The organism is Rhizobium sp. P2_G2, assembly GCF_056403555.1.
The window spans coordinates 1-111,309 of record NZ_JBFUFF010000002.1 but is presented as its reverse complement, the minus strand read 5'-3'; the positions used below and the strand labels follow the sequence as shown (position 1 = coordinate 111,309).

General features: G+C 61.3%; 113 protein-coding genes, 2 tRNA genes and 1 pseudogene (1 of these 116 only partly in view). 54 read left to right on the top strand and 62 right to left on the bottom strand.

The window, feature by feature from the left end; all coding sequences use genetic code 11:
• Both AC1D06_RS02880 and AC1D06_RS02875 read left to right on the top strand, forming a co-directional pair.
• Window positions 1-450, top strand: the final stretch of a protein-coding gene (locus AC1D06_RS02880; RefSeq protein WP_477984879.1) for a LysR substrate-binding domain-containing protein. It extends 471 nt beyond the left edge of the window; only the last 450 of its 921 coding nucleotides appear in the window; the start codon falls outside the window, past its left edge; it ends in the stop codon at window positions 448-450.
• Window positions 451-570: 120 nt separating this feature from the next.
• Window positions 571-816, top strand: coding sequence for a DUF982 domain-containing protein (locus tag AC1D06_RS02875; RefSeq protein WP_477985060.1), 246 nt, complete (start codon window positions 571-573; stop codon window positions 814-816).
• Window positions 817-1,153: 337 nt separating this feature from the next.
• On the opposite strand, the gene AC1D06_RS02870 is transcribed toward AC1D06_RS02875, so the two are convergent.
• The 13 genes from AC1D06_RS02870 to AC1D06_RS02810 form a co-directional block, all read right to left on the bottom strand.
• Window positions 1,154-1,582 carry a GlcG/HbpS family heme-binding protein gene (locus tag AC1D06_RS02870; RefSeq protein ID WP_477984877.1) on the bottom strand — a complete coding sequence of 143 codons (429 nt, stop codon included), beginning with the start codon at window positions 1,580-1,582 and terminating at the stop codon, window positions 1,154-1,156.
• A 52-nt stretch (window positions 1,583-1,634) separates the two neighbouring features.
• Window positions 1,635-3,269: a GMC family oxidoreductase gene (locus AC1D06_RS02865; protein WP_477984875.1), complete on the bottom strand. Its 1,635-nt coding sequence runs from the start codon at window positions 3,267-3,269 to the stop codon at window positions 1,635-1,637.
• Window positions 3,266-4,897, bottom strand: coding sequence for a GMC family oxidoreductase (locus AC1D06_RS02860; protein ID WP_477984873.1), 1,632 nt, complete (start codon window positions 4,895-4,897; stop codon window positions 3,266-3,268). Before AC1D06_RS02860 ends, AC1D06_RS02865 begins: the two co-directional genes overlap by 4 nt.
• Before the next feature lie 21 nt (window positions 4,898-4,918).
• Complete coding sequence (locus AC1D06_RS02855; protein ID WP_477984871.1) at window positions 4,919-5,674, bottom strand: SDR family NAD(P)-dependent oxidoreductase; 756 nt, start codon at window positions 5,672-5,674, stop codon at window positions 4,919-4,921.
• 25 nt (window positions 5,675-5,699) lie between these two features.
• Window positions 5,700-6,686, bottom strand: coding sequence for a branched-chain amino acid ABC transporter permease (locus AC1D06_RS02850; RefSeq protein ID WP_477984869.1), 987 nt, complete (start codon window positions 6,684-6,686; stop codon window positions 5,700-5,702).
• On the bottom strand, window positions 6,683-7,561 hold the full coding sequence (locus AC1D06_RS02845; RefSeq protein ID WP_477984867.1) for a branched-chain amino acid ABC transporter permease: 879 nt from the start codon (window positions 7,559-7,561) through the stop codon (window positions 6,683-6,685). Before AC1D06_RS02845 ends, AC1D06_RS02850 begins: the two co-directional genes overlap by 4 nt.
• Window positions 7,558-8,268, bottom strand: a complete 711-nt coding sequence (locus tag AC1D06_RS02840; RefSeq protein WP_477984865.1) for an ABC transporter ATP-binding protein — start codon at window positions 8,266-8,268, stop codon at window positions 7,558-7,560. The genes AC1D06_RS02845 and AC1D06_RS02840 overlap by 4 nt, the downstream gene beginning before the upstream one ends.
• Window positions 8,249-8,986 (bottom strand): ABC transporter ATP-binding protein, encoded by a 738-nt coding sequence (locus AC1D06_RS02835; RefSeq protein WP_477984864.1) that lies wholly within the window; start codon window positions 8,984-8,986, stop codon window positions 8,249-8,251. The genes AC1D06_RS02840 and AC1D06_RS02835 overlap by 20 nt, the downstream gene beginning before the upstream one ends.
• 69 nt (window positions 8,987-9,055) lie before the next feature.
• Window positions 9,056-10,354, bottom strand: a complete 1,299-nt coding sequence (locus AC1D06_RS02830) for an ABC transporter substrate-binding protein (RefSeq protein ID WP_477984862.1) — start codon at window positions 10,352-10,354, stop codon at window positions 9,056-9,058.
• 80 nt (window positions 10,355-10,434) lie between these two features.
• Window positions 10,435-10,869, bottom strand: a complete 435-nt coding sequence (locus AC1D06_RS02825; protein ID WP_477984860.1) for a carboxymuconolactone decarboxylase family protein — start codon at window positions 10,867-10,869, stop codon at window positions 10,435-10,437.
• A 73-nt stretch (window positions 10,870-10,942) separates the two neighbouring features.
• Complete coding sequence (locus AC1D06_RS02820) at window positions 10,943-11,698, bottom strand: SDR family NAD(P)-dependent oxidoreductase (RefSeq protein WP_477984858.1); 756 nt, start codon at window positions 11,696-11,698, stop codon at window positions 10,943-10,945.
• Window positions 11,699-11,779: 81 nt separating this feature from the next.
• Window positions 11,780-12,568, bottom strand: a complete 789-nt coding sequence (locus AC1D06_RS02815; RefSeq protein WP_477984856.1) for an SDR family NAD(P)-dependent oxidoreductase — start codon at window positions 12,566-12,568, stop codon at window positions 11,780-11,782.
• Window positions 12,569-12,577: 9 nt separating this feature from the next.
• Window positions 12,578-13,762 (bottom strand): serine hydrolase domain-containing protein, encoded by a 1,185-nt coding sequence (locus AC1D06_RS02810; protein WP_477984854.1) that lies wholly within the window; start codon window positions 13,760-13,762, stop codon window positions 12,578-12,580.
• Window positions 13,763-14,069: 307 nt separating this feature from the next.
• Between AC1D06_RS02810 and AC1D06_RS02805 the strand changes: the two genes are divergently transcribed.
• Complete coding sequence (locus tag AC1D06_RS02805) at window positions 14,070-14,765, top strand: GntR family transcriptional regulator (RefSeq protein ID WP_477984852.1); 696 nt, start codon at window positions 14,070-14,072, stop codon at window positions 14,763-14,765.
• A 3-nt stretch (window positions 14,766-14,768) separates the two neighbouring features.
• On the opposite strand, the gene AC1D06_RS02800 is transcribed toward AC1D06_RS02805, so the two are convergent.
• A complete protein-coding gene (locus tag AC1D06_RS02800; protein WP_477984850.1) occupies window positions 14,769-15,575 on the bottom strand; it encodes an N-acyl homoserine lactonase family protein in 807 nt (268 codons plus the stop codon).
• A gap of 187 nt (window positions 15,576-15,762) precedes the next feature.
• Here AC1D06_RS02800 and AC1D06_RS02795 point away from each other — a divergent pair, with 187 nt between their 5' ends.
• Window positions 15,763-16,773, top strand: coding sequence for an NAD(P)-dependent oxidoreductase (locus AC1D06_RS02795; protein ID WP_477984848.1), 1,011 nt, complete (start codon window positions 15,763-15,765; stop codon window positions 16,771-16,773).
• Window positions 16,774-16,889: 116 nt separating this feature from the next.
• Here AC1D06_RS02795 and AC1D06_RS02790 read toward each other — a convergent pair.
• Together AC1D06_RS02790 and AC1D06_RS02785 are read right to left on the bottom strand one after the other, a co-directional pair.
• Window positions 16,890-16,966, bottom strand: a tRNA-Arg gene (locus AC1D06_RS02790).
• Between the two features lie 194 nt (window positions 16,967-17,160).
• A complete protein-coding gene (locus AC1D06_RS02785; RefSeq protein WP_477985058.1) occupies window positions 17,161-18,600 on the bottom strand; it encodes a sensor histidine kinase in 1,440 nt (479 codons plus the stop codon).
• A 246-nt stretch (window positions 18,601-18,846) separates the two neighbouring features.
• Here AC1D06_RS02785 and rpmH point away from each other — a divergent pair, with 246 nt between their 5' ends.
• The 4 genes from rpmH to AC1D06_RS02765 all read left to right on the top strand — a co-directional run bounded on the left by rpmH (window position 18,847) and on the right by AC1D06_RS02765 (window position 22,191).
• Window positions 18,847-18,987: a 50S ribosomal protein L34 gene (gene rpmH / locus AC1D06_RS02780; protein ID WP_477879282.1), complete on the top strand. Its 141-nt coding sequence runs from the start codon at window positions 18,847-18,849 to the stop codon at window positions 18,985-18,987.
• A 22-nt stretch (window positions 18,988-19,009) separates the two neighbouring features.
• On the top strand, window positions 19,010-19,408 hold the full coding sequence (gene rnpA, locus AC1D06_RS02775) for a ribonuclease P protein component (RefSeq protein WP_477879283.1): 399 nt from the start codon (window positions 19,010-19,012) through the stop codon (window positions 19,406-19,408).
• Complete coding sequence (yidC, locus tag AC1D06_RS02770) at window positions 19,392-21,170, top strand: membrane protein insertase YidC (RefSeq protein ID WP_477879284.1); 1,779 nt, start codon at window positions 19,392-19,394, stop codon at window positions 21,168-21,170. The genes rnpA and yidC overlap by 17 nt, the downstream gene beginning before the upstream one ends.
• A gap of 124 nt (window positions 21,171-21,294) precedes the next feature.
• Complete coding sequence (locus AC1D06_RS02765) at window positions 21,295-22,191, top strand: DMT family transporter (RefSeq protein ID WP_477984846.1); 897 nt, start codon at window positions 21,295-21,297, stop codon at window positions 22,189-22,191.
• Window positions 22,192-22,229: 38 nt separating this feature from the next.
• On the opposite strand, the gene AC1D06_RS02760 is transcribed toward AC1D06_RS02765, so the two are convergent.
• Complete coding sequence (locus AC1D06_RS02760) at window positions 22,230-22,826, bottom strand: 2'-5' RNA ligase family protein (protein ID WP_477984844.1); 597 nt, start codon at window positions 22,824-22,826, stop codon at window positions 22,230-22,232.
• 86 nt (window positions 22,827-22,912) lie between these two features.
• Window positions 22,913-23,488 carry a 2'-5' RNA ligase family protein gene (locus AC1D06_RS02755; protein WP_477984842.1) on the bottom strand — a complete coding sequence of 192 codons (576 nt, stop codon included), beginning with the start codon at window positions 23,486-23,488 and terminating at the stop codon, window positions 22,913-22,915.
• 211 nt (window positions 23,489-23,699) lie between these two features.
• Between AC1D06_RS02755 and yihA the strand changes: the two genes are divergently transcribed.
• Window positions 23,700-24,350, top strand: coding sequence for a ribosome biogenesis GTP-binding protein YihA/YsxC (gene yihA, locus AC1D06_RS02750; protein WP_477984840.1), 651 nt, complete (start codon window positions 23,700-23,702; stop codon window positions 24,348-24,350).
• A gap of 58 nt (window positions 24,351-24,408) precedes the next feature.
• On the opposite strand, the gene AC1D06_RS02745 is transcribed toward yihA, so the two are convergent.
• The 4 genes from AC1D06_RS02745 to AC1D06_RS02730 form a co-directional block, all read right to left on the bottom strand.
• Window positions 24,409-24,966, bottom strand: coding sequence for a fasciclin domain-containing protein (locus tag AC1D06_RS02745; protein ID WP_477984838.1), 558 nt, complete (start codon window positions 24,964-24,966; stop codon window positions 24,409-24,411).
• 146 nt (window positions 24,967-25,112) lie between these two features.
• On the bottom strand, window positions 25,113-25,346 hold the full coding sequence (locus AC1D06_RS02740) for a hypothetical protein (protein ID WP_477984836.1): 234 nt from the start codon (window positions 25,344-25,346) through the stop codon (window positions 25,113-25,115).
• 117 nt (window positions 25,347-25,463) lie between these two features.
• Window positions 25,464-26,183 carry an anti-sigma factor gene (locus AC1D06_RS02735; protein WP_477984834.1) on the bottom strand — a complete coding sequence of 240 codons (720 nt, stop codon included), beginning with the start codon at window positions 26,181-26,183 and terminating at the stop codon, window positions 25,464-25,466.
• Window positions 26,180-26,731 (bottom strand): sigma-70 family RNA polymerase sigma factor, encoded by a 552-nt coding sequence (locus AC1D06_RS02730; RefSeq protein WP_477879343.1) that lies wholly within the window; start codon window positions 26,729-26,731, stop codon window positions 26,180-26,182. Before AC1D06_RS02730 ends, AC1D06_RS02735 begins: the two co-directional genes overlap by 4 nt.
• A gap of 123 nt (window positions 26,732-26,854) precedes the next feature.
• Here AC1D06_RS02730 and argB point away from each other — a divergent pair, with 123 nt between their 5' ends.
• On the top strand, window positions 26,855-27,742 hold the full coding sequence (gene argB / locus AC1D06_RS02725; protein ID WP_477984832.1) for an acetylglutamate kinase: 888 nt from the start codon (window positions 26,855-26,857) through the stop codon (window positions 27,740-27,742).
• A gap of 75 nt (window positions 27,743-27,817) precedes the next feature.
• Complete coding sequence (locus AC1D06_RS02720; RefSeq protein ID WP_477984830.1) at window positions 27,818-28,546, top strand: glycoside hydrolase family 16 protein; 729 nt, start codon at window positions 27,818-27,820, stop codon at window positions 28,544-28,546.
• 66 nt (window positions 28,547-28,612) lie between these two features.
• Here the strand turns inward: AC1D06_RS02720 and AC1D06_RS02715 are convergent, their stop codons facing one another.
• Both AC1D06_RS02715 and mutS read right to left on the bottom strand, forming a co-directional pair.
• Window positions 28,613-29,713, bottom strand: a complete 1,101-nt coding sequence (locus tag AC1D06_RS02715) for a DMP19 family protein (protein ID WP_477984828.1) — start codon at window positions 29,711-29,713, stop codon at window positions 28,613-28,615.
• Between the two features lie 117 nt (window positions 29,714-29,830).
• Window positions 29,831-32,545 carry a DNA mismatch repair protein MutS gene (mutS, locus tag AC1D06_RS02710; RefSeq protein ID WP_477984826.1) on the bottom strand — a complete coding sequence of 905 codons (2,715 nt, stop codon included), beginning with the start codon at window positions 32,543-32,545 and terminating at the stop codon, window positions 29,831-29,833.
• A 125-nt stretch (window positions 32,546-32,670) separates the two neighbouring features.
• Between mutS and AC1D06_RS02705 the strand changes: the two genes are divergently transcribed.
• The 4 genes from AC1D06_RS02705 (at window position 32,671) to AC1D06_RS02690 (ending at window position 37,598) form a co-directional block, all read left to right on the top strand.
• The gene (locus AC1D06_RS02705) at window positions 32,671-34,953 is read left to right on the top strand and encodes an NADP-dependent malic enzyme (RefSeq protein ID WP_477984824.1); all 2,283 of its coding nucleotides are present in this window, start codon (window positions 32,671-32,673) and stop codon (window positions 34,951-34,953) included.
• A 252-nt stretch (window positions 34,954-35,205) separates the two neighbouring features.
• The gene (locus AC1D06_RS02700) at window positions 35,206-35,829 is read left to right on the top strand and encodes a hypothetical protein (protein ID WP_477984822.1); all 624 of its coding nucleotides are present in this window, start codon (window positions 35,206-35,208) and stop codon (window positions 35,827-35,829) included.
• 253 nt (window positions 35,830-36,082) lie between these two features.
• The gene (locus AC1D06_RS02695; protein ID WP_477984820.1) at window positions 36,083-37,246 is read left to right on the top strand and encodes a calcium-binding protein; all 1,164 of its coding nucleotides are present in this window, start codon (window positions 36,083-36,085) and stop codon (window positions 37,244-37,246) included.
• A gap of 76 nt (window positions 37,247-37,322) precedes the next feature.
• The gene (locus tag AC1D06_RS02690; RefSeq protein WP_477879299.1) at window positions 37,323-37,598 is read left to right on the top strand and encodes a hypothetical protein; all 276 of its coding nucleotides are present in this window, start codon (window positions 37,323-37,325) and stop codon (window positions 37,596-37,598) included.
• Here AC1D06_RS02690 and AC1D06_RS02685 read toward each other — a convergent pair whose 3' ends face one another.
• The 3 genes from AC1D06_RS02685 to AC1D06_RS02675 all read right to left on the bottom strand — a co-directional run bounded on the left by AC1D06_RS02685 (window position 37,599) and on the right by AC1D06_RS02675 (window position 39,307).
• Entirely contained in the window at window positions 37,599-37,838 is a 240-nt protein-coding gene (locus AC1D06_RS02685; RefSeq protein WP_477984818.1) for a hypothetical protein, read from the bottom strand.
• An 8-nt stretch (window positions 37,839-37,846) separates the two neighbouring features.
• Window positions 37,847-38,272 carry a hypothetical protein gene (locus AC1D06_RS02680; protein ID WP_477879301.1) on the bottom strand — a complete coding sequence of 142 codons (426 nt, stop codon included), beginning with the start codon at window positions 38,270-38,272 and terminating at the stop codon, window positions 37,847-37,849.
• A 471-nt stretch (window positions 38,273-38,743) separates the two neighbouring features.
• Entirely contained in the window at window positions 38,744-39,307 is a 564-nt protein-coding gene (locus AC1D06_RS02675; protein ID WP_477984816.1) for a TetR/AcrR family transcriptional regulator, read from the bottom strand.
• A 120-nt stretch (window positions 39,308-39,427) separates the two neighbouring features.
• Here AC1D06_RS02675 and AC1D06_RS02670 point away from each other — a divergent pair, with 120 nt between their 5' ends.
• Entirely contained in the window at window positions 39,428-40,639 is a 1,212-nt protein-coding gene (locus AC1D06_RS02670) for an MFS transporter (protein ID WP_477984814.1), read from the top strand.
• Window positions 40,640-40,711: 72 nt separating this feature from the next.
• On the opposite strand, the gene AC1D06_RS02665 is transcribed toward AC1D06_RS02670, so the two are convergent.
• The 3 genes from AC1D06_RS02665 to AC1D06_RS02655 all read right to left on the bottom strand — a co-directional run bounded on the left by AC1D06_RS02665 (window position 40,712) and on the right by AC1D06_RS02655 (window position 43,399).
• Window positions 40,712-41,143, bottom strand: a complete 432-nt coding sequence (locus tag AC1D06_RS02665) for a MarR family winged helix-turn-helix transcriptional regulator (protein WP_477879304.1) — start codon at window positions 41,141-41,143, stop codon at window positions 40,712-40,714.
• 589 nt (window positions 41,144-41,732) lie between these two features.
• Complete coding sequence (locus AC1D06_RS02660) at window positions 41,733-42,167, bottom strand: RbsD/FucU family protein (protein ID WP_477984812.1); 435 nt, start codon at window positions 42,165-42,167, stop codon at window positions 41,733-41,735.
• Entirely contained in the window at window positions 42,167-43,399 is a 1,233-nt protein-coding gene (locus AC1D06_RS02655; protein ID WP_477984810.1) for an ROK family transcriptional regulator, read from the bottom strand. The genes AC1D06_RS02660 and AC1D06_RS02655 overlap by 1 nt, the downstream gene beginning before the upstream one ends.
• 227 nt (window positions 43,400-43,626) lie before the next feature.
• Between AC1D06_RS02655 and AC1D06_RS02650 the strand changes: the two genes are divergently transcribed.
• The 4 genes from AC1D06_RS02650 (at window position 43,627) to pyrC (ending at window position 47,855) form a co-directional block, all read left to right on the top strand.
• Window positions 43,627-44,652, top strand: coding sequence for a substrate-binding domain-containing protein (locus AC1D06_RS02650; protein ID WP_477879307.1), 1,026 nt, complete (start codon window positions 43,627-43,629; stop codon window positions 44,650-44,652).
• A 101-nt stretch (window positions 44,653-44,753) separates the two neighbouring features.
• Complete coding sequence (locus AC1D06_RS02645) at window positions 44,754-45,812, top strand: ABC transporter permease (RefSeq protein WP_477879308.1); 1,059 nt, start codon at window positions 44,754-44,756, stop codon at window positions 45,810-45,812.
• The gene (locus AC1D06_RS02640) at window positions 45,788-46,597 is read left to right on the top strand and encodes an ATP-binding cassette domain-containing protein (protein ID WP_477879309.1); all 810 of its coding nucleotides are present in this window, start codon (window positions 45,788-45,790) and stop codon (window positions 46,595-46,597) included. The genes AC1D06_RS02645 and AC1D06_RS02640 overlap by 25 nt, the downstream gene beginning before the upstream one ends.
• A 220-nt stretch (window positions 46,598-46,817) precedes the next feature.
• Complete coding sequence (gene pyrC, locus AC1D06_RS02635) at window positions 46,818-47,855, top strand: dihydroorotase (protein ID WP_477984808.1); 1,038 nt, start codon at window positions 46,818-46,820, stop codon at window positions 47,853-47,855.
• 9 nt (window positions 47,856-47,864) lie between these two features.
• On the opposite strand, the gene AC1D06_RS02630 is transcribed toward pyrC, so the two are convergent.
• The 3 genes from AC1D06_RS02630 to AC1D06_RS02620 all read right to left on the bottom strand — a co-directional run bounded on the left by AC1D06_RS02630 (window position 47,865) and on the right by AC1D06_RS02620 (window position 48,837).
• Entirely contained in the window at window positions 47,865-48,260 is a 396-nt protein-coding gene (locus AC1D06_RS02630) for a type II toxin-antitoxin system VapC family toxin (RefSeq protein ID WP_477984806.1), read from the bottom strand.
• Between the two features lie 3 nt (window positions 48,261-48,263).
• A complete protein-coding gene (locus AC1D06_RS02625; RefSeq protein ID WP_477879312.1) occupies window positions 48,264-48,509 on the bottom strand; it encodes a type II toxin-antitoxin system VapB family antitoxin in 246 nt (81 codons plus the stop codon).
• 64 nt (window positions 48,510-48,573) lie between these two features.
• The gene (locus tag AC1D06_RS02620; RefSeq protein ID WP_477984804.1) at window positions 48,574-48,837 is read right to left on the bottom strand and encodes a BolA family protein; all 264 of its coding nucleotides are present in this window, start codon (window positions 48,835-48,837) and stop codon (window positions 48,574-48,576) included.
• Between the two features lie 82 nt (window positions 48,838-48,919).
• Between AC1D06_RS02620 and AC1D06_RS02615 the strand changes: the two genes are divergently transcribed.
• The 6 genes from AC1D06_RS02615 to sthA all read left to right on the top strand — a co-directional run bounded on the left by AC1D06_RS02615 (window position 48,920) and on the right by sthA (window position 56,594).
• Window positions 48,920-49,549: a J domain-containing protein gene (locus AC1D06_RS02615; protein ID WP_477879314.1), complete on the top strand. Its 630-nt coding sequence runs from the start codon at window positions 48,920-48,922 to the stop codon at window positions 49,547-49,549.
• A gap of 107 nt (window positions 49,550-49,656) precedes the next feature.
• Window positions 49,657-50,649, top strand: coding sequence for a cobaltochelatase subunit CobS (gene cobS / locus AC1D06_RS02610; RefSeq protein WP_477879315.1), 993 nt, complete (start codon window positions 49,657-49,659; stop codon window positions 50,647-50,649).
• A 17-nt stretch (window positions 50,650-50,666) separates the two neighbouring features.
• Window positions 50,667-52,571, top strand: a complete 1,905-nt coding sequence (cobT, locus tag AC1D06_RS02605; protein ID WP_477984802.1) for a cobaltochelatase subunit CobT — start codon at window positions 50,667-50,669, stop codon at window positions 52,569-52,571.
• Window positions 52,572-52,688: 117 nt separating this feature from the next.
• Window positions 52,689-53,939 (top strand): MFS transporter, encoded by a 1,251-nt coding sequence (locus AC1D06_RS02600; RefSeq protein WP_477984800.1) that lies wholly within the window; start codon window positions 52,689-52,691, stop codon window positions 53,937-53,939.
• Window positions 53,940-53,960: 21 nt separating this feature from the next.
• Window positions 53,961-54,986 carry an esterase-like activity of phytase family protein gene (locus AC1D06_RS02595; RefSeq protein ID WP_477984798.1) on the top strand — a complete coding sequence of 342 codons (1,026 nt, stop codon included), beginning with the start codon at window positions 53,961-53,963 and terminating at the stop codon, window positions 54,984-54,986.
• A gap of 159 nt (window positions 54,987-55,145) precedes the next feature.
• Entirely contained in the window at window positions 55,146-56,594 is a 1,449-nt protein-coding gene (gene sthA, locus AC1D06_RS02590; protein WP_477984796.1) for a Si-specific NAD(P)(+) transhydrogenase, read from the top strand.
• 81 nt (window positions 56,595-56,675) lie between these two features.
• On the opposite strand, the gene AC1D06_RS02585 is transcribed toward sthA, so the two are convergent.
• On the bottom strand, window positions 56,676-57,053 hold the full coding sequence (locus tag AC1D06_RS02585; RefSeq protein WP_477879320.1) for a hypothetical protein: 378 nt from the start codon (window positions 57,051-57,053) through the stop codon (window positions 56,676-56,678).
• Between the two features lie 329 nt (window positions 57,054-57,382).
• Here AC1D06_RS02585 and AC1D06_RS02580 point away from each other — a divergent pair, with 329 nt between their 5' ends.
• The 3 genes from AC1D06_RS02580 (at window position 57,383) to AC1D06_RS02570 (ending at window position 59,583) form a co-directional block, all read left to right on the top strand.
• A complete protein-coding gene (locus tag AC1D06_RS02580; protein WP_477879321.1) occupies window positions 57,383-57,766 on the top strand; it encodes a DUF805 domain-containing protein in 384 nt (127 codons plus the stop codon).
• A gap of 317 nt (window positions 57,767-58,083) precedes the next feature.
• Window positions 58,084-58,449, top strand: coding sequence for a DUF805 domain-containing protein (locus AC1D06_RS02575; protein WP_477984795.1), 366 nt, complete (start codon window positions 58,084-58,086; stop codon window positions 58,447-58,449).
• 246 nt (window positions 58,450-58,695) lie between these two features.
• Window positions 58,696-59,583, top strand: a complete 888-nt coding sequence (locus AC1D06_RS02570) for a LysR substrate-binding domain-containing protein (protein ID WP_477984793.1) — start codon at window positions 58,696-58,698, stop codon at window positions 59,581-59,583.
• Between the two features lie 14 nt (window positions 59,584-59,597).
• On the opposite strand, the gene AC1D06_RS02565 is transcribed toward AC1D06_RS02570, so the two are convergent.
• From AC1D06_RS02565 to AC1D06_RS02555, 3 genes are all read right to left on the bottom strand, one after another.
• Window positions 59,598-60,962: a M24 family metallopeptidase gene (locus tag AC1D06_RS02565; protein WP_477984791.1), complete on the bottom strand. Its 1,365-nt coding sequence runs from the start codon at window positions 60,960-60,962 to the stop codon at window positions 59,598-59,600.
• Between the two features lie 62 nt (window positions 60,963-61,024).
• Window positions 61,025-61,807, bottom strand: coding sequence for an SDR family oxidoreductase (locus tag AC1D06_RS02560; RefSeq protein WP_477984789.1), 783 nt, complete (start codon window positions 61,805-61,807; stop codon window positions 61,025-61,027).
• Entirely contained in the window at window positions 61,804-62,127 is a 324-nt protein-coding gene (locus tag AC1D06_RS02555; RefSeq protein ID WP_477984787.1) for a nuclear transport factor 2 family protein, read from the bottom strand. The genes AC1D06_RS02560 and AC1D06_RS02555 overlap by 4 nt, the downstream gene beginning before the upstream one ends.
• A 49-nt stretch (window positions 62,128-62,176) precedes the next feature.
• Between AC1D06_RS02555 and AC1D06_RS02550 the strand changes: the two genes are divergently transcribed.
• The 3 genes from AC1D06_RS02550 (at window position 62,177) to apaG (ending at window position 63,844) form a co-directional block, all read left to right on the top strand.
• The gene (locus tag AC1D06_RS02550) at window positions 62,177-62,569 is read left to right on the top strand and encodes a winged helix-turn-helix transcriptional regulator (protein WP_477984785.1); all 393 of its coding nucleotides are present in this window, start codon (window positions 62,177-62,179) and stop codon (window positions 62,567-62,569) included.
• Window positions 62,570-62,633: 64 nt separating this feature from the next.
• Window positions 62,634-63,332, top strand: coding sequence for an orotate phosphoribosyltransferase (locus AC1D06_RS02545; protein ID WP_477984783.1), 699 nt, complete (start codon window positions 62,634-62,636; stop codon window positions 63,330-63,332).
• Between the two features lie 119 nt (window positions 63,333-63,451).
• Entirely contained in the window at window positions 63,452-63,844 is a 393-nt protein-coding gene (gene apaG, locus AC1D06_RS02540; RefSeq protein WP_477879329.1) for a Co2+/Mg2+ efflux protein ApaG, read from the top strand.
• An 82-nt stretch (window positions 63,845-63,926) separates the two neighbouring features.
• On the opposite strand, the gene AC1D06_RS02535 is transcribed toward apaG, so the two are convergent.
• The 3 genes from AC1D06_RS02535 to AC1D06_RS02525 all read right to left on the bottom strand — a co-directional run bounded on the left by AC1D06_RS02535 (window position 63,927) and on the right by AC1D06_RS02525 (window position 67,180).
• Window positions 63,927-64,925, bottom strand: coding sequence for an Hsp33 family molecular chaperone (locus AC1D06_RS02535; RefSeq protein WP_477984781.1), 999 nt, complete (start codon window positions 64,923-64,925; stop codon window positions 63,927-63,929).
• Between the two features lie 87 nt (window positions 64,926-65,012).
• The gene (argF, locus tag AC1D06_RS02530; protein WP_477984779.1) at window positions 65,013-65,927 is read right to left on the bottom strand and encodes an ornithine carbamoyltransferase; all 915 of its coding nucleotides are present in this window, start codon (window positions 65,925-65,927) and stop codon (window positions 65,013-65,015) included.
• Window positions 65,928-65,989: 62 nt separating this feature from the next.
• Window positions 65,990-67,180 (bottom strand): acetylornithine transaminase, encoded by a 1,191-nt coding sequence (locus tag AC1D06_RS02525; protein WP_477984777.1) that lies wholly within the window; start codon window positions 67,178-67,180, stop codon window positions 65,990-65,992.
• 437 nt (window positions 67,181-67,617) lie between these two features.
• Here AC1D06_RS02525 and AC1D06_RS02520 point away from each other — a divergent pair, with 437 nt between their 5' ends.
• Complete coding sequence (locus AC1D06_RS02520; RefSeq protein WP_477985056.1) at window positions 67,618-68,148, top strand: GcrA family cell cycle regulator; 531 nt, start codon at window positions 67,618-67,620, stop codon at window positions 68,146-68,148.
• Window positions 68,149-68,204: 56 nt separating this feature from the next.
• Here AC1D06_RS02520 and ppk2 read toward each other — a convergent pair whose 3' ends face one another.
• On the bottom strand, window positions 68,205-69,083 hold the full coding sequence (gene ppk2 / locus AC1D06_RS02515; RefSeq protein WP_477879333.1) for a polyphosphate kinase 2: 879 nt from the start codon (window positions 69,081-69,083) through the stop codon (window positions 68,205-68,207).
• A gap of 195 nt (window positions 69,084-69,278) precedes the next feature.
• Between ppk2 and phoR the strand changes: the two genes are divergently transcribed.
• The 3 genes from phoR to phoB all read left to right on the top strand — a co-directional run bounded on the left by phoR (window position 69,279) and on the right by phoB (window position 72,280).
• On the top strand, window positions 69,279-70,502 hold the full coding sequence (gene phoR / locus AC1D06_RS02510) for a phosphate regulon sensor histidine kinase PhoR (protein WP_477984775.1): 1,224 nt from the start codon (window positions 69,279-69,281) through the stop codon (window positions 70,500-70,502).
• Between the two features lie 226 nt (window positions 70,503-70,728).
• Window positions 70,729-71,442 carry a phosphate signaling complex protein PhoU gene (gene phoU, locus AC1D06_RS02505; RefSeq protein WP_477879335.1) on the top strand — a complete coding sequence of 238 codons (714 nt, stop codon included), beginning with the start codon at window positions 70,729-70,731 and terminating at the stop codon, window positions 71,440-71,442.
• Between the two features lie 154 nt (window positions 71,443-71,596).
• Window positions 71,597-72,280: a phosphate regulon transcriptional regulator PhoB gene (gene phoB, locus AC1D06_RS02500; RefSeq protein ID WP_477879336.1), complete on the top strand. Its 684-nt coding sequence runs from the start codon at window positions 71,597-71,599 to the stop codon at window positions 72,278-72,280.
• A gap of 233 nt (window positions 72,281-72,513) precedes the next feature.
• Here the strand turns inward: phoB and AC1D06_RS02495 are convergent, their stop codons facing one another.
• Window positions 72,514-73,869, bottom strand: coding sequence for a hypothetical protein (locus tag AC1D06_RS02495; protein ID WP_477984773.1), 1,356 nt, complete (start codon window positions 73,867-73,869; stop codon window positions 72,514-72,516).
• Window positions 73,870-74,086: 217 nt separating this feature from the next.
• Here AC1D06_RS02495 and AC1D06_RS02490 point away from each other — a divergent pair, with 217 nt between their 5' ends.
• Both AC1D06_RS02490 and AC1D06_RS02485 read left to right on the top strand, forming a co-directional pair.
• A complete protein-coding gene (locus AC1D06_RS02490; RefSeq protein WP_477984771.1) occupies window positions 74,087-75,043 on the top strand; it encodes an NAD(P)H-dependent flavin oxidoreductase in 957 nt (318 codons plus the stop codon).
• A 159-nt stretch (window positions 75,044-75,202) separates the two neighbouring features.
• Window positions 75,203-75,278, top strand: a tRNA-Thr gene (locus AC1D06_RS02485).
• A gap of 300 nt (window positions 75,279-75,578) precedes the next feature.
• On the opposite strand, the gene AC1D06_RS02480 is transcribed toward AC1D06_RS02485, so the two are convergent.
• Window positions 75,579-76,181, bottom strand: coding sequence for a HEPN domain-containing protein (locus tag AC1D06_RS02480; RefSeq protein ID WP_477984769.1), 603 nt, complete (start codon window positions 76,179-76,181; stop codon window positions 75,579-75,581).
• Entirely contained in the window at window positions 76,165-77,247 is a 1,083-nt protein-coding gene (locus AC1D06_RS02475; protein ID WP_477984767.1) for a ParA family protein, read from the bottom strand. Before AC1D06_RS02475 ends, AC1D06_RS02480 begins: the two co-directional genes overlap by 17 nt.
• A 276-nt stretch (window positions 77,248-77,523) precedes the next feature.
• Here AC1D06_RS02475 and AC1D06_RS02470 point away from each other — a divergent pair, with 276 nt between their 5' ends.
• The 3 genes from AC1D06_RS02470 to recQ all read left to right on the top strand — a co-directional run bounded on the left by AC1D06_RS02470 (window position 77,524) and on the right by recQ (window position 80,718).
• Window positions 77,524-77,691, top strand: a complete 168-nt coding sequence (locus AC1D06_RS02470) for a hypothetical protein (RefSeq protein ID WP_477984765.1) — start codon at window positions 77,524-77,526, stop codon at window positions 77,689-77,691.
• Window positions 77,692-78,150: 459 nt separating this feature from the next.
• Entirely contained in the window at window positions 78,151-78,738 is a 588-nt protein-coding gene (locus AC1D06_RS02465; protein WP_477875878.1) for a sterol desaturase family protein, read from the top strand.
• Between the two features lie 120 nt (window positions 78,739-78,858).
• On the top strand, window positions 78,859-80,718 hold the full coding sequence (recQ, locus tag AC1D06_RS02460; protein ID WP_477984763.1) for a DNA helicase RecQ: 1,860 nt from the start codon (window positions 78,859-78,861) through the stop codon (window positions 80,716-80,718).
• Between the two features lie 24 nt (window positions 80,719-80,742).
• Here recQ and AC1D06_RS02455 read toward each other — a convergent pair whose 3' ends face one another.
• The 4 genes from AC1D06_RS02455 to AC1D06_RS02440 form a co-directional block, all read right to left on the bottom strand.
• Window positions 80,743-82,158, bottom strand: coding sequence for an FGGY family carbohydrate kinase (locus tag AC1D06_RS02455; protein ID WP_477984761.1), 1,416 nt, complete (start codon window positions 82,156-82,158; stop codon window positions 80,743-80,745).
• 8 nt (window positions 82,159-82,166) lie between these two features.
• Window positions 82,167-83,417, bottom strand: coding sequence for an FAD-dependent oxidoreductase (locus AC1D06_RS02450; protein WP_477984759.1), 1,251 nt, complete (start codon window positions 83,415-83,417; stop codon window positions 82,167-82,169).
• A gap of 229 nt (window positions 83,418-83,646) precedes the next feature.
• Complete coding sequence (locus AC1D06_RS02445) at window positions 83,647-85,089, bottom strand: FAD-dependent oxidoreductase (RefSeq protein ID WP_477984757.1); 1,443 nt, start codon at window positions 85,087-85,089, stop codon at window positions 83,647-83,649.
• Window positions 85,090-85,159: 70 nt separating this feature from the next.
• A complete protein-coding gene (locus tag AC1D06_RS02440; RefSeq protein ID WP_477984755.1) occupies window positions 85,160-86,584 on the bottom strand; it encodes an MFS transporter in 1,425 nt (474 codons plus the stop codon).
• Between the two features lie 212 nt (window positions 86,585-86,796).
• On the opposite strand from AC1D06_RS02440, the gene AC1D06_RS02435 reads away from it, so the two are divergent.
• Window positions 86,797-87,354 carry an NADPH-dependent FMN reductase gene (locus AC1D06_RS02435; protein ID WP_477984753.1) on the top strand — a complete coding sequence of 186 codons (558 nt, stop codon included), beginning with the start codon at window positions 86,797-86,799 and terminating at the stop codon, window positions 87,352-87,354.
• 66 nt (window positions 87,355-87,420) lie between these two features.
• Here AC1D06_RS02435 and AC1D06_RS02430 read toward each other — a convergent pair whose 3' ends face one another.
• The 5 genes from AC1D06_RS02430 to AC1D06_RS02410 form a co-directional block, all read right to left on the bottom strand.
• Window positions 87,421-88,551, bottom strand: coding sequence for an AGE family epimerase/isomerase (locus AC1D06_RS02430; protein WP_477984751.1), 1,131 nt, complete (start codon window positions 88,549-88,551; stop codon window positions 87,421-87,423).
• Between the two features lie 56 nt (window positions 88,552-88,607).
• Window positions 88,608-89,396 (bottom strand): 2-keto-4-pentenoate hydratase, encoded by a 789-nt coding sequence (locus tag AC1D06_RS02425; RefSeq protein ID WP_477984749.1) that lies wholly within the window; start codon window positions 89,394-89,396, stop codon window positions 88,608-88,610.
• Window positions 89,397-89,705: 309 nt separating this feature from the next.
• Complete coding sequence (locus tag AC1D06_RS02420) at window positions 89,706-90,482, bottom strand: SDR family oxidoreductase (RefSeq protein WP_477984747.1); 777 nt, start codon at window positions 90,480-90,482, stop codon at window positions 89,706-89,708.
• Between the two features lies 1 nt (window position 90,483).
• The gene (gene dgoD, locus AC1D06_RS02415) at window positions 90,484-91,632 is read right to left on the bottom strand and encodes a galactonate dehydratase (protein ID WP_477984745.1); all 1,149 of its coding nucleotides are present in this window, start codon (window positions 91,630-91,632) and stop codon (window positions 90,484-90,486) included.
• Window positions 91,633-91,651: 19 nt separating this feature from the next.
• Complete coding sequence (locus tag AC1D06_RS02410; RefSeq protein WP_477984743.1) at window positions 91,652-92,407, bottom strand: FadR/GntR family transcriptional regulator; 756 nt, start codon at window positions 92,405-92,407, stop codon at window positions 91,652-91,654.
• A 209-nt stretch (window positions 92,408-92,616) separates the two neighbouring features.
• On the opposite strand from AC1D06_RS02410, the gene AC1D06_RS02405 reads away from it, so the two are divergent.
• From AC1D06_RS02405 to AC1D06_RS02385, 5 genes are all read left to right on the top strand, one after another.
• A complete protein-coding gene (locus tag AC1D06_RS02405) occupies window positions 92,617-93,600 on the top strand; it encodes an arabinose ABC transporter substrate-binding protein (protein ID WP_477875866.1) in 984 nt (327 codons plus the stop codon).
• Window positions 93,601-93,701: 101 nt separating this feature from the next.
• Window positions 93,702-95,204, top strand: coding sequence for an L-arabinose ABC transporter ATP-binding protein AraG (gene araG / locus AC1D06_RS02400; RefSeq protein ID WP_477984741.1), 1,503 nt, complete (start codon window positions 93,702-93,704; stop codon window positions 95,202-95,204).
• Between the two features lie 14 nt (window positions 95,205-95,218).
• The gene (araH, locus tag AC1D06_RS02395; RefSeq protein WP_477984739.1) at window positions 95,219-96,169 is read left to right on the top strand and encodes an L-arabinose ABC transporter permease AraH; all 951 of its coding nucleotides are present in this window, start codon (window positions 95,219-95,221) and stop codon (window positions 96,167-96,169) included.
• Between the two features lie 248 nt (window positions 96,170-96,417).
• Window positions 96,418-97,782 (top strand): amidase, encoded by a 1,365-nt coding sequence (locus AC1D06_RS02390; protein ID WP_477984737.1) that lies wholly within the window; start codon window positions 96,418-96,420, stop codon window positions 97,780-97,782.
• Window positions 97,783-97,785: 3 nt separating this feature from the next.
• Window positions 97,786-98,229, top strand: coding sequence for an N-acetyltransferase family protein (locus AC1D06_RS02385; RefSeq protein WP_477984735.1), 444 nt, complete (start codon window positions 97,786-97,788; stop codon window positions 98,227-98,229).
• Between the two features lie 65 nt (window positions 98,230-98,294).
• On the opposite strand, the gene AC1D06_RS02380 is transcribed toward AC1D06_RS02385, so the two are convergent.
• From AC1D06_RS02380 to AC1D06_RS02370, 3 genes and pseudogenes are all read right to left on the bottom strand, one after another.
• A complete protein-coding gene (locus AC1D06_RS02380; RefSeq protein ID WP_477984733.1) occupies window positions 98,295-99,434 on the bottom strand; it encodes an extracellular solute-binding protein in 1,140 nt (379 codons plus the stop codon).
• Window positions 99,431-100,591, bottom strand: a complete 1,161-nt coding sequence (locus AC1D06_RS02375; RefSeq protein WP_477984731.1) for a CaiB/BaiF CoA transferase family protein — start codon at window positions 100,589-100,591, stop codon at window positions 99,431-99,433. Before AC1D06_RS02375 ends, AC1D06_RS02380 begins: the two co-directional genes overlap by 4 nt.
• A gap of 4 nt (window positions 100,592-100,595) precedes the next feature.
• Window positions 100,596-100,802, bottom strand: a pseudogene (locus AC1D06_RS02370) (hotdog family protein); the annotation flags it as partial.
• A gap of 172 nt (window positions 100,803-100,974) precedes the next feature.
• On the opposite strand from AC1D06_RS02370, the gene AC1D06_RS02365 reads away from it, so the two are divergent.
• Window positions 100,975-102,072 carry a lactonase family protein gene (locus tag AC1D06_RS02365; protein WP_477984729.1) on the top strand — a complete coding sequence of 366 codons (1,098 nt, stop codon included), beginning with the start codon at window positions 100,975-100,977 and terminating at the stop codon, window positions 102,070-102,072.
• A 127-nt stretch (window positions 102,073-102,199) separates the two neighbouring features.
• The gene (locus tag AC1D06_RS02360; protein ID WP_477984727.1) at window positions 102,200-102,907 is read left to right on the top strand and encodes an EF-hand domain-containing protein; all 708 of its coding nucleotides are present in this window, start codon (window positions 102,200-102,202) and stop codon (window positions 102,905-102,907) included.
• On the opposite strand, the gene AC1D06_RS02355 is transcribed toward AC1D06_RS02360, so the two are convergent.
• The 5 genes from AC1D06_RS02355 to AC1D06_RS02335 all read right to left on the bottom strand — a co-directional run bounded on the left by AC1D06_RS02355 (window position 102,908) and on the right by AC1D06_RS02335 (window position 106,189).
• Window positions 102,908-103,519 (bottom strand): hypothetical protein, encoded by a 612-nt coding sequence (locus tag AC1D06_RS02355; protein WP_477984725.1) that lies wholly within the window; start codon window positions 103,517-103,519, stop codon window positions 102,908-102,910.
• A 61-nt stretch (window positions 103,520-103,580) separates the two neighbouring features.
• Complete coding sequence (locus AC1D06_RS02350; RefSeq protein ID WP_477984723.1) at window positions 103,581-104,318, bottom strand: CbtA family protein; 738 nt, start codon at window positions 104,316-104,318, stop codon at window positions 103,581-103,583.
• A 12-nt stretch (window positions 104,319-104,330) separates the two neighbouring features.
• A complete protein-coding gene (locus AC1D06_RS02345) occupies window positions 104,331-104,543 on the bottom strand; it encodes a CbtB domain-containing protein (protein WP_477984721.1) in 213 nt (70 codons plus the stop codon).
• Window positions 104,544-104,765: 222 nt separating this feature from the next.
• Window positions 104,766-105,491, bottom strand: coding sequence for a Crp/Fnr family transcriptional regulator (locus AC1D06_RS02340; RefSeq protein ID WP_477984719.1), 726 nt, complete (start codon window positions 105,489-105,491; stop codon window positions 104,766-104,768).
• Window positions 105,492-105,691: 200 nt separating this feature from the next.
• Window positions 105,692-106,189: a hemerythrin domain-containing protein gene (locus AC1D06_RS02335; RefSeq protein WP_477984717.1), complete on the bottom strand. Its 498-nt coding sequence runs from the start codon at window positions 106,187-106,189 to the stop codon at window positions 105,692-105,694.
• Window positions 106,190-106,377: 188 nt separating this feature from the next.
• Between AC1D06_RS02335 and ccoN the strand changes: the two genes are divergently transcribed.
• The 4 genes from ccoN to ccoP are packed head-to-tail and all read left to right on the top strand — an operon-like array spanning window position 106,378 to window position 109,782.
• On the top strand, window positions 106,378-108,003 hold the full coding sequence (gene ccoN / locus AC1D06_RS02330; RefSeq protein WP_477984715.1) for a cytochrome-c oxidase, cbb3-type subunit I: 1,626 nt from the start codon (window positions 106,378-106,380) through the stop codon (window positions 108,001-108,003).
• Window positions 108,004-108,014: 11 nt separating this feature from the next.
• Complete coding sequence (gene ccoO / locus AC1D06_RS02325; RefSeq protein ID WP_477984713.1) at window positions 108,015-108,755, top strand: cytochrome-c oxidase, cbb3-type subunit II; 741 nt, start codon at window positions 108,015-108,017, stop codon at window positions 108,753-108,755.
• A 10-nt stretch (window positions 108,756-108,765) separates the two neighbouring features.
• The gene (locus AC1D06_RS02320; RefSeq protein WP_477984711.1) at window positions 108,766-108,918 is read left to right on the top strand and encodes a cbb3-type cytochrome c oxidase subunit 3; all 153 of its coding nucleotides are present in this window, start codon (window positions 108,766-108,768) and stop codon (window positions 108,916-108,918) included.
• Window positions 108,919-108,921: 3 nt separating this feature from the next.
• Window positions 108,922-109,782, top strand: a complete 861-nt coding sequence (gene ccoP, locus AC1D06_RS02315) for a cytochrome-c oxidase, cbb3-type subunit III (protein WP_477984709.1) — start codon at window positions 108,922-108,924, stop codon at window positions 109,780-109,782.
• Window positions 109,783-109,844: 62 nt separating this feature from the next.
• Here the strand turns inward: ccoP and AC1D06_RS02310 are convergent, their stop codons facing one another.
• The gene (locus AC1D06_RS02310) at window positions 109,845-110,258 is read right to left on the bottom strand and encodes an SRPBCC family protein (RefSeq protein WP_477984707.1); all 414 of its coding nucleotides are present in this window, start codon (window positions 110,256-110,258) and stop codon (window positions 109,845-109,847) included.
• 140 nt (window positions 110,259-110,398) lie between these two features.
• Between AC1D06_RS02310 and ccoG the strand changes: the two genes are divergently transcribed.
• On the top strand, window positions 110,399-111,309 hold a 911-nt coding region (gene ccoG / locus AC1D06_RS02305), incomplete at its 3' end, for a cytochrome c oxidase accessory protein CcoG (RefSeq protein WP_477984705.1).

Genomic DNA, 111,309 nt, shown 5'->3' with positions numbered 1-111,309 from the left:
GAACTCATCCTGGCCCAGCACGTCTTCCCCGTCGCGGCACCCTCATGGCTCGACCGGCTGAAGGTGCCGCGCGACGTGCTTACGGTCCCCGCCGTGATCGACGCTCCGGCGATGTTCGACTGGAATGTCTGGCTGAAGGAGGTCGGCCTCGACGGAGAACAGATCAACGCCCGCCATTTTTTCAGCGAGGCGTCACTCTGCATCGATGCTGTCATGAGCGGGCAGGGGGTGATGCTCGCCTGGCAAACATTGGCCGCCGACGCCATCTTCGAGGGCAAGCTCGCGGTTCCCTTCCCGATCCGCGCCCCGACGGGGTTCGGGCATTATTTCGTCACCGCCAAGGGGCAGCGCGAGAGCCATAAGGTCAAGATGTTCAAGGCGTGGCTCAGGAAGGAACTGGCGTCGAGCATGGAAATGCTGGACGCGCATTTCTCGGGAAAGAGTGGGTAGTCTGGCCAAGAGGGAACGGAGGTGGTGTCGGTCATGCGGTACCGTCATGCAGCTGAATATTTCCAGCCGAGCAAATCGTGCTAAGCAGGATCACGATATCGAGAAGAAAGGCTGTTGGCGATGGACAAACCCTGGAGCAAGCCGGTGACGCTCGCCCTCGAAGCTCCGGGCGTCTACACGACGATCTCGACGCCACAGCAGGCATCGTGGGCCATGATCGAGGATTGGCCGCTCGAGGATGGAACCGCTCTCGATCGGGCGCTTGAAGTCTGCGCCGAAGTCGCGGCAGGCAAGAAGTCTGCCGAAGATGCCCGTCGCGCCTTCCTGCTCGCTGCGGCGGAAGCTGGCATCCACGTTCGAGACTGAAGAAGCGGAATCACGTTTCTTGGCCGGCACAGATCAGATGCGGCTCGCACCTTGACGAACTTAGATCTGATGCCGGGGAATAGCAGCTTTGACGGCACGCCGAGACAATATTATCAACCAAAAAGCTGAGAGCTTGATAGGATTCGAACCGACGACCGCGTCTGTGCTTCCTCGTCTGAACTCCGGCGTCTTCACCCTGACAGTGCGACTGGACGATTCGCTGTTCTGCCTTCGCGAAAGGGGACCGGGACTACATTTCGTTTGACGATTTCCAATCGCCGCCAAGTTCCACCAGAGACGTTCCCGCTCGACCGGGGGTGGTTGTATGCAGCTTCCTTCATAGCAAACCACCGGCTTCGAGCGCGCGCGTGGCGCAGGCTATATCCTGCTCTTCGGACCCTCCCGACACGCCGACGCCGCCAACCACTTGTCCTTGGTGACGAGCAGGCAAACCGCCGCCCCAGACTAGAAGCCGTGAACGGCTCATCAAACCAAGTCGAAGCGAAGGACTTGAGTCAATATGCGTGAAGAACTCGTTCGTTGGGGTGCCGGTCACGCTAGCGGTATAGGCCTTGTCGATTGCAAACTCGGTGATCGGCGCGGGAACATCGTCCATCCGCAAAAGGCCGAGCAGCGCACCTTCCCGGTCAACCACGACGACGGCGATCTTCAGTCCATTCTCGACAGCAAAACTCAATGCAGACTCGATCATGAGTTTCGCCCCGCTCGAGGTCAGGGACGCTTTGTGCAAAATCAAATCGGTCATCAATTCCTCCACAAGAGATAGCCCCGGTATCGCCCGCGGCTGGCATGGAATATCAGTGGTTATGAAGCTCTCCGGCGGGTGGAAGCGGTTCACGCGAAAGGATGAGATCGGCGGCTTTTTCGGCGATCACGATGGCTGGGGCATTGGTGTTGCCGCTGGTAATCGACGGCATGATGGAAGCGTCGACCACGTAGAGGCCATCGACTCCCTGAACTTGCAGGCGGGGATTGACGACCGAATTTACATCATGCCCCATGCGACAGGTCCCGACGGGGTGATAGACCGTCTTTGTAAAGTTTCGGACGTAGTCTGCCAGCATGCTGTCGTCAGGCTCCGCAGCACCACCGAGAATGAGTTCCGCCTTGAGGAATGGGGCCAGAGCTGGCGCCTTGCCGATGCGCCTGGCAAGCTTGAGGCCACGCACAAGGGATGCCACATCGACCTCGTCGGACAATGCGTTTGCGATCAGCCGGATCGGGCTTCGCGGATCAGAACCACGAAGCAGGACCTCACCGCGGGATTTCGGACGAAGATCGCAGGGGCTGATGGTAAAGCCGTGACCCTCTGGTGGCGGGCGCTCGTGATCGGGCACCAGGACGGGGAAGGAATGGATCTGGATATCCGCGCGACCATCGCCGTCGAGGTCGGCGAAGGCGCAGGATTCTCCAATATTGGAAGTGAGAAGTCCGCTACGAAGGAGAAGCCATTCGAGCCCATGGCGTAGCGCCCTCAATCCTCGGTCCTGTCCCAGCAGGCTGAGTGGCCCTTTGGTGCGGTAGTAGTTGGGTGTCTGCAAGTGATCCTGAAAATTGCGGCCGACACCCGGCAGATCGTGGATCACTGGAATGCCCCAGTCAAGCAGGCGCTTGGCCGGACCAATACCCGATAGCATCAGGATTTTTGGGCTGCCCATCGTTCCGGCGGACAGGATTATGCCGCAAGTGGCGGCACTGTGCCGGATGACGTCGCCCCTTCGCCAGGTGACACCCGTCGCCCGACCATTTTCGATCTTGAGCTTTTCAACCTCGGCCTCTATTTCGAGGACAATATTGCCGCGATTGAGTGCTGGACGCAAATAGCTCCGAGCGGTGCTTGCCCGCTCTCCACCTTTCTGCGTGACTTGGAAGAAACCGACACCGAGCTGGCTCGCACCGTTGAAGTCAGTGTTGTAGGCAAGACCGGCTTGCTGGGCCGCACGGACAAAAGCGGCATTCAACGGATGACGGTAGGGTACGTCCATAACTGGCAGTGGTCCGTCGCTGCCGTGATAGACGTCAGCCAGACGGTCATTGGCTTCGGCGCGCCTGAAATAGGGAAGAACCTCGGCGTAGCTCCAGCCGTCGCAGCCGGAAGCTGCCCATTCGTCATAATCCTTCCTGTCTCCTCGGACGTAGATCATGCCGTTGATCGAACTTCCGCCACCCGGCATGCGTCCTTGCGGAACATGAATGCGCCGACCAGATAGACCCGGCTCCGGATCGGAGACGTAAGGGAATGTGCGGCTTGTGCCGAATAGCTTGACGAAACCGCCCGGCGCACGACTGGCGATCACGCGCTCGTCCGGCCCGGCCTCCAGCACCAGTATTCTCAGTCGCGGGTCTTCGGACAAGCGGTTAGCCAGCACCGAGCCAGCGGAGCCGGCGCCGATGACGATATAGTCGAAATCCGCTTGGGAATTGGCTGTCATACCGTTGGTTCCCCGCCGACCAGGGCTGCTGCCTTCTCGCCGATCATGATGCTTGGCGCATTGGTGTTGCCGCTCACAATCCGCGGCATGATCGAGGCGTCGGCGACGCGCAGGCCCCTGACACCTCTTACGCTCAGCGCCTCATCCACTACCGCATCCGGCCCAGTGCCCATCGCGCACGTGCCCACGGGATGGAAGGTGGTCCCGCCTGCGTCACTGAGCCAGGTCCGGAACTCCGCATCGCTCTCGACTTGCGGTCCAGGCCAGATTTCGCGGCCACGGTATTGGTCGAAAGCAGGTTGCCGGACCACTTGCCGCATTGCCCGCAGGCCAAGGATGGTCGTCTGCACATCGAATTCGGTTGCGAGGTAATTGGCATTGATGACGGGCGCTTCGCGCGGGTCGGCGGACCTCAAGTGAATGGTGCCACGGCTTTCCGGCCGCAATGGCGAAACACGCAGCGTGAAACCATGCTTGTCGTCTGGCCGATCCGAGCCAAATCCAAATCCGTGCAGGTGGGCTGTATCCTCTCGACCATGCATGAAATGAAACTGAATATCCGGATCCTCCGCGCCTGGCTGGACGCGAATGAAGGCTCCACCCTCGTAAGGGAATACGGTGGCAGGTCCCTTTCCGAACATTAGTCCGTTGACGAGCGCGGACGCCAGCCGGTCGGCTCTTAGCTGGCGATAGAGCGAAACCGGCATCGGGGATTCATAGACAAGGGAGCAATCGAAATGGTCCTGCAGGTTCTGCCCAACGCCTGGCAGATCCACCACCGGCGTGATGCCGTGGCCCCGAAGATCTTCGGCTCGCCCGATGCCCGACAGCATCAGGATCTGGGGCGAATTAACCGCCCCAGCAGACAGGACAATCTCCCGCCCGGCCTGGGCTCGCCAAAGCTTTTCGCCGCATTGATACTCCACACCCGTGGCCCGGCCGCTTTCGATCACGATCCGCGTTGTTAAGGCACGGGTGACGAGCTTGAGGTTCTTTCGACCGAGCGAGGGGYGGACAAAGGCCCGCGCGGTGCCACAGCGCCGACCGTTCCTGATGGTGAAATCGTAAAAGCCGAATCCTTCCTGTCGTGCGCCGTTGAAATCGTCATTGACGGGATAGCCTGCTTGCCCACCCGCTTCGACAAAGGCCCGTGTGAGAGGATTGCGGCCACGCGCCCGCCCCACATTAAGCGGGCCCGCGATACCATGGAAAGGGTCGCGCCGATCCTCGTGACCTTCCGATTTCTGAAAGAGCGGCAACACGTCGTCCCATGACCAACCGCGGAGACCTATCTGAGCCCAGCCGTCGTAGTCCGACGGCAACCCACGAATATAAACCATGCCATTGAGTGTGGAGGTGCCGCCAATGACGCGGCCTCGCGGCCATGGAATGCGCCGGTCATTCAAACCGGCTTCAGGCTCGGTCTGGTAGTTCCAGTTGTAGATACCAGACTTGATGAATGCGCCCATCAGCAACGGCAGGCGAAAGCCGGGATGGTTATCCATTCCCCCAGCCTCGAGCAGCAACACGCGGTTGTTGGTATTCTCGCTCAACCCGGCTGCCACCACGGCGCCGGCAGAACCGGCACCGATCACGATATAGTCAAACTGGCCGGCGTCTTCCCACATGATGTGTTCTTTCCCGACCGATCAGTTGTAGACCCCACCGTCAATCGAATAGGCCTGCGCCGTGACATAGGCGGACTCGTCGGACAGCAGGAACGTGTAGAGTGGCGCGATTTCATCAGGCGTCGACTGCCGGCCTAGCGGAACCATGGCTTTGACGAGCCGGGCCTGGGCTTCACGTCCTCCCATGAAATCGATGGCGGGGTTGTTGAACGGCGTATCGATGAAGCCGGGGCAAACGGAATTGACACGGATATTGTGAGCCGCCAGTTCCAATGCAGCCGCTGTGGTAAAGGCCATGACGGCGCCTTTGGAGGCTGCGTAAGCGGCGATGCCGGGACCGCCGCGCTTGGCGGCAAGCGAAGCGGTGTTGACGATCGAGCCGCTGCCCGCAGCCTTGAGATGCGGGATTGCGAACCGAGTGGCGAGAAAAACGCCACGTGCATTGACGGCCATGAGGCTATCCCAATCGGAAACCGAGATGGTCTCGATGGGGCCGGCCTTCTGCAGGCCGGCATTGCTCACCAGTCCATCGAGGCCGCCGAGATGCGCGACGGCAGCATCCATCAGCGCCTGTACACTGGCTTCATTGGAGACATCGCAACGCTCGAAGGCGCAATCCGGCCCCAATTCCCGGACCGCCGCCGCCCCGGCTGCTTCAGCGAGATCGGCGATGACCACACGAGCACCTTCCGCGAGCGCAGCTTGGGCCACCGAGCGCCCGATACCGGTGGCGGCGCCGATCACGAGAATGCGTTTGTCCTTCAGCCTTTCAGCCATGAGTGAATCTCCCTTGAGAAAAATTCTATTGTCGTTCCGGCGGCATGCGCCGGGTGGCAAGCAGCTCAAAGCCCAATCCAGACTTCACCACGCCCCAAAGCCCCTTGGGCGCAAAAAGCATGGTGAGGACTGCGGCCGCACCCAGCAACATCAGGTAGAGATTGCCGGTCCCCGAGAACCAGGCGCGCAAGAGGAAATAGATTACCGTGCCAATGAGCGGCCCCTCGACAGTGCCGACGCCGCCGATGATGACGATGAACAGCATCACGACCATCCAGTTCGGATCAAAGGCGGCGCCGGGCTCGACGTGAAAAACCGACATATAATAGGTTGCGCCGGCTACACCGGCGAAACCGCCGGCGAGTACAAAGCCGAAGAAGCGGGTCCACCAGACATCGATGCCAACTGCTGCGGCCGTGCCTTCATTGTCGCGTACGGCTGCGAGAGCAAGGCCAAGGCGGCTGTGCGAGAGCCAGTAGAGACCGAAGACCGCCACGAACGCCAGTGTCGCTGCCGCGTAGAAAGTGGAAATGGCGACGAGAGATCGATCCATCCCGCGAGTGGCGACCAGCGGCAAGCCGCTGACGGACCCCAGCCAGTCGTTCTGCGCGATATATAGCCTGACAATTTCGGCGATCACCCAGATGCTGATGGCGAAATAGGCATCCCGCAAGCGGAAGACGAATGGTGAGATCAGCGCTGCGGCCCCGCCGCAGAACAGGAAGGCGACAGGCAGCAACAGAAATGGATTGAGACCCAGGCGGTCGGAGACCACGAAGACGAAATAGGCGCCGAGGCCAATGAACAGCTGTTGGCCAAAGGACATCAAGCCCACATAGCCGGCCAGGAAATTCCAACTCTGTGCGAAGGCAAAGACGGTGAAGATCTCGATCGTCAGCCGGAGATTACCTTCCGCAACAAGCTCGGGCATCGCCAGCAGCAACAGGAAAGACGTGATGGCGCAGAGCGCGATGAACCGGCTGCGCGTGCGTGAACTGGGCAACGCGTTCATTTGCGGAAAATCCTCGGATGGAAGGTAGCCGACAGCCCCTTGGGAGACAGTATCAGAATGATGAAGAACACAATGTGCCCGTACATCAGGCCCGCGGCGGGATCGATCTTGAGTGCAACAAGCTGGGTCACCCCCAACACGATGCCGCCGATGAACATGCCCCAGAAAGAACCCAGCCCGCCTATCACCACCACTTCGAAGGCGATGAGCAGACGATCGGCTCCAGAATAGGGCGTGAACGAGCCGCGCATGGCAAGCAGGACCCCGGCGACCGCCGAAAGTGCAAGAGCCAGACCCATCGCGATCGAATAGACGCTGCGGTAATTGACCCCGAGCAACTGGACGACCTGGTAGTCATCAGCCGTCGCACGAATGATGCGTCCCATGCGCGACTTGTTCAGCCAGAAGCGGAGTGCGGCAAACAGGAACAGCGCGATCAACAGGACCACCACAGGGAGAACACCGAGCCGCATGCCGAGGAAATTGAAGCCCCAGAAGCGCATGTCGCCGACATTGATCGACTGGCTGTTGGCGCCGAACCACTCGACCATGCCATTGCGCAGCACGATCGCAAGACCGAAGGTCAACAGGATCTGCGGAATCTGATCGTGACCGAGAACCCGGTTGATCAACAGTCTCTGCATCACGATACCGAGCCCAAAGGCGATGGCGGCCACCGGCAGAATTACGACGATGGGATGCAAGGGCATCCAAGGATAAAGATAGAGGCCAATGAAGGCAGCAGAGACAATGAAATCGCCTTGGGCAACGTTGACGACGCGCATGACGCCGAAGGCAAAACCGAGACCGAGACCAATCAGAGCATAGAGACCACCCAGGAGTATGCCGTTTACGACGGTTTCGAGCCAGATCATGCGTGCTGCTCCGTTCCGAAATAGGCCGCGGTGATCTCTTCCATCGAAAGCGATCGGGGATCGCCCTGAAGGCTGACGCGTCCTTCAAGCAGGCAATAGATTTTCTGCGAGGCGTTGCAGGCCTGAGCCACGCTCTGCTCGATCAGCACGATAGAGACGCCGCTGGCGCGAATGGCATCAAAGCAGCGATAGATGTCACCGATAATCTTGGGCGCGAGGCCGAGCGAAATCTCGTCGCATAGCAAAAGCCGCGGATTGGTCATCAGCGCGCGACCGATCGCAACCATCTGCTGCTGGCCACCGGAAAGCGTCGAGGCCTGCATGTGGCGCAGTTCGCCGAGGCGCGGGAAAAGCGCGTAGACCGCCTTGATGGTCCAGGGCCCTTTCCGGCGTGTCGAGGCACCGACAATCAGGTTGTCCTCGACGGTCAGCGACCCGAACAGCCGGCGGCCTTCCGGTACCATGGTGATCCCCTGGCAGGCGATGAGGTCGGCACGCAGGCGGCTGATATCGGCCCCACCAAAGATCACCTTGCCACGCTTTTGCGTATTGAGGCCGCTAATCGCATTGAGCAGGGTGGATTTACCGGCCCCGTTAGCGCCAATGATGGCGATCGTCTGACCCTCGTCGACATCGAGGCTGACTCCGCGAACGGCATGGAAATCGCCATAGAACACGTCCAGATTTTCAAGCGACAGCAGGGACATCGAGGATGGCTCCCATATAAATTTCCTGGACGGCCGCATCGGCCATGACGTCTGCTGGCGTACCCCCGGCGATCATGCGGCCGGCATTGATCGCCAAAACGCGATCGGCGGCGGCAGATAGCGCATGCATGACATGCTCGATCCAGATGATGGCCAAGTCCTGCTTGATCGACACGATGAGATCCACCAGCTGGATGACCTCGGCCTCGGTCAATCCGCCGGCGATCTCGTCGAGAAGCAGAAGGCGCGGCTTGAGGGCCATGGCCCTGGCAAGCTCCAGCCGCTTTCGATCGAGTAGCGGCAAGGATCCCGCCAGCAGGTTGGCCCGAGCCGCAAGCCCGGAACGCTTGAGGATGTCGAAGGCGAAGTCGCCAGCGTCGCGCCCCTTGCGCCCACCTCCGAAACTCGTCGCGGTTAGGACGTTTTCATAGGCCGTCAACTGGCCGAAGGGCTGCGGCACCTGGTAGGTGCGGCCAATGCCAAGCCGGGTGCGTTCGAATTGCGACCGCTTCGTCACATCGACCCCATCCAGCCGGATCGTGCCCGTCTGCGGCTGGATCACGCCAGCCAGAATGTTGAAGACCGAAGTCTTCCCCGCTCCGTTCGGGCCGATGATTCCGAGACATTCGGACTTTGCGACCGAGAAGGTCAGATTGTCCGCCACGACGATCGAGCCGAAACTGCGGGATATGCCATCGGCTTGCAGGACAGATGCCAACAAAACCTCCATTGACTGAAACGACGGCAGGGCACCCATGTGCCCCGCCAGGTTTTGCACGGGCGCGCGTCAGCGGAACTTCGACAGGGGCAGGAACTCTTTCTGCACCGGAACCTGAGGCGCCGTGACGTTATTGGTCACATAAAGCTCGTAGGGGAACTTGCTGCCTTCAGCATTGCGATGCCACTGACCCATCGTCACCCAGGTATTGGCGACAGACTTCATCTTCGAATTCTTGAAATCGACCTTGCCGATAACCGTGTCGAGATCAAGCCCGGCAATCGCGTCGCGCACGGCGGCGCGGTTCTTCGGATCGCCCGAGGCGCGCAACGCGGCAAGACCCACTTCCCATATCGCGTGATGATAACCCATCGGCTGAGCCCATTGCTTGCCGGTCGATTTTTCGTAGGAGGTGCAAAACTCGATCGCACTCTGGCCGGTCAGGCTCGACTTGAACGGCAGCTGGCTGTTGAACCAGATTTCGGTCGACATGCCGGCGCCGCGATCGCCGAGCACTTCCACGCCGCTCGGGAAGACGAAGGCGGCCGCGATGGTCACCGCATCGAGTTCGAGCCCGGCCTGTTGAGCCTGTCCCCAGAACGTGGCCAAATGCTGCGGAAAGACAAGACCGGTTACGATCTTGGCGCCGCCGTCGCGGAACGCCGCGACCTGGTTCGAGAAGTCATCGACTTGTTCCTTGAAGAGACCGCCAGGCACTTCCTTGAAGCCAGCACCCTGCAAGGAAGCAGTCATGCCGCCAGAGAAACCGCGACCGAAGTCATTGTCTTCGTAGAACGTGCCGACAACCTTGTCGATGCCGGAGGATCCCCACATGCCGATATAGTTCTTGATGATGTCGGCGCCGCTCCAGAAGAACAGGAAGCTCCAGGGATAGCCCTTTTCCGGGCTCGACCCGCGCGCCGCATAGAAGGGTTCCCATTGCAGGATGGTGGAAATGGCCGGCGTGCCGTTCTGGTCACAGATTTCAAGCGCCGGTGCTGCGAGACCGTCGGCTACCAGCAGAAGATCGACATTCTCGCGTAGGACGAGTTCGTTGCCCAGGCTGCCCATGCGGTTCGGATCCGACTGGCTGTCGCGCGACAGGATCTCGACCGCATAGCGCTTGCCGCCAATCTCAATGCCGTCTTTCAGGTATTCTTTGATCTGATCCACGACCCAGGGCGCGGTTTCGGCGAAATTGGCGCGCATGCCGGTGAACTGGTCGATATAGCCAATGCGGATCGTGTCCGTCGTCGCCGCTCTGGCAATATACGGCATGCCGAGCGTTGCGGCGGCGCCACTGGCGGCGATCCCCTTGATGACCTGGCGGCGGCTTGCGAACGCCTTCTCCCATTTGTTCCTGCTCATGTTCATTCCTCCCTCTAGGTGCGGAAAGCGTTCCGCGTTGCCATTTGTATGACCGTCTCACCGTGCGCTAAGCTGCACGGTCAGGGTGTATTGGTACTGCTTCCCCCTGCCGGCAGGACTTTCATGTCGATCAGGACCTCGTTTGCCGCCTTGAAGGCGTCGAGACCCGCTGGAATGCCGCAATAGATGGTGGCGTGCAGCAGCACTTCGCGGATCTGGTCGGCGGTCACGCCGTTGTTGACTGCGCCGCGCACATGCAGCTTGATCTCGGCGGCGCGATTGAGCGCCGTCAGCATGGCAAGGTTGAGCATGCTGCGCGTCTTGAGGTCGAGTCCGTCGCGGCCCCATGCATAGCCCCAGCACCATTCGGTGGTGATGCGCTGGAAGGCCATCATGAAATCGTTCGCCGAGGCGATCGACTTGTCCACATATTCAGAGCCGAGCACCTGCCGGCGTAGTGTAAGGCCTCGTGCAAAGAGGCCCTTCATAGTGTCATCTTCCGATTGCGTGTTCATATCCGTTTCCCCGTTTGGTGACCGCGCTCAACAACCCGGATAGTGATGGCCCGATCGACCGTATGACCGACGCTCACATCGATTTCACCGAAATGCCGCCGTCTACATGCAGCACCTCGCCTGTAATGAACCCGGCATCTGGGCCGATGAGAAAGGCAATCGCTGCGGCGATCTCGTCTTCTTCGCCGAGCCGTCCGAGCGGCGTTTGCGCCCGGCGCTTCGCATAACCCGCCTCATTGACGATTTTACGCGCGCCCGGCGTCGCCACAGCACCCGGCGTCACGGCGTTGACCCTTATGCCGCGCGGTCCAAGTTCCACCGCGAGCTGGCGTGTGAGTGAGACAATCGCGCCTTTTACGGCGGTGTACGAAGCAGTATTGGCCATGCCGAGGTCGGCGACCGGAGAGGCAATGTTGACGATGGTGGCCTGGCCTTCGCGCCCGTGGGCCATCAACGCCTGCACACCCCAGAAAGCGGCCTTCACGCCGACAGCCAGCATCCGGTCGAGCACGTCTTCCTCGATGGCTTCAACCGGCCCGTAACGAATCCACATGGCATCATTGACGACCCCGGTCAGGGAACCAAAGGTTTCAGACAGCTCTTTGGCTGCACTGAAAACGGCGGCGCGGTCCGCCACGTCGGCTGCCAGCGCAAGCGCCTTGCCCCCGCTGGCAACGATCAACGCCGCCGTCTCCTGTGCAGTTTCCGCGACGATGTCAAGGACACCAACCGCAGCACCCAGCGATGCGAGCTTTTCAGCTGCGGCACGCCCGATGCCACGTCCCGCACCGGTAACAAGAACCACGTGATCGGAAAGTCGATGACCCACTACTTCTCCCCCAAAGGACACTTGGTCCCGTCATTCATTTCTTTTCCTGTCCGATCCACCGCTTCAGCGGGTCGGCTTCCTTCAATCTTCAAGTGCCGCCGGCACGCCGCCGTAGAGCGACCACAGTTGCGCTGCCAATGTGCCGGCATCGACTGAAACCTCTATTCCCGTAATCGCGGAAGCCTCGTCGGACAGCAGAAAGGCAATCGCATTGGCGACTTCCTCGGGACGTACAAGCCGCCCCAGCGCCGTCTGGCGTATCATCACATCGGGGTTGCGCTCGCCACGCGCATAGCTTGCCTCGACCGCCGGGGTCCGGGTTGGGCCAGGGCAGACCGTGTTGACGCGGATGCCATACCGACCCCAGGCGACGGCGAAATTCCGCGCCATGTTGATAATCCCGGCCTTGGTTGGGCCATAGGCCTGCAACGGCGAGGAATTGAATGCAGTAATCGATCCAACAGCGACGATCGCACCGCTACGCCGCGCCTGCATGCCACGGCCGAAGGCGGTCATGGTGCGGAAAGTGCCGGTCAGGTTGACGCGCACGATGTCATCCCATTCATCCGGATCCTGCGCCTCGGGCGAATGCGGATTTTCAAGATGGGCGGCCACGCAGGCCAGCGCCGAACAGGGACCAACCTCACGTTCGACAAAACGCGCTGCGGCCTCGATGCTTTCGGCATTGCCGATATCGATGCGAAAGGACACGGCACTGTATCTGGCGGCCACCTCGCGCGCCTGCGCCTGATCGCGATCCAGCACGACAACCCGCCATCCAGCGGCACTCAGACGCTTGACGCAGGCTTCACCAATACCACCCGCGCCTCCGGTGATTGCAACAATTCGCGGCGTATTATGTTCGCTCATGGTGCCGCCTCAAATGACCTTGTAAGCCGCTTCGATGATACGTCGCGCCCGCGGGCCATTGTCGGGTCGGGCATGCATCTTGTTGCAGGCATAGGCAAAGCCCAGCTTCGCATCGGGATCCCCCAAGCCAATCGAACCACCGAAACCGTGATGCCCGAAGGATCTGGCATTGGGACCCATCCAGACAGACTGTTCAGTGTTGAGCAGGATGCCCCGACCCTGGTGATACGGACGCTGCTGCATCTGCTCTGTCTGGTTATGTTGTTCGGTGATCATGTCGGCGACCGTTTCAGGGCGCATGATCGTCACATTACCCAGGCTGCCACCGCGAGCGATTGCGCCATAGATCGTGGCGATGGAGCGCGCGGTGCCATGACCGTTGGCACTGGCGATCTCAGCCTGGCGCCAGGGCCGTGAATTCAGCGTGACGGCGATGTGTTCGTCGGGATGTTGCAAGAAGCCCTTCGCAAGCAACGAATCCGGCTCGCTGTCCTTGCGCGCGAACAACGTGCCTTCGACCGTTGGGACCAGTTCGGCACAACGGCCCATGTCCAGTTCGCTGAGCCCGCCGATCCGATAATCCAGGCCGAGTGGCGCGATAAGTTCGTCGGCAATGAACTGCGGATAGCGTTTGCCGGTGATCCTGCGGACGATTTCGCCGAGAATATTGCCCTGTGTGTGAATGTGGTAGGCAGCAGTCGTGCCGGGCGTCCAGATCGGCGCCTGGCGTTCAAGCGCCGCCACGATGGCATCGCAATCGAAGATGGCGCCGCGCCACAGCGGCTCCAGCACGACCGGCAGGCCGGCTGTATGATCGAGCACGTGCCGGATGAGCACGCCTTCCTTGCCATTCTGCGCGAATTCCGGCCAGTAGCGCGCCACCGGCTCTTCCGGATCGACAAGTCCGCGATCAATGAGAATGTTGAATGCGATGCCGGAAATGCCCTTTGCGACCGACATCATGCAAACGATAGTGTCGGCCTCCCAAGGCTTCCGGAAGGCCGCATCGCGATAGCCGCCCCAGATATCGACCACTTTGCGGCCATCGACAAAAAGAGCCGTGGCCGAGCCGATTTCCTCTTCCGCGGAATAGTTCTCGATGAAGGCATCGACAACGTTTCTGAACGCAGGATCATGGCTGCCGCTGAAACGGTATTCGTGTCCGCTTGTCGACAGGGCCTCATCTACTTGCATTGTCGTTGCCTCCCTCAACTCACCACGATTCTTTTATTGATTGTATGACAGACTGTCAATATGACATAGGACAATATGACGAAACACTCGAAGACGGAATGAGGATCAGAGAAGGTAAGCGCTGTGCGCCAGAAAATTACGGATCCGCCTGCCGCCTGCCTGCGGATATCTGCAAACACAAACTTGGACCCGCCTGTTCTTTGACATACAAAAATACAGTATGACAAAATTGAGATTCGCGAGCCGTCTGGAGAAGGCCGAGCGATTGTCGTACGGAGTGAGGCAGGAAAGCGGAGAGGAATCGAACATGACCATGCAAAGCGCTCAAGACGATCTTTCCATGCGCGTGCAGACCCTGCCAGGGCGGCGCGAGCAAGTTGCGGATCGCCTGCGCATGGCGATTGCGTCAGGACGGTTCCCGGCAGGGACAAGACTGATCGAACGCGAACTTTGCGAGATGATGGGTGTTTCCCGCACGTCGCTGCGCGAGGCCTTGCGCGAGCTCCAGGCTGACGGCCTTATCACCTTGCAGCCCAACAAGGGCCTGAGTGTCAGTATTGTTACGGAACAGACGGCCCGCTCTATTTATGAAGTGCGTGCCATGCTCGAAGGCCTCGCAGCGCGGCTCTTCGCACGCAATGCCACACCGGATCAGATGAAAGCCTTGCGCGAGAGCGTTGATCGCCTCGTGGAAGTTTACGACAACTTCTCAACCGAGGCCTTCATCGCTGTAAAGACGCGTTTCTACGACATTCTCCTTGAAGGCGCTGGAAACGAAGTGGCTGCCGACATGTTGCGCAGGATACACACACGCGTGTCGCAATTGCGCGCCGTCCCGCTGCCCAATTCGGAGTTGGCGCGCCAATCAATTCGCGAACTACGCGCGTTTCTCGACGCGCTGGAGAGCCGTGACGAAGAGCGTGCCTGGCAGACCTGCCTTGTGCACGTGGAGTCCGCGGCCGCCGCAGTGCTGAAGTCGATTTCTCGTGAGAATGAAGGATAGAGCTCAAACCCTGATCGGAGGCAGATCCAAGCGTACGACATCGGGAAGGTCGGGCGAAAGAACTGGCCAGCGCAAGCGTACCTCTGGATCATGACCTGGGATGAGGAGTTCCTCGTTTCCGCCGGCCAGTTCCTCGCAACGGGCGAACCCCTCAAGCATCTCCCCTACGTGAAAGACGAGAGGGAAAGGCGCCCGGCGCTTACGGTTCTCGGAAAAGTGGAACGCATCCGATGCGAGCACCAGCGGCCCACGTTCGGTCGCGACCCTCACCACCTGCAGTCCACCCGTATGGCCACCCACCCGGTGCAGGGTGATGCCCGGAAACAGCTCCGATGTTCCGTCATGGAAACGCACCCTGCCCTCGTGAACGAGCTCGACCGCTTGCAACACGTCGCGCGTGTTGAAAGGCGCACGAAAACATGCGTGGCACATCGGCCGTCCCGTCGCATAGCTCATCTCGCCATCCTGAAGGTGGAAAGTAGCAGCCGGGAAAGCATCAAGTGATCCAGCGTGGTCATAGTGAAGATGCGTGAGCACGACATCCTTCACCTCTTCGGCCACGATCCCAGCTTTCCGTAGCAGCGCCGCAGGCTCATAGAGGTGGATGCGGCCCCGCTCTCGCGCTGCTTCCGCAGAGAAGCCCGTGTCGACCACGACGACGCGCCCCTGTCCCCGGATCGCCCATACATAATAGTCCAGCGGCATCGGGCCATCGTGCAGATCCATGCCAGGCATGAAGTTTTCCTGGCGCGGGCGCTCGGGCGCGGTTGTTGCATAGCGCAGTGCCAGCACCTCGTATGTGGTGTTCACAGAGTCCTCCATATCAGTTCACCATCTTGATTAGCATACTGTCAGGCTGTATGACAATCTTTCAACGCGGCTCTGCTGACCGGCTATTTAAAACGGAGGAATTCGATGAGGTTTCGGCGATTGCGCCTCGAGCCGCTGTCTGCGCGCTCGGTGCAGGCCCTGCCCCGGGCGGAATACCATCCAAAAAATGACGTTGCCCCTCAAACATCCGCGAATTGGTCACAACTCTAAGGCCGACCGCTTCACCCACAATGAAAGGCAGAACATGCAACAGACTCCCAGGATCGGGTTCATCGGGCTCGGCGCGATGGGTCAACCGATGGCAGCGCGCTTGGCGTCTGCCGGCTATGTGCTGACCGTGATCGATGCCGATGCCGCGCGCACCGCTGAGGTCGCGAAAGAGGTTGGAGCGAGACCGGGGAGCACGCCCGCCGAAGTCGCCCGCGGGGCCGACATCGTCGTGACCATGTTGCCGAGCAGCGCCGTGGTCGAGAAGGTTCTTAACGGCACGGAAGGAGTACTGGCGGGAATTGGATCGGACGGACTGATCCTGGAAATGTCGAGTGGCGTGCCGGATATGACCCGCGCCCTCGCGGATGCCGCGGCCAGAAAGGGTGTTGTTCTTGTGGACGCGCCAGTCTCGGGCGGCGTTGGCCGCGCCCGGACGGGTGAACTTGCCATCATGTTTGGTGGCGATGATGTGGCCTTCGTCCGGGCAAAGCCTGTCCTCGATACTATGGGTTCTTCAATTATCCGGACCGGCTCCGTCGGCAGCGCGCATGCCATGAAGGCGCTCAACAATCTCGTCAGCGCCGGCGGCTTTCTGATCGGCATCGAGGCCCTGCTGATCGGCAAGCGCTTCGGGCTCGACCCCGCGCTGATGGTTGACGCCCTCAATGTCTCAACCGGCATGAACAACTCGACGCAGAAAAAATTCAAGCAGTTCGTTTTGTCGCGCAAGTTCGACGCCGGCTTCGGCCTCGACCTCATGGTGAAAGATCTCGGCATCGCGCTCGGCGTAGCGGAGGCAACGAACACGCCGTCGCCGTTTTCCAGTCTTTGCCGCAACATCTGGGGTGACGCTCAGAAGATGCTTGGCAACGGTCAGGATCACACTGCCCTAGCGCGTTTCTGCGAATCGGTCGCTGGAAGCGAGCTTGCCGACGAGACCACGAGCCCTGGTGATCGCGTGTCATGAACGCAACTCGCAGCGATCATGATATGGCTAAGATGAATGTCGATCGGCCTTAGCTTATTTCCCGCAAAAATGAATTCAAGATTCATCCGAAATGTCAATGAAATCAGCTATTTAAATGGCGCGCCCGAAGAGATTCGAACTCCTGACCCCCAGATTCGTAGTCTGGTGCTCTATCCAGCTGAGCTACGGGCGCCTGCCGCAGCGGAGCGTGTCCGCTGACGTGGCGCTCTCCTAGAGAATTGCTTGGAGGAAAGCAAGCGCATTCTCGAAAAAAATTGCAGGAAAAGATTCCGGCCTGAGCTGTTGCGGCAAAATTACGAATTAAAAACAGATGGTTACTCTGCCGCAAAAAGCGTCACGACCTGCCTTGACCGAGACCATAGTCGATCAACCGCCCGTCCGGTCCGGCAGTTCGAAACGGAAGCGGGTGCCGCGCTCCTGCTTTTCCTCGAGCACGATCCAGCCGCCATGTGCCTCGATCAATTCGCGGGCAATGGCGAGGCCGAGGCCGGTGCCGCCGGCGCGGACGGAGCCGCGGAAGGCGGAGAAGAGGTTGTCCTTGGCCTTTTGCGGCATGCCGGGGCCGTTGTCGTCGACGGTAATGTGGACGCCGTTGTCGTCGCGCGAAGCGGAGATGGTGACGCGCTTTTCCTCGCTGGTGTCGGTTTCCAGCGCCTGGGCGGAGTTGCGGCAGAGATTGTAGAGGACACGGAACAACTGCTCGGGATCGGCGTCGACTTCGAGATCGCGGGCGACATCATTGGCGAAGGCCACTTCGGTGCCGGCGCTCAGGCCCAGGATTTCGCCGGCGTCTTCCACCAGCGGCCGCAGCTTGATGCGGTTGACGCGCGGCTGGGTTTCGCTGGCCCGGCCATAGGCCAGCACTTCCGAGGAATAGCCGATGGCGCGGCCAAGCGTGCGCACCAGTTTTGACGACAAGCCCTTGACCACGGGGTCGCCGACATCGGCGAGCCGGTCCGACATCAGCTGCGCCGAGGAGAGGATGTTGCGCATGTCGTGATTGATCTTGGAGACGGCGAGACCGAGGTCGGCAAGGTTCTTCTGCTGGCGGATGGTTTTCTGCAGGTCCATCTGCATGGCGGCGAGATGGCGGCCGGCGAGCGACAGTTCATCCGTGCCTTTGGGTGGCGTCATCACCGCGGACGGATTGGCGGGATCGAGCGCAAAACTCTGCATGCTTGCCGTCATCCGCGCCACCGGCCGGATCAGCACGCGGTTGATGACGAGGAAGATCAGTGTCGCCGTCACCAGCGAGATGATCACCGAAAACAGGAGGATCTCGCGGCAGTAGACCAGCATCGCCTCGCGCAATGCCTTGTCTTCCATGACGAGCTCGATCTTCATCGGGCTGCCGCCGATCGGCCCGCGCACGGAAAACACCCGATCGCCGCCCCAGATGAGGGTCGAAAGCGCATCCAGCGCGTCGCCGACGAAATCCGGCTCGCTTAGGTCATATTGGGCGTTGACCATGGGCGGCACTTCGGAGACAACGATCATCCGCGTCATATCTTCCTTGTGCAGCACGATTGCCTTGGTACCGGTGGCCATCAGCGTTGAGTTCTGCAGCGGTCGCGGTAGATCGACCTTGGGCAGGCCGTCGATGACGATCGCGGCGGCGGCGGCGGTGTTCAGCCGGTCGCGCAGCCAGGAGACGCGCATGTTGCTCACGGAGGGTACGAAGATCAGGATTTCGGCAAGCAGCACGAAAGTGATGGTCAGCACCAGAAGCTGCGTCGACAGCCGTGAAGTGAAGGGCACGTCGTGGCGTTCGGTCGACGAGGCTTGCGGCTTCGGTCCCACGCTCATCTCCACGCTGCAACTCCAATGCGGCCCGTGCGATCTCTCGCGCCAGCTCGCACGTCATATCACAGAATCGCCGTTTGCCAACAAAGCCGCGGAAAATCCGCCGATCGGTTGACTTTGGCGGGCTTCGTCCATATAAGGCCGGCCACGTTCGGGAAGCCCGGTCTCGTCTGACGGCGGCGACGCATTTCCTGTTCGAATTCAGAACACGCTATCAAGAAGGGCCGCACTCCGCGGTAATTAAATAACATGGCAACAAAGCGTACCTACCAGCCTTCGAAGCTCGTCCGCAAGCGCCGGCACGGCTTCCGTGCCCGCCTCTCCACCACGGGTGGCCGCAAAGTCCTCGCCGCTCGTCGCAATCGTGGCCGCAAGCGGCTTTCCGCTTGACGCAATCGGACATCAAGGGCCGATGACGACCCGAAAAATTCAAAACATTGCCGGCCGGCTGAAAAGCCGGCCGGAATTTTTGCGCGTGCGTGATGGCGAGAGGCGCAAAGGCCGCTATTTCATCCTCGAAGTCCTGGACCGCAACGTGGCCGACGAGGCGCCGCGCGCCGGCTTCACCGTGACCAAGAAACAGGGCAATGCCGTGGTGCGCAACCGTATCCGGCGCCGCCTGAAAGAGGCGGTGCGGCTCTCCGCGCAGTTTGCAATGCAGCCGGGCCATGACTATGTGATCGTTGCGCATCGGGAGGCGCTTGGCGCCTCATTTGAAGAATTGACAAACGCGCTCTCAACGCGCATCTCCAGCCGGCAGAATTCCAAGGGCCGCCGACCATCGGGAAAGAGTGATGGAAAACAACCGTAATTATTATATCGCGATCGTTCTCTCCGTCCTGATCGTCTTCGTTTGGCAGTTCTTCTACATGGGCCCGAAGATGGAGCGCGAGCAGAAGCAGCAGCAGATCCAGCAGGCCGAACTCGCCAAACAGAAGAAGAGCGAAAAGCCGGCGATCGTCGATGACAATGGCAAGGTACCCGGCATCAATGACGGCGCGGTTCCCGTTGTCACCCGCGAGCAGGCGCTGGGCCAGGCCAAGCGCGTCGAGATCGACACCCCGGCGCTGACCGGCTCGATCAACCTGACCGGCGCCCGTTTCGATGACCTGAGGCTGAAGAAATATCGTGAGACGATCGACAAGAACAGCCCGATCATCACGCTGCTGAGCCCCGGCAATACGCATGACGGCTATTTCATCGAGCTCGGCTATATCGGCGGCGACAAGACCTCATCGATGCCGACGGCGAGCACCAATTGGACGGTGACTGGCAATACCAAACTGACGCCATCTACGCCGGTAACGCTTTCCTACACCAATACGGCCGGCGTGACCTTCGTGCGCGAGATCGCCGTTGACGATCACTACCTGTTCACCATCAAGGACACGATCAAGAACGACGGCAAGACCGACATTCCCCTCGCGCCTTATGGTCGTATCGCTCGCTACACGATTCCCACCACCCCTGCTGCCTGGGTGCTGCACGAAGGCTTTGTCGGCTGGCTGAACAATGGCCTGGCGGAAACCACCTGGGCCAAGGATACCGAGCCGGTGGCGCATGACGGCAGCAATGGCGGCTGGTTCGGCCTGACCGACAAATATTGGGCCGCCGCGATCATTCCGCAGCAGGACCTGACCTTCAACTCGAACTTCACCCATGTGCAGACTGGCCAGCAGCTGTTCCAGGCAGACTACCGCGAGCAGACCGGCAACATGTTGAAGGCTGGCGGATCCAGGACTCTGACCACCAAGGTCTTCGCGGGCGCCAAGGAAGTCGATGTCGTCAACGGCTATTTCAATGCCGGCATTGTGAAGTTCAACCTGTTGATCGACTGGGGCTGGTTCTGGTTCTTCACCCAGCCGATGTTCAAGCTGATGGACTTCCTCAACAAGTATTTCGGCAATTTCGGTCTCGCCATCCTGGCAACCACCGTCATCGTCAAGACGCTGTTCTTCCCGATCGCCAACCGGCAATATGCCTCGATGGCGAAGATGAAGAAGCTGCAGCCGAAGATGGAAGAACTGAAGGCGCGTCTCGGCGACGACCGCATGGCGATGCAGACCGCGACCATGGCGCTTTACAAGGAGGAGAAGGTCAATCCGCTTGCCGGATGCTGGCCCGTCCTGCTGCAGGTGCCGGTGTTCTTCGCACTGTATAAATGCATCTATATCACCATCGAGATGCGGCATGCGCCGTTCTTCGGCTGGATCCAGGATCTGTCGGCACCCGACCCGACGACGATCTTCAACCTCTTCGGGTTGATCCCCTGGACACCGCCGCATGCACTGATGCTTGGCGTCTGGCCGCTCGTCATGGGTTTCACCATGTTCCTGCAGATGCGCATGAACCCGACGCCGCCCGATCCGACCCAGGCGATGATCTTCAACTGGATGCCGCTGATTTTCATGTTCATGCTCGGCTCCTTCCCCGCCGGCCTGGTGATCTATTGGGCCTGGAACAACACGCTGTCGGTGGCGCAGCAGGCAATCATCATGAAGCGCAACGGCGCCAAGATCGAACTGTTCGACAACTTGAGACGGCTGGTGCAGCGAAAACCATCATCGGCATGAATGGCTGTTGAAAAGATGTGATGATTGACGAATGTCGCTTTTGGCTGCGGCATCCGGCATCAGAAAACGCTAATGAACGAGGCTTCCGGTCTATGCCGGGAGCCTTTTTCTTAGGAGAGTGAGGATGGAACGGGCGGTCGCCCAACATTCGCTGGCCGAGGAGCGCATCGGTGCGGTGCTGGTGTTCGGCTCGGCGGTGGCCTGGAGTTTCGGCGGCGCCATCGCACGCTATCTCACCATTGCCGACAGCTGGACGATCGTCTTCTGGCGCTGTCTGTTTGCCGGCCTGTTCCTCGTCGGCTTCCTGATCGCCCGCGATGGGCCGAAAGCGACGGTCGCGGCCTATCGCAACATGGGCGTTCCGGGCCTGGTCGTCGGCACCGGATTTGCCATCGCCTCCGTCTCGTTCATCATCGCCATCGGCTATACGACTGTCGCCAATGTCGTGCTCATTCAAGCGGCAACACCGCTCCTGGCGGCGCTGATGGCATGGGCGGTCTATCGCGAGCGGATCGCCGTCTCGACCTGGATCGCCATCGTCGCCGTCATCCTCGGCGTGGCCGTCATGGTTTCCGGATCGCTCGGCCAGGGCAAGTCATGGATCGGGACGGCGCTCGCCATGCTCATCCCGATCGTCTATGCGACGGCGACGGTCGTGACCCGGCGTTACAAAAATGTCCGGCAAGTGCCGGGCGTCAGCCTCGGCTGTTTCCTCGCCGTGGCGCTGGCGGCGACACAGGCCTCGTCCTTCCATGTGACATGGTCGGAAATGGCGATCCTGGCGGCCTTCGGCGTCTGCAATCTCGGGCTCGGCATGGCGCTCTGGGCCACCGGCGCGCGGATGGTGCCATCAGCGCTGGCGGCACTGCTCGGCACGGCCGAGACCATGCTCAGCCCGCTCTGGGTGGCGATCTTCCACCACGAGATTCCCGGCATCGAAACGCTGATCGGCGGGCTGATTATTCTCGTGGCGCTGATCGGTTACCTGCTCCTGGCGCTCAAGCGGCAGAACGTTTCCTAGAGAACCGACTTCCCATTGGCGCCGGTAATGCCGGCCGGTCAGTCGGACATCCTCACATCAGGCCAGAACCAGTCATATTTCGATTTGCCGACATGGCTGAAAATCAGGCTGGGTCTGTCCGCAATCCACTGGATCGGCTCCGTAAGCTCGAGTTTGGGAATGCTGGCGCGGTCCCAGATCATCGTCAGATGCGGCTTGAACGGTAGACCCGGCATTTTGGGTATATGCAGCTTTTCATGCAGGCGTCTTTCCAATTCCACCAGCGCCTCATTGCGTCGACTTGAACTGAGTACGATGGGGCGGCGCGACCCGTGGTCAAAGCTCTCCACCCGGTCGAACGAAATTTCGATTGGGTCGAACTGCATTTGCGACAGGACAGCGCCGATGGCGGCAATGATCCGGTCCGTGGGTTTTGGCGGTACTTCCAGGCGAGGCAGGGTCACGAGTGTCACATGAAATGTCTCCTCACGCCGCAATCTCCCCCTGAGCTTTCGAAGCTGCTTGAGGTCATTAGCCAAAACCGTGACCTGCGCCGCCACCGGCTCTGGCGGCGCCAGGACGATATAGAGGTTCGCACGGTTCTGGCTGAAGCTTGAACGGCGCGGCCCGCCGCGTGCGGATTGAGCATCCGGCATTTCATCTCCCCATTTTTCTGGTCGGCCATCTCATCATGGCGCAGCCACAGCCGGTCGAGACTTTGTTCAGCGGCGTTCTTAACGGGCTAGTGGAGCCTGCGACAGGGGAATTTGCAGATCAGGCGATACTTTGTCTGACCCTGCAGGCTTTCGACAAGCAGAAGTTCACGGACGCGCCATTGGACCGGCACCTCGATTTTGTGGGGAACAATCTTTCCTTTGTCGTATAGCAACGTCATGTGTGGGTTATAGGCTTGGCGGTGCGGCTTACCAAAACGGGGTTCGAGCAATTTGCTCACCGACCCCTCCAATTCGACCAGCGCCTGATTACCGTTATCGCTGTGAAGGACCAACGGTTTCCCGTCGGATCCCTGAAAGCTTGCGGCACGGTCAAAATAGATATCGAATTCGTCGAACTCCAATCTCGACAATAGATGACATAGCTCGTCTTCCGTTATCGAACTCGGATCGAAGCCGGCGATCGACACATGCAGCACATCGTCAGGCCGGGGTCGGCCTTTCAATCCATGCCGGTTGCAAAGATCGCCTGTTGTTTGTCGGATCAGGTCCAGAATGCGTTCCTGGGGCTGGGCAATCAGAATGATCTTGCTGCCCGAGAAGTGCTTTTTGCTTACGAAAGCTTCATTCGTATTGCTTAGCATTTAAGCCTCCATCCAATGTTTTGCATTAACACCATATAACAAGACTTAGAACAAAAGAGGAACAAATTTCGCTGTAGTGTCAAATTTTCAAAATCGACCTCTGGACAGCCATCTATCATTCCACCTCCATCTTTCGCGCTCTTTCCGGCGCAGCGCTTGACTTTCCCGCCAAAACCCGAAAAGCGGAACGCCTTTAAACCGGATAACGAACATGACCGACAACGCAAAGCCGCTCGACCGCATCTTCACGCGGCCCTGGATTTTCATCCGCGGCGTGCCGGCAATGAAATTCCTGCCGCCGGAAGGCCCGGCCGAGATCGCCTTTGCCGGCCGTTCCAATGTCGGCAAGTCGTCGCTGATCAATGCGCTGACCGGACAGCGTGCTTTGGCGCGCACCTCCAATACGCCGGGGCGCACGCAGGAGCTCAACTATTTCGTACCGGATGGCTTTTCGGGCGAGGTCGGCGACCTGCCGCCGTGTGCGCTGGTCGACATGCCCGGCTATGGTTATGCCGAAGCGCCGAAGGCCCAGGTGGATGCCTGGACTAAGCTGGTCTTCGACTATCTGCGCGGGCGCTCGACGCTGAAGCGCGTCTATGTCCTGATCGACAGCCGCCATGGCATCAAGAAGAACGACGACGAGGTGTTCGACCTGCTCGACAAGGCGGCCGTCTCCTACCAAATCGCGCTGACGAAGACCGACAAGATCAAGCCAAGCGCGATCCCGGCACTTATGACGGATACGCTGGCGAAGCTCGCCAAGCATCCGGCCGCCTATCCGGAAATCCTCACGACCTCTTCGGAAAAGGCCGAGGGCATAGAGGAAATGCGCGCGGCTCTGATCAGGACGCTGTCTCTCTGATAAAAAGCCGCCCGGGCTGGATGCACCGGACGGCGTGAGTTGGCCTGGGCGCGAGCGCTCACGCCTTCGGCAAAAGCACCTTGTTGATGACGTGGATGACGCCGTTCGATTGCTGGACGTCGGCAATGGTGACGGTGGCGACGCCGCCCGTCTCATCCTTGAGCATGATCGTCTTGCCCTTCTTCATCGCGGTCAGCACGCAGCCGCCCACCGTGGTGATCTTGTGCATGCCGCCATCATCCTTGATCATCTTGGCGATGGTCTTCGACATGGCGTCGGCGGCTACGACATGGCAGGTCAGCACCTTGACCAGCTTGTCATGATTTTCCGGCTTCAGCAGCGTTTCGACCGTGCCGGCCGGCAGCGCTGCAAAGGCTTCGTTGGTCGGCGCGAACACCGTGAACGGACCCTTGCCCTCCAGGGTGTCGACCAGGCCGGCCGCCTTGACGGCAGCGACCAGGGTCGTGTGGTCCTTCGACTTCATGGCGTTTTCGACGATGTTCTTCGTCTTGAACATCGGCGCGCCGCCGACCACCGAGTTCCTGGCCTCTGCGGCGAAAGCAGTGGCGAAAATGGCGGCGGCGACGAGCGTCGTGCGGATTGCGGTTCTGAGCATCGGATTACCCTTCCTGTCTCCTCGGCCGGCTGGACGATTCCAGGCCGGTCCTCACTCCCTGGTGGGATGAAAGGAAGTACGGGTGGGGCGGGATTAGAGTTTCAGCTGCAAGAAATTTTGCGAGATTTCGATTGCAAGATCGTCGCTCATTCAAATCGCGCCAGATAATCTTCTATTTCCTCGTCTGTCGCTTGCCACTCTTCCCCTCGGGCCTCAGCGATGACGACCACGCCAACGAGCGTGATCGGATCTTCCGCCATAAAGCGGTCCGCTCCTCGCACGGCGACGACAAATTGACCCTCTGGGTGAACGGAATAACCCTTCGACAGCAAGGTCAGATAGGCTGGGGTGAGCAGATTTGCCGCGGCTGCAAGGTGCATGAGGTGCCCTCTCCAAATCGGCGCTACAACGCCGGCGAAACAACGGATCGGTCACGGGAACCGCAGCCACGGCATGACGTCGGCGCGTAAAAAGGCCGAGCACGCGACCTTTTGGATTCACAGTGCCCTGGTCTTGCCCATCGCGATGACTGGCCCGGTTGGCTTGCCGTCCGGCGCGCCGCCGAAGGGTTCGACGGAAATGGCAATTGTCTTGTCAGGACCAAGTTCCTTGCGCATGGCGCTCGGGACATTGATTGCGCCGGTGCCATCGGGCAGGAGGCCCAGCGAGTGAGGCTGTTTGTCGTCGGTGATCAGCCACAGCTGCAGCGACTTCGGCTGTTCCTGCTTCAGCGCCGCGGGCGTGATGCTCAGCCGGCCGGAAGCCGTATCATAGCTGGCGATCAGGCTCATCGGCGTATCCATGCCCGTCAATTCCGCCACCAGCGGCTTGACCGTCGGCCCAACCGGCGGGGTGACGCGATCGGCCACGGTGACGCTGACGCCTGCGATGATCGCTACCGCCGTCAGTGTGCGCCACAGGAACACGGAACTCCAGACAGCCTGCAGCAGGCCTCCCGGCTCACCCTGCTGCGGCATGCCGAAAAGCCGCGTTTCGATCTTCTTGTAGAGTTCCGGAGAGGGGCGGACGTCGCGGTAATCTTCGTTGAAATCGGCGAGGTTGGCTTGCCAGCGGCGCACCTGGTTGGCGAATTTGGGATCGCCGGCCATGCGCGCCTCGACGCGTCGCCGGTCTTCCTCGGACAGCACACCGAGCACATATTCGCCGGAGATGATCTCGTCACGGGTCCGGTCCCAATCCTGCGGCTTGTCGCTCATCTCCCGAGGCACTCTCTTAGTTTCAGCAGGCTGCGACGCAGCCAGGTTCGTATGGTGTTCAACGGTATATTATAGAAATCTGCCAGCTCTTGGTAGCTCAAACCTTCAACATATGCGCGCTTGACAGCATCTGCTTTATCAGATTCGAGCGTCTGCATGCAGCCCTCAATTCGGCTACCTTCGCTGCGATTGATGGCCTCGGCTTCCGGATCAGGCGCATCGCTTGCAAGATCAAAGACTTCGTCTAGTTCGGAGGCCTGCGGCTTCCTCGCGCGCATCACGTCTATGGCGTGATTGCGGGCGATCGCGGCAAGCCAGGTCTCGGCCCGGCCTTCGTCGCGCGAGAAGCGTTCGGCACGCTGCCAGACCTTGATGAACACATCCTGCAGCGCATCCTCCGCTTCGGACCGGTTTTTCAGGATACGCAAGAGGATGCCGAGAAGTTTCGGCGCGGTGCGAAGATAGAGCCGGGTATAGGCCGCTCGGTCGCGCAGACCTACGCGGAGCATCAATGCATCGATATCCTCGTCCGACCTGTTTTCGGCCATTGCCATCCGCCGCATTGCCTCATTGCTGACCGGCAATTTTTACGCGGGTTTCGGCCAAACGGATCATTCCATGTGCCCGCGACTTACGCTAAAGAGGCTCGACTTCATTCAGCGAGGCCCGGTATGTCCCAGTCGGAAAGCGAGATCCAGGCGCGTCTGCTCGCGCAGGCTCTGCCCTTCATGCAGCGTTATGAGAACAAGACGATCGTCRTCAAATATGGCGGCCACGCCATGGGCAATCCGGAACTCGGCAAGGCCTTCGCCAGCGATATCGGCCTGCTCAAGCAGTCCGGGCTGAACCCGATCGTCGTCCATGGCGGCGGCCCGCAGATCGGCGCTATGCTGGCCAAGATGGGCATCGAATCGCGCTTCGAGAACGGCCTGCGCGTCACCGACGAGAAGACGGTCGAGATCGTCGAAATGGTGCTCGCCGGCTCGATCAACAAGGAGATCGTGCAACTGATCAACCGGACCGGCGAATGGGCCATCGGCCTCTGCGGCAAGGACGGCAACATGGTGTTCGCCGAAAAGGCGCGCAAGACGGTCATCGACCCTGATTCCAATATCGAGCGCGTGCTCGATCTCGGCTTCGTCGGCGAGGTCGTGGAAGTCGACCGCACGCTGCTCGACCTGCTCGCCAAGTCGGAAATGATCCCGGTGATCGCGCCGGTGGCGCCGGGCCGCGACGGCCACACCTATAATATCAATGCCGACACCTTCGCCGGCGCCATTGCCGGTGCGCTCAACGCCGCCCGCCTGCTCTTCCTCACCGACGTGCCGGGCGTGCTCGACAAGAAGGGCGATCTGATCAAGGAACTCTCGGTCACGCAGGCCTATGAGCTGATCAAGGACGGCACGATCTCCGGCGGCATGATCCCCAAGGTCGAGACCTGTATCGAGGCGCTGAAGATGGGCGTCGAGGGCGTTGTCATCCTCAACGGCAAGACCCCCCATTCGGTGCTGCTGGAGCTGTTCACCGAGACCGGCGCCGGCACGCTGATCGTGCAGTGACAAGCATGGGCTGGCGGCGCGCCAGCCTGAAATCAGCCAGCGGGATTAGGCATTGCTTGTCCCGCCGGAGTTCCCATGTTCAAGCGCCTGTTTCTGTCCATCGCCGTCCTCGCCTTGTTCGCCGCACCGTCCTACGGCAAGCGGCTGCATTTCTCCGGCTATGATTTCAAGATCAAGGAAGGAACCGGCCTCGGCCCCGGACCGAACGACTGGGCCAAGTCGCAAGCCTTTGTCGACACCAAGGGCCGGCTGCATCTGCGCTTCTCGGAAAAGGATGGCCACTGGTATGCCGGCGAAGTCGAGAGCATCAGCAAATTCGGCTTCGGCACCTACAGGATCGTCTTCGAGGGCAATATCGGCGGCCAGGACAAGAATGTCGTGTTCGGCTTCTTCAACTATCCGACCGCCGACGTCGGGCCGGATGGGACCAACGAGATCGACGTCGAATTCGCCCGCTGGGGCGACAGGGCCAACGCGCCGCTGAACTACACCGTCTGGCCGGTGGATCCGGGACTCGACAATGCGCATCAGACCTTCGTCTTCCGCAGGGGCGATCGCAAAAGCGTTCACCAGTTCACCTGGCAATCCGATAGCGTCGTCTATTCATCGACGGAGATCAACGACGACGGCGGCCCAGGCAATACCTCTGACTGGACTTTCGCGCCGAAAAATCCAGAAGCGCGGATCGGCCAGAACCCGATGCCGGTCTATTTCAACCTCTGGGGTTTTCAAGGCCGTGAACCGAGTGACGATAAGCCGGTGGAGGTGATCATCGACTCGTTCAAATATACGCCGCTGAAGTAGCCAGTCGGGTTGCGATCCACCAGACCTGTTCGATTGCTAGGATCATAAACACATCACAGGCCCCGATCACCTCGGCCAAACATTGTTATCCTTGGCGAATTGGATGACGGCGGGATAGATCCTGCCATCGTCGACGATATTTGTCAGGCCCTTCAACGTGTTGGCCAAAGCGTCGTCATGCTCCGACATGAAGTGCCACCGCTTGCTCGGGTCTGTCGGATATGGCTTTGGGAAAAGATCCACGCCGTGCTCGACCGCCCCGGCATGCTTTTTCAGCCCCATCTCGTTCAAGGCGACCACCACCTCTGGGGCAAAATTGCCCGAAGAATTATAGAAGAACTGCGCAACCGAGCCGTTTGACACCTCGTCTTCAAACACGCGGACGACGATGATGCGAGCATATGGCGCCGGCAGCCGGGAAAGGAACGCTGCCTGTTGCTGATACGTCTCTTCGTCGGCCAAGCAGCCTATCAAGCCGTCGGTCAGGTAGCCCAGTTTGTCGCCATCCGTTGCGGCTGCTTTCAGCGGCTCGTAGATCGCCTTGAGCTCGCGGGAGCGCATGATCCTTGTCTCGGCCTCATCGAGAAGGCTGGGCAGGGCACGAAATTTTGCCGAAAGCGCCTTCAGATTCGCGTCGAGGACCGAATCGCGGATGCCACCACGGCCGTCGCTCCAGCGCTCATAACGCTGCTGCTCCGTGCCGTAATCCGGGCCGAACAGGACACGGCCCTGGCGGATGATCATGGCGTGGTCCTTGAGCCCCTGGGCATCAAGCGTTGCCAAGACTTCATCGATATAGACGCCTGGTTCATCAACGAAGAAATGGATCAAGCCATTCTCCCTGTCCGTCCATGCGGCCGTCGCCGCGAGCATCATCATTGGCCGCTCGACGGGTTGAAAGGTCTTGAGGCCGCGGGCGAGCGCCATCTTTGCTTTTGCCCCGCCGGCCTCATCCGCTCCCAAACCCATCGTGTCCGGCCTGCCGTTGGGATCAGGAAAGAAAATGGTCGGCTGATACAACGGAACGGCACGCCTCTCGATAACATCAGTCATTGGATAGTGCTTCAACCGCCCGACATCGCAGCCTTCCGCCGCCGCCAAAGGACCAGGCGCCGCCATTGCCATGAGCACCGTCAATGCCGCAGCGAAATCAAGCCATTTCAACATGCAGCGCCTCCTTTGGAAGATTCCGCCGGAATCGGTAACGGATGGAGCTGGAGATTTCTTCTGGGTAGGCAAAGCGGCGATATCACAGGATTTTTGCTATCCTGCACAATTTCCGGCTCAGCCGAGTTCTCTCTTCAGCGCATAAAGCGCCTCCAGCGCCTGCCTTGGCGTCATGTCGTCGAGATCGAGCGCCTTCAGCGCCTCGTCGACCTTTGAGGCCTTTGCCGCTTTAGGTTCTTCTCGGCGGATAGCGGCCTGGAACAGCGGCAGGTCGTCGATCAGTTTCGCTGCCGGGTTCTTGCGATCGGCGTCTTCGAGCAGGCTCAGCACTTCCCGAGCACGCGCCACCACCGAGGCCGGCAGGCCGGCAAGTCGCGCCACCTGGATGCCATAGGAGCGATCGGCAGCGCCTGGTCCGACCTCGTGCAGGAAAATGACGTCGCCGTCCCATTCCTTGACGCGCATCGTGACATTGGCGAGGCGCTTGAGCTTTTCCGACAGCACCGTCAGCTCATGGAAATGGGTGGCGAACACGGAGCGGCAGCGGTTGACCTCGTGCAGGTGCTCGACGGCGGCCCAGGCGATGGAGAGGCCGTCGAAGGTCGCCGTGCCGCGCCCGATCTCATCGAGGATCACCAGCGAGCGGTCGGTCGCCTGGTTGAGGATCGCCGCCGTCTCGACCATCTCGACCATGAAGGTCGAACGGCCGCGCGCCAGATCGTCGGAGGCGCCGACACGGGAGAAAAGACGGTCGACCACCCCGATCTCGGCCTCGGCAGCCGGCACGTAGGAGCCCATCTGCGCCATGATGGCGATCAGCGCGTTCTGGCGCAGGAAAGTGGATTTACCGCCCATATTCGGGCCGGTCAGCAGCCAGATGCCGCCATGCTTCTGCTCCTCGCCGGGCGACAGATCGCAGTGATTGGCGACGAAGGGATTGCCGGCCGATTTCCTCAGCGCCTGTTCGACCACCGGATGCCGGCCGCCCTTGATGCGGAAATCGAGCGAACCATCGACCACCGGTCGGCAATAGGCCTGCTCGTCGGCCAGCGCGGCCAGGGCGGAAGACACGTCGATGACGGCGATGGCATTGGCGGCGGCCTTGACCATCTCGGCGGCTCTCACCACGGCCTCGACCATGCGGTCATAGGCTTCGAGCTCGATCGCAAGCGCCTGTTCGGCGGCATTGGCGATCCGGCTTTCGAGATCGGAAAGCTCGACCGTGGTGAAGCGCATGGCACTCGCCGTCGTCTGGCGATGAATGAAGCGGGCGCGGCGCTCGGGCGTGTCGGTAAGCGCACCGGATGTGCCGGAGGTCAATTCGATGAAATAGCCTAGCACATTATTATGCTTGATCTTCAGCGATTTGACGCCGGTTTCCTCGGAATAGGAATTCTGCAGACCGGCGATCACCCGGCGCGACTGGTCGCGCAGCTCCCGTAATTCGTCGAGATCGGCGATGGCGCCGTCGGCAATGAAGCCGCCGTCACGCTTGAGCAGCGGCAGATCCTCCGCCAACAGGCTTTCGAGGAGCGCTTCAAGTTCGAAAGGGACAGCATTCAGCGCCGAAGCCGCCGCTGCCAATTCGGGCGGCAAGCGGCGCTGCCCGAGCAAGGATGAAACTGTCCGGCCTGTTTCAAGCCCACGCAAAATCGCCTGCAGGTCGCGCGGACCACCACGGTCGAGCGCCAGTCGCGACAGCGCGCGCGGCATATCGGGCGACCGCTTCAGCATCTGTCTGGCGTCTTCGGTCAGGCGCGGCTCGTCGAGGAAGAAGGAGATCGAATCCAGCCGTCCGTTGATTTTATCCGAATCTGTCAGCGGCGACATCAGCCGTTCGCAGAGCAGCCGCGTGCCGCCACCGGTCACCGTACGATCGAGCGCCTTGAGCAGCGAACCGTCGCGATTGCCCGACAGCGTCTTGACCAGTTCGAGATTGGCGCGCGTCGCCGGATCGATGAACAGGGTCGAGGCGCCGCTTTCGCGCTCCGGCCGGCCCAGCGGCGGGCGCTCGGCGATCTGCGTCTTTTCGACATAGGCAACCGCTGCGGCACCCGCAGCCAGCTCGGCGCGGCTGAAACCGCCGAAGCCATCGAGCGTCGAGACATCATAATAGCGTGCTATGCGGCTCTCGGCCGTGGCTGAGTCGAAGAGCACAGCCGGCTGTGGACTGACGACCCGGCCGAGAATGTCGAAGGTCGGCCTCAGTTCCGGGTCATGGAACAGGCCGTCGGCGACGATCAATTCCTTCGGCTCGACGCGCAGGATGTCGGCAAGCAACCGCAGCAATGTCGTCTCGGCCAGGCGGAAAATGCCGGTGGAAATATCGATCCAGGCGAGTGCATAGGCGGGTGCTTCACTGCCGCGGATGCGTGAGAGCGCCATCAGGTAATTGCTGTCGCCCGGGTTGAGCAGCTTTTCCTCGGTGATCGTGCCTGGCGTCACGAGGCGCACGACATCGCGGCGGACGACCGACTTGGCGCCGCGCTTCTTCGCCTCGGCAGGGTCTTCGACCTGTTCGCAGACGGCGACGCGGTAACCCATCCCGATCAGTTTCTGCAGGTAGTCATCGGCGGCATGCACCGGCACGCCGCACATCGGAATATCCTGGCCGAGATGCTGGCCGCGGCGGGTGAGCGTGATGCCAAGGGCGCGCGATGCTTCCAGCGCATCCTCGAAGAACATCTCGTAAAAATCGCCCATGCGATAGAACAGCAGGCTATCCGGATTGGCGGCCTTGATCTCGATATATTGTTCCATCATCGGCGTCGCGGTCAGACGGCTTTCCTCGGAAGCGAGCTGGGCGACGGTCAAGGCATCAATAATTGTCATACTGTTCTTTTGACAAACGGATAAGCGTGTCTGATAAAGGCAGGGACACTATCGATATTGCGACCAAAAACAATAAGAGGCTCGGCCGAAACGACAAGAGCCCACAGAATGCATTGGGAGGAAGAATGTCTGACGTTCAGAAACGCCGCGGCCTGCCGACGATCACCCGGGAAGAAGCGCTGGAATTCCATTCGCGCGGCAAGCCCGGCAAGCTCGAAGTCAATCCGACCAAGCCGATGGCAACGCAGCGCGACCTGTCGCTGGCCTATTCGCCTGGCGTCGCCGAGCCGGTGAAGGCAATTGCCGAAGACCCGGCAACGGCCTACGATTACACCGCCCGCGGCAATATGGTGGCGGTGATTTCCAACGGCACGGCGATCCTTGGGCTGGGCAATCTCGGCGCTTTGGCCTCCAAGCCGGTGATGGAGGGCAAGGCCGTGCTCTTCAAGCGCTTTGCCGATGTCGATTCGATCGACCTCGAAATAGATACCGAGGATGTCGACGCCTTCGTCAATTGCGTGCGCTATCTCGGGCCTTCCTTTGGCGGCATCAATCTCGAGGATATCAAGGCGCCGGACTGTTTCGTCATCGAAAGCCGGCTGCGTGAGATCATGGACATTCCGGTGTTCCATGACGACCAGCACGGCACGGCAATCATCGCCGCTGCCGGCCTGATCAATGCGCTGGATCTCACCGGCCGCGACATGAAGACCACGAAACTGGTCTGCAATGGTGCCGGTGCGGCGGCGATTGCCTGTATCGAGCTGATCAAGTCCATGGGCTTCAACCCGGAAAACGTCGTTCTCTGCGACACCAAGGGCGTGGTCTACCAGGGCCGCACCGAGGGCATGAACCAGTGGAAATCGGCACATGCGGCCAAGACCGATAGCCGGACGCTGACCGATGCGATGAAGGGCGCGGACGTTATCCTCGGCCTCTCCGCCAAGGGAGCGCTGTCGACGGAGATGATCGCGTCGATGGCGCCGAACCCGATCATCTTCGCCATGGCCAATCCGGATCCGGAAATCACGCCGGAAGAGGTCGCGCGCATCCGTGACGACGCGATCATGGCGACCGGCCGTTCGGACTATCCGAACCAGGTCAACAATGTGCTGGGCTTTCCCTATATCTTCCGCGGCGCGCTGGACGTGCGCGCCTCGACCATCAACGATGCGATGAAAATCGCCGCCGTGCAGGCGCTCGCCAATCTCGCCAAGGAGGACGTGCCCGACGATGTCGCCGCGGCCTATCAGGGCAACCGGCCGCGCTTCGGCGCCAATTACATCATCCCGGTGCCGTTCGATCCGCGGTTGATCTCCTCGATCCCCGTGGCTGTTGCCAGGGCGGCGATGGAATCGGGCGTCGCCCGCAAGCCGATCGCCAATCTGGAAGCCTATGCCCGCGAATTGCGTGGCCGGCGCGACCCGATCGCCTCGACGCTGCAGCGCATCTATGACCGCGTCCGGCGCATGCCGAAGCGCGTCGTCTTCGCCGAAGCCGAAGAAGAGCAGGTGATGCGGGCGGCCGTCGCCTATGTCAACCAGCAGCTCGGCACTGCAATCCTCGTCGGCCGCGACGACATTATCGAGGCCAATGCCGAACGCGCCGGCATCGACCTCAATCGGCCAGGCATCGAGCGGATCAATGCCCGCACATCGAAGCGCCGCGAAGCCTATATCGACTATCTCTATGCCCGGCTGCAACGGAAGGGCTACCTGCATCGCGATGCCCAGCGGCTGATCAACAACGACCGCAACCATTTCGCGGCCTGCATGGTGGCGCTCGGCGACGCCGACGCCATGGTCACCGGCACGACCCGTAACTATTCGACAGCTCTGGAAGACGTGCGGCGCTGCATCGACGCCAAGCCGGGCCATCGTGTCATCGGCGTGTCGCTAGCGCTCTGCCGTGGCCGCAACGTGCTGGTGGCGGATACGGCCGTGCACGACATGCCGACCTCGGAAGAACTCGCCGATATCGCCGAGGAGGCGGCAAGCCTGGCGCGGAAATTCGGCTACGAGCCACGCGTCGCCATGCTCGCCTATTCCACCTTCGGCCATCCCGAGGGCGAGCGCTCGGAACGCCTGCGCGAGGCGGTGAAAATCCTCGACAAGCGCCGGGTCGACTTTCAGTTCGACGGCGAAATGGCGGCCGACGTGGCACTCAATCCCCGGGTGATGGAGCAATATCCGTTCTGCCGGCTGAAGGGGCCTGCCAATGTCCTTGTCATGCCCGCCTTCCACTCCGCGTCGATTTCGACCAAGATGCTGCAGGAACTCGGCGGCTGTACGGTGATCGGTCCGCTGCTCGTCGGCCTCGACAAGCCGGTGCAGATCGTCTCGATCGGCGCCAAGGATTCCGACATCGTCAACATGGCGGCCATCGCAGCTTACAATGCGGGGACTTGACCCTGTCATCGCGGCTCAACGGCGCCGATTTCCGCGCCGTTGACTGCCTGTCGGCTTTCGCAAAAGCCCCAGCCGTTCTGAATAGTCCCAATCCGGGTTTCAGAGCGGCTCGGCATCCAATTCTCCCGATCTCCCGCTCACGGCGATGTGATTCCCTGTGCCGAAGACCTGAACTGCACCAGGCCGGGTTCTGTGCGAAAACGTCGGTCATCGCCGGGCCATGCTCGGCCTGACAGGGCAGGAGAGATTTCGATGACCCGTTTTCTGACGATCAAGACCGGAATGGTTTTCTTGGGCGTGGCTTTTGCCGCGACAAGCCTTGGCACTGCAGTCGCTGCACCGACCAATATCCGGGTGCGCGGCACGATCATCAGCTATGATGACGCGACGCTGACGGTAAGGACGCGCGAAGGCGCGACCGCAAAGATCGCGCTTGAAAACGGCTGGAAGGTCTCGAGCGTCGCCAAGGCCTCGGTTGCCGATATCAAGGTCGGCGATTCCCTCGGCATCGCCTCCGTCCCGAAGGCGGAAGGTGGCGACAACGCATTGGAAGTCGTGATTTTCCCGCCTGCCCTGAAGGGCACCGGCGAGGGCAGCCGCCCATGGGACGCCAAGCCCAACAGTTCCATGACCAATGCGACGGTCGCCAAGTCGGTCACATCCGTCGACGGCAAGACGGTCACCCTGACTTATAAGGGCAAGGAGAAGAAGATCTCCATCCCCCAGGGCGTGCCGGTGGTGACCTTTGCCACGGCAACGAAAGATGACCTGAAGCCCGGCGCGGTGGTTTTCGTCCCGTCGAAGAAGGCGGATGACGGCTCGATTTCCAGCGAACGCGTCGTCGTCAGCACCAAGGGCGTCGTGCCGCCGATGTGAGCCGCCGGCCAAACCGGCGATTGATCTGCGGTGCACGACGACGATTTTCACATTGTCGCGCAGACTTGTATTCGTGTCATCGCTTTGATTTCATTTAGCCGTTCGGTTCAGCGGGCACCTGCCGCTATGCACCGGCATGTCCATTCCCCGAATTCATGGCGTTGCCTGGGCTGCGGCTGCGTGTCATCTCATGGTCAATGCGATCATCTGCCTTACGCAGATGAAATCCCGCACTGACCCGAGGAGCCAGGCCATGTCCGCCACTGTCACCGACACCCGCAGCTGGGATTTTCTGGAGCACAGCTATTGGTACGTGCCGACGCCCTATCTGGCCGCCTATGCGCTTCTCAACGGTGATACGGATACACCGCAGACCGTGCCGCTCGTCGACCAGACGCTCTGGCACATCACCAACGTGGTCGACGGCTACGTGTTCGGCGAGGTTGCCACCGATCTCGGCAAGGGCTGGGTCTATTCGACGCTGGTCGGCTCGATCACGCCTGACGGCTCCGTTTCCTTCAGCTTCACCCAGCAAGGCTCGGACGCCGATATCACCATCGGCCGGGGCGAGATGGTCAGGCAAGGCGGGCAATGGTTCTTCGAAATGCAGATGACCAGCGGCACCGGCTCAAGCAGCGTTTCGCACTGGGCCTATATGGCGGAGGCGGTGCCGGGTGATCGGGCGTCCACCATGTTGCCGGGCTATACCGGCACCGATATCGCTGCCGCTTTCGACGACAACACGACCAATGATGGTGGCGCTTCCAAGCCGCAGCGCATCGTCATGGGCACGGACAGTGCGGACGACATCCACAAGCTGACTTCGGCCGCCGGTGTCCTGATCTATGGCGAAGGCGGCAATGACAGGCTGACCGGCGGCGGCAAGACCGACGGCCTGGTCGGCGGCACCGGCAACGACCAGCTCGCCGGCCGGGGCGCCGCGGACGATCTCTACGGCCAGGATGGCGATGATGTCCTGCGCGGCGGTGCGGGCGCGGATCTCCTATCCGGCGGTTCCGGTCGCGACAGGCTCGTCGGTGGCTCGGGCGACGATTTTCTCACGGGTGGCGCCGGCCGCGATATCCTGATCGGTGGTGCAGGGCGCGACACATTCTTCTTCGACGATATCCACGACAGCGCCGTGCATGGGCCGGATGTCATTACCGATTTCAGCGCGGCCGATCACGATCGCATCGGCTTCAGCCGTATCGACGCCGATACGGCGACCACGACGGACGACGCCTTCCATTTCATCGGCACGGATGCCTTCAGCGGCAAAGCCGGCGAATTGCGCTATGCGATAAACGCGCACGGAGTCACCACCGTCTCTGCCGATCTTGATGGCGATGGTCAGGCCGATTGCGTTGTCAGCGTGAGTGGGCAGCATCACTTCACGCAGTCCGATTTCATGCTGTAGTTTTTTCGAACAGTGGTCCTCGAAGAGCTCCGCGCAAGACTTTGGTCGCATTCTCTGGTGGATACGGAGGGTTGCGATGGGTTTCAGGGTCATCAGCGGCGGTCTTGACAAATCAGGCGGCGGCCGGTCGCTCTCTAAATCGGATGTCCAGGCGGAAGCGGCCCGCCGCATTCGGGAATCGGGATATGAACGCTGGCGAGCCCGCAATCTCGTCACAGGCGAACCGATCCCGAAAGCATTGCAATATCTCAAGATCCAGATCGCCTGGGTCGCCGACACGCTGGCCGGGCTTGATCCAATCCCGACCGATTACGCCGACGACAAATACTGGCCCCGAGAGCGACTGGACTGACTACGGCTGTTCCTTCATGTCCGGTGTCGGTCCGCGCTCGTCATTATCTTCGAGGTCGGTCTTGACGACATAAGGGTCGCGATTTTCCCGCACGGCCTCGGCCAATGCGTCGGATCGGGTCAATTCATCCGGATCGAGTTCGGGCTGCTTTCGGCCCTTCAACGCGCTGTCAGTGATGGGACCGAGCACATTGTCGGCCCCGATGTCGAGGCCTTTGCTGTCTTTCCGCTTGTCTTGCATGGTCTTACCTACGGGTGCGGGCTGACTTTGAACATCGGCGAAGCCGGTTCGACCTTTTTGGTGACGGGGTCGATGCACAGCTGGTTTTCGGCACCCTCGACAGGCTGCGAAAAACTGGTGCGTGGCTCGTCCATGCCGGCTTGTCCGTCAAGCGGGTTGGAGGCAGTCATCTCACGCGGCGGATCGGCGTCCGGCGTGTGATACTCATGGCCCATGGCGTTGTGGCCACCATGCGGATCACTGGGCGAGGCGCCGCTGCGGCGCATGTCGCCGTTCGGGTCGGTGGCAGGATTGCGAATGCCGCCCTTCATCATCGGTGTCCATTCCGCATCCAGCGGCTGGCCGGGAGCGTCCTGTTCGATATTCTCATGCCCGCCGAGCGGATTGGTGGAATGGGCGACATCGCGCCCATCGTCTATGCGGGAATTGTTCATCGCAAACTTCTCCTCTCGCCCGTTGCGTGCAATTGGCGTTGTTCGGAGACGGATTGTCTCTGTTTCAGTCAGTACCAGACGGGCAGGCTGCCGGGCAGAATGGCGCTGGGATCGCCGTCCAGCTCGGATGACGTGAGCAGTCGCTGCCAGAGTGTCGGAGCTGGAGCCTCGATCTCGTCAGATACGGGAACATCATAGACCGGTCCCGTACGAGGCCAGCTTTCACGCGCTCCGAGGGGGTGAGTCGGATGGGATTCGTGGAGCGAATCGTGCACGGCATTCCTCCTTGGTGCTTCCGTTGACTAACGGCCGAACGCGGCGACGGTTCCGCGACCGGCTCCTCCGGTAAAGAAATCAGAGATAAACGACGAAGTCGTCAATTAGATGACGGTGCCGGCGCCGATCTGTGAATCAGGGGAAAAATAAACGGACGTGCCGGGGACAGGAATGGTGATGCGGCGTGGCAGATTGCTATCGCGCCAGGACGTAGAGGCGATCGAGCAACCCCTTCCAGAAAGCCTCGTTCATCTCCCCCTTGCCGAACAGGATGCGATACATGATCGGTGCGATCACGTGATCGATGACATCTTGCACGTCGTAGGATTTTTCACCCCGCGCCCGCGCCCGGTCGAGAATGACCTGCAGATGGTCATAGGTATAGGTGCAATATTGACCGGGTTGCGCCGCGTCGAGCGAATTGGCGAACAGGTCGAGCAACAGCGTCTTGCCGGTCTCGGTGGAAAATTCCTCGGCATATTGCTCGACATAGGCGGTAAGATCGGCCTTCAGGCTGCCCGAATCCGCGGGGTCGGCGACTGGCCTTAGCCGCTCCATGGCGACATCGGCAAAAAGCTCGGAAAGATCGCCCCAGCGGCGGTAGATGGTCGATGGCGTCACGCCGGCGCGTGCGGCGATCATCGGCACGGTCAGTTCCGTGCGCTCGGCCTCGGCCTGCAGTTCCTTCACCGCCTTGTGCACCTCCGCCTGGATTCGGGCGCTCCTGCCGCCCACGCGGATCCTTTCCTTGACTGCCACTTCGGTCTCCTGATGCCGCACGAAAAGTTTCGCGATTTTAACGCAAAATATTTGCATTAAGCTGCGCAATGCACTACATGGGTTAACGCAACGATTTAGCTTTAAGGATGGGATTGCCCCATGTCCAGCGAAAACACACTCAATGTAGGTGATCGGCGCAGGTTTTCACCCTCGGGATCGGTACTCYATGGCGCGATCGCCGCGGTGCTGTTTGCCGCCAGTTCCAGCGCAGCGACGCCAGTTTATCGCCTTTACCAGGAGATCTACGGCCTCACGCCTGTGATGCTGATGATGATCTTTTCGGCCTATGCCTTCATGCTGCTGGCGGCTTTGCTGACGGTCGGTTCGCTGTCGGACTATATCGGCCGCAAGCCGGTGATCTTCTTCGCCCTGGTGATCAATGTGCTCGCCATGCTCGCTTTCATCAGAGCCGGATCGGCTGAGATGCTGATCCTGGCGCGAGGCCTGCAGGGTTTTGCCACGGGTGCGGCGACCACGACGCTCGGTGCGGCCATTCTCGACGTCGACCGCGAGCGCGGGCCGTTGCTCAACAGCACGACGGCCTTTGTCGGCCTCACTGTCGGTGCCGTTCTCTCCGGCGCTCTCGTGGCTTATGCGCCGCTGCCCCTGGAACTGGCATTTGCCGTGTTGCTTGCGGTGACAGCTATTCTGCTGATCCTGCTGCCCTGGCTGCCGGAAACCTCGGCGGGCAAGTCGGGCGCCTTCGCTTCGCTGGCGCCACATGTCAGCGTTCCGGCGCAGGCACGGCGGATGCTGATCAAGATCACACCCGTCAGTGTCGCCGCCTGGGCGCTGGGTGGCTTCTATTTCTCGCTGATGCCGTCGCTGGTGCGGGTCGCCACGGGCATGACGTCGCCGCTGATCGGCGGCCTGGTCGTCGCGGTGCTGACCTCGACCGGCGCGGTCACCGTGTTTGCGCTGCGCAACAGGCCGGGGCTCAGCATCCTGACGATCGGCACATGGTCGGTCATATCCGGCGTCGCCATCACGCTGGCCGGTGTCCACCTTCATCTCGCTTCGGTGATGATGGCCGGCGCGCTGGTGACCGGCGTCGGTTTCGGCGCGAGCTTCTCCGGCGCGCTGCGCACCATATTGCCGCTGGCGCATGCCGATGAACGGGCAGGCCTGCTCTCGGCTTACTATCTCCAGAGCTATCTCGCCTTCAGCCTGCCGGCCATCGCCATCGGTTTGGTCATCCCGCAACTGGGTCTGGCGAACGCGGCCTATATCTATGGCTCCGTGGTCATCGCATTGGCCCTGGTGTCGCTGCTCGCGACCCGTGCGGCGCGTCCCGAATTGTCGAACGCCTAGGTCTGAATAATATGTAAATGACAGGTGGCCGGTTATGCTTTCCGGCCCCTTAACGATCGCAGGCTATCGGCTCTAAAGTTTGCGGGCGTTGTCGATTGCCTGCCGCATATATTCGAGCATCAGTTCACGCTCGAAGCGGCGGAAGCCTTTGAACAGCGCCTGGTCGGCCTCCTGGGCCGCAGCCATCGCCTGTTCTTCGATGGCGCGGCCTTTCTCGGTGAGGAAATTGCGGATCGCCCGCTTGTCTGTCGGGTGCGGTTCCCTGCGGATCAGGCCGTCGCGCTCCATGCGGGCGAGCGTGTTGGCGAGCGTCGCCTGCTCGATTTCCAGCCGGTCGAGGATTTCTCGCTGGGTGAGCCCGTCCTCGCGCCAGAGTTCGATCAGCACTGGAAACTGGCCGGGAGAGAAACCGATATCGGCGGCGCGCGACAGGAGCGAACGCGAAAACCCCTTGGCAAGCAGGCTTGCGAGATAGGTCGCCGAATCCGAAAGATTGTAGGTCATCGCGATAGTAAAGCCGGATAATTTCAACCGCACAACAAAAATCGCATACGATGTAGTCTCTGCCGAAGACTGTATTCTTCTGGGACAGGCCACGCCTGCGCCGGCGAATTCTTAGCAAGTCCGATTTTGCGAAATTGTGACACTGTCCCAGGCTGAAACGAAAAAAGCCGTCCTGGCGAGGGGGCCAGAACGGCTTAAGCGCAAGGGGCGGACAAAGGCCCGGAGAGGGGGGAAGGGCCTTTGTCCGTCAAACCTGGCAAGGCGGGGGACGGGCCAATGTAGCCAGGTTGAAGGTGATCTTCATAATCACCACGACTGTCATTTGCGTGGTCAAATGCGGCAATTCAAGGGAAGCCCCGATTACAAATTGGTAATGTCTGCGACAGCCGAATTGCGATGCGGAGAATCGGCGGCGATGCCGCCGAGATGTGGCCTGCGCGTCACGTCGATCACATCGAGGATCAGCACCTCTGACGGCCTCGCCCTGCCGGGACGCAGGCCAGGTCCGCGCGCAGAATCTGCCCGCCACTGAGCGAAGAGACCGGCTGCCGCGCTTTCAAGGCTCTCGTCCGGATGGGGAATAGTTCAATCACTTAGCAGGGTAAATAACGCCCTTGCGCAGGATGATATTGCCGTAGAGCCTCGGCTCCGAGGTCTGCACGATCGTGTGCGCGGCTCGCACACGGGTGTAAAAATCGGCGGGCGCGAGCGGCACGACCGTGCGTTCCGGCTCCCATTTGCGGCAGATATTGACCATCTCCTGATGCACGGGGTCGAGCAGCGCCATGTCGCCGCGCACCGTGGCGCGAAAAATCCCGTGCTCGACGAAATCGTCGATCGGCATCAGCGACAGGATGGCGTCGAGCAGGCGGATGACGCCATGACCATCGGCGCGCACCAGCCGTCGCGCATGTTCGAGCCCGGGATAATTGCCGTCGACGAGCGCGATCTCGTCGCCATGGCCCATGGCCCTCAATGTGGAAAGTAAATCCGGACCGAGAACGGGATCGATACCTCTGAGCATCAGGCCATATCCTTGAAAAGTACGCTTTGATCGATGTGATAACGTGAGAAGAGCGGCAGGCTGGCGGCGCCGACGGCGCGCGCTGCCGATCCGACCAGCCCCTCCTCGACCACCGGTGGGGCGATGCCCTGCAGGTCGAGCTTGGCAAGTTCGGTCTTGGTGGCCTGGACAATGGCCGCGCGCACCGATGCGGCAAAGCCGCCGTCGATGACCACTGCCTCGAAATCGATCACTGAACAGACTGTGACGATGGCGAAGGCGAGCGCTTCCGCCGTTTCCCTGATCCATCGCGCCTTCGTCGCGCCGAACTCGTCCCATTGTTCCGGCGTCAGCCAGATCGACGATGGGTCCTTGCCGTCGTCGATCAGCATCTTTTCAAGCAGCACCACGGAAGCATGGTCGATGAGCTGGCTGGGCCGGCTTTTATGCACGCCGAACGGCATCGAGCCGAACGCCCCGGCATTGCCCGTCCGCCCCGGATAGAGCGCATGATTGAGCACCACGCCGCCGCCGATGAACGATCCGAGGAAGAAATAGGCGAAATCGGCAAACCGCGGCCCATGACCGAAGGCGAGTTCGGCGGCGCAAGCGGCAGTGGCGTCATTCTGCAGGAAGATCGGCAGGTGCAGCTTGCGCGCCAGCATGTCGGCGATGTCGGCGTCGCGCCAGGCGTCCATGTCCTCCTTCGGCGCGCCCATCGCCTCGACCCAGTTCCACAGTTGGAAGGGCAGCGCCACGCCGAGGCCGGCAATCTTGCGGCGGTCCTCTGTTTTCATCGAAAGCAGTATCGCTTCGACGCTGCGCTGGGCGAAGGCGAGGATCGCCGCCGGCGTCGGGTAGCGATAGGCCTCGTGCAACTGGCTGCGGACGCCGCCGACAAAATCCATCAGCACGAGATCGGCGCTGCGACGGCCGATCTTCAGCCCGAGCGAAAACACGCCGTTCGGATTGAGGCTCATCGGAATCGAGGGCTGGCCGACGCGGCCGCGTTGCGGCGCGCCCCGCGCGAGCATCCCTTCCTTCTCCAGCGAACGCATGATCACCGACACGGTCTGGGCCGAGAGCCCGGTCCTGCGGGCGATCTCCGCCTTCGACAGGCTGCCATGACGGCGCACGAGCGACAGCACCAGCCGCTCGTTATAGGCACGCACACGCGTCTGGTTGGCGCCGCCCATCGGGTCGACGACCACCGTTATCACTTCCTGTTCATCGGTCAGGCCGAAGGTCGCCATGCCCCATTCTCCTCCCGGGCACTGCTACACCAAGTCGCCGGAAGCATGCCATATCCGATTAATAAATCAACTCGATTTATTTATTGACAGCATTTTTGTTTGATGCTTATTTAGGCTCGGCAGATCGCATGGGGCCGGAGGAGCTTTCTCAGAGCCTGCCAATGTGCGACCGCTCGCTGTGGCGGCGGGTTGGCCCGCTGCCTTGTTTTGTTCCTTGGGAGGAAATCATGAAGACATCTTTGATTGCCGCAACCATCGGCGCGCTGGCGCTCGGTGTTGCTTTCGCCGGCAGTGCCAATGCAGCCGGTGTCGCCGCCTGCCTGATCACCAAGACCGATACCAATCCCTTCTTCGTCAAGATGAAGGAAGGCGCGACCGCCAAGGCGAAGGAACTCGGCGTCGACCTCAAGACCTATGCCGGCAAGATCGACGGCGACAATGACAGCCAGGTCGCCGCTATCGAATCCTGCATCGCCGATGGCGCCAAGGGCATCCTGATTACTGCCTCCGACACCAAGGCCATCGTCGGCCCGGTCAAGAAGGCCCGCGACGCCGGCGTTCTGGTGATTGCGCTCGACACGCCGCTCGATCCGGCCGATGCCGCCGACGCCACCTTCGCCACCGACAACCTGCTCGCCGGCAAGCTGATTGGCGAATGGGCCAAGGCGACCATGGGCGACAAGGCGAAGGACGCCAAGGTCGGCTTCCTCGACCTGACCCCGTCGCAGCCGACCGTCGACGTTCTGCGCGACCAGGGCTTCATGATGGGCTTCGGCATCGACGTGAAGGATCCCAACAAGATCGGCGACGAAGACGATGCGCGCATCGTCGGTCATGACGTCACCAACGGCAATGAAGAAGGCGGCCGCAAGGCGATGGAAAACCTTCTGCAGAAGGATTCCGACATCAACGTCATCCACACCATCAACGAACCGGCCGCTGTCGGCGCCTACCAGGCGCTCAAGGCTGTCGGCAAGGAAGGCGATGTGTTGATCGTCTCCGTCGACGGCGGTTGCCCCGGCGTCAAGTCGGTGCAGGAAGGCCAGATCGGCGCCACCTCGCAGCAATATCCGCTGCTGATGGCCTCGCTCGGCATCGAAGCGATCGCCAAATATGCCAAGGATGGCACCAAGCCGCAGCCGACCCCCGGCAAGGCGTTCTTCGACACCGGTGTGTCGCTGGTGACCGACAAGCCGGCCGCCGGCGTGCCGTCGATCAGCGTCAAGGAAGGCCTGGCCAAGTGCTGGGGTTGATCGTCTAAGTCTTTCGGTTCACTATGGTTCCCGGGGAGCATGGCTCTCCGGGAACGGTAAATCTACCGGCCTCGCGGCCGGGCCCTTGGGAGGGAGCGGCAATGGCCAGCATCCAGGAATTCGAGAAGGTTCTCGACAAGAGCGACACCACAGTCGCCGCATTTGAAGACCGCTCGTTCTTACGAAAAATCCAGCATTTCCTGCATTCGACACCATCGGCCGTGCCGCTGATCGTGCTGATTGCCTCGATCATAATCTTTGGCGCCTCCATCGGCGGAAAGTTCTTTTCCGCCTATACGCTCACTCTGGTCCTGCAGCAGATCGCTGTCGTCGGTATTCTCGGCGCCGCACAGACGCTGGTGATCCTGACCGCCGGCATCGACCTGTCGATCGGCGTGGTGATGGTCATCTCCGCAGTGGTCATGGGCAATTGCGCACTGACATATGGGATGCCGAGCGGCATAGCGATCATTGTCGGCCTCATTGTCGGCGCTCTCTGTGGCTTCCTCAACGGCTTTCTCGTCTCCAAGCTCAAGCTGCCGCCTTTCATCGTGACCCTGGGCACCTGGGACATCGTGATGGCGACGAACTTCATTTATTCCGCCAACGAGACACTGCGCGATTCCGATATCGAATCCGTGGCGCCCTTCCTGCAGTTCTTCGGCGAAAGCTTCAAAGTGGGCAAGGCGGTGCTGACGCTTGGCGTCGTCTTCATGGTGCTCCTGGTTTTCGTGCTCTGGTACGCGCTCAACCACACCGCCTGGGGCCGTCACCTCTATGCCGTCGGCGACGATCCGGAGGCGGCAAAACTTTCCGGTATCCGTACCGACCGCGTGCTGCTCGGCACGTATACGCTGGCTGGCCTGATCGCCGCCCTGGCTGCCTGGGTCTCGATTGGCCGCAACGGCTCGATCTCGCCGTCCTCGGCGGTGACGGACTATAACCTGCAGGCGATCACCGCGACGGTGATCGGGGGCATATCGCTGTTCGGCGGCCGCGGGTCGATCCTCGGAACATTGATCGGTGCCATGATCGTCGGTGTTGTCTCCATGGGTCTCAACATGCTCGGTGCCGACCCGCAGTGGAAAGTTTTCCTGACTGGCGTGCTGATCATCGCCGCCGTCGCAGTCGACCAATGGATCAGAAAGGTAGCCGCGTGATGGCCAACGAGGATCCCATTCTCACCGCACGCGGATTGGTCAAGCGCTATGGCCGCGTCACCGCCCTCGACAATGCCGATTTCGACCTCTATCGCGGCGAAATCCTCGCCGTGATCGGCGACAACGGCGCCGGCAAGTCTTCGCTGATCAAGGCGATTTCCGGCGCTGTCCATCCCGACGCCGGCGAAATCCGCCTCGATGGCCAGCCGGTCAGCTTCGCCTCGCCGATGGAGGCGCGCGATGCCGGCATCGAGACGGTGTACCAGAACCTTGCTCTGTCGCCGGCGCTGTCGATTGCCGACAACATGTTCCTCGGTCGAGAGTTGCGCAAACCGGGAGCGCTCGGTTCCGTTTTTCGCATGCTCGACCGGAAGCGGATGGAGAAAGTCGCCCGCGACAAACTGACTGAACTCGGCCTGATGACCATCCAGAACATCAACCAGGCGGTGGAAACGCTCTCGGGTGGCCAGCGTCAGGGTGTGGCGGTGGCACGCGCGGCAGCCTTCGGCTCGAAACTGGTGATCATGGACGAACCGACGGCGGCACTGGGCGTCAAGGAATCGCGCAAGGTGCTCGAGCTCATCCTCGACGTCCGTTCGCGTGGCCTGCCGATCGTCTTGATTTCCCACAACATGCCGCATGTGTTCGAGGTTGCTGACCGCATCCATATTCACCGGCTGGGAAAACGCCTCTGCGTCATCAATCCCAAGGATTTCACCATGTCCGACGCCGTCGCCCTGATGACCGGCGCCAAGGCTCCGCCGCCGGAGACCATGGCGGCCTGAACAGATTCCTCCGAGTGAACCGACTGCCGGCGGGTGGCAACATCCGCCGGCTTTTTCGTCTGTGAACGCACTTTCCGCCTCCCGGGGCCAGCAGATCATGGACGCGTGTGGACCTTTGTCGAGTGCCCAACGGAACCGAACGGCGAAAATCCGATTTCTCTGCATTGCCCCGCTCGCGTCGTGACGATAGGGACATGACGATATCTCGAAAGGACCACCCATGACCTCGCTCACCATCCGCCGCCCCGACGACTGGCATCTGCACCTGCGTGATGGCGATATGCTCAAGGCAGTCCTGCCCTACACGTCCCGGCATTTCGCCCGCGCCATCATCATGCCCAATCTCGTGCCGCCGGTAGTGACGACAGCGGATGCGGCGGCCTATCGCGAGCGGATCATCGCCTGCCTGCTCGAAGGCCACACATTCGAGCCGCTGATGACGCTCTATCTCACCGAAGGCAGCAATCCCGACGACATCGAAGCGGGCGCCAGGTCCGGCCTTATCAAGGCCGTGAAGCTTTACCCTGCCGGCGCCACAACGAATTCGGCCTCCGGCGTCCGCAATTTCGAAAACGCCATGCCGGTGCTGGAGCGGATGGCGAAGGTCGGCCTGCCGCTCTGTGTCCATGGCGAAGTGACGAGTTCCGATGTCGACATTTTTGACCGCGAGGCGGTGTTCATCGACACAGTGCTCGACCCGATCCGCAAGCGCCTGCCGGAACTCCGCGTGACCATGGAACATGTCACCACGTCTGATGGTGTTGACTACATCAGGGAGTCTTCGAAAAACCTTGCGGGAACGATCACCACGCATCATCTGATCATCAACCGCAATGCCATCCTCGCCGGCGGCATCCGTCCGCATTACTATTGTCTTCCGGTCGCCAAGCGTGAAAGCCATCGCCTGGCGCTCAGGCAGGCGGCGACATCGGGCGACAAGAGGTTTTTCCTCGGCACGGACTCCGCGCCGCATGTCGATCCGCTCAAGGAATGTGCCTGCGGCTGCGCCGGCTGTTTCACGGCTCTCAACACGCTCTCCTGCCTTGCTCATGTGTTCGAGCAGGACGACGCGCTCGACAGGCTGGAAGCCTTCGTGTCGCTGAACGGACCCGCCTGGTATGGCCTGCCGGTGAACGAGGAGCGCATCACGCTCACGAAAAAGAAAGAAGCCGTGGCCTATCCCCCGAAGATCGAGACTGCGGCCGGGCCGGTGACGGTGTTCGATCCGATGTTCGAGCTGTTCTGGGACGTCGAATAGCGGCGGCGCTCAAGCGCTCTCGATATCGGTGAGCAGGAAATCGTTGCCTTTGAAAAGCAGCGGCAGCTTGTGATGCTTTGCGCAGGCATAGGCGAAACAATCGGCGAAATTCAGCGCTGCCGGATGTCTTCCTTTGCCGTAGCGGCGAAACGCTTCGAGCGAAATCGTAGTCGTCTCCGGTTCGACTGGAACCACGACAATGCCCATCAGCGATAGAAATTTCATCACTATTTCTTCTGCTGTCTCATCTGTGACTCCGACAAGACGTGGCAAATTGACTGCGGTTTCCCATATCGCCAAGGGGGAGGTAACGCGCACTTCGGCAGATTGCAGCCGCGTGAACAAGTCTTCTGCTTCCCTCTCGGCCGCGATCATGGCGCACAGCGCGGAAGCATCGATGAACATGGATCAATCGCGCTCGTACAGGCTGTCGATATACGCCTTGTCGACAGGCTGAATCTTCTCCGGATCGCCCATAGCCTTGACCTTGCGCGCGAAAGCCATGCCAATCTCCACCAGAGACGGCGAGGCGCCTTCACGCTCCAGTTCGTGGCGAAGCGCTTGCCGGATAACTTCGGTCTTTGTGGTCTTCCGCAATTCCGCCAGCTGCCCGGCGATCAGCGCAACTTCCGGATCTTTCACATAGAGAGCCATGGTATATCCTCGTGCCTGCAAGTGGATATACCTTGTTTCTGCCGTGGTTGCCACTTATTTACGCTTAGGACTTAATAATCTCGATCGCCAGCGCGTGCAGCCCTTCGTCGAATGCGAAGGCGAGCGTTGCGTTGACGGCGCGGTGCGCAGCGACCCGGTTCAGTCCGACAAGCGTGTCGGCCGTGATGCGGATGCGGAAATGGGTTTGTCCGGTGGCGGCAGCCTCCGGGTTATGGCCGGCATGCAGCCGGCTTTCGTTGACGACTTCGAGGAAGGAAGGCTCGAAGCCGTCGGTGAGTGCGGAATGGATCTTGTCCTGGAGGGTCATCGGTGTTCACTGCCAAAACCCCCACAAAGACAAGAACATTCCGATTTGTCAATTCTTGATGAGAATGCTGGCGGATCGCATAATGGAAGGCATGAAACTCGATTCAAAATATTTCGATTCCATCCGTACGAAGAAGCGGAAAGGGGCGCGCGTCGAAGAGCCGCCGTCCAAGCCGCTCTGTCAGTGGGATGGCTGTGAAAAGCCTGGTGTCCATCGCGCTCCCGTCGGCCGCAATGCCGAGGGGCAGTACCTGCTGTTCTGCTTCGAGCACGTGAAGGAATACAATAAGGGCTACAATTATTTCTCCGGCCTGTCGGACACGGACGTCGCCCGCTACCAGAAGGAAGCGGTCACCGGAGATCGTCCGACCTGGAGCATGGGCGTCAACAAGAACGCCAAGTGGTCGCCGACGATGAATCAGGCGCGCGCCAGTGCCGCCAAGATGCGCGATCCCTTCGGCTTCGCCAGTTGGCGCCTCAATGGCGGCCGCTACGAAGGCACCCGGGAACGCAAGCTCAAATCGCTGGAAACCAAGGCTTTCGACACGCTCGGACTGGCCGCCAATGCCACCGCCAACGATATCAAGTCGCGCTACAAGGAACTGGTGAAAAAACACCACCCTGACGCAAATGGGGGCGATCGCGGCTCGGAAGAGCGCTTCCGCGAAGTCATCCAGGCCTATCAACTGCTGAAACAGGCTGGCTTTCTCTGAAAATGGACGTGTGAAGGCGCTGTTCGCCTTGAACATCGCCGGATGTGGCGATAGGACAGTGCGGCTAATGATACGGGCGACTCCCAATCGCCCGTGCTGGAGATATGATGAGCAAGATAGACGTTGATATTGTGAAGCTTCCCGACACCAGCATTTCCGTCCGAGAGGCCTTCGGCATCGATTCCGACATTCGCGTTCCCGCCTATTCCGAAGCCGATGCGCATGTGCCCGACCTCGATCCAGATTACCTCTTCGATCGTGACACCACGCTCGCCATTCTTGCAGGCTTCGCTCACAATCGACGCGTCATGGTCTCCGGCTATCACGGCACTGGCAAATCGACACATATCGAACAGGTCGCTGCCCGCCTCAACTGGCCCTGCGTCCGCGTCAATCTCGACAGCCATGTCAGCCGTATCGATCTTGTCGGCAAGGACGCGATCGTGCTGAAAGACGGCAAGCAGATCACCGAATTCAAGGACGGCATCCTGCCCTGGGCCTATCAGCACAATGTCGCGCTGGTCTTCGACGAATATGATGCCGGGCGGCCGGACGTGATGTTCGTCATTCAGCGCGTGCTGGAATCCTCTGGCCGCCTGACGCTGCTCGACCAGAGCCGCGTCATCCGCCCGCATCCCGCTTTCCGCATCTTCGCCACGGCCAACACTGTCGGCCTGGGCGACACGACCGGCCTCTATCACGGCACGCAGCAGATCAACCAGGCGCAGATGGACCGCTGGTCGATCGTCACGACGCTGAACTATCTGCCGTTCGAGCACGAAGTCGGCATCGTCTCGGCCAAGGTCAAGGCGATTTCCGAGCGCGACAAGGGCCGTGACACGATCGCCAAGATGGTGCGTGTTGCCGAACTGACCCGCGCCGCCTTCATCAACGGCGATCTCTCGACTGTCATGAGCCCGCGCACGGTGATCACCTGGGCCGAAAACGCCTCGATCTTCGGCGATATCGCCTTCGCCTTCCGCGTCACTTTCCTTAACAAGTGCGACGATCTGGAGCGGACGCTGGTGGCTGAACAGTATCAGCGCGTCTTCGGCGTCGAGCTTAAGGAAAGCGCCGCCAATCTGGTGCTCGGCGTCTAAGACCCCGGAGGCAGGCCATGGCAGGACCAGGCGACAATTCCAGACCTAAGCCGGGGGCGCCCGTCGACCTCGAGCCGTTCCGCCGCGCCGTCACGGGCTGTATCCGCTCGATGGCCGAAAGTCCGGAGGTCGAAGTCAGCTTCGCCAATGATCGTCCCGGCGTCGCGGGCGACCGCTTCCGGCTGCCGGAACTTTCCAAGAAGCCGACGGCGACCGAACTGGCAATTGTCCGAGGCATCGGCGACTCCATGGCGCTGCGGAAAGCCTGCCACGACGAGCGGCTGCATACGCAGTTTGCCCCTCAGGGCCAGGATGCGCGCGCCATCTATGACGCGGTCGAGCAGGCTCGCGTCGAGGCGCTGGGCGCAAGCCGCATGGCGGGCGTGGCCAGCAACCTCAACTCGATGCTGGCGGACAAATATTCCAAGTCGAATTTCCGCGCCGTGTCGCAGCGCCAGGAAGCGCCGATCGAGGAGGCGATGTCGCTCCTCGTGCGCGAGGCTCTGACTGGCGAACGGCCGCCAGAAAGCGCCGGCCAGGTGCTCGATCTCTGGCGGCAGTTTTTCACCGACACCGCCAGCAGGGAAGTCGGTGGCCTGAAGGATGTCATGGCCGACCAGGAGGCATTCGCAAGGCTGGTCCGCAGCATGCTCGCTTCCATGCATCTCGCTGAGGATATCAGCGACGAAGGCGRTGATTCCGAAGACAGTGAAGGCACTTCGGAAGAAGAGCAGCCCCGCAGCCAGGAAGAAAACGAAGACGCCTCCGACGAAGACGAGGGCACCGAGGAAGCCCCGGCCGAGGAAAACGAGGCCGCCGACGAGCAGATGGAAGACGGCGAGACCGACGGCGCCGAAATTTCGGAAGACGACCTCGTCGATGATGGCGACGAGGATTCCGAGACGCCCGGCGAGGTCAAGCGGCCGAACAACCCGCTCTCCGACATCAATGAGAAAGTCGACTACCACGTCTACACCCAGGAGTTCGACGAGGAAATTTCCGCCGACGAACTCTGCGATGAAGCCGAACTCGACCGGCTGCGCGCTTTTCTCGACAAGCAGCTCGCCCATCTGCAGGGTGCGGTTGGCCGCCTCGCCAACAAGCTGCAGCGGCGGCTGATGGCGCAGCAGAACCGCTCCTGGGATTTCGACCTCGAAGAGGGCTATCTCGACACCGCCCGTCTCGTGCGCCTGGTGATCGACCCGATGCAGCCGCTTTCCTTCAAGATGGAGCGCGACACGAAATTCCGCGACACCGTCGTGTCGCTGGTCATCGACAATTCCGGCTCGATGCGCGGCCGGCCGATCACGGTCGCCGCCACCTGCGCCGACATTCTTGCCCGCACGCTGGAGCGCTGCGGTGTCAAGGTCGAGATCCTCGGCTTCACCACCAAGGCCTGGAAGGGCGGTCAGTCGCGCGAAAAATGGCTGGCGGGCGGCAAACCGCCGGCACCCGGCCGGCTCAACGACCTGCGTCATATCGTCTACAAATCGGCCGATGCGCCCTGGCGGCGTGCCAAGCGCAATCTCGGCCTGATGATGCGCGAGGGCCTGCTCAAGGAAAATATCGACGGCGAAGCGCTGATCTGGGCGCACAACCGCCTGCTCGGCCGCTCGGAGCAGCGCCGCATCCTGATGATGATCTCGGACGGCGCGCCGGTCGACGATTCGACGCTGTCGGTCAATCCGGGCAATTATCTGGAACGACACCTGCGCGCGGTGATCGAAGAGATCGAGACCAAGTCGCCGGTCGAACTGCTGGCGATCGGCATCGGCCACGACGTGACGCGCTATTATCGCAAGGCCGTGACGATCATCGATGCCGACGAACTTGCCGGCGCGATGACGGAACAACTGGCGGCTTTGTTTGCCGAGGAACCGGAAGCAGGCGAAAGCCGCGGCCGCAGTCGCAAGCGCGCGTAATTTTGCCGATGAGACGCCGCCTGCGGCGACGGGCGGGCTTTCACAATCCCTGCGGTTGATCTAATTCCGAACCTGACAGGACGTACCGTTGCGGCCGTCGACATGTTGGGGCAATCCATGCGGAAATTGTTGGGAGGTATCGCCGATGCTTTTGCCGACCGCAATTTTCGCATCTATTCGATCGGCTCGATCATATCCTGGATCACCTATTTCATCCAGGCGATCGCCTTCTCCTGGACGACCTGGGAAGTCACCCATTCGACGACATGGCTGGCCGTCGTCTCCCTGCTCACGGTCACCGCCACCGTCATATTCATCCCCATCGGCGGCGTTCTCGCCGATCGCCATGACCGTTTCCGCATGGTGATGACGGCTTATGCCTTCGACGCCATGAAGACATCCGTGCTGTCCATTCTCGCCTTCACCGGCCATCTCGGCCTTGTCGCCATCTGCATCAGCGCTTTTCTTCACGGCCTGATCCACAGCTTCAGCATTCCGGCTTCCTATGGAATGATGCCCCGCTTCGTCTCGCGCCACAGGCTGGCGGCGGCAATCGGCGTCAATTCGGCCTATACGCAATTTGCGATTTTCGCCGGCCCGGCCGTGGCCGGCTGGATCCTGGTGCATTGGGGCGTCGCTGCCGCATTCGCCACCAACGTTATCGGCTACGGTATTTATTTCACCACGGCTGCGCTTTTGCGCACGCCGTCGGATTACAGGCAGTCCAAGGCGCCGCCGAAATCCATTCGCCAGGATATTTTTCAAGGCGCACGCTATATTTTTGCCCATAGAGGCCTTTCCGCCCTGATGCTGCTCGTGCTGACCGGCGACGCGATATCCATGGCGGTCTACCAGCTGATGCCGGCCTTTTCCGACCTCATCCTGAAAAAGGGCGTTGCGGGCGTCTCGATCCTCTATGGTGCAGCCGGACTGGGCGCGACATTCGCGGCCCTCTGGCTGGCGCAGGGCGGGGCAGGGCGCGCCACGCCGCAACGGGTTCTTTGGGCTTTCCTCGGGGTTGCGACTTCAATTTGCCTTCTTGCAGGTTCAGTCGGCTTGGCGATTGCGGTGATTGCCATGCTGCTGTTCGGATTTTTCGGCGAAACGCGCCGGACCGCGACAGTGTCGATCCTGCAGTCGTCGATCGATGACGCCCAGAGGGGACGGGTCATGTCCACGCAGTTTCTTTTCACCCAGATCGCGGGTGGCCTTGGCACGGTTGCCGTCGGAATTGTCGCCCAAGGCGCGGGCTTGCGAATTCCGATGGCGGTCGCTGCGCTGACGCTGGTGGTGGTCTGGCTTGGCGTCATGCGGCGGCGCAAACAGATTTCAGACGCTTTCGCTGCCACCGGCGGGTCAGTCGCATAGATAATGAGAGGGACGTTTTCCTTGGCATCGAGAAAAATCTGGTCGCTGGTCGCCTTCCTGCCTTTCCTGGCCTTCGGCATCGCCTTTCCCGTCGCCTTCGGCGGCCAGCCGGTTAAGGTCGATGGACAGCCGATCCCGGTGATCGCCATGCGGATTCCCGAATTCAAGCGCGGCGAGGGGCCTGTCTTCGGCAAGCTCGAATATGTCAGCGGTCTCGTGCTCGCCACCAAGAATGGCGAAATGGGCGCGGTCTCCACCATCCGGCTGCTCGATGGTGGCACGAAATTCATTTCGGTCATGGATACCGGCCATTGGGCGACCGGCACGATCGAGCGCGACAAGGACGGCAAGCTGACAGGGCTCAGTGACTATCGCATCACCATGCTGAAGGATCCGACCGGCCGCGGCGAGCACGACAAGGACAATCTCGACTCCGAGAGCCTGGCGATGGACAAGAACCATCTCTATGTTGGCTTCGAGGGCTATAGCCGTATCAACACCTATCCCTATCCCGGCTTCGAGCAGTCGATGCCGACCGATGTCCAATTGCCGATCCTGCCGCCCGGCGTGCGGTTGAAGCACAATGGCGGCATGGAGTGCATCTTGAAAACCCCGGACAAGGGGCCGCTCAAAGGCGCGCTGATGTTCGTCGCCGAGAGGAGCTATAACAAGCAGGGCAATTTCATCGCCGGCGTCCAATCCGGACCGATGAAGGGCAGCTTCTATGTCGAGCGCAAGCCGCCGTTTGACGTCACCGACGGCGTCTTCCTCGAAGACGGCAGCTTCCTGCTGCTGGAACGCAGCTTTGGCCTGATGCACGGCTTTGGCATGCGTATCCGCAAATTCTCCGAGAACGACATCAAGCCGGGCGCGACGATCAAGGGTGAGACGCTGCTACAGGCCAATTTCTCCTACCAGATCGACAATATGGAAGGCATCGACGCCTATAAGGCGGCGGATGGCTCGACACATCTCATCCTCGTCTCCGACGACAATCATTCGCTGCTCGAACGGAACCTGATGCTGGAATTCAAGCTGCTGCCGTAAAATTTGATTCCGCGCTGCGGCAAAAATCGGTTAAGTTCAGCCAAGACACGCAGATACAGGCGAATTCGTCGCATTTGCTATGATTCAGTAACATTGCGTTGATACACTGTCGTCTCCTGCGCTGGGGCGGCGCATTGTGAACAATTCGGGGCGATCTTCATGAACCAATACGATCTCATCGTCATCGGCAGCGGTCCGGCAGGGCGGCGCGGCGCCATTCAGGCTGCGAAACTCGGCAAGAAAGTGCTCGTCATCGAAAAGGGCAAGCGCGTCGGTGGCGTTTCGGTTCATACCGGCACCATTCCGTCCAAGACGCTCCGCGAGACCGCGCTCAATCTGACGGGCTGGCGTGAACGTGGCTTCTACGGCCGTGCCTACCGCGTCAAGCAAGAGATCAGCGCCGACGACCTGCGTCGCCGGTTGCTGATCACGCTTGACCATGAAGTCGAGGTGCTCGAGCATCAGTTCAGCCGCAACCGCGTTCACCATCTCCGCGGATTGGCGCATTTCATCGACAAGAACACGGTCGAGGTCGAAAAGGAAGACGGCGAGGTCATGCGGGTCATGGGCACGTCGATCCTGCTTGCGATCGGCACCAAGCCTTTCCGGCCCACGAATATCCCGTTCGACGGCGAGAAGATCATCGACAGCGACGAACTCCTGGAAATTCAGGATATCCCGCGTTCCATGGTGGTGATCGGCGCCGGCGTCATCGGCATCGAATATGCCACCATCTACAGCGCGCTCGACACGGCGGTGACGGTGATCGAGCCGCGTGCCACGATGCTCGACTTCATCGACCGCGAAATCCTCGACGACTTCACCTATCAGCTTCGCGACCGCAACATGAAGCTCCTGTTCGGCCAGGGCGCCGAGCATGTCGAGCGCGAGCCGAATGGCAAGTGCAAGGTCACGTTGACCAATGGCCGCTCGATCACCGCCGACATGGTGCTCTATTGCGCCGGCCGCAGCGGTGCGACGGCCTCGCTGAAGCTGGAAAATGTCGGCCTGACGCCTGATTCACGCGGTCGCCTGAAGGTCAATCCGGAAACATTCCAGACGGATGTGCCGAACATCTATGCGGCGGGCGACATCGTCGGTTTCCCGAGTCTGGCATCGACCAGCATGGAGCAGGGACGTATTGCCGCTCGCCATGCCGTCGGCGCTCCCACCTCCGAGCCGCCGCAATTCTTCCCATACGGCATCTATGCCGTACCGGAAATCTCCACCTGCGGTCTTACCGAGGAAGAGGTCAAGGATCGGCATATTCCCTATGAATGCGGTATCGCCCGCTTCCGCGAGACCTCGCGTGGCCATATCATGGGCCTCGACTCGGGCATGTTGAAGATGATCTTCTCGCTCAAGACCCGCCGCCTGCTCGGCGTCCACATCGTCGGCGAGGGCGCCACCGAACTGATCCATATCGGCCAGGCGGTGCTCAACCTCAAGGGCACGGTGGATTATTTTGTCGAGAACACCTTCAACTACCCGACGCTTGCCGAAGCCTACAAGATCGCCGGCCTCGACGCTTGGAACCGCATGGGCGAGGCCCATGGCAATGAGGACGAGGAAGAGCACGATCATCTGCACGCTCAGGCGGCGCAGTAACGACACGGCATAAAATCTTGCGTCGAAAAGCAGCGGCACTGCGATGCGCCGCTGCTTTTCTATCTTAAAGACGGCTTCTTATCATGCGCGGGCTTTGGTCGGCGTTGTGAATATGATGAAAGCGAACAGGATCATCGCGGCGAACACGATGACCGAGCCGATGCCGGTCATTGGCTCACCCCAGGACACATAGCCGAGCATCTTCCCGGCTAGACCCGGCGCCATGATCAACAGTCCGATCACTGCGAGTGCGAGATGAATGCGCGCCAGCACGCCCGCGCGCTCCGGATGGATGTTGTAGAACAGGCCAGCCAGGAACATCGTCACCCAGCCAAGCAGGTTGATATGCGCATGCACCGGTGCCAGCGTGAAGTCTTCGTGCCCCCCCATCCAAAGGCCGAGAGACATCCCGACTATGGCGAAAAGCACGGCGAAGCATAAGAAAGCCTTAGAAACCATATTCCCCCTCCAAGTTGCCATAAGCAAACGGAATATAGTTTTGCTTCGTTGTGCGAACATGACGTGAATGACAGATGTTTACATGTGCATGTTTACTCTGTGACGTTTTCTAGCCCGGAAAACCAGCCATCCGTCAGCCGGAACGTGTCTCGAAAGAGCGTGGCTACCATTAGGAAGTGACAAAAAGCCGAAACGCGCATATTGTCGCTGCCGGGGGAAAATCGCTTGGGTAATGAATAAAGCGTCGTGATGCCGCGTCTTGTCGCCAGCGGTCCAGTTTCCGCTGTCCAGGGGCTGACTTAGCGTTCACATCATTATTGGGGGATCCCATGAATTTTACCGATGCAGTCAAATCTGTTCTGACCGCCAACTACGCCAATTTCCAGGGCCGCGCCGGGCGCAGCGAGTTCTGGTGGTACTTCCTGTTCGTCGTCATCGCGTCCATCGTGTTGAACCTGGTGGATAGTCTGATATTCAGGCATATTATTGGTACGCCGATCCTCGGACCGCTTTTCTCCTTGGCGACGATCATTCCGGGCATCGCAGTCAGCGTCCGTCGTCTGCACGACAAGGACAAATCCGGCTGGTTCATCCTGCTGGCATTCATCCCAATCATCGGTGCGATCATCCTGCTCGTCTGGTATGCGACTGAAGGCACTCCGGGCGCGAACCGCTTCGGCCCGCCGGCCGCCCGAAGCTTCCAGGCAGCGTAATGCGCAAATCGGCGCCGGGCTTTCCGGCGCCTTTTTCTACCTGTCGCAGTCCTGCTCATGCGGTGCCGGCCGAGGCTGCTGGGTGAGAATGGCAATGACATCGATGAAAATGYGCAAAATGGCGTCGAACATGGCCTGTCTCCTTTCCTGTCAGCAGATTGGACACCCTTTGCGCATCGCGCTCAAACGAGTATAACGTCACCTTCACATGACTTGAGGTTATGGATAAAGCGTCGTGATGCCGAGTCTTGTGTCAGCGGTCCAGTTTCCGCTGTCCAGGGGCTGACTTAGCGTTCACATCATTGTTGGGGGATTCCGTGGACTTTACCGATGYAGTCAAATCTGTTCTGACGACGAACTATGCCAATTTCCAGGGCCGCGCCGGTCGCGGTGAATTCTGGCGGTATATGCTGTTTGTCGTCATTGCCTACGTTGTCTTGTCTCTGATCGACAAGCTGATTTTCGTCCACATCATCGGTGTACCGATTCTTGCGCCGCTTTTTGTGCTGGCGGTTCTTATTCCGAACATTGCCGTCCAGGTCCGCCGCTTGCATGATAATGACAAATCCGGCTGGTTCATTTTCATCAGCCTCATTCCGTTGATTGGTACAATCATCTTGCTCGCATGGTTTGTGGGCGAGGGCACCCCGGGTGCTAACCGCTTCGGCCCGCCTGCCGCCTGAGATCTCCGGGCAGAGCAATTGAAATCGGCGCCGGGTTTCCCGGCGCCCATTTCATATCCGTTTCTCACAGTCGCGCTCATGCAGTGCCGGCCGTGGCTGCAGCGTGAGAATGGCAATGACGTCGATATAAATGCGCAAAATGGCATCGAACATGGCCTGTCTCCTTTCTGATGCTGTGATTAGACACCCTTTGCGCGTCGCGCTCAAACGAGTATAACGGCAGCTTCACATGACTTGAGGTTATGGATGAAGCGCGGACGATTGCCCCTGACGGCGCTGAGAAGTTTTGAATCCGCCGGCCGGCTGAAGAGTTTTACTGCTGCGGCCGAGGAGCTGTTCGTGTCGCAGGCCGCGGTCAGCCGGCAGATCAGGGATCTCGAAACCCTGCTTGGCCAGCCGCTGTTCGAGCGCATCCATCGCGGTGTCGTGCTCACTGATCATGGCGAAAAGCTGCTGGCGGTGCTGACGTCGTCCTTTGATGCCATCGACGGGGCATTGACAGATGTCACGGATGCCGCCGGGATGGAGCGCGTCGCGATCAGTAGCGAACCGAGCTTCGCCGCACTCTGGCTGGTGCCGCATCTGCAGGCCTTCCGCATTCTCCACCCGGATGTCGAAGTGGTCATCGACTCGGACCCTCGCCCGATCGAATTCCGCGCCAGCCAAGCGGAGATCGCCATCCGCTTCAGCGACAGGCAAACATCATGGCCCCGCACGGAAGCGGTCCCGCTGATCGAGACGAAGATGATCCCGATTGCCGCGTCGGACGCGACAGGCGGCGGAGGATCGATCCGGAAGCCCGCGGATTTGCATGGCCAGACCCTGCTGCACGACGAAAACCGCGACATCTGGGGCCGCTGGTTTCGCAGCGCCGGTCTTGAGCCCCCGGAGAACGAGCGAGGCCCTGTCTTCGCCGATGGCGCACTGGTGTTGCAAGCCGTGCTGCGTGGTCACGGCGTTGGCCTGATCGACCAGATCTTCGCGGAAGAGGAGACCACGGCCGGTCGGATCGTGAAACTGTTCGACGTCGATTTCCCCTGCGGCGCCTATTTCGTCGTCGCCCGCGATTTTGCCCGCCTCTCGCCGGGTGCCAAAACCTTTGTCGACTGGATCAGGGGCGAGTTCGCTCGCTGATCGCTGATCGCTGATCAGTCGAGCGTCAGCAATTTGTCCGGCGCCAGCCAGAACGGCATCAGGCAGAGCGGGATGTTCGAGGTCGGCAGGATGGTCTCCTTGAGATGCACGCCGATCTCGTCGCGCATGAAGGCGCGACGAGCTTCGATGCGGGCATGCACGTCCGGATAAAGCCGTTCGAGCTCGATCTGCAGCGCCTCGTCGGCGATGATCACCGAATCCTCGTTGTTGAGCGCCCAATTGTCCGGCATCGGCACGGGGATCACGTCGACCTGGATCGCCATGCCCGAGCGGATCGTCTCGCGCGAGCCCGGACGCATCGGCGTGTGGCTCCACTCGTCATGGCCGATCAGATGGCCGGGATTGAGTGCCGAATCCAACCCACCCCGCCGTAGCGCTGCGACCGTCGCGTCGAAGATCGTCCCGCCCGATACGCCGATATCGACGGTTTCGTACCATTGTACCAAGCCGGCGAAATAAGCCTTGGCCGTCTCCAGGAAGGCATCGTCGTGGTGGGTGAACAGGCCGGCGCGCGAGGAGAGTCCACCCCAGTAACCGACCGCGGTGGTGACGCCGTCGCCGCGCCGGATCGCGCGGCCGTTCGGGCTCCTGAGGCCGACCACCGGCGATCCCGGCGAAGCGGAGGCGAGCATCACATGGCAGGAGAGTTCTTCGCCGGCATAACCCATGCGGCTCGCGGCGAGAAATTCATCATCGCCCTCGCGGATGCCGCCGACGATCCGCCGGACGGCGGCCGAGGCTCGCGCCGCACCCCATTCGATGGCCGCCAACTGGTGGACATCGACCACCGAGCGCAGGCCGTCCTGCGGGTCCATCAGCACCGGCGTGGCGTCGGTGAGCGCCGCCGGGTCGCCGGCAATCATTCTGAGCGTATCGACGATGAAGGCCGGCGCCTGGAAGGTCGGCAGCACGCCGGTCCATTCCTCCCGGCCAAGATATTTCCAGCCAGCCAGCGCGATCGTCTGGCTCTCGGCCATGCCGATCTCCGTCAGCACATCGAACAGATTGGGCTTTTCGGCGCGAGTCTGGCCCATCAGGCTCAGCGTCTGGCAGAGCACCACTTCGATGCCCGGCAGGCCGGCGAGCACGGCATAGCTCTTGCTCTCATTGCCGACCACCAGCACCCGGCGGCGATCCTTGCCAAGCAGCAGCAGTGCCTCTTCGAAGCGCGGCTCGAAACCGGTCAGGAAGGCCATATTGGCGAGATGCTCCCGGTCGGAATAGACGACGAGCCAGTCGGCCCCGGCGCGCCGATAGGCTTCGTCGGCGCGGCTCTCATAGATCGCGGCAGGAATGACGGGCCGCGCATGCGGCACGCCGAAATCGGGAATGGTGACGGAGCGGAGCGTGATCGGCATGGCTTTTCCTCAAAGTCTGTGGGGCGAGCATAGCCGAGGAATTCGACCCCGGTCCACCCCACTCATGCCGTGGGAATGGTGCCGCCGTCGATCACATATTCGCTACCATGGATCGCCGCGGCGCGCGGTGAGGCGAGAAACAGGATCAGTTCCGCCACCTCACGCGGAAATGCCGGACGGCCAAGCGGGATGCCGCCGAGCGACTGCATCAGCATTTGCCGCGCCCCCTCGAAATCGAGGCCATTCTTGTCGGCCAATTCGTTGACCAGGCCGATGGCGGCCTCGGTCTGCACCCAGCCGGGCGAGACGCGCACCACACGGATGCCCTTCGGCCCGACTTCCTTGGAAAGGCTCTTGCTATAGGTCGAAAGGCCGGCCTTGGCGGCGGCATAGGCAGTGGTTGCCTCCGGCAGCGGCAACTGCCGTTGGATCGAGGTCGTGTGAATAATGACGCCGGAACCCTGCGCGATCATCGACGGCAGCAGCGCCCGATCGATCCGGACGGCCGAGAACAGGTTCGTATCCAGTGCTCGATGCCATTCCTTGTCGTCGAGGACAGCATAGCCGCCCGCCGGCGCGCTTGATCCGCCGACGACATGCACGATGACGTCGATGCCGCCGAGGCGGTCGACCACCGCCTTGCTGACGGTTTCACAGCCCTCCGCCGTCGAGACATCCGCCTCGACATAGAGCACACCATTGCCGGCGTCATCAGGCACGTTGCGCGCTGTGGTCAGCACGCTCGCGCCAGCTTCGGCAAAAGCCTGCACCACGGCCTGTCCAATACCCTTGGTGCCGCCGGTAACCAGCACGCGCTTGCCGTAGAATTCGCCTGCCTCGTTCATGATGCCACCTCGAGCCCGGCAATCATCCCGTCCTTCAGGGTGAATTTGTAGGTGAGTTCGACCGGGCTGCCCGGAAAGGTTCCGGCAACCCTGGCTCTAACCAAATTGCTGCCGTCCTCCTGCCAATGGCGAAGCGGTTCCGTGGTGAAGTGGTATTTGTCGCGCACTTTTTGCTTCCAGGCACGGATCGCATCGCGACCGACAATGTCTTCGCCCTCGTCGCGGACCTTGGCGTCGGGCGCGAAGCAGGCGACCAGCCGGTCTATGTCGTGGGTGTTCTGGGCTGCGAAATAGACGTCCAGCGTCTCCGGAAGTGTCATGTTCAATCCTCGTGTTGGCACCTCCGGAATCTGGTGTTAAGCTGAAAAAATGGCAAGAACTGACAAAAAAGTAAGGTACTCACCAACTGGTAAGCTTGGTGATGTGACTCCGGATATGGCGGCGAGCGGCGTCGAAAAAGCGCTCAGGATGCTGGAGGGCCGCTGGAAGATGATCATCATTTTCCAGATGTTTCACTCCGGCATATTGCGCTTTTCCGAACTCGAACGCGCCATCCCCGGCATCTCGCAGAAAATGCTGATCCAGCAATTGCGCGACCTGGAACGCGACGGCATCGTCTTCCGTACCGTCTATCCGGAAGTGCCGCCCAAGGTGGAATACGGGCTGACCGAATGGGGCCAGGCGCTTTGCCCGGCGCTCGACATGCTGCTCGAATGGGCCGCCTTGCGCTTCGGCACGTTGAAAGCTGCCGATCAGGGCTGAGAGCGGCTTTGCAGGGGCGTCCGTTCTTGGTAAGCGCTGGAGAATTGCTAAAGGAGCCACCCCCATGTTTTCCAATGCCTTCAACGATAAACCCGTCATGGCCGAACTGATGGCGAAGATGCTGTGGGAGATCAAGGCGGTGCATTTCCGCGCTGATCAGCCCTACAAGCTGTCGTCGGGCATGATGAGCCCGGTCTATATCGATTGCCGCAAGCTTGTCTCCTATCCGCGCATCCGCTCGGCGGTGATGGATTTTGCCGCCGCCACCATCCTGTCGGAAGCCGGTTTCGAAAAATTCGATTGCGTCGCCGGCGGCGAGACGGCCGGCATTCCCTTTGCCGCCTTTCTGTCCGAACGCTTGTCGCTGCCGATGATCTATGTCCGCAAGCAGCCCAAGGGCCATGGCCGCAACGCCCAGATCGAAGGCGAGATGAAGGAGGGCGCGCGCGTCCTGGTGATCGAGGACCTGACGACGGCCGGCGGCTCGATGTTCAAGTTCATCGATGCGATCCGCGCCGCTGGCGGCGTCGTCGATCACGGCATAGCATTGTTCTACTATTCCATCTTTCCGGAAGCCAAGGTTCGCTTCGACAATGGCAAGGTGAAGCTGCACCACATCGCCACCTGGCGCGAAGTTCTGGCGGTGGCGCGAGATCAGAGGCTGTTCGATATTGAAACCCTGAACTCGGTTGAAGCGTTTCTTGACCAACCGCTGAAATGGTCCGCCGATCATGGCGGCGTGGCTGAATTGCCGACCAGCTAATTTGCCCGTGAAAACCGATCTTTACTCCGGGCTGGGACAAGCTTGACAGACTAGTTTCGAGGAATACTTCATAGCGGAAATTCGAGGCGGCAAGGAGCCGGCCCAACGGAATGAATGGTATGTATCAAGCGACGACGCGGGGCATAGAAGTCAATGTCGAGCCCTATTATCTCGCAGAGCAGTCGGACCCCGCAGACAGCCGCTATGTCTGGGGCTACAGGATCGTCATTGCCAATCATTCCGTCCACACGATCAGGCTGATGAACCGTTATTGGCACATCACCGACGAGAACGGCCAGATCGATGAGGTCACCGGTCCCGGCGTGGTCGGCGAGCAGCCCACGCTGAGCCCCGGCGACACGTTCGAATACAATTCCGGCTGTCCGCTCGACACGCCCTCGGGCATGATGTTCGGGCATTACCAGATGCTGTCGGACACCGGCGAGATGTTCGATGTGGCAATCCCGGCCTTCTCATTGGATTCGCCGGGATTGCAGCGCACGCTCAATTAGAGCGCCTTTGTTTGAGCATGTCGTTGTCCTGAAACCGGTATCCACTTCCAGGCGACATGCTCCAGCCGCAGCCTGCGCTTGATCAGTTCGCGTCGGCAGCGATGCCGAATTCTGCAGGAACGAAACGGTAGACCGTCGAGCAGAATTCGCATTTCGCCACGATCTCGCCGTCCTCGATGGTGGATTCGACCTCCTCGGCCGAAAACCCCGATATCACGTTGCGGATCTTCTCTTCCGAACAGCTGCAGCGATCGAATACCGGTTGCGCGTCATAGACACGCACGCCGCGTTCGTGGAACAGGCGATAGAGCAGTCGCTCGACGCCGAGATCCGGATCGGTCAGTTCTTCCGCGCCGGTGGTCTCGGCCAGCATCTGCGCTTCCGCCCAGGTATCGTCTTCCTCGAACGCCTGGCCGGGATCGCCGTCACCGCCATGCAGGTCGCGCTGGCGCATGCGCTCGGGCGCGTCGGGCAGGAACTGCACCACCATGCCGCCGGCGCGGTAGCTGTGGCGCGGCTTGCCGTTCTCGTCGCGATCGAAGAATTCCGCCGAGGCGAGTTTTACCCGGGTCGGGATCTGCTCGGACTGGCGGAAATAGGTTGCAGCCGCCTGTTCCAGGGTTTCGCCGTCGAGCGACACGATACCCTGGTAACGCTTGTTGCTGCCCCCCTGGTCGATGGTGAAGGCGAGCACGCCCTTGCCGAGCAGCTCATGCGGCGCGGAGCGACCCTGCTTGACCGCCTCCGTGACCGCCTCTTCATCGAACCGGGCATAGGCCCGCACCCCGTCCGGCGCGGTGAAATCCGCCACCAGCAGGTTGACCGGCCCGTCGCTCTGCGTCTGGATGATCAGCTTGCCCTCGAATTTCAGCGAGGTGCCGAGCAGAACGGTGAGCGCGATCGTCTCGGAGAGCAGCCGCGCCACCGGGGCAGGGTAGTTGTGGCGGTTCAGGATCGTATCGGTAAGAGGTCCGAGCGTGACCGCACGGCCGCGCACGTCGAGCCCCTCCACCTGGAAAGGTATCACGCGGTCATCGCCGGCGAACCCGGTTTCTCCGGGGTGAAATGTGTCAAGCGTCATGATTGTCTCGGATCTGGCGCCAAAAGGCGCCCTTCGTTTGAAGGTCCAAAAATAAGCGATCGGACAGCAGATTCAAGCCCGGAAGCGTCAGATCGCGCCGAGGCACCAGGCGAGCACCGACTTCTGCGCATGCAGACGGTTCTCCGCCTCGTCGAAAACGACCGATTGCGGCCCGTCGATCACCTCGTCGGTGACCTCCTCGCCGCGATGCGCCGGCAGGCAATGCATGAACAGCGCGTCGGCCTTGGCATGCTTCATCAGCGCGCCGTTGACCTGATAGGGCTGGAAGACATTGTGTCCGCGCGCGCGATGCTCCTGGTTCATCGACACCCATGTGTCGGTGACCACCGCATCGGCGCCGTCGACCGCCTTTTCGGCATCGTGGCTCAGCATCACCTGGCCGCCATTGTTGCGTGCCCAGTTGAGGAACTTGTCGCCCGGCTCGCTGCCGAGCGGCACCGCCATGTTCATACGATAGCCGAAGCGGGCCGAGCCCTCGATCAGCGAATGCAGCACATTGTTGCCGTCACCCGTCCAGGCAATGGTCTTGCCCTTCACATTGCCGCGATGCTCTTCGATCGTCATGATATCGGCCATGATCTGGCAGGGATGGGTGGCATCCGTCAGTCCGTTGATCACAGGCACGGTCGCATGTTCGGCCATTTCGAGCAGCCGCGTATGATCGGTGGTGCGGATCATGATCGCATCGACATAGCGCGACAGGACCTTGGCCGTGTCGCCGATCGTCTCCGCGCGGCCGAGCTGCATCTCGGTGCCGGAGAGAAACAGCGTCTCGCCGCCCAGCTGCCGCATGCCGACATCGAACGACACGCGGGTGCGGGTCGAGGGTTTTTCGAAGATCATCGCCAGCATCTTGCCGGCCAGCGGTTTGAAATCGGTACCGGCCTTGGTGGCCGCCTTGCGGGTCTTGGCGTCTTCGAGAATGTGCCGCAGTGCCTCCGGCGTCATTGCCGAGAGATCGAGAAAATGCCTGGAACTCATAACCTATTCCTTGTCTCAGGAAACTTTTACCTTAGCGATGGATGTGGGCTTTCGTCAAAGCGTCATCGCTTGTTCGCGGCATGCAGTTTCTCGGCGGCCTTTTCGAGCCGGGCAAGGCCTTCGCGGGCTTCTTCGGCAGTGGTGATCAGCGGTGGCAGCAGGCGGATGACATTGTCGCCGGCCATCACGCCCAGGAGCTTCTCGTCACGGATGCCCTGTAGCAGGTCACCGGCCGGCACCGCGGCCTTGACGCCGATCATCAGGCCTTCGCCGCGAATATCCGAGATCACGTCGGGAAAACGGTCCTTGAGCGACGCAAGGCCCTGGCGGAAGACCAGCGCCACGTCGCGCACATGCTGCAGGAAGCCATCGGAGAGCACGACGTCGAGCACGGCATTGCCGACCGCCATGGCCAGCGGATTGCCGCCATAGGTCGAGCCATGCGTGCCGGCCACCATGCCGGCCGCCGCTTCCGCCGTCGCCAGGCAGGCGCCCATGGGAAAGCCGCCGCCAATGCCCTTGGCCACGGCCATGATATCGGGCGTGACGCCGATCCGCTGATAGGCGAACAGCGAGCCCGTCCGGCCGACACCACATTGCACTTCATCGAAGATCAACATCAGGTCGTGCTCGTCGCAGAGTACGCGGACCGCCCTCAGGAATTCCGGCGAGAAAGCCCGCAAGCCCCCTTCGCCCTGCACCGGCTCCAGCAGCACGCCGGCCGTGGCGTCGGTGATTGCCGCCTTCAGCGCATCCATATCCTCGAACGGCACCTGGTCGAAGCCGGGCGCCTTGGGGCCGAAGCCATCGATATATTTCTGCTGGCCGCCGGCCGCGATCGTCGCGATCGTGCGGCCATGGAAGGCGCCTTCGAACGTGATGATATGGTATTTTTCCGGATGGCCCTTGGCATAGTGATAGCGCCGCGCCGTCTTGATCGCGCATTCCAGCGCCTCGGCGCCCGAATTGGTGAAGAACACCTTGTCCGCGAACGTTCTCTCGCACAGGCGGCGTGACAGCTTTTCCTGGCCGGGCGACTGATAGAGGTTCGATGTGTGCCAGAGCTTTTCGGCCTGCGCCTTCAGCGTCTCGACCAGATGCGGATGCGCATGGCCGAGCGAGTTGACGGCGACGCCGGCGGCGAAGTCGAGATAGCGTTCGCCGTCCTCGGTGATCAGCCAGACGCCTTCGCCGCGCTCGAACCGCATCGGTGAGCGTGCATAGGTGTCATAAAGCGGCGAGACCTCGGCCATGACGGACATCCTTCATCTCGATTGCGGCAACGGAATGTGCGGCCTCCCGGCCGGGCGGACATTCCGGAGCGCATAAATCAAAAAACCGCCCCAGCGGGCGGCGAGGGCACTATTAGCATTTCGCTGCAGCGCGTCAACAAAAACCCGCAATTGCCGGCCATCGAGCCCGCCGGACGCTGTGCGGTGCAGCAACTGTCGCCGATCGGACACGGCCGGGGATCAATCTTGGGGATAACTCGAAAATCGATTCGTGCGGATTCGCAAGACTCTTGTCACGGAGTCTCAGGCTCTCTAGGTTAATAATCAATTGCTAGATTTGCATGCGGCGGAACTAGTCACCCTCAATCAAGCGCCGAATATGAGGCGTTTTGCACTTCGTGCTGTTCCGGGGTGTGGTGACCGATTCCTCGATAAGGAACGCTTCGATGGATAATAGTGTGAACTGGACTGACGATCGCGTCGAGAAGCTGAAGAAGCTTTGGTCCGAAGGTTTGAGCGCGAGCCAGATCGCCGCGCAGCTCGGCGGCGTCAGCCGCAACGCGGTGATCGGCAAGGTGCATCGGCTGAGCCTTCCGGGCCGCGCCAAGGCCGGCGGCACCACAGCTGCCCGCTCGCAGAAACGCGCAACGGTTTCGACCGTCAGCCGGCCGCAGGCTTCTTCTTCTTTCGCGCAGCGCACGGTGACCCGCACCGTCACCCGGCCCGCCGGCGCTACGATGCTCAAGGAWGAGATCGAGATCGATGCGCTTGAGGTCATGGAAACGTTGCCCAACAACGTCGTCGTGCCGATCTTCCGCCGCGTCCCGCTGATCCGGCTCACCGAACGCACCTGCAAATGGCCGCTCGGCGATCCCTTGAAGGAAGATTTCTGCTTCTGCGGCAATGACTCGCCCGACAGCTCGCCCTATTGCGGTTTCCACCAGAAGCTCGCTTACCAGCCTTCGGCCGAACGTCGCCGGATGCGCTGACACCTGCATTTGTCTGCGACAAAGGGCCGGCTTGCCGGCCCTTTGTCGTTTCAGGCTCATTTCAAAATGCCGGGCTTGCCGAGGATTTTTCTGTCGATCTCGCCGATCACCTTCTTGTCCTTGTCTGTATAGTCAAGGCTATCGAGGATGTGGCGGATCATGTTGATCCGGGCGCGGCGCTTGTCATTGCCGAGCACCACCGTCCATGGCGCATGCTCGGTATCGGTTTCCTTGAGCATCCGGCTGCGCTTTTCGGAATAGTCATCCCATTTGTCGAGCGCGGCAATGTCCATCGGCGACAGCTTCCAGCATTTCAGCTTGCTGTGGCGCCGCTCGTGGAAGCGCTTGAGCTGCATTTCCCGGCCGATCTCGATATAGAATTTGAAGAAATGGATGCCGTCGTCGAGGATCAGCTTCTCGAAGCGCGGCACGCTTTTCAGGAATTGCTCGTATTCTTCCTTGCTGCAGAAGCCCATGACCGGCTCGACCCCGGCGCGGTTATACCAGGAGCGGTCATAGTTGACGAACTCGCCGCGCGTCGGGAAGGTCGACACATAGCGCTGGAAATACCATTGGCCGGCTTCGGTGTCCGTCGGCTTGTTCAGCGCCACGACGCGGGCGCTGCGCGGATTCATATAGGAGAGGATGGCATGGATGATGCCGCCCTTGCCGGCCGCATCCCGCCCCTCGAACAAGGACATTACCCGGTCGCCGGATTTCTGTTGCCAGAGCTGCACCTTGACCAGCTCTTCCTGCAGCTTTTCCAGCTCGGCCTCATATTCGTCGTCGTCGAGCTTCTTCTTGTAGGGATAACCGCCGGATTCGAGCGCCTTGTCATCGATCCAGGCCGGCAGCACCGGATCGTCGATATCCCATTGCCGCTTCTTGCCGTCGATCTTGACGTCGACCGCGGGAATATCCGTTTCGACGGCCATTCCACTCCTCCTCATGCCATGCGCGCGGTTCTTTGTTTTGTGCATGTCCTTGTCCCGAAACCGGCGACCGCTTCCGGCAGACATGCTGTCAGTGACATGGACATAATCATCATGTGAATTCAAGCAAAGCGTGAAAAAGCTGTTACATACAGACCATAGAAGGACGTTTTAATTTTCGCAGTGCCGGGGATTCGCATGCTGAAAGCAGTCACTGATTGGCTGTTGGGTCATAAATACAACCTTGCGGCCGTCCTATTGGGCGCAGCCGCGCTGATCGCGGCCGGCACCAATTCCCGTATCGCCGTTTCGGTGATGATCCTTGCCGTGCTGCCGTCGCTGTGGATCAAAGCCACCGCGCCCACGGTGCCGATCGCTGAACAGGAGCCCACGCCTCCGCCGGAGCCGCTCTGCGACGTCAAATCGGCCTTTGCCGGCTTCGACAGCCCGGCCTACCTGCTCGATCCCAAGGCCAATGTCATCTATCAGAACCCGTCCGCGCGGCATGCCTTCGGCGAGATCGAGCCCGGCCAGCACATCTCGGCCCGCATCCGCCTGCCGGCGATCATCGAGATGATCCGCGAGACCATCGCGTCGGGCCGCAACGGCATGACCGAATATGCCGACACCCTGCCGGGCGAAAACATCTTCCAGGTGCGGATGATCCCGGCGGAGACGAAAGAGGGCGAGGCGATCCGCTTCTATGTATTGATCTTCCGCGACATTTCGGAATCGCGCCGCATCGATCGCATGCGCTCCGACTTCGTCGCCAATGCCTCGCATGAATTGCGCACGCCGCTGGCCTCGTTGCGCGGCTTCATCGAAACGCTGCTCGGCCCGGCCCGCACCGACACCGCGGCGCATGAACGGTTCCTGACGATCATGCTCGAACAGGTGACCCGCATGTCGCGCCTGGTCGACGACCTGATGTCGCTGTCGCGGCTCGAGATCAAGGCGCGCGTCGCGCCGGAGGACGCCGTCGACCTGGTGCCGCTCATCGGCTCGGTCTGCGATGCGCTGGCGCCGCTGGCAACCGACCTCGGCGTCGAGATCAAGCGGCATCTGCCCGACCATGCCATCAATGTCAGCGGCGATCGCGACGAGCTGACCCAGGTGTTCGAGAACCTGATCGAGAACGCCTGCAAATACGGCCAGGAGGGCAAGATCGTCGACGTGACGCTGATCGAAAAGCCGCGCCAGCCGATCGAGGTCAGTGTCATCGACTACGGTCCCGGCATTCCCGAAGACCAGGTCCCGCGCCTGACCGAACGCTTCTATCGCGTCAATGTCGAGAGCAGTCGCTCGAAGAAGGGCACCGGCCTCGGATTGGCAATCGTCAAGCACATCCTGACGCGGCACCGCGCCCGCCTGCTCATCCGATCGGAACTCGGCCGCGGCAGCACATTCACCGTGCGCTTCTGACAAAAACGCAGCAATCCCTCCGGCTCGACCGAAAGGATTGACTTTTCAGCACTTTAGTCTGTCATAAATCTTTCGTGACTTTGACATAAAACCCTGGCGTAAAGCGGCTAATGAAAACTTGGCCGACCCTATGTTCCTTGCCAACCCGGATAACCGGCGGCCCAGGACATAGGGGCCGCTTCGGCCGATCCAAAACCGCGCCGGCCGCCCGCCGGTTGGAGGACTATTGATGACCGCACACATCTATTCCGCCTTTGACGAGGAGCTGGCCAACCTTTCCCGCCGCATCGCCGAAATGGGCGGCATGGCCGAGCAGATGGTTTCCGACTCGGTCAAGGCGCTGGTCACGTCGGACTCGGCGCTGGCGCAGCGCGTGATCTCGGAAGACGTGATCATGGACCAGACCGAGCGCGATATCGGCGACAGCGCCATCCTGATGATCGCCAAGCGCCAGCCGGTGGCGTCGGACCTGCGCGAGATCGTCGGTTCGATCCGCATCGCCGCCGATCTCGAACGCGTCGGCGATCTCGGCAAATCCAACGCCAAGCGCGTCATTGCCGTGCAGACCACCGGCATTCCGCGGCCGCTCGCCCGCGGCATCGAACATCTCTCCGAACTGGCGCTGACCCAGCTCAAGGACGTGCTCGACGTCTATGCCACCCGCTCGGCGGAAAAGGCCGAGGTGATCCGCCAGCGCGATGGCGAGATCGACGCCGTCTATACCTCGCTGTTCCGCGAAATGCTCACCTACATGATGGAAGACCCGCGCAACATCACGCCCTGCACGCATCTCCTGTTCTGCGCCAAGAACATCGAGCGCATCGGCGACCATGCGACCAATATCGCGGAAACCATCTACTACATGAAGACGGGCGAACAGCCGACCGGCGAACGCGTCAAGGAAGACAATACGGCTTCCGTGGTGCAGCCGGGCCAGTGATGCCGATTGCGCATTTCGGCCAGCTGCCGCCAATGGCGTCCCTGGCCGCCGATCATCAGCGCCGGCATCGGACGAGACTATGCCGGTAGTAACAATCGCAGCCGCCTGGGCGCGGGGCACGCGCCAGGCGTGATTGCCGACGGAGCAGAGTACCATGCAGCCGAGAATTATGGTTGTGGAAGACGAGGAAGCGCTGGGCACGCTGCTCAGCTACAACCTCGAAGCAGAGGGATATGACGTCGAGGTGATCCCGCGCGGCGACGAGGCGGATATCCGCCTGCAGGAGCGCGTCCCGGACCTGTTGCTGCTCGACTGGATGCTGCCCGGCGTGTCCGGCATCGAATTGTGCCGTCGGCTCAGGATGCGCCCCGAAACCGAGCGCCTGCCGGTGATCATGCTCACCGCCCGCGGCGAGGAAAGCGAGCGCGTCCGCGGCCTGTCGACCGGCGCCGACGACTATGTCGTCAAACCGTTCTCGACCCCGGAACTGATGGCCCGCATCAAGGCCATGCTGCGCCGGGTGCGGCCCAACGCCATTTCCTCGATCCTCAAATGCGGCGATGTCGAGCTCGACCGCGAAACCTACCGCGTCCACCGCCGCTCCCGCGAAATCCGCCTCGGACCGACGGAATTCAAGCTGCTGGAATTCTTCATGTCGTCGCCGGGCCGGGTGTTCTCCCGCTCGCAACTGCTCGACGGCGTCTGGGGCCACGACATCTATGTCGACGAACGCACCGTCGACGTCCATGTCGGGCGGTTGCGCAAGGCGCTCAATCTGTCGAACATGCCGGATGTGATCCGCACCGTGCGCGGTGCGGGGTATGCGATGGAAGTGTGATTGGCCGTTCGCTTCGTTGGCGTTTGCGGTTCACCCCCCTCTGTCCTGCCGGACATCTCCCCCTCAAGGGGGGAGATTGGCAAGAGGCTTGCTCACCGCTCCACATCGCCAACGAAGAGTGAATTCACGATGGGAATTTGGGGCAGCAAGAGCGCCCCATCCAATCTCCCCCCTTGAGGGGGAGATGTCCGGCAGGACAGAGGGGGGTGGCGCCAGGCGCCATTGCTTTCAGCTCAAGCCCCCGGCCCAATCCTGATCCCATAAAGCCGGATCGCCCGCCCCTGCCCAGTCAGATCACTGTTGATGATCACAAACCCCGGCTCGTTCGGCGCCTGCTTGCCATCAAACTTCACCTGGATCAGCTCATCCACCCGCTCATTGGAGATCGTGAACCGATGCCGCCCGCAATCGCCGAGGCTGGCGAAGGCGCATTGGATATAGATCTGCGACGGTTTGTCGCCATCGGCGCGTAGCGTCACAGCCAGCGTCGAGGTCTTGCCCGCAAGATTCTTCAGCACATCGGCCGGCACCTCGATCCGCACTTCGCCATCCTGGTCCGGCGCATTCGAGATGATCATGATCGCCTTGCCGTCGCTGTCGGTGACGTCGCTGACCTTGGCCTGCGACGCCGGCTTGACCGCACTGGTGTCGCCGGGCTTGAGCACGCTCACCCAATCGCCGGAAAAGCCGCGCAGCGGATCGAGCGGGGTTTTCAGCGGCACCTTCGGATCGAAATCCTCGCTCTGCAATTGCTTGGGGATGAAATCGAAATCGCCGCCGCCATGCATGGCCGCACCGATCATGCCGGTCGCATAGGCCCACCAGGCACCGAAGCCGATGACGCCCAGCAGCACGCAATAGACGAACAGCGACACGATCCAGGAGCCGCGCCGGCGTCGCGCGGCACGCTTCTGCGGCGCCACCTTGCGCCCTTCCGGCGTCGAAGGCTCGGCCCAGGCCGGATCCTCTTCCTCATGCCGGATATTTTGCGCCCGTCCCTTGCCGCGCGCTTCGGCGACCAAAGGTGCGTCGATCACCGGTTCGACCCGCCGCGTTCTTGCGCCGGCTTTGGACGGTGCGCGCTCATCGCGGGTGGCCGAAAAATCGGAAAACGCGCCGTCTTCCTCGATCTCCGGCGGTATCGCGCGCGCCACGACCGGCTCCGCCATGGGCGTGACCGGCTGCGCCGCCTGGCGCACCGGCTCGACAATCGGCGGCTCGCGCCGTGAAGGCTGAGCCGGCTCAGGCCAGGCCGACGGCGGCGCATCGACGAACCGCTCCGGCGCCGGCGGCGCGATATCGGGCTCAGGCACCGCCTCCGGCGGCTCGAACGGCGTGTTCTCGATGAAAATCTTGTCGAGCCGCGCCGACATGCGCAGCTTTTCGAGTTCTTCGTCCTCGATCGCGCGGATGGTGAATTCCAGCCGCTGCCGCTGCCGCTCGATCACCGTCATGTCGTGGATGTCCTGCTTGCGCAGGCCGGCATCGAGTGCATTGCGCGCCGACTGATAGATACGCGCGCGTATTTCCGGATTGGACCTTTCGGCCCTGTCCAGAGCGTTGCGGATCGCCTGTTCCAGTCCACTCACGCTTTAAAATACCTCGATACGCGGGACATTCTCATTATGACCCTTGGGTAATCATTCGCCAGCACCTTTTCAAGTTCCGAGCCGAATGCCTCCCCCGCTAATATCGGCTTTGCAGCCAAAAAATGGCGGTCTGACGCACGCGACGAAAATACAAGGTTGAACAAACCATCTTTCCAGGGATAGGCTGCCGCCAACTTAGCGCATTCCGGACCTTATCATGCTCCCCGCCATTCTCCGCGACGATCTCAGGCTGCCGCTGGTCGCCGCACCCATGTTCATCATCTCGCATCCGGAACTGGTGATCGCCCAGTGCAAGGCCGGCATTGTCGGCTCGTTTCCGGCGCTCAATGCGCGGCCGGAAAGCCAGCTCGACGAATGGCTGGCCGAAATCACCGAGGCGCTCGCCGCCCACAATGCCAAGGGCGAGGGCCGCCGGGCCGCCCCCTTCGCCGTCAACCAGATCGTCCATGCCACCAACAAGCGGCTGGAGCACGATCTCGGCCTCTGCGTCAAATACAAGGTGCCGATCGTCATCTCCTCGCTCGGCGCCGTGCCCGAGGTCAATGCCGCCATCCATTCCTATGGCGGTGTGGTGCTGCATGACGTGATCAACAACCGCCACGCCAATTCCGCGATCCGCAAGGGCGCCGACGGCCTGATCGCCGTAGCCGCCGGCGCCGGCGGCCATGCCGGCCGGCTCTCGCCCTTCGCCCTGGTGCAGGAAATCCGCGAGTGGTTCGACGGCCCGCTGCTGCTCTCCGGCGCCATCGCCAATGGCGGCGCCATCCTCGCCGCCCGCGCCATGGGCGCCGACCTGGCCTATATCGGCACCCCCTTCATCGCCACGCCCGAAGCCCGCGCCACCGACGCCTACAAGCAGATGATTGTCGCCAGCCGCGCCGAAGACGTCGTCTATTCCAGCTATTTCACCGGCATCCACGGCAATTACCTCAAGGGCTCGATCGAAGCCGCCGGCCTCGACCCGGCCAACCTGCCCGAAGCCGATCCCACAAAGATGGATTTCGAAAAAGCCACATCCGGCCCGAAAGCCTGGAAGGACATCTGGGGCTCCGGCCAGGGCATCGCCGCCGTCAAGGCGATCGAACCGGTCGAGACGCTGATCACCCGCCTCGAAGCCGAATACCACGCCGCTAAGGCTCGCATCTGCGGCTGATCCGCCGAACACGACCGCGTTTCCCGGCGGAGCTTGCCGCAGGCTGGCCCGATCGCGCAAAAATGCGGAAATGGCGTCATTCCGACTTGCAATCGTGAGCTTTTGCCTTTATCAGCCCCTCCGGAATATCCGAGCCGGTCCAACCGGTGCATTGGATTTGCCGCTTTAGCTCAGTCGGTAGAGCACATCATTCGTAATGATGGGGTCCTCGGTTCGATTCCGGGAAGCGGCACCACTTAACTATCTGTTTTTAAATACTTTTATCAAGTTGTGTCCTTAGGGCGCGCTCGACAAACTCGAATGTGTCGGCACAAAATCGGCACGCCTCTTGATTTAGAGGAAGCAAACTTATTCACAGATATTTGGAGACTCGACCACCACGACCTGATGCCGCAGGCATTTCAGGCCGTGTCCGCAGCCATGGGCTCGCCAACACGAATTGCGTCACACAAAGTCCAAGTCGGCAACATCACTGGTAAGGGCGACGAATGCGTCTGGAAAACCATATGTCGCTCCCGAAAGGCGACACGGCCTATCAGACCGCAATCCTCTCAATTGCCTCCACAAGAGCCACCAAGTACCTGATGACTTCCTGTGCGTCAGCAAGCTCCGCAGGCGTTCTCGCTCCTGTGGTCAAGTCCATGTCCGCATTGTGTGCAATCAGGTGCCGCCGCGCGGTAATGTTGTTCAACTTCGCTCTGGCGTCCTTTTTTGGCAGACCGACGGCCTGCGCGATCGCTGTCCACTTGTTGGGTTCCGTCCAAAAATACGACAAGCCATCAGCAACGCCATCCGCACCTTGAAAGCTCTTCATTCGCACAGCCTGGGTGATCGAGTGATGAAAGACAACCACGGCTTGAACCGCATTCTGCGACACGAATTGAGTGGCGCTGGAAAGCGGTATCTTTTCGTTTTGCAACTTGTCGGTCTGAGCATGGCCATTGGCAAATCGCTTGGTAGTTTCTTCGATAACGAGTTCAGTGATGTAGTGTTCGAATGCGGATACCGCCGCGATCCAAACGAAACGCAGGCCGAAACCGGCCGTATAGCCCTGACCTTTCAAATGATTGTAGATGGTTATCGCCTCTCTACACTCGGCAAGATTGAGGTCGAAACTTGCCTTAGCTGCACTTGGCATCGAGAAGGTTCACGATCTTATCAGCGATTGCATCGAAGATTCGGTCAAAATCACTGGCATTAGTTAGAGCTTGCGTCAGTACATTTCCGCCTAGGCCGTCGTCTTTTAAGTCACGCTCTGTGACGGCGAAGACTGGAAGCTCGCTATTTGTCGCGCTGTGTACCAATGATTGAAAATCTGGCAATCGCGCCAGCGCGTATATGCCGTCCTCCTCACCCTTCAATTCTGCCTTCCAGATCTCGTAGACATCTTCATAGCAATCGTCTTTGAAGAGCATCCCTGCCTTCCTGAGAATAGGAACTAGCGTGTCAGTTACCTTGGCGTCGATCGCCTTGATGCGTTCGTCGAACTTGCGTGCCGCCTTGCTGGCATGTTTGTTAAATCGAGCGTTGATGGTCCCAAGAAACTTGGGAGTGCTGTCGGTAAGCGGGTAATCGCTGTCGGCGAATTTGTCCGAGTTCGCACGCTTCCAGTTTACCCACCGTGTTAAATGTTCGCCGAGTGTTGAAATACCCATCAGTGAAAATGGATCTGGATTTGTAGGAACCACAAACGCATCACACGCCAGAAAGAAGTTCTGATTTATTGCGCCAAGGCCAGGGTTCAAATCAATTATCGTAAAGTCTATGCCGTGCCTGTCCTCTATTCTACTGATTAGGGCACTTAAGCTTCCCGGAAGATTCTTGAGAACTGAGAGAGTTCCGGCAGTCTCTTGAGCCAGACTTAGCTGTCCTTCGTATTTGGCTAGGTCGGCATGGCCAGGCAAGATGAAAAGGCTGCTATTTTTTGTAGCGGTTGGACAATCGAATGCCTCGATCGTTGTCGGCTTGCCTTCGAATACTGGCGATACTCCGTCTTTCACATTGCATAAGCGTGTATTTTCGTCTTCGTAATAATCGTAGAAGCGATCCGGGCCTAATGCCAGGGCGGTCAAGTTGACCTGCGAGTCCCCGTCCACGAGAAGAACCTTATAGTCGTACTCTGTCAGTTTCCAGCCTAGGTGGAAGGTGTCAACGGTTTTTCCTACCCCTCCCTTGTGGTTAAACATTGCAATCCGCTGCGCCATTATTCGCATCCTTTCCAACCCCCATCACTTGCGATGATTATAAGCATCAATTTTCTTTTCTTGCCACACCTGCCCTCATTGAGCCCGCCTGCGGCCGTGCGCGGTTCAAAGACCTCGCTGGGCCGCAACCTCTGGCGGAGCCAAAAGACAGGTGTGTGTGACAGCCGAGACCCCCTCCGGGGGTGCGCGCGCGATTTTTGAAAGCGCGCGCGGGCGAGAATTCCTGCAAGGAAGGCATGGGGGTGGCTCCTCTCCCGACAGCCGGAACACCATGGCATGAGCGCTCCGGTCGCACCGGAGGCGCGCCTCGGTGTACCAGCCTTCGCCTCAATACTGCTCGGCCGCATCACGACGCCAGTCCCGCTTGAAGGCGCGCGGGCGAAGAATTTCTGCAATGAGGGCATGGGTGTGGATCTTCTCTGGGTAGCCGAACACCAGCGATGAGCGAGCCGGTCGCACCGGAGGCGGTGCGATGGACACGCTCAACCCTCGTACTACTCGACTATCATCACGCGCCGGTTTCGCCGCGCCTTTCGCCGTAACGCAAGTGTATGCGATGTCGGATGTAAACGGCTGCTTGCGGGAGCAGGGAGCAGCATCGGGCTTTAGCGGGCGGCTTTCCGGTGTTCAAAAAACCCCTCCGAACGTAGCGAGGCGCGACGCCTGGTTTTTCAGCACTTTTCGTGATCTCATTCGATGTTCATTAAACGCTGCCCCTACCCACTGTGCTAGCCCGAACACGCCCTTCGTCCAATTTTCCTAAACACCCCTCAATCCCCATATTGCCGATTGCGACCCGCCCCACTCTATGTTCAATACTATCTTCGCAAAGAGACCGGGTCATTCCACACATCGTGCGGCACTTCTCGGGCAGGTGTCGCGGCAAAGCAGCAAGCAGGGTCCATGAAGCAGCCGCTCAACAAGACGTCCAATCGGGTTGCCTATTTTGCCGATTTCATCGTCTATCCAGTCGTGGTCGTCGCGCTGGTTGCAGCCTATTTCCTCCACTATGACGGGCGGCCGTGGGCTTGGCTGGCAATGATTGCGGTCGGCGGTTTCGTCTGGACATTGGTGGAATACATTATCCACCGCGCGGTCCTGCACCATGTCGTTTATTTCCGCAACCTGCATGACCAGCATCACAGCACACCGACGGAGCTGATCGATACCCCCGTCTGGATGAGCTTCTCCTTCATGGCGCTCGGCGTGCTGCTGCCGTCATGGCTGACCTTCGGTTTCGGTGCTGCCTCGGGTTTCACCATCGGCATGACGCTCGGCTACCTGACCTATGGCCTGATGCACCACGCCATGCATCACTGGCGCATCCCGCACGACACCTATCTTTATCGCGCCAAGCGCCGGCATGCGCAGCATCACGCCTCGACCGACGAGGGCAATTACGGCGTCTCGTCGCCGTTCTGGGACTATGTTTTCGGCACGATACTGCCGGACCCCGCGACGACAGCCAAGAGGAGCGAGGGGACGGTCTGACGCTCCCGGCGGCAACGGCATGTTCATGGTTGTCGCGGTTCATGTGGACGTGCGCCCGGGCATACTCGCGCAGACGAATGAACCTGTGCCATAGTGCGCGCTTTGTTTGAGACCGATTCCATGCCGCAGACCCAAAGCCAGTTCGACACCATTTTCGGCCCGGAAGGCGCCAAAGCGCCGCTCGACGTGCTGAAGCGGGTCTATGGCTATTCCTCGTTTCGCGGCAAGCAGGGGGCGGTGATCGAGCAGGTTTTGTCCGGCGGCGATGCGGTCGTGCTGTTTCCGACCGGGGCCGGCAAATCGCTGTGCTTCCAGATCCCGGCGCTCTGCCGCGATGGTGTCGGCATTGTCGTGTCGCCGCTCATCGCGCTGATGCGCGACCAGGTGGAGGCGTTGAAGCAGCTGGGCGTCAGGGCCGCGGCGCTCAATTCGTCGCTGACGCGCGAGGAATTTTTCGATGTCCGCCGGGCGATCGCCAATGGCGAGCTCGACCTGCTCTATGTCACGCCAGAGCGGATCGTCACATCCGGTTTCCAGGAGATGATCGGCAGTGCCCGGATCGCGCTGTTCGCCATCGACGAGGCGCATTGCGTTTCGCAATGGGGCCATGATTTCCGGCCGGAATATCGCGAGCTCGGCCAGCTGGCTGAACTCTATCCCGGCGTCCCGCGTCTGGCGCTGACCGCAACCGCCGACCCGCATACGCGCGACGACATTATCGACAAGCTGGCGCTCGGCAGTGCCCAGGTGTTCACCACCTCTTTCGACCGCCCCAACATTGCCTATGAGATCGTCGAGCGCGACCAGCCGCGCCAGCAATTGCTGCGCTTCCTGTCGCGGCACGCGGGATCAAGCGGCATTGTCTATTGCCTGTCGCGCGCCAAGGTCGAGGATACGGCCGAATGGCTGGAGCAGCAGGGCATTCGCGCGCTGCCCTATCATGCCGGCATGGAACGTCCGCTCCGTGACCGCCACCAGGATGCTTTCCTCAAGGAGGAGGGGCTCTGCCTGGTCGCCACCGTCGCCTTCGGCATGGGCATCGACAAGCCGAATGTCCGCTATGTCGCCCATCTCGATCTGCCCGGCTCGGTCGAGGCTTATTACCAGGAGACCGGCCGCGCCGGCCGCGACGGCCTGCCGTCGGAAGTGTGGATGACCTATGGCATGGCCGATGTCATCCAGCGCCGGCGGATGATCGACGAGAACGCCTCGGCCGATGAGGTGAAAAGGGTCGAGCGCGCCAAGCTCAACGCCCTGCTCGCCATCTGCGAGACGCCCACCTGCCGCCGCCAGTCGATCCTCGCCCATTTCGGCGAGGCGCATGCCGGCAATTGCGGCAATTGCGACACCTGCCTCAAGCCGGTCGAGACTTGGGACGGCACGGAAGCGGCGATCAAGGCGCTGGCCGCGATCTACCGCACCGGCGAGCGTTTCGGCGCCGGTCATCTGATCGATGTGCTGCTCGGCCATGAAAACGACCGGACCATCCGCTTCGGCCATGCGAGCATGCCGATCTTCGGCGCCGGCAAGGATTTTCCCGCCAAGACCTGGCAATCCGTCTACCGTCAGCTGCTTGCCGCCGGCTTTGTCCGCGTCGATCACGATGCCTTTGGCGCGCTCAAGCTCGAGCCGGAGGCCCGCGCCGTGTTCAAGCACGAACGCCAGGTGCTGTTCCGCAAGGATCGCCCGACCAAGGGCAAGGCGTCGAAGACCGCATCGACGCGCTCGGCCAATGCCAAATCGGCGCTGGAGGGTGCCGAGATCACGCTGTTCGAGGCCCTGCGCGCCGTCCGCACGGCGATCGCGAAAGAGCTATCGGTGCCGCCCTATGTCGTCTTTCCGGACACGACGCTGGTCGCCTTCGCCACCGAACGGCCGACCAGCCGCGAGGAACTTCTCGGCATTTCCGGCGTCGGGCAATCGAAGCTAGAACGCTATGGCGACGCTTTCCTCGCTGTCATCCAGGCGCATGAGGAATAATTTCGGCTGTCGTTCGGACCGATATCATCGATGCCAGCCGCGACTGCGGCGGATCGCTTCGTCGAAACGGGAGCGCCACTCATCGCTGACGTGTTGCGGCGTGTATCTCTGCGAGGCCGGTGAGGATAGCGGCAAATCCTCGCCAAGAGCGCGGGCCGCCAGCGATGCGACGCCATAGGCGGTGCGCTCGGAAAAATCGTCGACGACAATCTCGAAGCCGCTGCAATCGGCAAGAAAACCGGAAAAATAGCCATTCTTCGACAGGCCACCATCGATCGAGAGCGACGATGCCAGCGGCACATGCTCCCGCATGACGTCGAGGACCGTGGCGGTCAGCAGGGCAACCCCTTCGAGCAGCGCCTGGCACATGTCGCCCCGGCCCATATCCGGGCGAAGGCCGATGATCATCGGGCTGGCGCTGCGGTCCCAGAACGGACAGCCCAGGCCGGAAAAGGCGGGCACAAAGATCAGGCCGCGATCGATGGCGGGGTTTTGGCGATCCAGCCCGTTGAAATCGTCGAGGCCCGTGGCGAGACCGGCGCGGACACCCCATTCGATCGCCGAGCCGGCATCCTGCACGCCGCCATCGAGCGCATAGACCAGGCCCTCGCCCAAATCCCAGGCGACAGTGGGGACAAGGCCGGCGGAGAGTGCCTCGCGCGGCACAGAGGCTCCGGTCACGGCCAGCGCGAAAGCGCCGGTGCCGAAGGTGATCTTGGCGTCGCCGCGTTCGCGGCAGCCATGGCCGTAAAGTGCGGCCTGCTGGTCGACGATGGCAGCCGTCACCGCAATGCCGTCGATCGCGCCGAAGCCGGCCGTGTTGGCGCGGATTTCCGGCAGGCAATGGATCGGTACTTTGAACAGCCGGCACAGTTCAGGATCCCATTGCCCGCTTTCGATATTCATCAGGCTGGTGCGCGAGGCGGTAGCCCGGTCGGTGGCGAAGTGGCCGGTCAGGCGGTCGAGGAAAAAGGCGTCCGTCGTGCCGAGCCGCAGGCGGCCGGCGTCCAGCGCCGTCCGCGCCGCCGGCAGGTTTTCGATGATCCAGCCGAGCTTGCTAGCGGAGAAATAGGGATCAAGGGGCAGGGCAGCGCGGGTGGCGACGTCTTGCGTGGCACCGTCTTGCGCCATTGCCTCGAGCAGCGGCGCGGTGCGTGAATCCTGCCAGACGATCACCGGCGACAGCGGCTCTTTGCTCACCGCATCCCAGGCAAGGCAGCTCTCGCCCTGATTGGCGAGACCGATGGCATCCACCGGGCCGGCTTCGCCCAGAACCTTGCTTATGTTGGCGATCAGTTCATTGCCGTCCTGCTCGACCCAGCCGGCATTGGGATAACTGGTCTGATGCCGCTGGCTGCCGGCGATGTCGATAGGACCGTCACTGCCGAAGACCRGCGCGCGGGTGGAAGTCGTTCCCTGGTCGATGGCGGCAATGCGCATGGCGGATCCTATTGATTGCGTGCGACGATGCGAAGCGTGCCGGCCTGGCCCCGTGGCAGGGCGGCGGCCGGTATGGAAATACGGCGCTCCGGCCCGCTGACGAGACGTTTTTTCCACAGCACGCGGCCATCCTGCTCGACGGCAAGTTCGCCGTCCAGCCATTGGTCGAGCCTGACCTCAATACTCTCGAAAGCCGGCTTTTGCGCCAGCGCAAGCCGCTGTGGCATGACGAATTTCACCCCGGGTCCGGCTTCGAGGATAGTGGCGGCGGGCGCGGCCCCACTATTGGCATCAGCCATCATCGCAGCCGCCACCCTGCGCGCTTCGGACCAGCAATGGCCAGCGGTTTCGACGCCGCGCAGCACATTGCCGGCGGCGTAAAAGCCGGCCATGCTGGTGCGCCCGCATGTGTCGACCACGGGGCCGAGGCTCTTCGGATCGATTGATATGCCGGACATGCGCGCCACACCGGCCTCCGGCGTGAAGCCGCCGGTGAACAGCACGCCATCGCAGTCGATCTGGGTCAGTGATCTCCCGGCGCGGCGCAGGTTCACGCCTTCGACCTTTGCGACCCCGATAATATCGGCAATTTCCGCGTCATGAAAAACCGGAATGCGCATGACATGCGGCAGCCAGCCAAAGGGCGCGCGCGCAATCGTGCGCGGGCCGCGCTCGACGATCGCGGCTGGCCGGGCGCCGGCCGTCAGGCAGGTCAGGATTGCCGACATCGATACGAGCTCCGTGCCGACAATGACCGGCCGCCGGAATGGTCTTAGCCGGCGAAGAAACACCATGTCCTGCAGCGCCCCAGTATTCATGATGCCGGCCGGGCGTCCACCGGACACAAGGCGGCCGGCGCGGGTCGCCTCGCGGATGCCGGTGGCAAGCAGTACCTGGCGTGGTTCGAAATGGCGGATGCCGTCCGGCGTCGCGATCACGACACGGGGACCTTCGGACAGGCTGACAACCGAATGGCCGAGGCGAAGCTCGGCGCCGGCCGCCACAGCCGTATCGACCAGCCGTCGGGCATAGCTTTTGCCGGAGAGGATGCGCCGGAACTCGCGCATGCCGAAGGGCGAATGGCCGCAATGCCGGGGAATGCCGCCCGCTTCCATCTGCCGTTCGACGATCACCACCCTGCCGGCGCCGGCCTCGCACAGTGCCGCGGCGGCACCCAGACCAGCGGGTCCGGCGCCGATGATCAGGACGTCGGGGCGTTCGATCGGGGGGAGAGCTTGCTCGCCAGTAGTGGCTGTCATGGCTGTAGCCCCGGTGAAGCGGGGCCATTGGGCAGTGCAATCGCGTGTGGCACCCCCCTCTGTCCTGCCGGACATCTCCCCCTCAAGGGGGGAGATTGGCCAGGGGCGGACTCCCTGCCTCGAACTGCCGTCGAGTGCTGGGAATACGACAGATGATTGGGGCGAGGCTGCGCCCCATCCAATCTCCCCCCTCGAGGGGGAGATGTCCGGCAGGACAGACGGGGGTATCTCAGCATCTGCGATTGCCCTCCCGTTGGCGGGCATCCTCAGGACGGGTCGAGCCGAGTGTCTGGATTCCGGCGGCATCTCCCGGAAACGGATGCGGCAATCGCCCAGCGGTCAGCTCCGCCAGACGCCCGAGGCAATTAAACCCCTGGCAGCGGCCCATCGTGCAGCGCGTGCGCCGCTTCAACCCGCCGGCATCGCCCGGCGGCAATGGGCCGGCAAGCGCGGCCTCGATCTCGCGACGCGTCACCATTTCGCAGTGACAGACGATCTCGCCATAGCCCGGCGTCTGCCAGTCGCGCGGCAAGTGCTCTGCAAGGTTCGGCATCTGCGGCAGTGCGGCACGGCTTGCCGGCATATCGGCCTCGCCCAGCAGCAGCTGCGCCGCATGCTGCGCCAGCCCGAGGGACGCCGTCATGCCGGTCGAGCGAATGCCGCCGATCGTCAGCCAGTTCCTGTCCGGTTCGTGGCGGATGCGGTAGTATTTCTCTTCGGTCGCCGGTCGCAATCCGGCATAGAGCGCGGTCACCGGCATGTGCTTGAGCGCGGGCAGCATGACTTCCGCCCGGCCGAGCAGTATTGTCAGCTCCGGTTCGGTCACGGCGGCGAGGCTTCGGTCGTCCTGCTCTTCGGCTGTCGGGCCGATCAGCACATTGCCGAAGGCCGTACGGCAGAGCACCACGCCCTTGGTCCGGTCGCTGGGCACGGGCAGGATGATCGTGGTCAGCAATTGGCTGGCCGCCTTGTCGTAGACCGCGAACTGGCCCTTGCGTGGCCGGATGCTGAAGCTCGGAGTGCCGAGCAGGCGCTGCTCGATCCTGTCGCCATAGAGGCCGGCGCAATTGACGATCGTCCGGGCGGAAAAACGGCCTTTTCCGGTCTCGATGGTCCAGACCGCACCGTCAAAAGCGCCGCTGGTCACCTCCGCGTCGAAGACGAAACGTCCGCCGGCGTCGATCGCCTGGATCGCATAGGCGAGGAAGGGTGACCAGGGGTCGATGATATGCTCTCCCGGCACCAGCAGCGCGGCGCGCGCGCTGTCCGAAAGCTGCGGTTCGCGCGCCAGGATTTGCTTCTGTCCGATGCAATGGGCATCGCTGACGCCGTTCTGGTGCGCCTGGGCTTCGAGTGTCGGCAGCCGGGCCTCTTCCTCCTCGTTCCAGGCGACCACCATCGCGCCGGTTTCGAGCAGCGGCAGGTTCATCGACTGGCGGATTTCCAGATATTCCCGATAGCCGCGCTGCATGCATTGCAATTCGAGGCTGCCCGGCGGTGCGTCGAAGCCGGTATGCAGGATGGCGCTGTTGGCCTTGCTGGTGCCGGAAAGGATGTCGGCGCCCTTTTCGAGCACCAGGACACGTTTTCCCGCCAGCGCCAGTCGCCGCGCGGTGGCGCAACCGACGACGCCGGCGCCGATGATGGCGATATCGTAGATCTCCCCGGTCATTCCGCCTCGCTGCCCTGGCTCGCCATCCGGGTTAGCATAGAGGCGAGATCATGGATAGGCATGAGCGCGGTCAGGACGCGTGGCCCGCCCTCAGCAGGCTGGTGAGGCCGCCCGCGACAGCGAGAACCGCACCCAATGCAAGGCCGATGCGCGGCGCCACGGCAAGTGGCGCCACTGTGAACAGCAGGGCCATGATCACCGCACCCAGCGTCTGGCCGGCAAGCCGGGCCGTGCCCTGCATGCCGCCGGCGGCACCACTGCGCTGCCTGGGGGCGGACATCAGCATGTTGCGGTTGTTGGGCGTCTGGAAGAAGCCGAAACCCAGTCCACAGATCATGGTCAGCGGCACGAGCGGGATCAGGTTTTTGCTGAAAGGGTAGAGCGCGCAGAGGATCAGGCCGACACCGAGGCATATGCCACCGGCGGCGCAGAGCCAGGCCGTTGGAATGCGCACCGACATCCGCCCGGAGACGGGTGCTGCGACAGCGACCGTCAGCGGCCAGGGCGTCATGTAGAGGCCGGTGGCGAAGGGCGATTGGCCGAGCGCGTGCTGCAGGTAGAAGGGCAGCGCCACGGAGCTGACCATCTGTGCGGTGAAGCAGCAGACCGAGGCGATGACGGAAATCCGGAATGGCGGGCTGCGCAATAGGTCGAGCGGGATGAGCGGCGCCTCGCGATGCATCTCCCGGCGCACCAGCGCCACCAGGCTGACGGCCGCGATGACCAGCAGCACGGCCGCGAGGACCGGCCGCGTCGTCAGCGAATCGACGCCGACCACCAGCGGCGCGAAGAAGCCGCCATTCAGTGCGACGCTGAGATAGTCGATCTTCCGCCCGGTTCCCTCATGTTGCGGCAAGGCGCGGCAGGCGATCAGCACGATGATGCCGACGGGGATGTTGACCGCAAACAGCCACGGCCAGCTCGAAACGGAGAGAATGCTGGCGCCGATCGTCGGGCCGGCGGCGGAAGACAGCGCCACGGCAAGCGCGTTCCAGCCGATGGCCGTGCCGACCAGCCGCTGCGGATAGGTGAAGCGGAGATTCGCGGCCAGGAGCGCCATGATCGCGGCGCCGCCGAGGCCCTGCAGGAAACGTGCGGCAATCAGCCAGGGCAGCGATGGCGATAGCGAGCAAAGCGCCGAGGCGGCGGTAAAAATCACCACGCCGAGGATGAAGACGCGTCGATAGCCGAAACTTTCGCCCAGCGCCGCGCAGGGCAGCAGCGCCACCACGAGCGAGATCTGGTAGCCGGTGACGACCCAGATCGATTCGGCCGGAGAGACGGCAAGTGTCTTCGAGATCGTCGGCAGCGCGACATTGGCGATGGCGCCATCCAGCACCGCGAGCACGATGGCTGCCAGCAATGCCGCCGCAGCGACGTATCGCCGCGGCGTCGGCAGCCCGTCTTCCTCCGCGGCATGCGCGGTCGCGATTGCGCTTGCGGACGGACGTGCCTGCAGCACACCCGTTTCATCCGCCGGGGGGCGATCGTGCATGCATTGTCTCCGATGAGTCGTTTGGGCGGGGCGTGCCGGGAAACTACCGCGTTTGCCTGCGATCGGAAAGTGCAAGCTCTTGCACTGCAGCATGTTCATTGTGCAATCTGCGTGGACGCAGTGTTGACGCAATAGACGGCACAACATGGCTCCGTCATGTTAAGAGCGTGACGCATTCCACATGCCAGAATTTCCCCAAAGGAGAACGAACTATGCCGGACCAAACGAAAGTCGCCGTGCTCGTCGGCAGCCTGCGCAAGCACTCCTTCAATCGCAAGGCAGCGCACGCGCTGGCAGCCCTGGCGCCCGAGACCCTGAAGCTCGACATTGTCGAGATCGGCGCGCTGCCGCATTACGACCATGACCTGGACGAAGAAACCCCGCCGCAGGCCTGGACCGAATTCCGCAACGCGGTCAATGCCCATCAGGCCGTGCTGTTCGTCACCCCGGAATATAACCGCTCCGTGCCGGGCGTGCTGAAGAACGCCATCGATGTCGGCTCGCGCCCCTATGGCAAGAGCGTCTGGGACAAGAAGCCCGCGGCGATCATGAGCATTTCGCCCGGCGCCATCGGCGCCTTCGGCGCCAACCATCACCTGCGCCAATCGCTGGTCTTCCTCAACATGCCCGCCATGCAGCAGCCGGAAGCCTATGTCGGTGGTGCCGCATCATTGTTCGACGATGAGGGCAACCTGGTCGAGAAATCGCAGGAGTTCTTCCTGAATTTCATCAATAGTTTTGCGACATGGGTCGAGAAGAATAAGGCTTGAGGGGTGGAGCCGATGCGGCGGCGCATGTGGCGTACCCCGCCGCCGCAACCCTCGTAGCTATAGCAGTCAATCCGACGGCAGCAATTCCGCCACCGCCGTCCAGAGATGGTAGAGCGAGCTCGCCGGAATAGACGTCGCAATCGAACGCCCATCGAGATCAAAACAATCACGCCACGTCCCGGCGGCCGTCTCTGCAAGATAAGTCTCGAATAGCGCCGCCGCCACGGCGTCAGCCTTCTCCAGATAGCTCTCATCCCCCGTCGCACGCGCCTGGGTGATATAGGCCTTGATCAGCTCCGCCTGTGGCCAGAGCCGGCGGCTCGGCTTCGCCGGAACGCCGTCCAGATCGGTTTCATCCACCAGGAAGGGCGTGCCGGCATCGATGCCGAGCTTGACGGTGGTCGCAAGAATCCTGCCGGTCAGGCTGCTCAAGTCCATGCCGGTAAATTGGGCGTAGCGGCCGACCAGCCAGACCCATTCCGCCATATGGCCGGGCTCGATGCGCCCTGATCCATAAGTATCGGACATCTCCCAGGCCGGACCGAAATATTCTCTGAGCGTATCGGTCGGATCGTGGAAGAACCGGGCGCGAAACAGGCCGTAGAGTTCGCCGGCGCGGGCCACATGGGCGGGATCGGCATCGGTTTCCCAGAGCGCCAGGAAGGATTCAAAGCAGTGCATATGCGGGTTCTGCCGCCGTGGAACGCTGCCGACGCTGTCTTCCGCCCAGCCGCCATGCGGGGCCGCGAGCGTGATGTCCATCGCCGCGATCAGTTCCTCGATCTGATCGCCATAGGCCGGCTTGCCGGTCGCCTCGGCCAGCCAGGCGAGCGCCAAGAGCACGCAGGCCGTGTCGTACAGGTCGCGTTCGGGATCGACGACCGTGCCGGTCTTGTAATTGATCGTCCGGGCAAAGCCGGGTTTGTCGCCGCCGATCCAGGCCGTGGCGCGGAGATTGGCGAAGGCGCGTTCGGCCTTGTCGAGCGCGCCTTCCGGCGCCACGCCGAGTGCGCTTGCCTGGGCGAAAACATAGATTTCGCGCGCTGCCGTGCGCGTCCGGACGACGCCGCTCGGATCGGCGGAACCATCGGTCTGCAGGCCTTCCATGAACTGGCCGGCGTCGGCGTCGAAGGCCGTTTCGGCCCAGACCGGCAAGACGGCTTCGACAAAATAGTCCTTGAGGCGGTTAAGCGACACGCAATTCTCCATGGTCGGTCGACTGGTTTGGAAGGATACTAGGCGACTGTGGCAACTTATTTGAAATGAACAGTGAGCCGGCCGAAGATGCCGTAATCGGCGATCACGCTGTCACCGGGCAAAACGTCCACCGGTTTGACGCAGGTGCCGGTGATCACGACCTCGCCGGCATGGGCGGTCACGCCGATATCGGACAATTCGTTGACCAGCCAGGTCAGTGCGACGCGTGGATCGCCGAGCGCATTGGCACCGACCCCATCGCAATGTGATTTGCCGACGAGATCGGCCGAAACCTTGTGCTGCACCAGGTCGATGGATCGCCAGTCAAGTTCCGTTGCCGGACCGACCAGGACCAGATGGGCGCAGGCATTGTCAGCGATCAGCTGGGCTGCGCCGACGGCGCAGAAATTCTCGTAGCGGGAATCGGGAATTTCGATCGCCGGATGCAGCGAACCGACCGCCGCCATCACTTCGTCAACGCTATAGGGCATTTGCCTCGGCGGCAGGTCGGTGGCAAAGCGGAAGGCAAACTCGACTTCGGCCACCCGCATGTGATTGCCCGTGAGCGAGATCGTCGCGCCATCCGGCACGGCGCGCTCGGCCAGCAGCCGTCCCGCCAGCGGCCCGTTGACATTGATATGTTTTTGGCCGGCCCCGCTGGTGCCGGCAATCTTCCATCCGAACAGGGGTTTGGTAGAGGCGTCCATGACATGCGCCTGGATCGCATAGCCTTCGGCGCGGGTTGTGGGGCGGATTTCGGGGGGGAGATCCGGGATCAATGTGCCGTCGCTCCAATGGCGCCGCAGGAGCAGCGATGCCTCGCGTTGTGCGGAAAGCTCCAGCATTGATATTTTCCCCGCATTGTCTTCGGCCGCCATGTCCGTCAGACATGGCCGAAGCGGCGGCGGGCGTCAAGCCGTCCGGCAGGGCCGGTGGACGGTGATACCCCCCTCTGTCCTGCCGGACATCTCCCCCTCAAGGGGGGAGATTGGCCAGAGGCACGAACCTCGGTTCAAATATCTGCCGAGAACCTGGCTTGCGGCAGTTGTTTTGGGCACAGCGGGCGCCCCATCCAATCTCCCCCCTTGAGGGGGAGATGCCCGGCAGGGCAGAGGGGGGTGCAACTTGCTCCGGAGGGCGAGGGGTTAGCCCATCTAAGCCGGATGCTGCTGTACACTCAGCCCGCCATCGATCGTCAAACAAGTCGCATTCATAAACGGACACTCATCCGAGATCATGAATACCGCAGCCATGGCGATCTCCTCCGGCGTCGCGATCCGGCCGCCAGGATGCAGCCTCATCGTCTCCGCCTTGGCCGCTTCAGGATCGGTAAAGCTGTTCCAGTAGTCGATCACCTTCTGCGTAGAAACGTAGCCAGGCGCGATGGCATTCACCCGCACGCCCTTCGCCGCATATTCGAGCCCTAGCGATTTGGTCATGCCGAGCAGCGCATGCTTGGCGAGTGGATAAGGAAACGTATGCGGAATGATGGTGAAGGCATGCGTCGAGGCGATGTTGACGATTGCCCCGCCGCCCTCCTCGATCATCCCGGGCAGCACCGCCTTGCAGCAGTTCCAGGCGCCCTTCAAATTGATGTCGAAGCAGCGGTTCCATTCTTCGTCCGTCGTCGCCAGTGGCTCGGCAAAGACATTGACGCCGGCATTGTTGAGCAGCGCATTGATCTGCCCGATCGCCGTCGACGCTTCCGCGACAGCGGCGGCGATTGCTGCGGCGTCGGTGATATCGGCCGCTCGATAGCCGATGCGTGCGCCATCCGCCTTGAGCGCTTCCGCTTCCTGGGCAAGCAATGCACCGTCGCGATCGATCAGGAAGACGCTCGCATCTTCCCGGACAAAAGCCTTGGCGACGGCGAGCCCTATGCCCTGGGCGGCACCGGTAACGAAGATGCGCTTTGCGGTGAGCCGACCCATATTACCACTCGGCGACGCTGCCGTCCTGGTGCCGCCAGACCGGGTTGCGCCAGCGATGGCCTTCCTTGGCGCGCTCGATCACATAGGCCTCGTCGACCTCGACGCCGAGGCCCGGACCCTGCGGGACTGTGACGAAACCGTCGGCATAGTGGAACACCTCCTTGTTGGAGATGTAATCGAGGATGTCGTTGCCCTGGTTATAGTGGATGCCGAGGCTCTGTTCCTGGATGAAGGCATTGTGGGAGACGGCATCGACCTGCAGGCAGGCGGCGAGCGCGATCGGGCCGAGCGGGCAATGCGGCGCCAGCGCCACGTCATAGGCCTCGGCCATGGCCGCGATCTTGCGGCATTCGGTGATGCCGCCGGCATGCGACAGGTCCGGCTGGATGATGTCGACATAGCCGTCCGACAGGACATGCTTGAAATCCCAGCGCGAGAACAGCCGCTCGCCGAGTGCGATCGGCGTCGAGCAATGGTTGGCGATTTCCTTCAAGGCTTCGCGGTTTTCCGACAGCACCGGCTCCTCGATGAACATTAGCTTGTAGGGCTCGAGCTCCTTGGCGAGCACCTTGGCCATCGGCCGATGCACGCGGCCGTGGAAATCGACGCCGATGCCGATATAGGGGCCGATCGCCTCGCGGATCGTGGCGATGGTCTCGACCGCCTTCTCGACCTTGTCATAGGTGTCGACGATCTGCATTTCTTCGCAGCCGTTGAGCTTGATCGCCTTGAAGCCGCGGGCGACCACTTCCTTGGCATTGTTGGCGACGTCGGCTGGCCGGTCGCCGCCGATCCAGGAATAGACCTTGATCGTATCGCGGCACTGGCCGCCGAGCAGCGAATGGATCGGCTGTCCCAGCCACTTGCCCTTGATGTCCCAGAGCGCCTGGTCGATGCCGGCGATCGCCGACATGTGTATCGCGCCGCCGCGATAGAAGCCGGCACGATACATGACCTGCCAATGGTCCTCGATCCGCATCGGGTCCTTGCCGATCAGATAATCAGCCAGCTCATGCACGGCGGCCTCGACCGTCAGCGCCCGGCCCTCGACCACTGGCTCGCCCCAGCCGACGACGCCCTCGTCGGTCTCGATCTTGAGGAAGCACCAGCGGGGTGGCACGATGTAGGTGGTGAGCTTGGTGATCTTCATGCGATGCTCTCTATGTTGATCATTTTGTACGGCCGATGACCCGCTCGGCCGCCGCGAGATCGCGGCCAGCCAGATCGAGCATACGATTGGAACAGTCCCGCGCCCCGGTCTTGTCGCGCATGCGCAACGCTTCAACGAGTTCGCCATGCACGATCACGGCGTCCTCGCGGCTCTCGACGGCGACATTGGAGGCATGCAGTGCGTAATGCAGTGCGGCATGGATGGCGCTCGACAGGCGCCGGAACACCTGGTTGTGGCTGGCGTTGAGCAGCACCGTATGAAACTGCATGTCGGCCTCGGTGAATTTCTCAGGGTCGCGGCTTGAATCGCGCATGCCCTGCCAGGCGCGTTCGAGATCGGCGATCTCCTGCGTGCTGGCCCGCTCCGCCGCGAGTTCCGCCGCCGCTGGTTCGATCGTCCGGCGCGCTTCGAGGATGCAGCCGAGCAGGTCGAAATCCCTGATGTAAGGCCCCATCCATTCGAGCACGTCGGCATCGAGGATGTTCCATTCGTCCTTGTCGCAGACCGTGGTGCCGATACGCGGCTTGCCGCGCACCATGCCCTTGGACTCCAGCACTTTCAGGGATTCGCGGATGACGGTTCGGCTCACCCCATAGAGGTCGCAGAGATCGTTCTCGCGCGGCAGCGGCGAGCCGGCCGGGTAGCGGTCGGAAAAGATGTCCTCGGCGATCGCCGCTGTCACATTGCGGCGCACGCGCGGCCGGCGCGCAACCTGCGTGCCCTCTGCCTCATCCTGCCGTTCGACCGTATCCAACAATGCCTCCGCTTCGCTTCCCTGGCGGTTTCGAACCTCAATATCCGAATTCGAACCGCTTTGCGACAATTCCTCCAGTGACGACTTTTCGCGATCACCGATTTCCCTTCTATCCAAATCATCATACAAAGGCAATTGACTGGTATGATGATTTAGAATAATTCATTAGACGCTGCCTGGGAGGCAGACCAGAGATCAGGGAGAGAGACATGCGCTCGTTCAAAGCCGCCATTCTGGCCGGCACATTCGCCATCATGGCGGCCAGCTCCGTATTCGCCGCCGACGTCAAGATCGGCTTCATCGTCAAGCAGCCGGAAGAGCCGTGGTTCCAGGACGAATGGAAATTCGCCGAACAGGCCGGCAAGGAAAAGGGTTTCACCGTCGTCAAGATCGGCGCCGAAGATGGCGAAAAGGTCCAGTCGGCGATCGACAATCTCGGCGCCCAGGGTGCGCAGGGCTTTATTATCTGCACGCCGGACGTCAAGCTCGGACCGGGCATCGTCGCCAAGGCAGAAGCCAACCAGCTCAAGCTGATGACCGTCGACGACCGCCTCGTCGGCGCCGATGGCAAGCCGCTCGAAGACGTGCCGCATATGGGCATTTCCGCCACCAAGATCGGCGAGGCCGTCGGCCAGTCGATCATCGACGAAATGAAGAAGCGCGGCTGGGACATGAAGAATGTCGGCGCGATCCGCGTCTCCTACGATTCACTTCCGACCGCCGTCGACCGCGTCGAAGGCGCGATCTCCGTGCTGAAGAAGGCCGGCTTCCCCGCCGACAATATCTATGACGCGCCGCAGGCCAAGACCGACACAGAAGCGGCGCTGAATGCCGCCACCACCGTGCTCAACAAGCATGCCGATGTGAAATACTGGGTCGCCTTCGGCCTCAACGACGAAGCCGTACTCGGCGCCGTCCGCGCGTCGGAATCGGTCGGCATCCCGGCCGCCAACTTCATCGGCGTCGGCATCGGCGGTGCGGATTCGGCGATCAACGAGTTCAAGAAGCCGACCGCGACCGGTTTCTTCGCCTCCGTGATCATCTCGCCGAAGCGTCATGGCTACGAGACGGCGCTCAACATGTATGATTGGATCGCCAACGGCAAGGAGCCGCCGAAGCTGACCCTGACCTCCGGCTCGCTCGCCCATCGCGACGACTACGACAAGGTCCGCAAGGACCTGGGCATCGAATAAAACCCGGGGTGATCCTTCCAGGATGATCACTATCATCCTCCCAAGGTGATTTTTGCCCGGTGGCAGCGTGACCTGCCGCCGGGATGTCTGGCAGGGCAACAATGGCTTTCCTCGAATTCAATCACATTTCCAAGGGCTATCCGGGCGTGCAGGCGCTGAAGGACGTTTCCTTTCCGGTCGAGAAGGGCGCGGTCCATGGCCTGATGGGCGAAAACGGTGCCGGCAAGTCGACGCTGATCCGCGTGCTCTCCGGCGACCAGCATGCCGATACCGGCACGATCACCATCGACGGCGTCGAGCAGAAATATGCCTCTGTTCGCGATGCCTTCCACGCCGGCGTCGTCGTCATCCATCAGGAACTGCAACTGGTTCCGGAACTGACTGTCGCCGAAAACCTCTGGCTCGGCCGCTTTCCCGCCAAAGGCGGGGTGATCAGCGGCCGGACATTGGTCGATACGGTCAAGCAGCGGCTCACCGAAATCGGCATCGACGTCGATCCGAACGCCAAGGTCTCTTCGCTCTCCATCGGCGCCCGGCAGATGGTCGAGATCGCCAAGGCCGTCATGGTCGAGGCCCGCGTCATCGCACTGGACGAGCCGACCTCGTCGCTTTCCTCGCGTGAAAGCGAGATCCTCTTCGAGCTTATCGGCAAGCTCAAGGCCAAGGGCACGGTCATCCTCTACGTCTCGCATCGGCTGGACGAGATTTTCCACCTCTGCGACAGCCTGACCGTGCTGCGCGATGGCAAGCTTGCCGCCCATCACCCGCGTGTCGCCGATATCAGCCGCGATCAGGTGATCGCCGAAATGGTCGGCCGCGAAATCAGCAATATCTGGGGCTGGCGCGGCCGTCCGCTCGGCGAGGTCAGGCTGAATGTCAGCGAGCTTTCCGGCCGCAAGCTGCCCAAGCCGATCAGCTTTTCGGTTCGCAGCGGTGAGATTCTGGGCTTTTTCGGCCTGATTGGCGCCGGCCGCAGCGAGATGGCGCGCCTGCTTTTCGGCGCCGATCATCGCCACTCGGGCTCGGTGATCATCGACGGCGTCGCTGTGGCGTCGAACAATCCGGGTGCCGCCATTCATGCCGGCATGGTGCTTTGCCCGGAGGATCGAAAAGCCGATGGCATTATCCAGGGCCGCTCGATCGAGGAAAACATCGCGATCTCCTCACGCCGGCATTTCTCGCCCTTCGGCATTCTGAGCATGAGCAAGGAAGCCTCGTTGGCCGACCAGTTCATCGCCAAGCTCAAGGTCCGCACGCCGTCGCGAAAACAGGACATCATCAATCTCTCCGGCGGCAACCAGCAGAAGGTCATCCTCGGCCGCTGGCTCTCAGAACAGGGCATCAAGGTCTTGGTGATCGATGAGCCGACACGCGGCATCGACGTCGGCGCCAAGTCGGAAATCTATGAGATCCTCTATGACCTCGCAGCCGGCGGCATGGCGATCGTGATGATCTCCAGCGAACTGCCCGAGGTCATGGGCGTGTCGGACCGCATCATCGTCATGTGCGGCGGCCGTGTGTCGGCCACCGTCGAACGTGCGGATTTCAATGAACGCACCATTCTCGCCGCCGCCCTTCCCGATAAGAACGCAGCAGCCCACTGACAGGAACGATCTCGATGAATTCGTTGAAAAAACTCTTTCTCGGCGAACAGGGGCTGGTGATGATTTTCGCCGCCGCCTTCGTGATCGTGGCGTTGACGGTGCCGAATTTCATGACCGAGCGCAACATGCTCGGCCTGCTGCAGTCGGTCGTCACCATCGGCATCGTCGCCTGCACGATGATGTTCTGCCTGGCCTCGCGCGATTTCGACCTTTCGGTCGGCTCGACGGTGGCTTTTACCGGCATGATCTCGGTCATGGCCTCCAACGTCACCGGCTCGATCCCGCTCGGCCTGTTGGCAGCCGTGATCTGCGGCGGCATTGTCGGCCTCATCAACGGCGTGGTCATCGCCCGCTTTCGCATCAATGCGCTGATCACCACGCTTGCGACCATGCAGATCGTCCGCGGTCTTGCCCTGATCGCCTCGGATGGCCGCGCCGTCGGCATCAACGACCCGGCCTTCTATCAGCTGGCTTTGTCGAAATTCCTCACCATCCCGACGCCGATCTGGGTGATGGCGCTGCTCTTCATCGTCTTCGGCTTCGTGCTCAACCGCACCGTCTTCGGCAAGAACACGCTGGCCATCGGCGGCAACCCGGAAGCCTCGCGGCTGGCCGGCGTCAATGTCGCCAATATGCGCATCTGGATTTTTGCGCTACAGGGCCTCGTCTGCGCCATTGCCGGCATCCTGCTCGCCTCGCGCATCACCTCGGGCCAGCCGAATGCCGCCACCGGCCTCGAACTCTCGGTCATCTCGGCTTGCGTGCTCGGTGGCGTGTCGCTGGCTGGTGGTCGCGCGGCGATGACCGGCGTCATCGTCGGCGTGCTGATCATGGGCATCGCCGAAAACGTCATGAACCTGCTCAACATCCAGGCCTTCTATCAATATGTCGTGCGTGGCCTGATCCTGCTGATCGCTGTCCTGCTCGACAATCTCCGCTCCTCGGCCGCCGGCCGGCGGAACTGATCGGCGGGCGAATTTTCTGGCTGACCGGTGATCCAGTCACGGTCAAAAGCCGTATAGCCTGACGCGTAGCGCTGACGCCCCTACCGTATGGCGCTTCGCGTAACTTGCCGGACACGGGCGGTACCCCATAATGCGCCCGTGTCCATTCCTCCTTTCTCTGCTGATCCGTTCATCCCGTCTTTGCAGTTGACGGATGGATCGCGAGCCTGTTCAAACGGTGCTGCGAACCGGGTATGCGGAGGACAGTCATGGCGGCCAGCAATCAGGGCAAATCGATCGCCCAGCTTTCGGTATTGATCCAGCAAAGTGCGCTCGACCCGGTGGCATTGACCGAGGAGACGCTCGACGCCATCCGCAATTATCGCGACCAGTCGGTGTTTATTACGCTGACGCCGCTGCGCGCCATGGCCGAAGCGGAAGCCTCTTCGAAGCGCATCAAAGCCGGCCGTTCGCTCGGCGTGCTCGATGGCATTCCGATCGCCTGGAAGGATTTGTTCGACCTCGAAGGCATGGTGACCACGGCCGGGTCGAAAGTGTTCGCCCGCGAAAAGCCGGCAGAGACCGATGCGGCAATCGTCGCCAATCTCGCAGCCGCCGGCATGGTCGCGGTCGGCCGCACCAATATGAGCGAATTCGCCTTTTCCGGCCTCGGCATCAACCCGCATTACGGCACGCCGGAAAATCCGCATGCCACAGACGTGCCGCGCATTCCCGGCGGTTCGTCGTCCGGCGCCGGCGTCGCCGTTGCGGCAGGTTTGGTGCCGGTGGCGATGGGCACCGATACCGGCGGCTCGATCCGCATCCCCGCCGCTTTCAACGGCATTGTCGGCTACAAAGCCACGCGCGGCCGCTATTCGATGCAAGGCGTCTATCCGCTGGCCAAAAGCCTGGATTCACTGGGGCCTCTTGTCCGTACGGTGCAGGACGCGGTTTGGATCGATGCGGCAATGCGTGGTGTGACTGCGCCGGAGGTGCAACGCGGATCGCTCGCCGATCTTTCGCTCGTGGTGCCGACGACCACGGTTTTCGACGAAACGGAAGAGGGCGTGGTCGCTGCGTTCGAAGAAGCAATTAGCCGCCTGACAAAAGCCGGCGTGAGAGTGCGGCGACAGGCTTTCCCGCTGTTTGCCGAGCTTTTCGCGCTGATGGCGGAGCACGGCCCTCTCGTGACAGCCGAGGCCTATGCACTGCATCACGATCGCGTCCTCGGACCGGACGCAGCCAATATGGATCATCGCGTCGTGCTGCGCGTCAAGCTTGGCGAGAAGACGTCGATGGCGGGCTATGTCGATATTCTCAACGCCCGCGATCGGATGATCGCCGACATGGCGAAGACGATCGAACCGGGCGAAATCCTGGTGTCGCCGACGCTGGCACATGTGGCGCCGCCGATCGCGCCGCTGGAGCGTGACGACGATCTTTTCATCCGCGTCAATGCCAAGACCCTGCGCAACACGCTGATCGGCAATTTCCTCGATTGGTGCGGCGTATCCATCCCCTGCGGCACGGGCGATGCCGGCATGCCGGTCGGCCTGCTGCTGTCGGGCCTGCCGCGCACCGACGAGCATCTGTTAAGCGCCGCGCTGGCGCTTGAAGACATCGTGAGAGGTTGAGCCATGTCGAACCACACCGTCATCACTGATATCGCCAACCGCCGGGCCGACTGGGATCGCCTCTATGCCGGTTATGCGGCTTTCTACAAGGTCGAGCAGACGGCTGAAATGCGCGATCGCGTCTGGGGCTGGATTGGCGAGGGGCGGATCGTCTGCCTGATGGCGCTCGACGCAGAGGGCCGACCGGTCGGCATCGCCCATATCCGTGAATTCCTGCGGCCGCTCAGCGCCACCGTTGCCGGCTATCTCGATGACTTGTTCGTCGATCCCAACCTGCGCGGCTCCGGCATTGTCGACGATCTCTTCGCCGCGGCGAAGGAACTCGGCCGCTCGCGCAACTGGTCGGTGATCCGCTGGATCACGGCGGAGAACAATTATCGCGCCCGCGCGGTCTATGACAAGGTCGCCACGCGCACCGTCTGGGTCACCTACGACCTCGCGCCCTGAAAGGCTCCAGCCCGCGTGGAAGACGATCCGAATGACCGCGACAAGGCGCCGGCGCTCGCCGGTCTTTACGATGCCTTGAAACTGCCGCGAAACAGCTGGTTGAGATCTGTGACGACCGCTGCTGCCGACTCTCCGCCGGTCAGGCCGGCATTGATGCGATCGGATGCCGCCTGCTGGAACGCCATGTAGCCATTGTGCCGCGGCCGAACCCAGGCGGCTTCCAGCGTCGCCCGCGTGCAGCGGTAGAAATCGGCCGTTGCCGCATTGACCGCGTTATCCTCCCAGGCGTCGGCATGGCCGGGCTGGCCGCCGGAGGCGGCGTAAAGCCCCTTCTGCACCTCGCCGCTGGCGATCCAGTAGGCGAAATCGACTGCTTCCTTCGGCGCCTTGCTGAAAGCCGAGACGGCGATACCGGTGCCCCCCAACGCCGAGCCCTTCGGGCCATCGCTGCCGGCGACGGGAATGTCGGCGAACTTCAGCAGATTGGGCCTGAAGCCGGCCATCGAATAGCTGACATAGCCATAGCCCAGAGGAGAACAGGCGATGGTCGAGCCGGCTTCGGCCATCCGTTCGTAAACAGCGATCGGGTCCATGTCGAAGCAAGCGGGATCGACGAGATCGGCGATCTCGCGCATCATCCCGAAGACTGCGGCGCCGGTCTTTGCGTCGATCAGGTCATTCGGGCCATCCGTATGGCAGGGCTTGCCGAGATTGCCGGAGAGCGTGAAGAAGGTCATCAGCGTATGCGGTGGCCTGAGCGCCAGGAGCACGCGGGCGTCACGCGCCAGCGCCAGCATGTCGCTCCATGTCTTCGGCGCTTCCCTGATCAGGTCGGGCCGATAGGCCTGCACTTGTGTCGCCGTATCGATCGGGAAACCCCATTGCCGGCCCTGCCAGTTGTAGCTCGGATAGGAGGCGCCGACACTGCCGTCGGCGAGTGCTTTGCGCTCGGCCTCGCGGCCCTCGATATCGAGCGGCAGCAGGCATTTCTCATGCGTGATCTGGCCGACATGCGGATGATCGATGACGATCATGTCATAGGCCCGCGCCAGTTCCTCCACCGGAAAGCTCTCGAAATCCTGCAGCGAGCGCTTGTCCCATTCGACCGTGACGCCGGTCTTTTCCTTCCACAGCGTCGAGCAGGCGACCATCGGGTCATAGCCGCGCGGATGGCTCCAGGTCATGCCCTTCAGCGTCACGCTCATAGGCCGAACTCCTTGCGGATCGCGTCGCTGTGCTCGCCGATGCGCGGTGCCGCGCGGGTGAATTTCGGCCTGATGCCGTTGACGCGCAGCGGCGACCGCGTCGTTGCGATCGAGACATTGTCCTCACGGGTAACGGTCTGCAGCATGTCGAGCACTTCAAAGCCTTCGCTGGCCAGCAACTCGTCCCACTTCAACACCTTGGCGCACCAGATATCGGCTGGTTCGAGGATCGCCAGCCATTCGGCGATCGTCTTGGTTTCGATCTTTTCCGAGATCAGCTTCTTGATCTCGTCGCGTTCTGTGAACCAGGTCGAGGGATTGTCGCTGAAGGCGGCCAGTTCCGGGATTTCCAGCAATTTTTCGATCTTGGCGATCGGCGTCATGGCGATCGCCAGATAGCCGTCCTTGGCCGGATAGACGCCATAGGGCGCCGAGAGATAGGCATGCGCGCTGCGGAAGGCGGAACGTTTCGGCAGGCGCTGGCCATCATTGAGATAGGTGGTCAGCACTTCGAACTGGAAGTCGACCAGCGCTTCGAGCAGGCTGGTCTCGACCTTGCCGCCCTTGTTGGTGATGCCGCGGCGGACAAGTGCGGCCAGAATGCCCTGACAGGCGGCCGCACCCGCGAGCATGTCGCCGACGGCGAGCCCGAACGGCACCGGCCCCTGATGCTCGTCGCCATTCAGCCACATCACGCCGGAGCGCGACTGCGCCAGCAGGTCCTGGCCAGGACGCTTGACCCAGGGACCGTCCTCGCCATAGCCGCTGATCGAGGCATAAACGATGCGCGGATTGATCTGGTTGACGGCTTCATAGTCGAGGCCCAGCCGCTCGATCACGCCCGGCCGGAAATTCTGGATCATCACGTCGGCCTTAGAGAGCAGGGTCTTCAGCGCCCGCATGTCGTCCTCGTTCTTGAGGTCGATGGCGAGGCTTTCCTTGGCGCGGTTGATGGCATGGAAAATGGTCGAGTCCCCGCCGATCTCGGTGTCGCTGAGATAGAGCCGGCGCGACAGGTCGCCTCCGTCAGGCCGCTCGATCTTGATCACCCGCGCGCCGAGATCCATCAGCCTCAGCGAGCAATAAGGCCCGGAAAGGAACTGGCTCATATCGACGACGACAAGGCCGCTGAGCGGCAATTCGGTCTCGGTGGTCATGGTCTCACTTTTCGGTCCTACCGACGACATCGCCGGGATTTTTGTATTTCACCGTCTGCAAACGCTCGCAGCAGAGCGCCAGCGCGTCCTCGCCCTTGAACACGTCACAGGAGGCGTGGACCAGGCCCACGTCCCTGTAGCGGGGCCTTTTGTTCATGTTGGTGCGGGTCGTGTCACCGATGAAAACCGGCTTGATGAAGCGCAGCCTGTTTTCGACACGCTTCCGGTCGCGGTCTCCTCCGTCGCGCTTTCTTCGGTAATATTCTTATTTGAAGAGTATTTTCACATATGGATTGAATTTGCAAGCCCGCGGATGAAGATGTGGCTGGACAAAATGCGGCGGTGCGGTGAAAAGCAGCCACGGCACATGTTGGGAGGAAGAAATGGCATCGAAATATCTGGCCTTCGTCGGCACGCTCAATCGCGAGGCACCATATTTCCAGGGTGCGCGCGGCAAGGGTCTCGTCGTCTACAGTTTCGACGAGGATACGCTCGCCGTGGAGGAGCTGGCGAATGCGCCGGAGATCGAGAATCCGACATTCCTGTCGGTCGATGCCTCCGGCACCCATGTCTATGCCAATTCGGAGATTTTCGGCTGGAAGGAAGGCCTGGTCTCCGCCTATCGCTTCAATCGCGAGACGAAGGTGCTCGACTATATCAACATGCAGGCGACGCTCGGCAGTATCGCCGCGCACAACATGGTGAGCCGCGATGGCGGCAAACTGCTCGTTGTCAATTACGGCACGGGCGAGAGTGGCCCCGACCAGTCGGTCGCGGTTTTCGATATCCGCCCCGATGGCGGTCTCTCCGCTCCGGTCGCCAGCACTCGTCAAACCGGAACGGGACCTGATGCCGACCGTCAGGAGCGCAGCCATGCCCACAGCGTCACCGAACTGATCGGCGGCGGACGGGCAGTGGTCGCCGATCTCGGCAGCGATACGCTGACAACCTACAGCCTGAAAGCCGACGGCACTCTGGAACGCCTCGCCGTGTGTGAAACCGCGCCCGGCGCCGGACCGCGGCATGTGGCGCTGCATCCGGATGGCGAGCTGATCTTCCTGATGAATGAGCTCAATTCGACCGTCGCCAGCTTCCGGCTCGATCGCGCCAGCGGCGCGCTGACCCAGCTCGATGCCCAGCCGGCGGTTCCAGCCGAAGCGCGAGCATCCAACTATTGCGCCGATATCCAGATCTCGCCGGACGGGCGCTTCATCTATGGTTCGAACCGCGGCCATGACAGCGTCTCGTGCTTCGCCGTCGATGCGGCGAGCGGAAAACTGTCGCTGGTCGGCTTCTTTCCCTGCGGCGGCGCCACACCGCGCAATCTGGCGATCACGCCATCCGGCAAGCATCTGTTCTCCGCCAACCAGAATGGCGATCGCATCTCGATCTTCGCCCGTGACGCGGAAACGGGAACGCTTACCGATACCGGCAAGTCGATCGAGGTCGGCACGCCGATGTGCGTGAAATTCTCGACCTGAAAACCTCACCATGCGCATGTGCAGCCGGAGAAATGGTACCCGGCTGCACGGTAAGTTACCTTAAATTCTTTCTCCTAGATTAGGCCCCCAGTGAGTCGAACCGATTCGAATCGCATGAGGGACAATCATGGTAAGTGCAGTTTCCAGTGCATCCACGACAGCGACGGCAGCATCGGCCTCGTCGTCTTCGGACAGCAGCAGCAAGACGGCGGAATTGAAGGCCGAACTGGCCGATAAGCAGAGCCAGTTGGCGAAGGCAAAGACCGACCAGGACAAGGCCGCGCTCAACGCAGAAATCACCCAGCTGAAGGCAGAGATCGCGGCGGCCCAGACCACGGGCGATTCGAGCAGTGCTTCTGCTTCGAACGCCTCCCCCAAGACGCACAAGTGGGACGACGCCAAGCAGAAGGGCAACTTCAACACCGCCGACAAAGCCGGGCCGGAAAGCAAGATGTCCAGCGCCAACATGGACGTGCTGATGCGCATGGGCCAGCAGGGCGGCATGATGCCCCGCGGTGGCATGGGCGGCCCGCAGGACATCTCGAAAATGTATTCGAACATGGATGGCGACAGCGACGGCAAGGTCACCAAGGACGAATTCGTCTCCGCCAATGCCGACCGCATGGGCAAGGACCAGGCCGCCAAGGTCTACTCCGAGATTGACACGCAGAACACCGGCTCGATCACCGAGGACCAGTTCGCCCAGAGCGTGAAGCAACACGATCGCGGCGGCGGTAATTGGATGGGACCGCCGGATGGCGGCATGCCGCCGGCTTGGGGCGATCAATCTGACGATGCGACGACGGATGACTCGACGACAGCGGTCGCCGCCTGATCAGGCGCCTATGGAGCCTGACGTCCGTCGCGATAAAACCAGGCGGATAAGAACAGGACTCAGCAACAGAAGCAGCGCCGCCCCGATTGCATAGAACGTCGGGCGGTGCCGCGTCAGGTTTTCCCAATGCGGCCGGACGAAATCGGCCGTGTTGAAGCTCTCGCCGGAGAACTGGCAGCCGATCAGCGCGGCCCCGGTGCGCACGACATCAGCATCGATATCGGAAATCAGCGCATTTGCCTGGGCGGAAACGTCGGGCATGTCGCGCATATGGAAGAGCAGTGCCTTGGCGCCTGAAAGATAAGCGTGGGCGCATTCGTTGAACGGGCTCAGTTCGTCGGTGATCGCGCCCGGTGCGATACCCCAGAGACAGTAGGAATATTGGATCGCGCCAAAATTCAGCAATGTCCGGAAGGTCGAATCGGTCTTGTTGACCTGTCCGGCGATCAACAGGATGCGGCTGCGATATTGTGAAATGATCGCCATCTCGCCATGGGAGAGGCTGGGGATCGGGATGCCTGACGTATTGCTCGGCTTGTAATTGCCGTGCGCCAGGGTCTGACTGGCCAGAAGCCCCAGGAAAACCGCAACAACGATACGCAGCAATGCCATGTTGGACCTCGCGCCCAAAACAATTCGGCCGCCACGGTTGGCGGCCGAATCTTGTTTCGCATCAGCGCGCCAAAGACGGCCGATAAGCGCCCCGTTTGATCATTAAGCGCTCGGCAGCCCAGCCGAACAGCAAGCCGCAAACGCCCCACAGAGCTGCATGCATGCCGAGATTGGCAAGGCGGAAATTCCACAGCACATAGGCTGAGAAATTCTCTGGAACCTCATTGATCACAGGCAGGAGAGCCTGCACGACAGCGATGAAGATAATATAGGCGAGACCGGCGGCAATAATGCCGTTCCATGCGCCGAATTTCGCTGCGAGATTGCGAGCCAGCATAAACGCCAGAACCATGCCTACCACTGAAGCGAGGATCAGAACGAAGAACAATTCGGTGCGAACGCCGATTGTATCCGGGTTGCCGACAGCGGGCGGATTGGCCGGATATTTCAGTTCGGGCACTGCGATCACGGCGATAAAGCCGGCAACCGCCACAATAGCAGCCGTACCGCGCGGACCGAGCCCGCCGAGACGGCCATAGGCAAAGGCGAAAGTCAGCGACAGAAGACCGCCAATCGCGGCGCCGATGATGAGTGTGCCATTGAACAGCCCGCTACCGGACTGAGTGGCGCGGCTAACCAACTCTGGCTCCTGGGCCTTATGCTCTTTCTTGGCTTGCTGTTCTTCAAAAGCGATGGCGCGATCCACCATGGGTTCGCCAAAAATCTTGCCGACACCGAATGCCAAAATAGCAGCAATCAGCCCGACAATCATGCCGCGCAGCAATAGTTGTCCGGTCATGTTGGAAACCCTTTAGTGGCAGGGAAATCCGAGCAGGTGACGGGCGTCATGGAAATATTCATGGACTCCCATGCCCGAAATCAGCGAGGTCGCACCTTCTTCGGCACCGACGAAATAGATGCCGATCATCAGGAGAAGGCCGGCGAAGACGGCCCAGGGAAGGACCTGGCCGAGCGGAATCGGAGCCGGGATAGCGATCGTGTTGTTGAGGGTAGTATCGGACATTTCAGTCTCCGTGAATGGCGCGTTCAACCTAGAAGTGACGTTCTATCGCAAATCGGGGTCTGGCTCTCGTCCGGAGACGATGACAGTGGCGCGACCGCGCCAGATTTCCACTGGCTTCCCGCCTGCGATCAAGCAGTCATATCAGCGTGACCCTAGCGCGTCAACAAAAGCCCAGCATGCCGGATTGCGGCGTCGGATAGTGATTTTTTGGCAAGGGTGGGGTCAGGCGCCGCCGGCGACAGTCCGCAGACGGCCGATGTCTGGGACGGTGACATTGCGATTGTCGACGACGCTGATCACGCCATCCATTCTCAGCCGGGTGATCTGGCGGCTGACCGTCTCGATCGTCAGGCCGAGGAAATCGGCGATCTCCTGGCGGGTCAGCGGAATGTCGAACTCGATCTCGTCGTCGGCTTCCGGTTCGTAATGTGCGGCCAGCAGATGCAGGAAACTCGCGACCTTCTCGCGCGCGGTCTTGCGGCCGAGCGTCAGCATCCAGTCACGGGCATCGTCGAGTTCCGCCAGCGCCTGATTGTGCAGGCGGTGCTCCAGTTCTGCGCAATTGCCGACCATGCGATCCATCGCCGCCTTGGAGACGGCGCAGATCTCGACATCGGTGGCCGCCTCGGCGGTCAGCGCGCTTTCGCGGGCGAAGGGACGGCCGAGGAAATCCGGTGCGAATTGCAGCCCGACGATCTGCTGACGGCCGTCCTGCATTACCTTGGTGAGTTTGACCACGCCCTTGAGGATATTGGCGTAGGAGACAAGCTTTTCGCCCTGGCCGAGCAATTCGCCGCCATGGCTGATTTTCTTGCGCACGGCGTACCGGCTGAGTTCGCGGAGTTGCGCCGGCGTCATCGCGCCGCAGACGCCGCCGCGCCTGGCTTCGCAGGCCATGCAGGTGGCGGGAATGACTGAATTGCAGGGTTCCTTGCGCAGCGCTTGCATCGATATGTCCTCAAACCTTCCTGCAAGATAGGGGTGCTGGCAGTGTCTGCCAACTGAGACCAATGGCGGATAGTTTTAGCGACGAATCGGCTGATGACGTTGATCGAGATCAAGGTCGACAGCGATAAAGCCTGCCGGCGCGGGCATTCAGCCGGTCGGTCGCGGCAATGTTCGGCGCCTGTCTCGGCGCCTGTCGCCAATCAGTGGCGGTCCGAGGGTGCGGCGGCCATCAGGCCGAGCGTGGCGAAATAGTCGCGCTCAAACGCGATGTGGCGTCGCACCGATTCGAAAAACCCCCTGAGCATGTAGCCCGTGGCCTCCATGTTGACGTCGCCGCGTCCGGTACCGAGCATCAGCAGGCGCTCGGCCAGTTCATCGGCGAAACATTCGTCCTCGAAATGCTCGAATTTCAACCGTGCCAGCGTCTTGGCGAAATCGGGCGACGCGAGCATGCGTGCCTCGAATGCAGGGAAGAGGACATTGTCCTCATAGTGATGCACACCGCGAATGAGCGGCCCAAGCGCCTTGGCCGCGTAGATGCATTTCTGGCGATTGATCATGCGCGGCAGGGAATCGGCAATGTCCTCCAGTTCGTTGCAGAGCCGCAATTGCTCGTCATGAGCCTGCTGCCACCGGTCCAGCGGAGCGCAGGGATCCGGCGTGGCAGCGGGCTTGCCTGGAAAGCGGATGATTTTCACTGCCTGCTCCTTCGTGCTCCCGGCGAAATCATCGGCCAAGTCTTCGGGAGAAAGGCTGAATTGGCGTTGATCTGGGTCAAGGCCGCCTCTGACCGGTGTGAGATGTTCGGCCGACAGTCGGGAAGGTTGGTGCCTCCCGCCGCGCGCTGGCAGGGCCGGCGCGACACTCATTGACGTCGGGGACAACAATGAACAACTATCCGATCGAGACCGCGCTGGTTGCGCTAGGCGCCTTCGTGGTGCTGCTCGCCGCTGGCTTTGCCCATGACAGCCTGTTCCAGGCGCATATGTGGGTCGCCTTCATCACCCTTCTCATCGGCACGATCCTGCTGCTGCGGCGTGTGCGGTTCGCGCCTGCCGGCGTGATCATGCCGGCGCCGGATCGCAGCGGCTATATGGATGACGTGATCCGTTATGGCGTCATTGCCACCGTCTTCTGGGGCGTCGTCGGCTTCCTGGTCGGCGTCGTCATCGCGGCGCAACTCGCCTATCCGGACCTGAACTTCGGCCCCTATTTCAATTTCGGCCGGCTGCGGCCGCTGCATACGTCAGGCGTCATCTTCGCCTTTGGCGGCAATGCGCTGATCTGCACCTCGCTCTATGTCGTGCAACGCACCTGCCGGGCGCGGCTCTTCGGCGGCAGCCTGCCCTGGTTCGTCTTCTGGGGTTATCAGTTCTTCATCGTCATGGCCGCGACCGGCTATCTTCTGGGCATCACCCAGGGCCGCGAATATGCCGAGCCGGAATGGTATGTCGACCTCTGGCTGACGGTGGTCTGGGTCGCCTATCTCGTGGTCTTCCTCGGCACGATCCTGAACCGCAAGGAGCCGCATATCTATGTGGCCAACTGGTTCTATCTCAGCTTCATCGTCACCATCGCCATGCTGCATATCGTCAACAACCTGGCGGTCCCGGTCTCCTTCCTCGGCTACAAGAGTTATTCGGTGTTCTCGGGCGTGCAGGATGCGCTGACGCAATGGTGGTACGGCCACAATGCCGTCGGCTTCTTCCTCACCGCCGGCTTCCTCGGCATGATGTATTACTTCATCCCCAAGCAGGCCAATCGCCCCGTCTATTCCTACCGGCTGTCGATCATCCACTTCTGGGCGCTGATCTTCATGTATATCTGGGCCGGCCCGCATCACCTGCATTATACCGCTCTGCCCGACTGGGCGCAGACGCTCGGCATGGTGTTCTCGATCATGCTGTGGATGCCTTCCTGGGGCGGCATGATCAATGGCTTGATGACGCTCTCCGGCGTATGGGACAAGGTCCGCACCGACCCGATCATTCGCCTGATGGTGATGGCGCTCGCCTTCTACGGCATGTCGACCTTCGAAGGCCCGATGATGTCGGTGAAGACCGTCAACTCGCTCAGCCACTATACGGAATGGACCATCGGCCACGTGCATTCCGGCGCGCTGGGCTGGGTCGGCATGATCACCTTCGGCGCCATCTACTACCTGACGCCAAAGCTCTGGAACCGTGAGCGCCTCTACAGTCTCCGTCTGGTCAACTGGCACTTCTGGCTGGCAACGATCGGCATAGTCATCTACGCCGCCGCCCTTTGGGTTGCCGGCATCCAGCAGGGCCTGATGTGGCGCGAATATGATAGCCAAGGCTTCCTCGTCTACTCCTTCGCCGAAGTCGTCCGCGCCATGTTCCCCTATTACCTGCTGCGTGTCTTCGCAGGCCTCCTCTACCTCGGGGGCGGGCTCGTCATGGCCTACAATGTCTACATGACCATCAAGGGCTACGAACGCCAGGAGGCGCCGATGCCCGGCGCCCGTCCTGTCGCCGTACCGGCCGAATAAGGGAGCCGACAATGGCCAGTATCCTCGAAAAACATGCAATCCTCGAAAAGAATGCCACGCTGTTGTTGGTCGGCTCGCTGCTCGTCGTCACCATTGGCGGCATCGTCGAGATCGCGCCTCTCTTCTACCTGCAGAACACGATCGAGAAGGTCGACGGCATGCGGCCCTACACGCCGCTCGAACTGGCGGGCCGCGACATCTATATCCGCGAAGGCTGCTACCTCTGCCACAGCCAGATGATCCGGCCTTTCCGCGACGAAGTGGAGCGCTACGGCCATTACTCGCTGGCCGCAGAATCGATGTACGATCATCCGTTCCAATGGGGTTCGAAGCGTACCGGACCGGATCTGGCGCGCGTCGGCGGTCGCTATTCCAACGAATGGCATGTCCAGCATCTGACCGATCCGCGCTCCGTGGTGCCGGAATCAATCATGCCGAGCTATGCCTTCCTCAGGGACACGCCGCTCGATCTCTCATCCTTCGACGTCAAGGGCAACCTGGTCGCCAACAAGGATGTCGGCGTGCCCTACAGCAAGGACATGCTCGACAATGCCGATGCCGATTTCAAGGCCCAGGCCGATCCGAATGCCGATACGGCAGCGCTTTTGAAGCGCTACCCGAAAGCCAAGGTCGGCGACTTCGACGGTGATCCGACCCGCGTGACGGAGATGGACGCACTCATCGCCTATCTTCAGATGCTCGGCACACTGGTCGACTTCTCCACCTATAACGACGCATCCGGTTACCGCTGAGGAGATCGCCATGAACACTTATGAAGCCATGCGCCATTTCGCCGACAGCTGGGCCATGCTGCTCATGCTGACCTTCTTCGTGGCCGCGATCGCCTTCGTTTTCCGGCCCGGCGCCAAGCGGCACGCCGACGAGGCCGCACAGATCCCCCTCAAGGAGGACTAGGAAATGGCAGACAAACATATCGACGAGATTTCGGGCGTCGAGACCACCGGCCATGAATGGGACGGTATCCGCGAGCTCAATAATCCGATGCCGCGCTGGTGGGTCTATACCTTCTATGCGACCATCGTCTGGGCGATCGGCTATACCATCTTCTATCCGGCCTGGCCGCTCGTGCATGAGGCGACCAAGGGCGTGCTTGGCTACACTAACCGCCAGGAGCTGACCCAGGAACTGACCGTGGCGAAGGCCGCGCAGAAGGCAACGCTCGACAAGATCGCCGCCATGTCGGTCAAGGACATCGCTATGGATCCGCAGCTCTCGCAATTTGCCATGAATGGCGGTGCGGCCGCTTTCAAGATCAACTGCACGCCCTGCCATGGCACCGGCGCCGAGGGTGGCCCCGGCTTCCCCAATCTCAACGACAATGACTGGCTCTGGGGCGGCTCGGTCGACGCCATCTATTCGACCATCTCGCATGGCATCCGATCGGACGATCCGGACACCCGCTTCTCCGAAATGCCGTCCTTTACCGATGTCATTCAACCCGACCAGATCCAACAGGTCGCGGCCTATGTCGTCAGCCTGACAGGCAAGCCGCATGACCCATCGCTGGTCGAGCCCGGCAAGAAAATCTTCGCCGACAATTGCGCCGCCTGCCACGGCGACGACGCCAAGGGCAAGCGCGAGGTCGGCGCGCCCAACCTCGCCGACGCCATCTGGCTGAAGGGCAAGGGCGAGGATGCGATCATCCGACAGATGACAAGTCCCAAGCATGGCATGATGCCGGCCTGGACGGCACGATTGGGAGACGTGACCGTCAAACAACTGGCCGTCTATGTCCATGCTCTCGGTGGCGGCGAATAGTCCAATCGCTGCTGCCGACAGCCCCCGGAAGACCGATTCCGGGGGCCTCTTTTAAACTTGCGTCATGCGGTATGGCTCGCCTCCATCAAGGCCTTGAGTGTCTGCAGGTCCTTGAGGACAAGGGCCGCATCGGCGGCAAAGGCGGCATCGTCCATGCCAGGCTGGCGCAGCAGCGTGAACATCACCTCCGCGCCCTCGCCATTCGGCACGACGCGCAAGGCATTATCAATTTTTGTCCCGTCCTCCAGGGTGACGACATGATCGATGACGCCGAAGGGATTTTCCGGCGCGAACCGCACCCTGATCCTGCCGATCGGTCCGCCATCGGCCATCCATTCGTCGCCGTCCCGGGTGAGACCGTCGGCAAGGCCCGATGCCCAACGCGATATGTTTTCCGGTTTCCCGGCAAAGGCATAGACGTCTCGCCAGTGTCTCCCGATCGACAGATGAACGACATGTGCGGGCATCGTTTTCATGATGAGGCTCCCTGTTGAAAATGTTGACCGCTGTCCGGTAACTGCTTCAGTCGCGGCACCGTAGATGCTTTTGAGTTGACCAAGATCAAGTGGCCGCATGTGGCGACCGGCTACACTCTACCTCGATGTCGAGGTCGGGAATGTCAGCAATCATGTCGGTCAGCGAAACAAACGCAAATGACGAGAGCATCGAGAGGCTCGAAGCGGCCCCCGTCAATGCCGCGCGTCTGCGCCAGCCTCTCTATACCGCACGCAAGAAAATCTTTCCCAAACGTGCCGAGGGCGATTTTCGCCGCTTCAAATGGATCGTGATGGCGATCACGCTTGGCATCTACTACCTCGCGCCTTGGATCCGCTGGGATCGCGGACCCTATGCGCCTGACCAGGCGATCCTACTGGATCTGGCCGACCGCCGCTTCTATTTCTTCTTCATCGAGATCTGGCCGCAGGAATTCTATTTCGTCGCCGGCCTCCTGGTGATGGCCGGCCTGGGCCTCTTCCTGGTTACCACGGCCGTTGGCCGTGCCTGGTGCGGTTATACCTGTCCGCAGACCGTCTGGGTCGACCTCTTCCTCGTCGTCGAGCGGGCTGTCGAAGGCGATCGCAATGCCCGCATCAAGCTCGATGCGGCGCCCTGGACCGTCGACAAGGTCTGGAAGCGCACGCTCAAGCATGCGGCCTGGATCGTCATCGGCATGCTGACCGGAGGCGCCTGGGTGTTCTATTTCGCCAATGCGCCGGAACTCGCCCACGATCTCCTGACCTTCCAGGCTCCGTCGGTTGCCTATTTCACCATCGCCACCCTGACGGCCACGACCTATATCTTCGGCGGCCTGATGCGCGAGCAGGTTTGCACCTATATGTGCCCCTGGCCGCGTATCCAGGCGGCGATGCTGGACGAGAATTCGCTGGTCGTCACCTACAACGACTGGCGCGGCGAACCCCGCTCTCGCGGCACCAAGAAAGCCGCGGCCGCCCACCAGGCCGTCGGCGATTGCGTCGACTGCAATGCCTGCGTCGCCGTCTGTCCCATGGGCATCGATATCCGCGA

Coding starts and splice junctions, on each gene's coding strand:
- AC1D06_RS02405 (WP_477875866.1), top strand. CDS start 92,617: ATGCGCTCGTTCAAAGCCGCCATTCTGGCCGGCACATTCGCCATCATG.
- yihA (WP_477984840.1), top strand. CDS start 23,700: ATGACCGACAACGCAAAGCCGCTCGACCGCATCTTCACGCGGCCCTGG.
- AC1D06_RS02850 (WP_477984869.1), bottom strand. CDS start 6,686: ATGAACGCGTTGCCCAGTTCACGCACGCGCAGCCGGTTCATCGCGCTC.
- AC1D06_RS02815 (WP_477984856.1), bottom strand. CDS start 12,568: ATGAGCGAACATAATACGCCGCGAATTGTTGCAATCACCGGAGGCGCG.
- AC1D06_RS02830 (WP_477984862.1), bottom strand. CDS start 10,354: ATGAGCAGGAACAAATGGGAGAAGGCGTTCGCAAGCCGCCGCCAGGTC.
- AC1D06_RS02795 (WP_477984848.1), top strand. CDS start 15,763: ATGACGTTGCCCCTCAAACATCCGCGAATTGGTCACAACTCTAAGGCC.
- AC1D06_RS02690 (WP_477879299.1), top strand. CDS start 37,323: ATGGGTTTCAGGGTCATCAGCGGCGGTCTTGACAAATCAGGCGGCGGC.
- AC1D06_RS02660 (WP_477984812.1), bottom strand. CDS start 42,167: ATGCTCAGAGGTATCGATCCCGTTCTCGGTCCGGATTTACTTTCCACA.
- rnpA (WP_477879283.1), top strand. CDS start 19,010: ATGACGACCCGAAAAATTCAAAACATTGCCGGCCGGCTGAAAAGCCGG.
- AC1D06_RS02810 (WP_477984854.1), bottom strand. CDS start 13,762: ATGCAAGTAGATGAGGCCCTGTCGACAAGCGGACACGAATACCGTTTC.
- AC1D06_RS02560 (WP_477984789.1), bottom strand. CDS start 61,807: ATGAACGAGGCAGGCGAATTCTACGGCAAGCGCGTGCTGGTTACCGGC.
- AC1D06_RS02550 (WP_477984785.1), top strand. CDS start 62,177: ATGGCAAGAACTGACAAAAAAGTAAGGTACTCACCAACTGGTAAGCTT.
- AC1D06_RS02840 (WP_477984865.1), bottom strand. CDS start 8,268: ATGTCCCTGCTGTCGCTTGAAAATCTGGACGTGTTCTATGGCGATTTC.
- AC1D06_RS02480 (WP_477984769.1), bottom strand. CDS start 76,181: ATGCCAAGTGCAGCTAAGGCAAGTTTCGACCTCAATCTTGCCGAGTGT.
- phoB (WP_477879336.1), top strand. CDS start 71,597: ATGCAGCCGAGAATTATGGTTGTGGAAGACGAGGAAGCGCTGGGCACG.
- AC1D06_RS02765 (WP_477984846.1), top strand. CDS start 21,295: ATGGAACGGGCGGTCGCCCAACATTCGCTGGCCGAGGAGCGCATCGGT.
- AC1D06_RS02665 (WP_477879304.1), bottom strand. CDS start 41,143: ATGACCTACAATCTTTCGGATTCGGCGACCTATCTCGCAAGCCTGCTT.
- ccoN (WP_477984715.1), top strand. CDS start 106,378: ATGAACAACTATCCGATCGAGACCGCGCTGGTTGCGCTAGGCGCCTTC.
- AC1D06_RS02475 (WP_477984767.1), bottom strand. CDS start 77,247: ATGGCGCAGCGGATTGCAATGTTTAACCACAAGGGAGGGGTAGGAAAA.
- AC1D06_RS02340 (WP_477984719.1), bottom strand. CDS start 105,491: ATGCAAGCGCTGCGCAAGGAACCCTGCAATTCAGTCATTCCCGCCACC.
- sthA (WP_477984796.1), top strand. CDS start 55,146: ATGAACCAATACGATCTCATCGTCATCGGCAGCGGTCCGGCAGGGCGG.
- ppk2 (WP_477879333.1), bottom strand. CDS start 69,083: ATGGCCGTCGAAACGGATATTCCCGCGGTCGACGTCAAGATCGACGGC.
- AC1D06_RS02745 (WP_477984838.1), bottom strand. CDS start 24,966: ATGCTCAGAACCGCAATCCGCACGACGCTCGTCGCCGCCGCCATTTTC.
- AC1D06_RS02585 (WP_477879320.1), bottom strand. CDS start 57,053: ATGGTTTCTAAGGCTTTCTTATGCTTCGCCGTGCTTTTCGCCATAGTC.
- AC1D06_RS02640 (WP_477879309.1), top strand. CDS start 45,788: ATGGATCAGAAAGGTAGCCGCGTGATGGCCAACGAGGATCCCATTCTC.
- rpmH (WP_477879282.1), top strand. CDS start 18,847: ATGGCAACAAAGCGTACCTACCAGCCTTCGAAGCTCGTCCGCAAGCGC.
- AC1D06_RS02445 (WP_477984757.1), bottom strand. CDS start 85,089: ATGACCGGGGAGATCTACGATATCGCCATCATCGGCGCCGGCGTCGTC.
- AC1D06_RS02450 (WP_477984759.1), bottom strand. CDS start 83,417: ATGACAGCCACTACTGGCGAGCAAGCTCTCCCCCCGATCGAACGCCCC.
- AC1D06_RS02535 (WP_477984781.1), bottom strand. CDS start 64,925: ATGACGCTTGACACATTTCACCCCGGAGAAACCGGGTTCGCCGGCGAT.
- AC1D06_RS02735 (WP_477984834.1), bottom strand. CDS start 26,183: ATGAGCGACAAGCCGCAGGATTGGGACCGGACCCGTGACGAGATCATC.
- AC1D06_RS02730 (WP_477879343.1), bottom strand. CDS start 26,731: ATGGCCGAAAACAGGTCGGACGAGGATATCGATGCATTGATGCTCCGC.
- recQ (WP_477984763.1), top strand. CDS start 78,859: ATGCCGCAGACCCAAAGCCAGTTCGACACCATTTTCGGCCCGGAAGGC.
- AC1D06_RS02875 (WP_477985060.1), top strand. CDS start 571: ATGGACAAACCCTGGAGCAAGCCGGTGACGCTCGCCCTCGAAGCTCCG.
- AC1D06_RS02740 (WP_477984836.1), bottom strand. CDS start 25,346: ATGCACCTTGCAGCCGCGGCAAATCTGCTCACCCCAGCCTATCTGACC.
- AC1D06_RS02870 (WP_477984877.1), bottom strand. CDS start 1,582: ATGACCGATTTGATTTTGCACAAAGCGTCCCTGACCTCGAGCGGGGCG.
- AC1D06_RS02615 (WP_477879314.1), top strand. CDS start 48,920: ATGGAAGGCATGAAACTCGATTCAAAATATTTCGATTCCATCCGTACG.
- yidC (WP_477879284.1), top strand. CDS start 19,392: ATGGAAAACAACCGTAATTATTATATCGCGATCGTTCTCTCCGTCCTG.
- AC1D06_RS02825 (WP_477984860.1), bottom strand. CDS start 10,869: ATGAACACGCAATCGGAAGATGACACTATGAAGGGCCTCTTTGCACGA.
- AC1D06_RS02760 (WP_477984844.1), bottom strand. CDS start 22,826: ATGCCGGATGCTCAATCCGCACGCGGCGGGCCGCGCCGTTCAAGCTTC.
- AC1D06_RS02720 (WP_477984830.1), top strand. CDS start 27,818: ATGTTCAAGCGCCTGTTTCTGTCCATCGCCGTCCTCGCCTTGTTCGCC.
- AC1D06_RS02425 (WP_477984749.1), bottom strand. CDS start 89,396: ATGCTGGAGCTTTCCGCACAACGCGAGGCATCGCTGCTCCTGCGGCGC.
- AC1D06_RS02545 (WP_477984783.1), top strand. CDS start 62,634: ATGTTTTCCAATGCCTTCAACGATAAACCCGTCATGGCCGAACTGATG.
- pyrC (WP_477984808.1), top strand. CDS start 46,818: ATGACCTCGCTCACCATCCGCCGCCCCGACGACTGGCATCTGCACCTG.
- phoR (WP_477984775.1), top strand. CDS start 69,279: ATGCTGAAAGCAGTCACTGATTGGCTGTTGGGTCATAAATACAACCTT.
- AC1D06_RS02805 (WP_477984852.1), top strand. CDS start 14,070: ATGACCATGCAAAGCGCTCAAGACGATCTTTCCATGCGCGTGCAGACC.
- AC1D06_RS02600 (WP_477984800.1), top strand. CDS start 52,689: ATGCGGAAATTGTTGGGAGGTATCGCCGATGCTTTTGCCGACCGCAAT.
- AC1D06_RS02465 (WP_477875878.1), top strand. CDS start 78,151: ATGAAGCAGCCGCTCAACAAGACGTCCAATCGGGTTGCCTATTTTGCC.
- AC1D06_RS02570 (WP_477984793.1), top strand. CDS start 58,696: ATGAAGCGCGGACGATTGCCCCTGACGGCGCTGAGAAGTTTTGAATCC.
- ccoO (WP_477984713.1), top strand. CDS start 108,015: ATGGCCAGTATCCTCGAAAAACATGCAATCCTCGAAAAGAATGCCACG.
- AC1D06_RS02695 (WP_477984820.1), top strand. CDS start 36,083: ATGTCCGCCACTGTCACCGACACCCGCAGCTGGGATTTTCTGGAGCAC.
- AC1D06_RS02650 (WP_477879307.1), top strand. CDS start 43,627: ATGAAGACATCTTTGATTGCCGCAACCATCGGCGCGCTGGCGCTCGGT.
- AC1D06_RS02580 (WP_477879321.1), top strand. CDS start 57,383: ATGAATTTTACCGATGCAGTCAAATCTGTTCTGACCGCCAACTACGCC.
- AC1D06_RS02755 (WP_477984842.1), bottom strand. CDS start 23,488: ATGCTAAGCAATACGAATGAAGCTTTCGTAAGCAAAAAGCACTTCTCG.
- dgoD (WP_477984745.1), bottom strand. CDS start 91,632: ATGAAGATCACCAAGCTCACCACCTACATCGTGCCACCCCGCTGGTGC.
- AC1D06_RS02865 (WP_477984875.1), bottom strand. CDS start 3,269: ATGACAGCCAATTCCCAAGCGGATTTCGACTATATCGTCATCGGCGCC.
- AC1D06_RS02350 (WP_477984723.1), bottom strand. CDS start 104,318: ATGACCGGACAACTATTGCTGCGCGGCATGATTGTCGGGCTGATTGCT.
- AC1D06_RS02700 (WP_477984822.1), top strand. CDS start 35,206: ATGACCCGTTTTCTGACGATCAAGACCGGAATGGTTTTCTTGGGCGTG.
- AC1D06_RS02360 (WP_477984727.1), top strand. CDS start 102,200: ATGGTAAGTGCAGTTTCCAGTGCATCCACGACAGCGACGGCAGCATCG.
- AC1D06_RS02785 (WP_477985058.1), bottom strand. CDS start 18,600: ATGAGCGTGGGACCGAAGCCGCAAGCCTCGTCGACCGAACGCCACGAC.
- AC1D06_RS02365 (WP_477984729.1), top strand. CDS start 100,975: ATGGCATCGAAATATCTGGCCTTCGTCGGCACGCTCAATCGCGAGGCA.
- AC1D06_RS02310 (WP_477984707.1), bottom strand. CDS start 110,258: ATGAAAACGATGCCCGCACATGTCGTTCATCTGTCGATCGGGAGACAC.
- araH (WP_477984739.1), top strand. CDS start 95,219: ATGAATTCGTTGAAAAAACTCTTTCTCGGCGAACAGGGGCTGGTGATG.
- AC1D06_RS02320 (WP_477984711.1), top strand. CDS start 108,766: ATGAACACTTATGAAGCCATGCGCCATTTCGCCGACAGCTGGGCCATG.
- ccoP (WP_477984709.1), top strand. CDS start 108,922: ATGGCAGACAAACATATCGACGAGATTTCGGGCGTCGAGACCACCGGC.
- AC1D06_RS02420 (WP_477984747.1), bottom strand. CDS start 90,482: ATGGGTCGGCTCACCGCAAAGCGCATCTTCGTTACCGGTGCCGCCCAG.
- AC1D06_RS02715 (WP_477984828.1), bottom strand. CDS start 29,713: ATGTTGAAATGGCTTGATTTCGCTGCGGCATTGACGGTGCTCATGGCA.
- argF (WP_477984779.1), bottom strand. CDS start 65,927: ATGAGTTCCAGGCATTTTCTCGATCTCTCGGCAATGACGCCGGAGGCA.
- AC1D06_RS02645 (WP_477879308.1), top strand. CDS start 44,754: ATGGCCAGCATCCAGGAATTCGAGAAGGTTCTCGACAAGAGCGACACC.
- AC1D06_RS02630 (WP_477984806.1), bottom strand. CDS start 48,260: ATGTTCATCGATGCTTCCGCGCTGTGCGCCATGATCGCGGCCGAGAGG.
- AC1D06_RS02390 (WP_477984737.1), top strand. CDS start 96,418: ATGGCGGCCAGCAATCAGGGCAAATCGATCGCCCAGCTTTCGGTATTG.
- araG (WP_477984741.1), top strand. CDS start 93,702: ATGGCTTTCCTCGAATTCAATCACATTTCCAAGGGCTATCCGGGCGTG.
- AC1D06_RS02685 (WP_477984818.1), bottom strand. CDS start 37,838: ATGCAAGACAAGCGGAAAGACAGCAAAGGCCTCGACATCGGGGCCGAC.
- AC1D06_RS02655 (WP_477984810.1), bottom strand. CDS start 43,399: ATGGCGACCTTCGGCCTGACCGATGAACAGGAAGTGATAACGGTGGTC.
- AC1D06_RS02490 (WP_477984771.1), top strand. CDS start 74,087: ATGCTCCCCGCCATTCTCCGCGACGATCTCAGGCTGCCGCTGGTCGCC.
- apaG (WP_477879329.1), top strand. CDS start 63,452: ATGTATCAAGCGACGACGCGGGGCATAGAAGTCAATGTCGAGCCCTAT.
- AC1D06_RS02565 (WP_477984791.1), bottom strand. CDS start 60,962: ATGCCGATCACGCTCCGCTCCGTCACCATTCCCGATTTCGGCGTGCCG.
- AC1D06_RS02845 (WP_477984867.1), bottom strand. CDS start 7,561: ATGATCTGGCTCGAAACCGTCGTAAACGGCATACTCCTGGGTGGTCTC.
- AC1D06_RS02385 (WP_477984735.1), top strand. CDS start 97,786: ATGTCGAACCACACCGTCATCACTGATATCGCCAACCGCCGGGCCGAC.
- AC1D06_RS02380 (WP_477984733.1), bottom strand. CDS start 99,434: ATGAGCGTGACGCTGAAGGGCATGACCTGGAGCCATCCGCGCGGCTAT.
- AC1D06_RS02525 (WP_477984777.1), bottom strand. CDS start 67,180: ATGGCCGAGGTCTCGCCGCTTTATGACACCTATGCACGCTCACCGATG.
- AC1D06_RS02625 (WP_477879312.1), bottom strand. CDS start 48,509: ATGGCTCTCTATGTGAAAGATCCGGAAGTTGCGCTGATCGCCGGGCAG.
- AC1D06_RS02555 (WP_477984787.1), bottom strand. CDS start 62,127: ATGACACTTCCGGAGACGCTGGACGTCTATTTCGCAGCCCAGAACACC.
- AC1D06_RS02620 (WP_477984804.1), bottom strand. CDS start 48,837: ATGACCCTCCAGGACAAGATCCATTCCGCACTCACCGACGGCTTCGAG.
- AC1D06_RS02855 (WP_477984871.1), bottom strand. CDS start 5,674: ATGGCTGAAAGGCTGAAGGACAAACGCATTCTCGTGATCGGCGCCGCC.
- AC1D06_RS02705 (WP_477984824.1), top strand. CDS start 32,671: ATGTCTGACGTTCAGAAACGCCGCGGCCTGCCGACGATCACCCGGGAA.
- AC1D06_RS02375 (WP_477984731.1), bottom strand. CDS start 100,591: ATGACCACCGAGACCGAATTGCCGCTCAGCGGCCTTGTCGTCGTCGAT.
- cobS (WP_477879315.1), top strand. CDS start 49,657: ATGAGCAAGATAGACGTTGATATTGTGAAGCTTCCCGACACCAGCATT.
- mutS (WP_477984826.1), bottom strand. CDS start 32,545: ATGACAATTATTGATGCCTTGACCGTCGCCCAGCTCGCTTCCGAGGAA.
- AC1D06_RS02470 (WP_477984765.1), top strand. CDS start 77,524: ATGAGCGCTCCGGTCGCACCGGAGGCGCGCCTCGGTGTACCAGCCTTC.
- AC1D06_RS02345 (WP_477984721.1), bottom strand. CDS start 104,543: ATGTCCGATACTACCCTCAACAACACGATCGCTATCCCGGCTCCGATT.
- AC1D06_RS02680 (WP_477879301.1), bottom strand. CDS start 38,272: ATGAACAATTCCCGCATAGACGATGGGCGCGATGTCGCCCATTCCACC.
- AC1D06_RS02435 (WP_477984753.1), top strand. CDS start 86,797: ATGCCGGACCAAACGAAAGTCGCCGTGCTCGTCGGCAGCCTGCGCAAG.
- AC1D06_RS02355 (WP_477984725.1), bottom strand. CDS start 103,519: ATGGCATTGCTGCGTATCGTTGTTGCGGTTTTCCTGGGGCTTCTGGCC.
- AC1D06_RS02440 (WP_477984755.1), bottom strand. CDS start 86,584: ATGCACGATCGCCCCCCGGCGGATGAAACGGGTGTGCTGCAGGCACGT.